Origin of the sequence: Pseudomonas izuensis (assembly GCF_009861505.1) — a bacterium.
In the GTDB taxonomy this organism is placed as follows: domain Bacteria; phylum Pseudomonadota; class Gammaproteobacteria; order Pseudomonadales; family Pseudomonadaceae; genus Aquipseudomonas; species Aquipseudomonas izuensis.
This window is the reverse complement of record NZ_WTFT01000016.1, coordinates 1-90,752: the sequence shown is the minus strand read 5'-3', so window position 1 is coordinate 90,752 and position 90,752 is coordinate 1. Positions and strand designations below refer to the sequence as shown.

General features: G+C 58.8%; 93 protein-coding genes and 4 tRNA genes. 76 read left to right on the top strand and 21 right to left on the bottom strand.

What is annotated here, in order from left to right; all coding sequences use genetic code 11:
• Positions 1–108: 108 nt before the first annotated feature.
• From birA to bfr, 49 genes are all read left to right on the top strand, one after another.
• Positions 109–1,068, top strand: coding sequence for a bifunctional biotin--[acetyl-CoA-carboxylase] ligase/biotin operon repressor BirA (birA, locus tag GPL81_RS16490; RefSeq protein ID WP_160107601.1), 960 nt, complete (start codon positions 109–111; stop codon positions 1,066–1,068).
• Positions 1,058–1,807, top strand: coding sequence for a pantothenate kinase (locus GPL81_RS16485; RefSeq protein WP_160107600.1), 750 nt, complete (start codon positions 1,058–1,060; stop codon positions 1,805–1,807). Before birA ends, GPL81_RS16485 begins: the two co-directional genes overlap by 11 nt.
• A 7-nt stretch (positions 1,808–1,814) precedes the next feature.
• A complete protein-coding gene (locus GPL81_RS16480) occupies positions 1,815–2,255 on the top strand; it encodes a hypothetical protein (protein ID WP_160107599.1) in 441 nt (146 codons plus the stop codon).
• Between the two features lie 143 nt (positions 2,256–2,398).
• Positions 2,399–2,483, top strand: a tRNA-Tyr gene (locus GPL81_RS16475).
• A 24-nt stretch (positions 2,484–2,507) separates the two neighbouring features.
• A tRNA-Gly gene (locus GPL81_RS16470) sits at positions 2,508–2,581 on the top strand.
• A 26-nt stretch (positions 2,582–2,607) separates the two neighbouring features.
• Positions 2,608–2,683, top strand: a tRNA-Thr gene (locus tag GPL81_RS16465).
• A 171-nt stretch (positions 2,684–2,854) separates the two neighbouring features.
• A tRNA-Trp gene (locus GPL81_RS16460) sits at positions 2,855–2,930 on the top strand.
• Positions 2,931–2,975: 45 nt separating this feature from the next.
• Complete coding sequence (gene secE, locus GPL81_RS16455; protein ID WP_007896620.1) at positions 2,976–3,344, top strand: preprotein translocase subunit SecE; 369 nt, start codon at positions 2,976–2,978, stop codon at positions 3,342–3,344.
• A gap of 9 nt (positions 3,345–3,353) precedes the next feature.
• A complete protein-coding gene (gene nusG, locus GPL81_RS16450; RefSeq protein ID WP_007957598.1) occupies positions 3,354–3,887 on the top strand; it encodes a transcription termination/antitermination protein NusG in 534 nt (177 codons plus the stop codon).
• A gap of 117 nt (positions 3,888–4,004) precedes the next feature.
• Positions 4,005–4,436 carry a 50S ribosomal protein L11 gene (gene rplK / locus GPL81_RS16445; protein ID WP_007933726.1) on the top strand — a complete coding sequence of 144 codons (432 nt, stop codon included), beginning with the start codon at positions 4,005–4,007 and terminating at the stop codon, positions 4,434–4,436.
• Positions 4,436–5,131, top strand: coding sequence for a 50S ribosomal protein L1 (rplA, locus tag GPL81_RS16440; protein WP_003186095.1), 696 nt, complete (start codon positions 4,436–4,438; stop codon positions 5,129–5,131). The genes rplK and rplA overlap by 1 nt, the downstream gene beginning before the upstream one ends.
• A 198-nt stretch (positions 5,132–5,329) precedes the next feature.
• Positions 5,330–5,830 carry a 50S ribosomal protein L10 gene (rplJ, locus tag GPL81_RS16435; RefSeq protein ID WP_007970413.1) on the top strand — a complete coding sequence of 167 codons (501 nt, stop codon included), beginning with the start codon at positions 5,330–5,332 and terminating at the stop codon, positions 5,828–5,830.
• 75 nt (positions 5,831–5,905) lie between these two features.
• The gene (gene rplL / locus GPL81_RS16430) at positions 5,906–6,271 is read left to right on the top strand and encodes a 50S ribosomal protein L7/L12 (protein ID WP_007970414.1); all 366 of its coding nucleotides are present in this window, start codon (positions 5,906–5,908) and stop codon (positions 6,269–6,271) included.
• 220 nt (positions 6,272–6,491) lie between these two features.
• Complete coding sequence (rpoB, locus tag GPL81_RS16425) at positions 6,492–10,565, top strand: DNA-directed RNA polymerase subunit beta (protein WP_008018199.1); 4,074 nt, start codon at positions 6,492–6,494, stop codon at positions 10,563–10,565.
• Between the two features lie 64 nt (positions 10,566–10,629).
• Entirely contained in the window at positions 10,630–14,829 is a 4,200-nt protein-coding gene (gene rpoC / locus GPL81_RS16420) for a DNA-directed RNA polymerase subunit beta' (protein WP_096514757.1), read from the top strand.
• A 216-nt stretch (positions 14,830–15,045) separates the two neighbouring features.
• Positions 15,046–15,417 (top strand): 30S ribosomal protein S12, encoded by a 372-nt coding sequence (rpsL, locus tag GPL81_RS16415; protein WP_003186084.1) that lies wholly within the window; start codon positions 15,046–15,048, stop codon positions 15,415–15,417.
• 119 nt (positions 15,418–15,536) lie between these two features.
• Positions 15,537–16,007, top strand: coding sequence for a 30S ribosomal protein S7 (gene rpsG / locus GPL81_RS16410; protein ID WP_002555493.1), 471 nt, complete (start codon positions 15,537–15,539; stop codon positions 16,005–16,007).
• Positions 16,008–16,037: 30 nt separating this feature from the next.
• Positions 16,038–18,143 carry an elongation factor G gene (gene fusA / locus GPL81_RS16405; RefSeq protein WP_046815908.1) on the top strand — a complete coding sequence of 702 codons (2,106 nt, stop codon included), beginning with the start codon at positions 16,038–16,040 and terminating at the stop codon, positions 18,141–18,143.
• A gap of 30 nt (positions 18,144–18,173) precedes the next feature.
• Positions 18,174–19,367 (top strand): elongation factor Tu, encoded by a 1,194-nt coding sequence (gene tuf / locus GPL81_RS16400; RefSeq protein WP_008018195.1) that lies wholly within the window; start codon positions 18,174–18,176, stop codon positions 19,365–19,367.
• A gap of 158 nt (positions 19,368–19,525) precedes the next feature.
• Positions 19,526–19,837 (top strand): 30S ribosomal protein S10, encoded by a 312-nt coding sequence (gene rpsJ, locus GPL81_RS16395; protein ID WP_003186070.1) that lies wholly within the window; start codon positions 19,526–19,528, stop codon positions 19,835–19,837.
• An 80-nt stretch (positions 19,838–19,917) separates the two neighbouring features.
• The gene (gene rplC, locus GPL81_RS16390; protein ID WP_003186059.1) at positions 19,918–20,553 is read left to right on the top strand and encodes a 50S ribosomal protein L3; all 636 of its coding nucleotides are present in this window, start codon (positions 19,918–19,920) and stop codon (positions 20,551–20,553) included.
• A 12-nt stretch (positions 20,554–20,565) separates the two neighbouring features.
• On the top strand, positions 20,566–21,168 hold the full coding sequence (gene rplD, locus GPL81_RS16385) for a 50S ribosomal protein L4 (RefSeq protein WP_007924200.1): 603 nt from the start codon (positions 20,566–20,568) through the stop codon (positions 21,166–21,168).
• Positions 21,165–21,464: a 50S ribosomal protein L23 gene (gene rplW / locus GPL81_RS16380; RefSeq protein WP_002555488.1), complete on the top strand. Its 300-nt coding sequence runs from the start codon at positions 21,165–21,167 to the stop codon at positions 21,462–21,464. The genes rplD and rplW overlap by 4 nt, the downstream gene beginning before the upstream one ends.
• A gap of 14 nt (positions 21,465–21,478) precedes the next feature.
• A complete protein-coding gene (rplB, locus tag GPL81_RS16375) occupies positions 21,479–22,303 on the top strand; it encodes a 50S ribosomal protein L2 (protein WP_003186055.1) in 825 nt (274 codons plus the stop codon).
• 16 nt (positions 22,304–22,319) lie between these two features.
• Positions 22,320–22,595, top strand: coding sequence for a 30S ribosomal protein S19 (gene rpsS, locus GPL81_RS16370; protein ID WP_002555486.1), 276 nt, complete (start codon positions 22,320–22,322; stop codon positions 22,593–22,595).
• An 11-nt stretch (positions 22,596–22,606) separates the two neighbouring features.
• A complete protein-coding gene (rplV, locus tag GPL81_RS16365) occupies positions 22,607–22,939 on the top strand; it encodes a 50S ribosomal protein L22 (protein WP_003103908.1) in 333 nt (110 codons plus the stop codon).
• A gap of 13 nt (positions 22,940–22,952) precedes the next feature.
• Complete coding sequence (gene rpsC, locus GPL81_RS16360; RefSeq protein ID WP_007970424.1) at positions 22,953–23,639, top strand: 30S ribosomal protein S3; 687 nt, start codon at positions 22,953–22,955, stop codon at positions 23,637–23,639.
• Between the two features lie 12 nt (positions 23,640–23,651).
• Positions 23,652–24,065, top strand: coding sequence for a 50S ribosomal protein L16 (gene rplP / locus GPL81_RS16355; RefSeq protein ID WP_003228729.1), 414 nt, complete (start codon positions 23,652–23,654; stop codon positions 24,063–24,065).
• Positions 24,065–24,256, top strand: a complete 192-nt coding sequence (gene rpmC, locus GPL81_RS16350) for a 50S ribosomal protein L29 (protein ID WP_002555481.1) — start codon at positions 24,065–24,067, stop codon at positions 24,254–24,256. The genes rplP and rpmC overlap by 1 nt, the downstream gene beginning before the upstream one ends.
• A 2-nt stretch (positions 24,257–24,258) precedes the next feature.
• The gene (gene rpsQ, locus GPL81_RS16345) at positions 24,259–24,525 is read left to right on the top strand and encodes a 30S ribosomal protein S17 (protein WP_096514759.1); all 267 of its coding nucleotides are present in this window, start codon (positions 24,259–24,261) and stop codon (positions 24,523–24,525) included.
• Between the two features lie 23 nt (positions 24,526–24,548).
• A complete protein-coding gene (gene rplN / locus GPL81_RS16340) occupies positions 24,549–24,917 on the top strand; it encodes a 50S ribosomal protein L14 (protein WP_002555479.1) in 369 nt (122 codons plus the stop codon).
• Between the two features lie 11 nt (positions 24,918–24,928).
• Entirely contained in the window at positions 24,929–25,243 is a 315-nt protein-coding gene (gene rplX / locus GPL81_RS16335; RefSeq protein WP_003186046.1) for a 50S ribosomal protein L24, read from the top strand.
• Positions 25,244–25,263: 20 nt separating this feature from the next.
• On the top strand, positions 25,264–25,803 hold the full coding sequence (rplE, locus tag GPL81_RS16330) for a 50S ribosomal protein L5 (RefSeq protein ID WP_003210069.1): 540 nt from the start codon (positions 25,264–25,266) through the stop codon (positions 25,801–25,803).
• A gap of 13 nt (positions 25,804–25,816) precedes the next feature.
• Positions 25,817–26,122, top strand: coding sequence for a 30S ribosomal protein S14 (rpsN, locus tag GPL81_RS16325; protein WP_003228726.1), 306 nt, complete (start codon positions 25,817–25,819; stop codon positions 26,120–26,122).
• A 209-nt stretch (positions 26,123–26,331) separates the two neighbouring features.
• Positions 26,332–26,724 (top strand): 30S ribosomal protein S8, encoded by a 393-nt coding sequence (gene rpsH / locus GPL81_RS16320; protein ID WP_003228724.1) that lies wholly within the window; start codon positions 26,332–26,334, stop codon positions 26,722–26,724.
• Positions 26,725–26,736: 12 nt separating this feature from the next.
• A complete protein-coding gene (gene rplF / locus GPL81_RS16315) occupies positions 26,737–27,270 on the top strand; it encodes a 50S ribosomal protein L6 (RefSeq protein WP_003176412.1) in 534 nt (177 codons plus the stop codon).
• Between the two features lie 10 nt (positions 27,271–27,280).
• Positions 27,281–27,631: a 50S ribosomal protein L18 gene (rplR, locus tag GPL81_RS16310; RefSeq protein WP_003186037.1), complete on the top strand. Its 351-nt coding sequence runs from the start codon at positions 27,281–27,283 to the stop codon at positions 27,629–27,631.
• A gap of 3 nt (positions 27,632–27,634) precedes the next feature.
• Positions 27,635–28,135: a 30S ribosomal protein S5 gene (gene rpsE, locus GPL81_RS16305; protein ID WP_003186035.1), complete on the top strand. Its 501-nt coding sequence runs from the start codon at positions 27,635–27,637 to the stop codon at positions 28,133–28,135.
• A gap of 2 nt (positions 28,136–28,137) precedes the next feature.
• A complete protein-coding gene (rpmD, locus tag GPL81_RS16300; protein WP_003176408.1) occupies positions 28,138–28,314 on the top strand; it encodes a 50S ribosomal protein L30 in 177 nt (58 codons plus the stop codon).
• Positions 28,315–28,317: 3 nt separating this feature from the next.
• Positions 28,318–28,755 (top strand): 50S ribosomal protein L15, encoded by a 438-nt coding sequence (gene rplO / locus GPL81_RS16295; RefSeq protein ID WP_003228720.1) that lies wholly within the window; start codon positions 28,318–28,320, stop codon positions 28,753–28,755.
• Positions 28,756–30,084: a preprotein translocase subunit SecY gene (gene secY / locus GPL81_RS16290; RefSeq protein WP_003228718.1), complete on the top strand. Its 1,329-nt coding sequence runs from the start codon at positions 28,756–28,758 to the stop codon at positions 30,082–30,084.
• 27 nt (positions 30,085–30,111) lie between these two features.
• Complete coding sequence (rpmJ, locus tag GPL81_RS16285) at positions 30,112–30,228, top strand: 50S ribosomal protein L36 (RefSeq protein WP_002555468.1); 117 nt, start codon at positions 30,112–30,114, stop codon at positions 30,226–30,228.
• A gap of 130 nt (positions 30,229–30,358) precedes the next feature.
• On the top strand, positions 30,359–30,715 hold the full coding sequence (gene rpsM / locus GPL81_RS16280) for a 30S ribosomal protein S13 (RefSeq protein ID WP_009045849.1): 357 nt from the start codon (positions 30,359–30,361) through the stop codon (positions 30,713–30,715).
• A 30-nt stretch (positions 30,716–30,745) separates the two neighbouring features.
• Positions 30,746–31,135, top strand: coding sequence for a 30S ribosomal protein S11 (rpsK, locus tag GPL81_RS16275; RefSeq protein WP_002555466.1), 390 nt, complete (start codon positions 30,746–30,748; stop codon positions 31,133–31,135).
• 18 nt (positions 31,136–31,153) lie between these two features.
• On the top strand, positions 31,154–31,774 hold the full coding sequence (gene rpsD, locus GPL81_RS16270) for a 30S ribosomal protein S4 (RefSeq protein ID WP_003176404.1): 621 nt from the start codon (positions 31,154–31,156) through the stop codon (positions 31,772–31,774).
• A 22-nt stretch (positions 31,775–31,796) separates the two neighbouring features.
• On the top strand, positions 31,797–32,798 hold the full coding sequence (locus tag GPL81_RS16265) for a DNA-directed RNA polymerase subunit alpha (RefSeq protein WP_007924176.1): 1,002 nt from the start codon (positions 31,797–31,799) through the stop codon (positions 32,796–32,798).
• Between the two features lie 42 nt (positions 32,799–32,840).
• Entirely contained in the window at positions 32,841–33,227 is a 387-nt protein-coding gene (rplQ, locus tag GPL81_RS16260; protein WP_007955635.1) for a 50S ribosomal protein L17, read from the top strand.
• A gap of 204 nt (positions 33,228–33,431) precedes the next feature.
• Positions 33,432–34,886 (top strand): catalase, encoded by a 1,455-nt coding sequence (locus tag GPL81_RS16255; RefSeq protein WP_160107598.1) that lies wholly within the window; start codon positions 33,432–33,434, stop codon positions 34,884–34,886.
• Between the two features lie 148 nt (positions 34,887–35,034).
• Complete coding sequence (gene bfr, locus GPL81_RS16250) at positions 35,035–35,499, top strand: bacterioferritin (RefSeq protein WP_008053867.1); 465 nt, start codon at positions 35,035–35,037, stop codon at positions 35,497–35,499.
• Positions 35,500–35,563: 64 nt separating this feature from the next.
• Here the strand turns inward: bfr and uvrA are convergent, their stop codons facing one another.
• Positions 35,564–38,398, bottom strand: coding sequence for an excinuclease ABC subunit UvrA (gene uvrA / locus GPL81_RS16245; RefSeq protein WP_160107597.1), 2,835 nt, complete (start codon positions 38,396–38,398; stop codon positions 35,564–35,566).
• A gap of 191 nt (positions 38,399–38,589) precedes the next feature.
• Between uvrA and GPL81_RS16240 the strand changes: the two genes are divergently transcribed.
• The 3 genes from GPL81_RS16240 to GPL81_RS16230 all read left to right on the top strand — a co-directional run bounded on the left by GPL81_RS16240 (position 38,590) and on the right by GPL81_RS16230 (position 41,514).
• Positions 38,590–39,987: an MFS transporter gene (locus GPL81_RS16240; RefSeq protein ID WP_121106066.1), complete on the top strand. Its 1,398-nt coding sequence runs from the start codon at positions 38,590–38,592 to the stop codon at positions 39,985–39,987.
• Between the two features lie 9 nt (positions 39,988–39,996).
• Entirely contained in the window at positions 39,997–40,509 is a 513-nt protein-coding gene (locus tag GPL81_RS16235; protein ID WP_096514767.1) for a single-stranded DNA-binding protein, read from the top strand.
• A gap of 162 nt (positions 40,510–40,671) precedes the next feature.
• Positions 40,672–41,514, top strand: a complete 843-nt coding sequence (locus GPL81_RS16230; RefSeq protein WP_160107596.1) for an AraC family transcriptional regulator — start codon at positions 40,672–40,674, stop codon at positions 41,512–41,514.
• Positions 41,515–41,601: 87 nt separating this feature from the next.
• Here GPL81_RS16230 and GPL81_RS16225 read toward each other — a convergent pair whose 3' ends face one another.
• Together GPL81_RS16225 and GPL81_RS16220 are read right to left on the bottom strand one after the other, a co-directional pair.
• Positions 41,602–42,102 (bottom strand): YkgB family protein, encoded by a 501-nt coding sequence (locus tag GPL81_RS16225; RefSeq protein WP_160107595.1) that lies wholly within the window; start codon positions 42,100–42,102, stop codon positions 41,602–41,604.
• A 243-nt stretch (positions 42,103–42,345) separates the two neighbouring features.
• A complete protein-coding gene (locus GPL81_RS16220; protein ID WP_160107594.1) occupies positions 42,346–42,900 on the bottom strand; it encodes a cysteine hydrolase family protein in 555 nt (184 codons plus the stop codon).
• Positions 42,901–43,002: 102 nt separating this feature from the next.
• Here GPL81_RS16220 and GPL81_RS16215 point away from each other — a divergent pair, with 102 nt between their 5' ends.
• From GPL81_RS16215 to GPL81_RS16205, 3 genes are all read left to right on the top strand, one after another.
• Positions 43,003–43,995 carry a GlxA family transcriptional regulator gene (locus tag GPL81_RS16215; protein WP_160107593.1) on the top strand — a complete coding sequence of 331 codons (993 nt, stop codon included), beginning with the start codon at positions 43,003–43,005 and terminating at the stop codon, positions 43,993–43,995.
• A 287-nt stretch (positions 43,996–44,282) separates the two neighbouring features.
• Entirely contained in the window at positions 44,283–45,392 is a 1,110-nt protein-coding gene (locus GPL81_RS16210; RefSeq protein ID WP_160107592.1) for a DUF3182 family protein, read from the top strand.
• The gene (locus tag GPL81_RS16205) at positions 45,382–46,140 is read left to right on the top strand and encodes an alpha/beta hydrolase family protein (protein WP_096514775.1); all 759 of its coding nucleotides are present in this window, start codon (positions 45,382–45,384) and stop codon (positions 46,138–46,140) included. The genes GPL81_RS16210 and GPL81_RS16205 overlap by 11 nt, the downstream gene beginning before the upstream one ends.
• Before the next feature lie 114 nt (positions 46,141–46,254).
• Here GPL81_RS16205 and GPL81_RS16200 read toward each other — a convergent pair whose 3' ends face one another.
• The 5 genes from GPL81_RS16200 to GPL81_RS16180 all read right to left on the bottom strand — a co-directional run bounded on the left by GPL81_RS16200 (position 46,255) and on the right by GPL81_RS16180 (position 51,638).
• Positions 46,255–47,241, bottom strand: coding sequence for a lysylphosphatidylglycerol synthase domain-containing protein (locus GPL81_RS16200; protein ID WP_160107591.1), 987 nt, complete (start codon positions 47,239–47,241; stop codon positions 46,255–46,257).
• Entirely contained in the window at positions 47,228–48,520 is a 1,293-nt protein-coding gene (gene clsB, locus GPL81_RS16195) for a cardiolipin synthase ClsB (protein WP_160107590.1), read from the bottom strand. The genes GPL81_RS16200 and clsB overlap by 14 nt, the downstream gene beginning before the upstream one ends.
• On the bottom strand, positions 48,517–49,314 hold the full coding sequence (locus GPL81_RS16190) for an endonuclease/exonuclease/phosphatase family protein (protein WP_160107589.1): 798 nt from the start codon (positions 49,312–49,314) through the stop codon (positions 48,517–48,519). Before GPL81_RS16190 ends, clsB begins: the two co-directional genes overlap by 4 nt.
• Positions 49,311–50,237 (bottom strand): DUF72 domain-containing protein, encoded by a 927-nt coding sequence (locus GPL81_RS16185; protein ID WP_160107588.1) that lies wholly within the window; start codon positions 50,235–50,237, stop codon positions 49,311–49,313. Before GPL81_RS16185 ends, GPL81_RS16190 begins: the two co-directional genes overlap by 4 nt.
• Positions 50,238–50,435: 198 nt before the next feature.
• A complete protein-coding gene (locus GPL81_RS16180; protein WP_160107587.1) occupies positions 50,436–51,638 on the bottom strand; it encodes an MFS transporter in 1,203 nt (400 codons plus the stop codon).
• 265 nt (positions 51,639–51,903) lie between these two features.
• On the opposite strand from GPL81_RS16180, the gene GPL81_RS16175 reads away from it, so the two are divergent.
• Positions 51,904–54,027 carry a mechanosensitive ion channel family protein gene (locus GPL81_RS16175; protein WP_160107586.1) on the top strand — a complete coding sequence of 708 codons (2,124 nt, stop codon included), beginning with the start codon at positions 51,904–51,906 and terminating at the stop codon, positions 54,025–54,027.
• A 111-nt stretch (positions 54,028–54,138) separates the two neighbouring features.
• On the opposite strand, the gene GPL81_RS16170 is transcribed toward GPL81_RS16175, so the two are convergent.
• A complete protein-coding gene (locus GPL81_RS16170) occupies positions 54,139–58,443 on the bottom strand; it encodes an Lhr family helicase (RefSeq protein WP_160107585.1) in 4,305 nt (1,434 codons plus the stop codon).
• 326 nt (positions 58,444–58,769) lie between these two features.
• On the opposite strand from GPL81_RS16170, the gene GPL81_RS16165 reads away from it, so the two are divergent.
• Both GPL81_RS16165 and GPL81_RS16160 read left to right on the top strand, forming a co-directional pair.
• A complete protein-coding gene (locus tag GPL81_RS16165) occupies positions 58,770–59,654 on the top strand; it encodes a sugar nucleotide-binding protein (RefSeq protein ID WP_096514791.1) in 885 nt (294 codons plus the stop codon).
• Positions 59,647–60,576, top strand: a complete 930-nt coding sequence (locus GPL81_RS16160; protein ID WP_160107584.1) for an NAD-dependent epimerase/dehydratase family protein — start codon at positions 59,647–59,649, stop codon at positions 60,574–60,576. Before GPL81_RS16165 ends, GPL81_RS16160 begins: the two co-directional genes overlap by 8 nt.
• Before the next feature lie 113 nt (positions 60,577–60,689).
• On the opposite strand, the gene GPL81_RS16155 is transcribed toward GPL81_RS16160, so the two are convergent.
• From GPL81_RS16155 to GPL81_RS16135, 5 genes are all read right to left on the bottom strand, one after another.
• Entirely contained in the window at positions 60,690–61,388 is a 699-nt protein-coding gene (locus GPL81_RS16155; RefSeq protein WP_160107583.1) for an OmpW/AlkL family protein, read from the bottom strand.
• Positions 61,389–61,610: 222 nt separating this feature from the next.
• Positions 61,611–62,129 carry a DUF3299 domain-containing protein gene (locus GPL81_RS16150; RefSeq protein WP_160107582.1) on the bottom strand — a complete coding sequence of 173 codons (519 nt, stop codon included), beginning with the start codon at positions 62,127–62,129 and terminating at the stop codon, positions 61,611–61,613.
• Between the two features lie 11 nt (positions 62,130–62,140).
• The gene (locus GPL81_RS16145) at positions 62,141–63,406 is read right to left on the bottom strand and encodes an ABC transporter permease (protein WP_121106059.1); all 1,266 of its coding nucleotides are present in this window, start codon (positions 63,404–63,406) and stop codon (positions 62,141–62,143) included.
• A 1-nt stretch (position 63,407) separates the two neighbouring features.
• A complete protein-coding gene (locus GPL81_RS16140; protein ID WP_160107581.1) occupies positions 63,408–64,118 on the bottom strand; it encodes an ABC transporter ATP-binding protein in 711 nt (236 codons plus the stop codon).
• A gap of 132 nt (positions 64,119–64,250) precedes the next feature.
• Positions 64,251–64,835: a DUF2796 domain-containing protein gene (locus GPL81_RS16135; RefSeq protein WP_160107580.1), complete on the bottom strand. Its 585-nt coding sequence runs from the start codon at positions 64,833–64,835 to the stop codon at positions 64,251–64,253.
• 137 nt (positions 64,836–64,972) lie between these two features.
• Here GPL81_RS16135 and GPL81_RS16130 point away from each other — a divergent pair, with 137 nt between their 5' ends.
• Positions 64,973–65,311 (top strand): hypothetical protein, encoded by a 339-nt coding sequence (locus tag GPL81_RS16130; RefSeq protein ID WP_160107579.1) that lies wholly within the window; start codon positions 64,973–64,975, stop codon positions 65,309–65,311.
• 87 nt (positions 65,312–65,398) lie between these two features.
• Here the strand turns inward: GPL81_RS16130 and trxA are convergent, their stop codons facing one another.
• The 3 genes from trxA to GPL81_RS16115 form a co-directional block, all read right to left on the bottom strand.
• On the bottom strand, positions 65,399–66,271 hold the full coding sequence (gene trxA, locus GPL81_RS16125) for a thioredoxin (RefSeq protein WP_160107578.1): 873 nt from the start codon (positions 66,269–66,271) through the stop codon (positions 65,399–65,401).
• Positions 66,272–66,452: 181 nt separating this feature from the next.
• Positions 66,453–67,109 (bottom strand): class I SAM-dependent methyltransferase, encoded by a 657-nt coding sequence (locus GPL81_RS16120; protein WP_160107577.1) that lies wholly within the window; start codon positions 67,107–67,109, stop codon positions 66,453–66,455.
• Positions 67,106–67,570, bottom strand: a complete 465-nt coding sequence (locus GPL81_RS16115) for a hypothetical protein (protein WP_096514811.1) — start codon at positions 67,568–67,570, stop codon at positions 67,106–67,108. The genes GPL81_RS16120 and GPL81_RS16115 overlap by 4 nt, the downstream gene beginning before the upstream one ends.
• 118 nt (positions 67,571–67,688) lie before the next feature.
• Between GPL81_RS16115 and nrdR the strand changes: the two genes are divergently transcribed.
• From nrdR to GPL81_RS16055, 12 genes are all read left to right on the top strand, one after another.
• Positions 67,689–68,153 carry a transcriptional regulator NrdR gene (gene nrdR, locus GPL81_RS16110; protein WP_003228656.1) on the top strand — a complete coding sequence of 155 codons (465 nt, stop codon included), beginning with the start codon at positions 67,689–67,691 and terminating at the stop codon, positions 68,151–68,153.
• Positions 68,150–69,283, top strand: coding sequence for a bifunctional diaminohydroxyphosphoribosylaminopyrimidine deaminase/5-amino-6-(5-phosphoribosylamino)uracil reductase RibD (gene ribD, locus GPL81_RS16105; protein WP_160107576.1), 1,134 nt, complete (start codon positions 68,150–68,152; stop codon positions 69,281–69,283). Before nrdR ends, ribD begins: the two co-directional genes overlap by 4 nt.
• 47 nt (positions 69,284–69,330) lie before the next feature.
• Positions 69,331–69,996: a riboflavin synthase gene (locus tag GPL81_RS16100; RefSeq protein ID WP_008018158.1), complete on the top strand. Its 666-nt coding sequence runs from the start codon at positions 69,331–69,333 to the stop codon at positions 69,994–69,996.
• A 31-nt stretch (positions 69,997–70,027) separates the two neighbouring features.
• The gene (gene ribBA, locus GPL81_RS16095) at positions 70,028–71,119 is read left to right on the top strand and encodes a bifunctional 3,4-dihydroxy-2-butanone-4-phosphate synthase/GTP cyclohydrolase II (protein ID WP_160107575.1); all 1,092 of its coding nucleotides are present in this window, start codon (positions 70,028–70,030) and stop codon (positions 71,117–71,119) included.
• 91 nt (positions 71,120–71,210) lie between these two features.
• Positions 71,211–71,687 (top strand): 6,7-dimethyl-8-ribityllumazine synthase, encoded by a 477-nt coding sequence (gene ribH / locus GPL81_RS16090; RefSeq protein ID WP_003228649.1) that lies wholly within the window; start codon positions 71,211–71,213, stop codon positions 71,685–71,687.
• Positions 71,684–72,184, top strand: coding sequence for a transcription antitermination factor NusB (nusB, locus tag GPL81_RS16085; protein WP_095197200.1), 501 nt, complete (start codon positions 71,684–71,686; stop codon positions 72,182–72,184). The genes ribH and nusB overlap by 4 nt, the downstream gene beginning before the upstream one ends.
• 28 nt (positions 72,185–72,212) lie before the next feature.
• Positions 72,213–73,178, top strand: a complete 966-nt coding sequence (thiL, locus tag GPL81_RS16080; protein ID WP_160107574.1) for a thiamine-phosphate kinase — start codon at positions 72,213–72,215, stop codon at positions 73,176–73,178.
• A complete protein-coding gene (locus GPL81_RS16075; RefSeq protein WP_096514821.1) occupies positions 73,175–73,678 on the top strand; it encodes a phosphatidylglycerophosphatase A family protein in 504 nt (167 codons plus the stop codon). Before thiL ends, GPL81_RS16075 begins: the two co-directional genes overlap by 4 nt.
• 52 nt (positions 73,679–73,730) lie before the next feature.
• Positions 73,731–74,468, top strand: coding sequence for a substrate-binding periplasmic protein (locus tag GPL81_RS16070; RefSeq protein ID WP_160107573.1), 738 nt, complete (start codon positions 73,731–73,733; stop codon positions 74,466–74,468).
• A 236-nt stretch (positions 74,469–74,704) separates the two neighbouring features.
• Complete coding sequence (gene ribA, locus GPL81_RS16065; RefSeq protein ID WP_044465292.1) at positions 74,705–75,322, top strand: GTP cyclohydrolase II; 618 nt, start codon at positions 74,705–74,707, stop codon at positions 75,320–75,322.
• On the top strand, positions 75,319–75,738 hold the full coding sequence (locus GPL81_RS16060) for an MFS transporter (RefSeq protein ID WP_160107572.1): 420 nt from the start codon (positions 75,319–75,321) through the stop codon (positions 75,736–75,738). The genes ribA and GPL81_RS16060 overlap by 4 nt, the downstream gene beginning before the upstream one ends.
• Positions 75,738–76,538 carry a cobalamin-binding protein gene (locus GPL81_RS16055; protein ID WP_160107571.1) on the top strand — a complete coding sequence of 267 codons (801 nt, stop codon included), beginning with the start codon at positions 75,738–75,740 and terminating at the stop codon, positions 76,536–76,538. Before GPL81_RS16060 ends, GPL81_RS16055 begins: the two co-directional genes overlap by 1 nt.
• 135 nt (positions 76,539–76,673) lie before the next feature.
• On the opposite strand, the gene GPL81_RS16050 is transcribed toward GPL81_RS16055, so the two are convergent.
• From GPL81_RS16050 to GPL81_RS16035, 4 genes are all read right to left on the bottom strand, one after another.
• Positions 76,674–78,557 carry a TonB-dependent receptor domain-containing protein gene (locus GPL81_RS16050; protein ID WP_160107570.1) on the bottom strand — a complete coding sequence of 628 codons (1,884 nt, stop codon included), beginning with the start codon at positions 78,555–78,557 and terminating at the stop codon, positions 76,674–76,676.
• Between the two features lie 118 nt (positions 78,558–78,675).
• Positions 78,676–80,574 (bottom strand): 1-deoxy-D-xylulose-5-phosphate synthase, encoded by a 1,899-nt coding sequence (gene dxs / locus GPL81_RS16045; RefSeq protein ID WP_160107569.1) that lies wholly within the window; start codon positions 80,572–80,574, stop codon positions 78,676–78,678.
• Positions 80,575–80,665: 91 nt separating this feature from the next.
• Positions 80,666–81,553 carry a (2E,6E)-farnesyl diphosphate synthase gene (gene ispA / locus GPL81_RS16040; protein WP_160107568.1) on the bottom strand — a complete coding sequence of 296 codons (888 nt, stop codon included), beginning with the start codon at positions 81,551–81,553 and terminating at the stop codon, positions 80,666–80,668.
• The gene (locus GPL81_RS16035) at positions 81,550–81,792 is read right to left on the bottom strand and encodes an exodeoxyribonuclease VII small subunit (RefSeq protein ID WP_007894317.1); all 243 of its coding nucleotides are present in this window, start codon (positions 81,790–81,792) and stop codon (positions 81,550–81,552) included. The genes ispA and GPL81_RS16035 overlap by 4 nt, the downstream gene beginning before the upstream one ends.
• 466 nt (positions 81,793–82,258) lie before the next feature.
• On the opposite strand from GPL81_RS16035, the gene GPL81_RS16030 reads away from it, so the two are divergent.
• The 5 genes from GPL81_RS16030 to GPL81_RS16010 all read left to right on the top strand — a co-directional run.
• On the top strand, positions 82,259–83,050 hold the full coding sequence (locus GPL81_RS16030) for a YfaP family protein (protein ID WP_160107567.1): 792 nt from the start codon (positions 82,259–82,261) through the stop codon (positions 83,048–83,050).
• A 35-nt stretch (positions 83,051–83,085) separates the two neighbouring features.
• Positions 83,086–84,798 carry a DUF2138 domain-containing protein gene (locus tag GPL81_RS16025; RefSeq protein ID WP_160107566.1) on the top strand — a complete coding sequence of 571 codons (1,713 nt, stop codon included), beginning with the start codon at positions 83,086–83,088 and terminating at the stop codon, positions 84,796–84,798.
• Complete coding sequence (locus GPL81_RS16020; RefSeq protein ID WP_425502581.1) at positions 84,768–85,436, top strand: DUF1175 domain-containing protein; 669 nt, start codon at positions 84,768–84,770, stop codon at positions 85,434–85,436. Before GPL81_RS16025 ends, GPL81_RS16020 begins: the two co-directional genes overlap by 31 nt.
• Positions 85,433–89,992, top strand: a complete 4,560-nt coding sequence (locus tag GPL81_RS16015; RefSeq protein ID WP_160107564.1) for an alpha-2-macroglobulin family protein — start codon at positions 85,433–85,435, stop codon at positions 89,990–89,992. The genes GPL81_RS16020 and GPL81_RS16015 overlap by 4 nt, the downstream gene beginning before the upstream one ends.
• A 1-nt stretch (position 89,993) precedes the next feature.
• A partial coding sequence (locus GPL81_RS16010) for a DUF2300 domain-containing protein (RefSeq protein WP_160107563.1) occupies positions 89,994–90,752 on the top strand: 759 nt, incomplete at its 3' end.

Here is a 90,752-nt window from a genome sequence, read left to right as displayed (position 1 = left end):
GCAGGTAGGGGTTTTGTTTTGTCCGCAGGAAAATCTGCTTCGCCAGGTTTCTATGCAACTGCTCGGGGCGTGGCTATCATGCGGGCCTCATTGTGAGGCGAGACTTGCATGCTGACGTTGTTAAAGCTTCTTAAAGATGGCCGATTCCATTCGGGGCAGGCACTGGGCGCTGCCTTGGGGGTTAGTCGCAGTGCTGTATGGAAGCAGCTTCAGCAGTTAGAGGCTGAGCTGGGATTATCCATTCACAAGGTTCGAGGGCGTGGTTATCAGCTGGCTGCGCCGCTGACGCTGCTTGATCCGGCGGAGATCGGGCGATTGGCGCCGTCTTGTGGTTGGCCTGTCCTGGTCTTCCATTCAATTGACTCCACAAATGCTGAAGCTCTGCGTGCCATCGAGCGGCATCAGGCTGCGCCTTTTGTCGTGCTTGCTGAGCGGCAGACTGCCGGTCGCGGGCGGCGAGGGCGGAAGTGGGTAAGTCCTTTCGCAGAAAACATCTATTACAGCCTGGTACTGCGTGTCGAAGGTGGAATGCGGCAACTGGAAGGGTTGAGTCTTGTCGTCGGGCTGGCGGTCATGCAGGTCCTGCGCGAGCTTGGTATTCCGGGGGTAGGATTGAAATGGCCCAATGATGTCCTGGTCGGTCAGAAGAAGATTGCCGGAATACTGCTGGAGTTGGTCGGGGATCCTGCCGACGTTTGTCACGTGGTGCTGGGTATCGGTATTAATGTAAATATGCAGATGGCTGATGAGGTCGATCAGCAATGGACGTCCATGCGTCTCGAGTCGGGCAGGGCGTTTGATCGCAATCACCTGGCTGCAGAGCTTGGGGTGATGCTGCAGAAATACTTGGCCCGACATCAGATTGGCGGCTTTTCAGCTGTTCGGGCCGAGTGGGAGCAAAATCATCTGTGGCAGGGGCGTGCAGTGTCGTTGATTGCTGGTGTTAACCAAGTAGATGGCGAAGTGCTGGGTATTGATGGGCAGGGCGCGTTGCGCTTGAAGGTGGATGGTGTGGAAAAGGCCTTCAGTGGTGGTGAGCTGAGTCTGAGGTTGCGTAATGATTCTTGAGCTCGACTGCGGAAACAGTTTTATCAAATGGCGTGTGCTTGATGCGAATGGCCAGCTAGTGGTGGGTGAGGGGGTTGTCGATTCGGACCTCGCACTGCTCGAGGGCTTGAAAGGGCTCGTGGGCCTTGCTCTCAAGTATTGCCGGCTGGTCAGTGTCAGGACGGCAGATGAAACCAATGCATTGATCCTGCTGTTGCAGGAGGTGTTCGAGGTGTCCGTGGTCTGTGCATCTCCGGCGCGTGAGATGTCCGGTGTCCGTAACGGCTATGAGGAGTTCGAGCGGCTAGGGCTGGATCGATGGCTCGCCTTGCTCGGAGGGTTTCATTTGGCAACCGGCGCTTGCCTTGTGCTGGATTTCGGTACAGCAGTCACCGCTGATTTCGTTGCTGCGGATGGGGAACATCTTGGCGGATTCATATGTCCGGGGATGCCGTTGATGCGTAATCAGCTTCGCACCCACACTCGCAAGATTCGTTATGGCGACGTCGCTGCTGAGCGTGCTTTGGAAAAGCTCATTCCGGGCCGTACGACTGTTGAGGCGGTCGAGCGCGGCTGTCTGCTGATGCTTCGGGGCTTTGTGCTGACTCAGCTTGAATTGGCACGTAGCTATTGGGGTAAGGATTTCACGGTGTTTCTGACGGGGGGGGATGCGGCTCAGGTCTCAGAAATCGTACCTGAGGCCAGAGTGGTACCGGATCTGGTGTTTGTCGGCTTGGCTATGGCGTGCCCTTTGTCCTGAGGTCTTTATGCGTTGGTTGTTTCTGCTGCTGCTTGTTCTCAATGTGTTCTATTACATCTGGCATCAACAGGAGGCTCCTCTGCGCGCGAAGGATGTAACACCCTTGAGTTTGTATCGGGGGTCCCAGCAGGACATTCGTCTGCTAAGTGAGGCAACGGACTCGGCAAAAGATAAGGCAAAGGCTGTCCAGGCAGATGCGGGTTGTCTTTATGTGGGTGGCTTTACTCGCCAGGATGTTGCTCAGGGGCTTGAGCGCCGGCTGAGTGGTATGGATGTCAAGTTTCAGGCGCTACCCAAGGGTAACTCCGAATCCGCCGCTTACTGGGTGCGTGTGGCTCCCGAAAGCCGGCGCTGGCTTGATGACTTGCAGCTGCTAAACCTTTCTAGAGAATTCAATGAGTTAAAACATAAAATAATGCCTTGCGAGGGGGTTGCACCCGCCGAATAGTTTGCATAGAATGGCGCCCGCTCCACAGTGAAGACCTAAAACGGTAAACGGTGTGAAGCGAGGTCAACGCAGCTAAGCTCAGGTTTTTAATGAGAAAAATGCTTGACAGAAGGCTGGCATGATGTAGAATGCCGGCTCGCTTAGGAGGGGTTCCCGAGCGGCCAAAGGGATCAGACTGTAAATCTGACGTCTACGACTTCGAAGGTTCGAATCCTTCCCCCTCCACCATTTTTAGCGAGAGCTGTAAGCCTCGCGGGTATAGTTTAGTGGTAGAACCTCAGCCTTCCAAGCTGATGATGCGGGTTCGATTCCCGCTACCCGCTCCAAGTTTACAGGTTTTGCACGGTGTTACGCTCTTGTAGCTCAGTTGGTAGAGCACACCCTTGGTAAGGGTGAGGTCAGCGGTTCAAATCCGCTCAAGAGCTCCATACAAAAGGCAGATATGAAAATATCTGCCTTTGTTTTAGGCGGCTACGGCTGCGCCTCATCGTGGTTTGAGGGCGAATGCTCTCGTAGGTGTTGGTGTTTAGTCGGGTTGTCTAGCAAGTGGTTGTAAAGTCTTTTTCAGGTCTGCATAATGGTCGGCCTGATTTTGTTTTAGGTCAGTAGCTCAATTGGCAGAGCGACGGTCTCCAAAACCGTAGGTTGGGGGTTCGATTCCCTCCTGACCTGCCAGATTCACCAGGTGTGTCTGGCTTTCTTTTCACAGGATCTTCATAGATGACTCCTAAAGCTGAAGCTCAAGGCTCTCGCTTCGATCTGCTCAAGTGGCTAGTAGTAGTTGCTTTGGTGGTTGTTGGCGTTGTTGGCAATCAGTATTACTCTGCTTCGCCGATCCTGTACCGCGTGCTCGCTTTGCTTGTGATTGCTGCTGTAGCTGCCTTTGTAGGCCTGCAGACAGTTAAGGGCAAGTCTTTCTTTGTACTGGTTAAGGAAGCGCGCACCGAAATTCGTAAAGTCGTATGGCCAACTCGCCAAGAAACCACGCAGACCACGTTGATCGTTGTGGCTGTTGTCCTGGTTATGGCGTTGCTGTTGTGGGGGCTTGATTCCCTGCTCGGCTGGCTTGTTTCCTTGATCGTCGGCTAAGGGTGTCCCGTGGCTAAGCGTTGGTATGTTGTGCATGCTTACTCCGGTTACGAGAAGCATGTCATGCGCTCGTTGATTGAGCGCGTAAAGCTGGCTGGCATGGAAGATGGCTTCGGCGAGATTCTGGTTCCCACTGAAGAAGTGGTTGAAATGCGTAATGGCCAGAAGCGCAAGAGCGAGCGCAAATTCTTCCCGGGTTATGTGCTGGTTCAGATGGACATGAACGAGGGTACTTGGCACTTGGTCAAGGATACTCCTCGAGTGATGGGGTTCATCGGTGGAACTGCCGATAAGCCTGCGCCGATCACTGATAAAGAAGCGGAAGCAATTCTGCGTCGCGTCGCCGATGGTAGCGATAAGCCGAAACCGAAGACTCTGTTTGAGCCAGGTGAGACGGTGCGCGTCAATGACGGTCCGTTCGCTGACTTTAACGGTGTTGTCGAAGAAGTTAACTACGAAAAGAGCCGGATCCAAGTGGCTGTGCTCATTTTCGGTCGCTCTACTCCGGTAGAGTTGGAGTTCAGTCAGGTCGAAAAGGTCTAGCTGAGCAAGCATCCCAACCCCGCAGCCATAGGCTGTGGGGTTTTGTCGTCACTGGGATAAACGCGCAAGTAACCGGGGAGCCTTTCGAGGCGTTTGAACCCGTAATTGGAGTGCCTCATGGCCAAGAAGATTACCGCTTACATCAAGCTGCAAGTGAAGGCCGCTCAGGCTAACCCAAGCCCACCTGTTGGTCCTGCTCTGGGTCAGCACGGCGTGAACATCATGGAATTCTGCAAGGCTTTCAACGCCCGTACTCAGGGTCTTGAGCCAGGTCTGCCGACTCCAGTGATCATCACTGTCTACAGCGACCGTAGCTTCACTTTCGAAACCAAATCCACCCCTGCTTCGGTTCTGCTGAAGAAGGCGGCCGGTCTGACCAGCGGTTCCGCTCGTCCGAACACCGTTAAGGTTGGCACCGTGACTCGTGCTCAGCTGGAAGAAATCGCGAAAACCAAAAACGCGGATCTGACTGCAGCTGATATGGAAGCAGCCGTGCGTACTATCGCCGGTTCTGCTCGTAGCATGGGCCTTAACGTGGAGGGTGTGTAATGGCTAAGCTGACCAAGCGTCAAAAGGCTATCGCCGGCAAAATCGAAGCAGGCAAGGCCTACAACTTTGTAGACGCCGCTGCTCTGCTGGCCGAGCTGTCGACTGTCAAGTTCAGCGAGTCGTTCGACGTAGCTGTAAACCTGGGTGTTGACCCGCGTAAATCCGACCAGGTCGTTCGTAGCGCTACCGTGCTGCCACACGGCACTGGCAAGACTGTTCGCGTTGCTGTGTTCACCCAAGGTCCAGCTGCTGAGGCCGCTCTGGCTGCCGGCGCTGACCGTGTAGGTATGGATGACCTGGCTGCCGAAATGAAAGGCGGCGACCTGAACTATGACGTAGTGATTGCATCCCCGGATGCCATGCGCGTTGTAGGTCAACTGGGTCAGATCCTCGGTCCACGTGGCCTGATGCCTAACCCTAAAGTCGGCACCGTAACTCCAGACGTAGCTACCGCGGTTAAAAACGCCAAAGCTGGTCAGGTTCGTTATCGCACCGACAAAAACGGCATCATCCACACCTCCGTTGGCAAGATCGGCTTCGATGCCGTCAAGCTGAAGGAAAACGTTGAAGCCCTGATCGCTGATCTGAAGCGTATCAAGCCAGCTTCCTCGAAAGGCATTTACGTCAAGCGCGTTACCCTGAGCACCACCATGGGCCCAGGTCTGGTCATCGACCAGAGCTCGCTGGACGCGTAAGACAAAGATTGGCGCGATTGTTCGCGCCAGTTGAAAGATTGGGGTCCCTGCCTGGCGGGGGCTATCCAAGACCGTAGGCGACGCAAGTCTTAAACCACAAGCCTACGCAGATGGTGCTCCCGGTTCCTTACCGAATCAGACACCAAAACGACATCCGGTTTCGACCAGATGAAACGGTAACAAGCAGGAGTTAAACCCGTGGCAATTAAACTCGAAGACAAGAAGGCCATCGTCGCTGAAGTCAACGAGGCTGCCAAAGTCGCTCTGTCCGCTGTCGTGGCTGATGCCCGTGGCGTAACAGTAGGCGCGATGACCGGACTCCGTAAAGAGGCTCGTGAAGCTGGCGTTTACGTACGTGTTGTACGTAACACCCTGCTCAAGCGCGCTGTTGCTGACACTGAATTCAGTGTCCTCAACGACGTGTTCACTGGCCCTACCCTGATTGCGTTCTCCAAGGAACATCCAGGCGCTGCTGCCCGGATCTTCAAGGAATTCGCAAAGGGTCAGGACAAGTTCGAGATCAAGGCAGCTGCGTTCGAGGGCAAGTTCCTCGCAGCTAACCAAATCGACGTACTGGCAACTCTGCCGACCCGTGACGAAGCAATTTCTCAGCTGATGAGCGTGATTCAAGGCGCTACCAGCAAATTGGCTCGTACTCTGGCGGCAATTCGCGACCAGAAAGAAGCTGCTGCAGCCTAAGGCTCGTCAACTTCTCGCGTTTTTTGTTTTTTTCGATGGTCGCGTAGGCCGTCCCCAATATCAGGAATTAGATTCATGTCTATCTCTCAGAACGATATCCTTGAAGCAGTTGGCAACATGTCCGTAATGGAAGTTGTTGAGCTGATCAAAGCTTTCGAAGAAAAATTCGGTGTTACCGCTGCTGCTGCATCGGCTGGTCCAGCTGTTGCTGCTGCCGTTGCTGAAGAGCAAACCGAATTCAACGTCATGCTGACCGAAGCTGGCGAGAAGAAAGTTAACGTGATCAAGGCTGTACGTGAACTGACCGGTCTGGGCTTGAAAGAAGCCAAGGCTGTAGTTGACGGCGCACCTGCCATGGTTCTGGAAGCTGTTGCCAAAGACGCAGCTGACAAAGCCAAAGCAGCTCTGGAAGAAGCAGGCGCTAAAGTCGAGCTGAAGTAAGCATCGACTTTGCTCCTCCAGCCCGAGCGTTAAGCGACAGGCTGATGGCTGGTGGCTCTTGCCACCGGCCTTTTTCCGTTATTGGCAGCCGACTGGGTCGGTGCCGATAACGTGCTGTAACCACCCGATGCGGTGGCGCAAACCATGGGGTTTGCACGATTTTCTGGCTGCTCCCGTCGGGAGGGGCCAAACAAGCAGGTGACCAAGCTGGGGAACGCTGATGGCTTACTCATATACTGAGAAAAAACGTATCCGCAAGGACTTTAGCAAGTTGCCGGACGTCATGGATGTGCCGTACCTCCTGGCCATCCAGCTGGATTCGTATCGTGAATTCTTGCAAGCGGGAGCGACTAAAGATCAGTTCCGCGACGTGGGCCTGCATGCGGCCTTCAAATCCGTTTTCCCGATCATCAGCTACTCCGGCAATGCTGCGCTGGAGTACGTCGGATATCGTCTGGGCGAACCGGCATTTGATGTCAAAGAATGCGTATTGCGCGGTGTAACTTACGCCGTACCTTTGCGGGTAAAAGTGCGCCTGATCATTTTCGACAAAGAATCGTCGAACAAAGCGATCAAGGACATCAAAGAGCAAGAAGTCTACATGGGTGAAATCCCCCTGATGACTGAAAACGGTACCTTCGTAATCAACGGTACCGAGCGTGTAATCGTTTCCCAGCTGCACCGTTCCCCGGGCGTGTTCTTCGACCACGACCGTGGCAAGACGCACAGCTCCGGCAAACTGCTGTACTCCGCACGCATCATTCCTTACCGCGGTTCGTGGCTGGACTTCGAGTTCGACCCGAAAGACTGCGTATTCGTGCGTATCGACCGTCGTCGCAAGCTGCCTGCCTCGGTACTGCTGCGCGCGCTGGGCTATACCACTGAAGAAGTGCTGGACGCGTTCTATACCACCAACGTATTCCACGTGAAGGGCGAGACCCTGAGCCTGGAGCTGGTGCCTCAGCGCCTGCGCGGTGAAATCGCTGTCCTCGATATTCAGGATGACAAAGGCAAGGTTATTGTCGAGCAAGGTCGTCGTATCACCGCTCGCCACATCAACCAGCTGGAAAAAGCCGGGATCAAAGAGCTGGATGTGCCTCTGGACTACGTCCTGGGTCGCACAACCGCCAAGGTCATCGTGCATCCGGCAACCGGCGAAATCCTGGCAGAGTGCAACACCGAGCTGAACACCGAGATCCTGGCGAAAATCGCCAAGGCCGGCGTTGTTCGCATCGAAACTCTGTACACCAACGATATCGACTGCGGTCCGTTCGTCTCCGATACCTTGAAGATCGACTCCACCAGCAACCAACTGGAAGCGCTGGTCGAGATCTATCGCATGATGCGTCCTGGCGAGCCGCCAACCAAAGACGCTGCCGAGACCCTGTTCAACAACCTGTTCTTCAGCCCTGAGCGCTATGACCTGTCTGCGGTCGGCCGGATGAAGTTCAACCGTCGTATCGGTCGTACCGAGATCGAAGGTTCGGGCGTGCTGTGCAAGGAAGACATCGTCGCGGTACTGAAGACCCTGGTCGACATCCGTAACGGTAAAGGCATCGTCGATGACATCGACCACCTGGGTAACCGCCGTGTTCGCTGCGTAGGCGAAATGGCCGAGAACCAGTTCCGCGTTGGCCTGGTACGTGTTGAGCGTGCGGTCAAAGAGCGTCTGTCGATGGCTGAAAGCGAAGGCCTGATGCCGCAAGACCTGATCAACGCCAAGCCAGTGGCTGCGGCGGTGAAAGAGTTCTTCGGTTCCAGCCAGCTGTCCCAGTTCATGGACCAGAACAACCCGCTGTCCGAGATTACCCACAAGCGTCGTGTTTCTGCACTCGGCCCAGGCGGTTTGACTCGTGAGCGCGCGGGCTTTGAAGTTCGTGACGTACACCCGACTCACTACGGTCGCGTATGCCCGATTGAAACGCCGGAAGGCCCGAACATCGGTCTGATCAACTCCCTGGCCGCCTATGCGCGCACCAACCAGTACGGTTTCCTCGAGAGCCCGTACCGCGTGGTGAAAGACGCTCTGGTCACCGATGAGATCGTGTTCCTGTCCGCCATCGAAGAAGCCGATCACGTGATCGCTCAGGCTTCGGCCACGATGAACGACAAGAAAGTCCTGATCGACGAGTTGGTAGCTGTTCGTCACTTGAACGAATTCACCGTCAAGGCGCCGGAAGACGTCACCTTGATGGACGTTTCGCCGAAGCAGGTAGTTTCGGTTGCAGCGTCGCTGATCCCGTTCCTCGAGCACGACGACGCCAACCGTGCGTTGATGGGTTCGAACATGCAGCGTCAAGCTGTACCGACCCTGCGTGCTGACAAGCCGCTGGTAGGTACCGGCATGGAGCGTAACGTAGCCCGTGACTCCGGCGTTTGCGTCGTGGCTCGCCGTGGCGGCGTGATCGACTCCGTCGACGCCAGCCGTATCGTGGTTCGTGTTGCCGATGACGAAGTTGAAACTGGTGAAGCCGGTGTCGACATCTACAACCTGACCAAATACACACGCTCCAACCAGAACACCTGCATTAACCAGCGTCCGCTGGTGCGTAAGGGTGATCGGGTCCAGCGTAGCGACATCATGGCCGACGGCCCGTCCACCGACATGGGTGAGCTGGCTCTGGGTCAAAACATGCGCATCGCGTTCATGGCATGGAACGGCTTCAACTTCGAAGACTCCATCTGCCTGTCCGAGCGTGTGGTTCAGGAAGACCGCTTCACCACGATCCACATCCAGGAACTGACCTGTGTGGCGCGTGACACCAAGCTTGGGCCAGAGGAAATCACTGCCGACATCCCGAACGTGGGTGAAGCGGCACTGAACAAGCTGGACGAAGCCGGTATCGTTTACGTAGGTGCTGAAGTTGGCGCAGGCGACATCCTGGTTGGTAAGGTCACTCCGAAAGGCGAGACCCAGCTGACTCCGGAAGAAAAACTGCTGCGTGCGATCTTCGGTGAAAAAGCCAGCGACGTTAAAGACACCTCCCTGCGCGTACCTACCGGTACCAAAGGTACTGTCATTGACGTACAGGTCTTCACCCGCGACGGCGTTGAGCGTGACGCTCGTGCCCTGTCGATCGAGAAGTCCCAGCTGGACGAGATCCGTAAGGACCTGAACGAAGAGTTCCGCATCGTTGAAGGCGCTACTTTCGAACGTCTGCGTTCCGCCCTGGTCGGCCACAAAGCCGAAGGCGGCGCCGGTCTGAAGAAAGGCCAGGACATCACCGACGAAGTGCTCGATGGTCTTGAGCACGGCCAGTGGTTCAAACTGCGCATGGCTGAAGATGCTCTGAACGAGCAGCTCGAGAAGGCTCAGGCCTACATCGTTGATCGTCGCCGTCTGCTGGACGACAAGTTCGAAGACAAGAAGCGCAAACTGCAGCAGGGCGATGACCTGGCTCCAGGTGTGCTGAAAATCGTCAAGGTTTACCTGGCTATCCGTCGTCGCATCCAGCCGGGTGACAAGATGGCCGGTCGTCACGGTAACAAGGGTGTGGTCTCCGTGATCATGCCGGTTGAAGACATGCCGCACGATGCCAATGGCACCCCGGTCGACGTGGTCCTCAACCCGTTGGGCGTACCTTCGCGTATGAACGTTGGTCAGATCCTTGAAACCCACCTGGGCCTCGCGGCCAAAGGTCTGGGCGAGAAGATCAACCGTATGGTTGAAGAGCAGCGCAAAGTTGCCGAGCTGCGTAAATTCCTGCACGAGATCTATAACGAGATCGGCGGTCGTCAGGAAAGCCTCGATGACTTCTCGGACCAGGAAATCCTGGATCTGGCTCAAAACCTGCGTGGCGGCGTTCCAATGGCCACTCCAGTGTTCGACGGCGCCAAGGAAAGCGAAATCAAGGCCATGCTGAAACTGGCTGACCTGCCAGAAAGCGGCCAGATGCAGCTGACTGACGGCCGTACCGGCAACAAGTTCGAGCGCCCGGTTACCGTTGGCTACATGTACATGCTGAAGCTGAACCACTTGGTAGACGACAAGATGCACGCTCGTTCTACCGGTTCGTACAGCCTGGTTACCCAGCAACCGCTGGGTGGTAAGGCGCAGTTCGGTGGTCAGCGTTTCGGGGAGATGGAGGTCTGGGCACTGGAAGCATACGGTGCTGCTTACACTCTGCAAGAAATGCTCACAGTGAAGTCGGACGATGTGAACGGCCGGACCAAGATGTACAAAAACATCGTGGACGGCGATCACCGTATGGAGCCGGGCATGCCCGAGTCCTTCAACGTGTTGATCAAGGAAATTCGTTCCCTCGGCATCGATATCGATCTGGAAACCGAATAACACGTGACGCGAATCGAGAGCGGGGCAGGATTGCCCGCTCTCTGCTCCGCCAGGAGGAAAGGCCTTGAAAGACCTACTGAATTTGCTGAAAAACCAGGGTCAAGTCGAAGAGTTCGACGCCATCCGTATCGGATTGGCATCGCCTGAGATGATCCGTTCGTGGTCGTTCGGTGAAGTTAAAAAGCCGGAAACCATCAACTACCGTACGTTCAAACCTGAACGTGACGGCCTGTTCTGCGCCAAGATCTTTGGCCCGGTAAAGGATTACGAGTGCCTGTGCGGTAAGTACAAGCGCTTGAAGCACCGTGGTGTAATCTGCGAGAAGTGCGGCGTTGAAGTCGCGCTGGCAAAAGTTCGTCGTGAGCGTATGGCGCACATCGAACTGGCCTCGCCAGTTGCTCACATCTGGTTCCTGAAATCCCTGCCGTCCCGTATCGGCTTGCTGATGGACATGACCCTGCGTGATATCGAACGCGTTCTCTACTTCGAGAGCTACGTCGTTATTGATCCAGGCATGACCACCCTTGAAAAAGGTCAGCTGCTGAATGATGAGCAGTACTTCGAAGCGCTGGAAGAGTTCGGCGACGATTTCGATGCCCGCATGGGTGCCGAAGCCGTCCGCGAACTGCTGCACGCTATCGACCTGGAGCACGAGATTGGCCGTCTGCGTGAAGAAATTCCGCAAACTAACTCCGAAACCAAGATCAAGAAGCTGTCCAAGCGTCTGAAGTTGATGGAAGCCTTCCAGGGTTCCGGCAACCTCCCAGAGTGGATGGTGCTGACCGTTCTGCCGGTTCTGCCACCAGATCTGCGTCCACTGGTCCCATTGGATGGCGGTCGTTTCGCGACTTCCGACCTCAACGACCTGTATCGTCGAGTGATCAACCGTAACAACCGTTTGAAGCGCCTGCTGGATCTGTCCGCTCCGGACATCATCGTGCGCAACGAAAAGCGTATGTTGCAGGAAGCCGTCGACGCACTGCTCGACAACGGTCGTCGTGGCCGCGCTATCACTGGTTCGAACAAGCGTCCTCTGAAATCCCTGGCTGACATGATCAAGGGTAAGCAGGGTCGTTTCCGTCAAAACTTGCTCGGTAAGCGTGTTGACTACTCCGGTCGTTCGGTAATTACCGTAGGTCCGACCCTGCGTCTGCACCAGTGCGGTCTGCCGAAGAAAATGGCTCTCGAGCTGTTCAAGCCGTTCATTTTCGGCAAGCTGGAAATGCGTGGTCTCGCGACCACCATTAAAGCTGCCAAGAAGATGGTCGAGCGCGAGCTGCCGGAAGTTTGGGACGTTCTCGCTGAAGTGATCCGCGAACACCCGGTTCTCCTCAACCGTGCACCGACCCTTCACCGTCTGGGTATCCAGGCGTTTGAACCGGTACTGATCGAAGGTAAGGCTATTCAGCTGCACCCGCTGGTCTGCGCCGCGTACAACGCCGACTTCGACGGCGACCAAATGGCCGTGCACGTACCGCTGACACTGGAAGCCCAGCTCGAAGCGCGTGCGTTGATGATGTCGACCAACAACATTCTGTCGCCAGCCAACGGTGAGCCAATCATCGTTCCGTCGCAGGACGTTGTATTGGGTCTGTACTACATGACTCGTGAAGCGATCAACGCCAAGGGCGAAGGTCGTGTGTTCGCGGATCTGCAGGAAGTTGACCGTGTGTTCCGTGCCGGCGAAGCCGCACTGCACGCCAAGGTTAAAGTGCGGATCAACGAAACCGTCAACGACCGTGATGGCGGCAGCGTGACCAACACTCGTATCGTCGACACTACTGTCGGCCGTGCGCTGCTGTTCCAGGTTGTGCCGAAAGGTCTGTCGTACGACGTCGTCAACCTGCCAATGAAGAAAAAGGCGATCTCCAAGCTCATCAACCAGTGCTACCGCGTGGTTGGTCTGAAAGAGACCGTGATCTTCGCTGACCAGTTGATGTATACCGGTTTTGCTTACTCGACCATTTCCGGCGTTTCCATCGGCGTTAACGACTTCGTTATCCCGGATGAAAAAGCCCGCATCATCGGTACTGCTACCGACGAAGTGAAAGAGATTGAAAGTCAGTACGCCTCCGGCCTGGTAACCCAGGGCGAGAAGTACAACAAAGTGATCGACCTTTGGTCCAAGGCGAACGACGAAGTTTCCAAGGCGATGATGGCCAACCTCTCGAAAGAGAAAGTCATCGACCGTCATGGCGTCGAAGTCGACCAGGAATCCTTCAACTCGATGTACATGATGGCCGACTCGGGCGCACGGGGTTCTGCTGCGCAGATCCGTCAGCTCGCCGGTATGCGTGGCCTGATGGCCAAGCCGGACGGCTCCATCATCGAAACGCCGATTACTGCGAACTTCCGTGAAGGTTTGAGCGTACTTCAGTACTTCATCTCCACTCACGGTGCTCGTAAAGGTCTGGCGGATACCGCGTTGAAAACCGCTAACTCCGGTTACCTGACTCGTCGTCTGGTAGACGTGGCACAAGATCTGGTTGTAACCGAGATCGATTGCGGCACCGAGCACGGCCTGCTGATGACTCCGCACATTGAAGGCGGCGACGTTGTAGAGCCGCTGGGTGAGCGCGTATTGGGTCGTGTTATCGCCCGTGACGTATTCAAGCCAGGTACCGAGGACGTTATCGTTCCTGCTGGCACCCTGGTAGACGAGAAGTGGGTCGAGTTCATCGAGCTGAACAGCATCGACGAAGTGATCGTGCGTTCGCCGATCAGCTGCGAAACCCGCTACGGCATTTGCGCCAAGTGCTACGGCCGCGATCTGGCTCGTGGTCACCAGGTGAACATCGGTGAAGCGGTCGGCGTTATCGCTGCCCAGTCCATCGGTGAGCCGGGTACCCAGCTGACGATGCGTACGTTCCACATCGGTGGTGCGGCAAGCCGGACCTCCGCAGCCGACAGCGTTCAGGTGAAGAATGGCGGTACCGTCCGTCTGCATAACCTGAAGCACGTTGAGCGAGTGGATGGTCACCTGGTTGCTGTGTCCCGTTCCGGTGAGCTGGCCATCGCTGATGACTTCGGTCGTGAGCGTGAGCGTTACAAGCTGCCGTACGGTGCTGTGATTTCGGTTAAAGAAGGTGACAAGGTCGACGCTGGCGCAATCGTGGCCAAGTGGGATCCGCACACTCACCCGATCGTTACCGAAATGAAAGGTACCGTGACCTACGTGGGCATGGAAGAAGGCATTACGATCAAGCGTCAGACTGACGAATTGACCGGTATGACCAACATTGAAGTACTCGACGCCAAAGACCGTCCGGCTGCCGGTAAGGACATCCGTCCTGCTGTGAAGATGGTCGACGACAACGGCAAGGATCTGTTGCTGCCAGGCACTGACGTTATCGCTCAGTACTTCCTGCCAGCCAACGCCCTGGTCGGTGTAGCGGACGGTGCGAAAATTGCGATCGGTGATGTTATCGCTCGTATTCCGCAAGAAACTTCGAAGACCCGTGACATCACCGGTGGTCTGCCGCGTGTTGCCGACTTGTTCGAAGCCCGTCGTCCGAAAGAAGCCTCGATTCTGGCTGAAGTCAGCGGCACCATCGCGTTCGGTAAAGAGACCAAGGGCAAGCGCCGTCTGGTTATCACCCCGAACGACGGTAGCGATCCGTACGAGGAGCTGATTCCGAAGTGGCGTCACCTGAACGTGTTCGAAGGCGAACAGGTAAACCGCGGCGAAGTTATCTCCGACGGTCCGAGCGATCCACACGACATCCTGCGTCTGCTGGGTGTGAGTGCGCTGGCCAAGTACATCGTTAACGAGATCCAGGACGTTTATCGTCTGCAAGGCGTGAAGATCAACGACAAGCACATCGAGACCATTCTGCGTCAGATGCTGCGTAAAGTTGAAATCGCTGAGTCCGGCGATTCCAGTTTCATCAAGGGCGACCAGATGGAATTGACTCACGTTCTGGTAGAGAACGAGCGTTTGAGCGGCGAGGACAAATTTGTCTCCAAGTTCACTCGCGTTCTGCTGGGTATCACCAAGGCGTCGTTGTCCACCGAATCGTTCATCTCGGCGGCTTCCTTCCAGGAAACCACCCGTGTACTGACCGAAGCGGCGGTAACCGGCAAGCGCGACTACCTGCGCGGCCTGAAAGAAAACGTGGTCGTGGGTCGTCTGATCCCGGCTGGTACCGGTCTGGCTTATCACAGCGAGCGTAAACGCCGCCGTGATGCAGACAAACCGTTGCGCGTAAGCGCCAGTGAAGTGGAAGCTGCACTGACCGAAGCGCTGAACTCGAGCGGTAACTGAGTTCTGCGGTAAATGAGCGTAAGGCCCTGGTCGCTCCGTTCATCGAATCGAGACAAATTGTCGAGGTTGGATGAGCGGGGAGGGCGGGGCCTTGCCTTGACTGGGGACAAGATCCTCTTTAGACTCTTGTACCCCTAAATTTGGCGGGAATTCGTTCCTGTCATTTTGCTTTTCTTGCAAGACAATAGCGTCGCAAGACAACAGTGGAGCTAGTAGATGGCAACTATCAACCAGCTGGTACGTCAGCCGCGTAAGCGTATCGTCGAGAAATCCGACGTACCTGCGCTGCAGAACTGCCCGCAACGTCGTGGCGTGTGCACCCGTGTGTACACCACCACGCCGAAAAAACCTAACTCGGCACTGCGTAAAGTATGCCGTGTGCGCCTGACCAACGGTTTCGAGGTTTCCTCGTACATCGGTGGTGAAGGTCACAACCTGCAAGAGCACAGCGTGGTACTGATCCGCGGCGGTCGTGTAAAAGACTTGCCAGGTGTTCGTTACCACACCGTTCGCGGTTCTTTGGATACTTCCGGCGTTAAAGGTCGTAACCAGGGTCGTTCGAAGTACGGTACCAAGCGTCCGAAGTAATGGTCGCTTGCTGCAAAAAACTGATTTCTATTTTTCTGAGTCGATAAGAGTAAGGTCGGAGGCGTCCCGTAGAGGGCACCAATTCCGAGCGAACCTGAAGACCGTTTGAGGGCTTATCCATGCCAAGAAGACGCGTAGCAGCCAAGCGCGAAGTGCTTGACGATCCAAAATACGGAAGCCAGATCCTGGCCAAGTTCATGAACCACGTAATGGAAAGCGGCAAGAAAGCCGTTGCCGAGCGTATCGTTTATGGCGCGCTGGAAAAGGTTAAAGAACGCAAGAACAGCGACCCCCTGGAAATCTTCGAGAAAGCTCTCGACGCCATCGCTCCGCTGGTCGAAGTAAAGTCGCGCCGTGTAGGCGGTGCTACTTACCAGGTTCCGGTTGAAGTTCGTCCGTCCCGTCGTAACGCTCTGGCAATGCGCTGGTTGGTAGACTTCGCCCGTAAGCGCGGCGAGAAGTCTATGGCTCTGCGTTTGGCTGGCGAACTGTTGGACGCTGCCGAAGGTAAAGGTGCTGCAGTTAAGAAGCGTGAAGACGTGCACCGTATGGCTGAAGCTAACAAAGCTTTCTCGCACTACCGCTTCTAATTTTAGCGTCACTAATTTTGCGAGGGCTTTATGGCTCGTACTACACCGATTAATCGCTACCGTAACATTGGTATCGTTGCTCACGTGGATGCTGGTAAAACCACCACCACCGAGCGCGTCCTTTTTTACACCGGCAAAAGTCACAAGATGGGCGAGGTGCATGACGGCGCCGCGACCACAGACTGGATGGTGCAGGAGCAGGAGCGTGGTATTACCATTACTTCTGCTGCTATTACCGCCTTCTGGCAGGGTTCTGCGAAGCAGCACAAAGACCAATACCGCTTCAACGTCATTGACACCCCGGGCCACGTTGACTTCACCATTGAAGTTGAGCGTTCCCTGCGTGTACTCGACGGCGCGGTCGTTGTGTTCTGTGGTACTTCGGGCGTTGAGCCTCAGTCCGAAACCGTATGGCGTCAAGCCAACAAGTACGGCGTTCCACGTATCGTTTACGTGAACAAAATGGACCGTGCCGGTGCGAACTTCCTGCGCGTGATCGCTCAGATCAAGCAGCGTCTGGGTCACACTCCGGTGCCGATCCAGTTGGCTATCGGTTCCGAAGACAACTTCCAGGGTCAGATCGATCTGATGACCATGGAAGCGGTTTACTGGAACGATGCTGACAAGGGCATGACTCCGCGTCGCGAAGCTATCCCTGCTGAACTGCAGGAATTGGCTGAAGAGTGGCGCAGCAACATGGTTGAGGCTGCGGCCGAAGCCAGTGAAGAGCTGATGAACAAGTACCTCGAAGGCGAAGAGCTTTCCATCGAGGAAATCAAGGCCGCTCTGCGTCAGCGTACCATCGCTGGTGAGATCGTTCTGGCTGTTTGCGGTTCTTCCTTCAAGAACAAGGGTGTTCCCCTGGTTCTCGACGCCGTTATCGACTACCTGCCGGCTCCTACCGACATTCCTGCCATCAAGGGTACTGACCCGGATGACGAGGAAAAGCAAATGGAGCGTCATGCAGACGACAACGAGCCGTTCTCGGCTCTGGCGTTCAAGATCGCTACCGACCCATTCGTGGGTACCTTGACCTTCGTCCGTGTTTACTCGGGCGTGTTGGCCTCCGGCGACGGCGTGATCAACTCGGTTAAAGGCAAGAAAGAGCGCGTGGGTCGTATGGTGCAAATGCACGCAAACGCCCGTGAAGAAATCAAGGAAGTGCGCGCTGGCGACATCGCGGCCTTGATCGGCATGAAGGACGTCACCACTGGCGAAACTTTGTGCAACGCTGACAAGCCAATCATCCTGGTTCGCATGGACTTCCCGGAGCCGGTTATTTCGGTTGCCGTAGAGCCTAAGACCAAGGATGACCAGGAAAAAATGGGTATCGCACTGGGCAAACTTGCTCAGGAAGACCCGTCTTTCCGCGTCAAGACTGATGAAGAGACTGGTCAAACGATCATCTCCGGCATGGGCGAGTTGCACCTGGACATCCTGGTTGACCGGATGCGCCGTGAGTTCAACGTCGAAGCCAACATCGGTAAGCCTCAGGTTTCCTATCGTGAGCGCATCACGAAGAGCTGCGAAATCGAAGGCAAGTTCGTTCGTCAGTCCGGTGGTCGTGGCCAGTTCGGTCATTGCTGGATCCGTTTTGCACCTGCTGACGAAGGTCAGGAAGGTCTGCAATTCCTGAACGAAGTAGTGGGTGGTGTGGTTCCTAAGGAATACATCCCGGCTATCCAGAAGGGTATCGAAGAGCAGATGAAGAACGGCGTTGTTGCCGGCTATCCGCTGATCGGCCTGAAGGCTACCGTGTTTGATGGTTCTTACCACGACGTCGACTCGAACGAGATGGCGTTTAAGGTGGCTGCTTCCATGGCGACCAAGCAACTGGCCCAGAAGGGCGGTGGTGAGTTGCTCGAGCCGATCATGGCGGTAGAGGTTGTTACGCCTGAAGACTATATGGGTGACGTGATGGGCGACCTTAACCGTCGTCGCGGCATGATTCTGGGTATGGAAGATACGGTTTCCGGTAAGGTTATCCGTGCTGAAGTTCCGTTGGGCGAGATGTTCGGTTATGCGACCGACGTTCGTTCGATGTCCCAGGGTCGCGCAAGCTACTCTATGGAATTCAAAAAATACAATACGGCTCCGTCGCACATCGTCGAAACCGTTACCAAAAAACAAGGCTGATTCAGTCCTTTAGGCAAGGAGTTAATTGTCGTGGCTAAAGAAAAATTTGATCGTTCCCTACCGCACGTCAACGTTGGCACCATCGGTCACGTTGACCACGGTAAAACCACTCTGACCGCTGCTCTGACTCGCGTCTGCTCCGAAGTTTTCGGTTCGGCCGTAGTTGAATTCGACAAGATCGACAGCGCGCCAGAAGAAAAAGCTCGTGGTATCACCATCAATACCGCGCACGTCGAGTACAACTCGAACATTCGTCACTACGCTCACGTTGACTGCCCAGGTCACGCTGACTACGTGAAGAACATGATCACCGGTGCTGCCCAGATGGACGGCGCGATCCTGGTTTGCTCGGCCGCTGATGGTCCGATGCCACAAACCCGTGAGCACATCCTGCTGTCCCGTCAGGTAGGCGTTCCGTACATCGTGGTTTTCCTGAACAAGGCTGACCTGGTAGACGACGCTGAGCTGCTGGAACTGGTTGAGATGGAAGTTCGCGACCTGCTGTCCACCTACGACTTCCCAGGCGACGACACCCCGATCATCATCGGTTCGGCTCGTATGGCTCTGGAAGGCAAAGACGATAACGAAATGGGCACCAGCGCTGTTCGCAAGCTGGTTGAAACTCTGGATACCTACATCCCAGAGCCAGAGCGTGCTATCGACAAGCCATTCCTGATGCCAATCGAAGACGTATTCTCGATCTCGGGTCGTGGTACTGTTGTGACTGGTCGTATCGAGCGCGGTATCGTTCGCGTTCAAGATGCACTGGAAATCGTTGGTCTGCGTGACACCACCACCACCACCTGCACCGGTGTTGAGATGTTCCGCAAGCTGCTCGACGAAGGTCGTGCTGGCGAGAACTGCGGCGTTCTGCTGCGTGGTACCAAGCGTGACGACGTTGAGCGTGGTCAGGTTCTGGTTAAGCCAGGTTCGGTTAAGCCGCACACCAAGTTCACCGCAGAAGTTTACGTTCTGAGCAAGGAAGAAGGCGGCCGTCACACTCCGTTCTTCAAAGGCTACCGTCCACAGTTCTACTTCCGTACTACTGACGTGACCGGTAACTGCGAGCTGCCAGAAGGCGTTGAAATGGTAATGCCAGGTGACAACATTCAGATGACTGTTACCCTGATCAAAACCATCGCAATGGAAGACGGTCTGCGCTTCGCTATCCGTGAAGGCGGCCGTACCGTTGGTGCTGGCGTTGTAGCTAAAATCATCGAGTAAGCTTCTCTTTTGAGATAGCGTCGATGCTTTGAAAAAGCCCCCGCTCAGCGGGGGCTTTTTTATTGGGTTGACACCTATCTGGGGCGTCTATAGAATTGCGCCTCCTTTTAACGGGCGTATTGCGCCCGGTGGGAATAGCAGCCGGAGTCTGAAATCCAATGCAAAATCAGCAAATCCGTATCAGGTTGAAGGCTTTCGACCATCGCCTGATCGACCAATCAACCCAGGAAATCGTGGAAACCGCGAAACGTACTGGTGCTCAAGTGCGTGGTCCAATTCCACTGCCTACCCGTAAAGAGCGGTTCACCGTTCTGGTCTCCCCGCACGTCAACAAAGACGCGCGTGACCAGTACGAGATCCGTACTCATAAGCGCGTTCTGGACATCGTCCAGCCAACGGATAAAACCGTTGATGCACTTATGAAGCTTGATCTTGCGGCCGGTGTGGAAGTGCAGATCAGCCTCGGCTAAGACTCGGTCTTAGTCGTGTAACGCTCTGAAATGGGCGGCCATAGCGGGTGAAAGCCCCGTACACTCATGAGGTTTACAACATGACTATTGGTGTAGTCGGTCGTAAATGCGGTATGACCCGTATTTTCACCGAAGAAGGTGTCTCCATTCCGGTCACGGTCATTGAGATCGAGCCGAATCGCGTCACCCAGTTCAAAACTGAAGAGACCGATGGCTATCGTGCAGTGCAAGTCACTGTCGGCGAGCGTCGTGCTTCGCGTGTAACAGCAGCTCAGGCTGGCCACTTCGCCAAGGCGAACGTTGCCGCTGGTCGTACCGTAATGGAATTCCGCCTTGAAGAAGGCGAGTACCAGGCCGGCGATCTGATCAACGCTGAAATCTTCGCCGCTGGTCAACTGGTTGATGTAACCGGTCAGTCCAAGGGTAAAGGCTTCCAGGGTACGATCAAGCGTTGGAACTTCCGCGGGCAAGATAACACCCACGGTAACTCCGTATCCCACCGCGTTCCAGGCTCTATCGGCCAGTGCCAGACTCCTGGTCGTGTATTCAAGGGCAAAAAAATGTCCGGTCATATGGGCGCTGAGCGCGTGACCGTGCAGTCCCTCGAAGTAGTGCGCGTGGACGCTGAACGCAATCTGTTGTTGGTCAAGGGCGCTGTTCCTGGCGCTACTGGCGGCAACTTGGTTGTACGTCCAGCAGCCAAGGCTCGCGGTTAAGGGGAAGCTGACATGCAATTAAATGTAAATGACGCTCAAGCGATCGAAGTTTCCGAACTGACATTTGGCGGCGAATTCAACGAGACGCTGGTTCACCAAGCAGTCGTGGCCTACATGGCTGGCGGCCGTCAGGGTAGCAAGCAGCAAAAGACCCGTTCCGACGTTTCTGGTGGCGGTAAGCGCCCATGGCGTCAGAAAGGTACTGGCCGTGCTCGTGCCGGTACTATCCGTAGCCCAATCTGGCGTGGCGGCGGTACCACTTTCGCAGCTCGTCCTCAGGATCACTCCCAGAAGCTGAACAAGAAGATGTATCGCGCAGCAATGCGTTCCATCCTTGCTGAGCTGGTGCGTACTGATCGTCTGGTCGTGGTTCAGGATTTCGCTGTTGAAACGCCGAAAACCAAAGATCTGCTGGGCAAGCTGAACAACATGAGCCTGACCGACGTTCTGATCGTGTCGGACGCTGTTGATCAGAATCTGTACCTGGCTGCTCGCAACCTGCCGCACGTAGATGTACGTGATGTGCAAGGTTCCGATCCAGTTAGTCTGATCGCATACGACAAGGTGTTGATCACCGTGTCGGCCGTGAAGAAATTCGAGGAGCTGCTGGGATGAACCAGGAACGCGTATTTAAAGTTCTGCTTGGCCCGCACGTTTCCGAGAAGGCTACGGTTCTGGCAGACAAGAAAGGCCAGTTCGTTTTCAAGGTTGCTACTGATGCAACCAAGCTGGAAATCAAGAAGGCCGTCGAAAGCCTGTTCAGCGTGAAAGTAGAGCGTGTAACTACCCTGAATGTTCTGGGTAAGAGCAAGCGCACTGCTCGCGGTCTGGGCAAGCGTAATGACTGGAAGAAGGCAGTTATCTCCCTTCAGCCAGGCCAAGATCTCGATTTCAGCAGCAGTGCTGAGTAAGGAAGGGGTGCATCATGGCAATCGTTAAATGCAAACCGACTTCCCCTGGCCGCCGTTTTGTGGTCAAGGTGGTCAACCAGGAGCTGCATAAAGGCGCTCCTCACGCACCGCTGCTCGAGAAGAAATCGAAGTCTGGTGGTCGTAACAACAATGGCCGTATTACCACTCGTCACATCGGTGGTGGTCATAAGCAGCATTATCGTCTGGTCGATTTCCGTCGCAACGACAAAGATGGCATCGCTGCCACTGTCGAGCGTATCGAATACGATCCAAACCGTACTGCTCACATCGCTCTGCTGCTGTACGCAGATGGCGAGCGTCGCTACATCATCGCCCCTAAAGGCGTGAGTGCTGGCGACCAGCTGATCGCAGGTGCTTTGGCGCCGATCAAGCCGGGCAACGCTCTGCAACTGCGTAACATTCCAGTTGGTAGCACCGTACACGGCATCGAATTGAAGCCAGGTAAAGGCGCTCAGATCGCTCGTTCCGCTGGTGCTTCGGCTCAGCTGATCGCTCGTGAAGGTGTCTACGTGACCCTGCGTCTGCGTTCTGGTGAGATGCGTAAAGTGCTGGCTGAATGCCGTGCGACCCTGGGCGAAGTCTCGAACTCCGAGCACAGCCTGCGTTCGCTGGGTAAAGCTGGTGCCAAACGCTGGCGTGGCGTTCGCCCAACCGTTCGTGGTGTTGCCATGAACCCGGTTGACCACCCACATGGTGGTGGTGAAGGTCGTACCTCTGGTGGTCGTCATCCGGTATCGCCATGGGGCTTCCCGACTAAGGGCGCGAAGACTCGTGGTAATAAGCGTACCGACAAAATGATCGTCCGTCGTCGCAAGTAAATAGAGGGATACGACAGTGCCACGTTCTCTGAAAAAAGGTCCTTTTATCGATCTTCACCTACTGAAGAAGATCGAAGTGGCGGCGGAAAAGAACGATCGCAAACCAGTTAAAACCTGGTCGCGTCGTTCGATGATCCTGCCACAAATGGTCGGTCTGACCATCGCAGTACACAACGGTCGTCAGCACGTCCCAGTTCTCGTGAACGAAGACATGGTCGGCCACAAACTGGGCGAGTTCGCCGGTACCCGCACTTATCGCGGGCACGTGGCAGACAAGAAAGCCAAGCGTTAAGGGGTTAGGAAATGGAAGTAGCCGCTAAGTTGTCGGGCGCTCGAATCTCCGCCCAGAAAGCCCGCTTGGTCGCCGACCAGATCCGCGGGAAGAAGGTGGGCGAAGCGCTCAACCTGTTGGCTTTCAGCAGTAAGAAAGCCGCCGAGATCATGAAGAAAGTGCTGGAGTCGGCCGTAGCCAACGCCGAGCATAACGAAGGCGCAGACGTTGATGACCTGAAGGTCAGCACCGTTTTCGTTAACGAAGGGCGTTCGCTGAAGCGCATCATGCCACGTGCCAAAGGCCGTGCTGATCGCATCGTCAAGCGGTCTTGCCATATCACTGTCAAGGTTGCTGACAAGTAACGGAGTCGAAGAGATGGGTCAGAAAGTACATCCCATTGGCATTCGCCTGGGAATCGTCAAGGAGCACACCTCCGTCTGGTACGCAGACGGTCGGACTTATGCGGACTATTTGCTCGCAGATCTGAATGTGCGTGAGTATCTCCAAGACAAACTAAAAAGCGCGTCCGTAAGCCGTATCGATATCCATCGTCCGGCCCAAACTGCACGCATCACCATCCACACCGCTCGTCCAGGTATCGTTATCGGGAAGAAAGGTGAAGATGTTGAGAAACTGCGTCAGGACCTGACCAAGCAAATGGGTGTGCCTGTGCACATCAATATCGAAGAGATCCGCAAGCCGGAACTCGACGGTATGCTGGTTGCGCAGAGCGTAGCTCAGCAGCTGGAGCGTCGCGTAATGTTCCGTCGCGCTATGAAGCGCGCTGTACAGAACGCCATGCGCATTGGTGCCAAAGGCATCAAAATCCAAGTGAGCGGTCGTCTCGGCGGTGCTGAAATCGCACGTACTGAATGGTATCGCGAAGGTCGTGTGCCATTGCACACCCTGCGTGCCGACATCGACTATGCCAACTACGAAGCTCACACCACTTACGGTGTGATCGGTGTAAAGGTTTGGATCTTCAAGGGCGAAGTAATTGGTGGTCGCCAAGAAGAACTGAAACCACAAGCACCAGCGCCTCGTAAAAAAGCTGCTAAGTAAGGGGTACGCCAAATGTTGCAACCAAAGCGTACGAAGTTCCGCAAGCAAATGACTGGTCACAACCGTGGCCTGGCATTGCGCGGTAGCAAAGTCAGCTTCGGCGAGTTCGCGCTGAAGTCTGTTGCTCGTGGTCGTCTCACCGCTCGTCAGATCGAGTCAGCGCGTCGTGCTCTGACCCGTCACGTAAAACGTGGCGGCAAGATCTGGATCCGTGTATTCCCGGACAAGCCGATCTCCAAAAAACCTCTCGAGGTTCGGATGGGTAAAGGTAAGGGTAACGTGGAGTACTGGGTTGCCCAGATTCAGCCAGGCAAAGTCCTGTATGAAATCGAGGGTGTTTCTGAAGAGCTGGCGCGTGAGGCTTTCGCCCTGGCTGCTGCAAAGCTGCCGCTCGCCACCTCCTTTGTTAAACGGACGGTGATGTGATGAAAGCGAATGAACTTCGTGAAAAATCCGCACAGCAGCTGAACGAGCAACTGCTCGGCCTGCTGCGCGACCAGTTCAATCTGCGTATGCAGAAAGCAACTGGCCAGTTGGGGCAGTCTCATCTGCTCTCGCAAGTTAAGCGTGACATCGCTCGCGTGAAGACTGTGCTCAACCAGCAGGCAGGTAAGTGATCATGGCTGAAGCCGAAAAAACTGTCCGTACGCTGACTGGCCGTGTTGTCAGCGACAAGATGGACAAAACCATCACCGTTCTGATCGAGCGTCGCGTTAAGCACCCGATCTACGGTAAATATGTTAAGCGTTCGACTAAGCTGCACGCGCACGACGAAACCAATCAGTGCCACATCGGCGACAAAGTCACTATTCGTGAAACTCGTCCTTTGGCCAAGACCAAGTCTTGGGCGCTGGTTGAAGTTCTCGAACGCGCTGTGGAAGTCTAAGGACTAGGGGTCGGAGAAATTATATGATTCAGACTCAATCCATGCTCGATGTGGCCGATAACAGCGGCGCTCGCCGTGTTATGTGCATCAAGGTGCTGGGTGGCTCCCATCGTCGTTACGCTGGTATCGGTGACATCATCAAAGTTACCGTCAAGGAAGCAATTCCTCGCGGTAAAGTGAAAAAAGGCCAAGTGATGACTGCTGTTGTAGTCCGCACTCGTCACGGCGTACGCCGTGCTGATGGCTCCATTATCCGCTTTGATGGCAACGCTGCTGTTCTTCTGAACAACAAGCAAGAGCCGATCGGCACCCGTATCTTTGGGCCAGTGACCCGTGAACTTCGTACTGAGAAGTTCATGAAGATCGTCTCGCTCGCCCCAGAAGTGCTGTAAGGAGATCCGACATGCAAAAGATTCGTCGTGACGACGAGATCATCGTGATCGCCGGCAAAGACAAAGGTAAGCGCGGTAAGGTGCTGAAGGTTCTTGCTGACAACCGTCTGGTTGTTGGTGGTCTGAACCTGGTCAAGCGTCATACCAAGCCTAACCCGATGTCGGGCGTACAGGGCGGTATCGTCGAGAAAGAAGCGCCACTGCACGCTTCCAACGTCGCCATCTTCAACGGCGAAACCAACAAGGCTGACCGCGTTGGTTTCAAAGTAGAAGACGGTAAGAAAATTCGTGTCTTCAAGTCGACCCAAAAAGCGGTTGATGCTTGAACACTGCTAGGTAGAAGACCATGGCACGACTAAAAGAGATTTACCGGAAGGAAATCGCACCGAAACTTAAGGAAGAACTTAAGCTTTCGAACGTGATGGAAGTTCCGCGCGTTACCAAAATCACCCTGAACATGGGTCTGGGCGAAGCGATCGGCGACAAAAAAGTCATCGAGCACGCTGTTGCTGACCTGGAAAAGATCACCGGCCAGAAAGTCGTTGTGACTTACGCTCGGAAATCCATCGCTGGCTTTAAAGTCCGTGAAGGTTGGCCGATCGGCGTCAAAGTGACCCTGCGCCGTGAGCGTATGTATGAGTTCCTGGATCGTCTGCTGTCGATCTCCCTGCCTCGGGTTCGCGACTTCCGCGGCCTGAATGCCAAGTCCTTCGATGGTCGTGGCAACTACAGCATGGGCGTAAAAGAGCAGATCATTTTCCCGGAAATCGACTACGACAAGATCGATGCTCTCCGCGGTCTGGACATTACCCTGACCACCACTGCCAAGAACGATGACGAAGGCCGTGCTCTGCTGCGCGCTTTCAAATTCCCGTTCCGCAACTGATTGGAGTAGGAAAATGGCCAAGAAGAGCATGAAAAACCGTGAGCTGAAGCGTCAGCTCACCGTTGCCAAGTACGCCACCAAGCGTGCAGCGCTGAAAGCTATCATCGTCGATCTGAACGCAAGTCCAGAAGCGCGTTGGGAAGCAACCGTAGCTCTGCAGAAGCAACCACGTGACGCAAGCGCTTCGCGCATGCGTAACCGTTGCCGCCTGACTGGTCGTCCGCACGGCGTTTACCGCAAGTTCGGCCTCGGCCGTAACAAACTGCGTGAAGCGGCAATGCGTGGTGACGTTCCAGGTCTGGTTAAAGCCAGCTGGTAATTGCTGTCAAAGCCTTGATGGTCAGGTTCGCAAGAACCTGACCATCGGTGGCCTTGAATCTGAATCAAGCCCCTTTTGGGGCTTGATTCATTTCTGGGGTGTGTCTAGAATACCCGGCTCGCCTGAGCCCGTGTTTTCTGTGCTCGGAGATTCTCGGCGACACGTAGTAGCCGCAAGGCTAATTTTTCTGTATTAGGAGCGTCTAGCCCATGAGTATGCAGGACCCGTTAGCGGACATGCTAACTCGAATCCGTAATGCCCAGATGGCTGAAAAGTCCGTCGTAAGCATGCCATCTTCCACGTTGAAGGTAGCTGTTGCCAAAGTCCTGAAGGACGAAGGTTACATCGCGGGTTATCAGATCAGCAGCGAAACCAAACCACTGCTGTCTATCGAGCTGAAATACTTCGAAGGCCGTCCGGTTATCGAAGAAGTGAAGCGCGTTAGCCGTCCAGGCTTGCGTCAGTACAAGTCCGTCGAAGATCTGCCGAAAGTTCGTGGCGGTCTCGGTGTGTCTATCGTCTCCACCAACAAAGGTGTGATGACTGATCGTGCTGCGCGCGCTGCCGGTGTCGGCGGCGAAGTTCTTTGCACTGTGTTCTAAGGGGGGATAAGCATGTCTCGCGTCGCTAAGAACCCCGTTAAGCTGCCAGCCGGCGTCGAAGTAAAATTCGCAGGCCAACAGCTTTCGGTGAAGGGTGCCAAGGGCACTCTCGAACTGAACATCCATTCGTCCGTTGAGATTGTTGAAGAAGCTGGTGAGCTGCGTTTCGCTGCTCGCAATGGCGATCAACAGACTCGCGCAATGGCTGGTACCACTCGTGCGTTGGTTAACAACATGGTCCAAGGCGTAAGCCAAGGCTTCGAGCGCAAGCTCCAGCTGGTCGGTGTTGGTTACAAAGCGCAAGCAAAAGGCACAGTGCTGAACCTGGCTCTTGGCTTCTCGCATCCAGTGGATTACGAACTGCCGGAAGGCATCACCGCTGAGACTCCTAGCCAGACCGATATCCTGATCAAGGGCATCGACAAGCAGCTGGTAGGTCAAGTGGCCGCCGAGATCCGCGACTTCCGTCCACCAGAGCCGTACAAAGGCAAAGGTGTGCGCTACGCGGACGAAGTCGTCCGTCGTAAAGAAGCCAAGAAGAAGTAGGGCATAGCAAATGACCGACAAAAAAGTTACTCGACTGCGTCGCGCTCGCAAAGCACGCCTGAAAATGCACGAACTCGAAGTCGTGCGTCTCTGCGTGTTCCGCTCTTCGCAGCACATCTACGCCCAGGTCATTTCGGCCGACGGCAACAAAGTCCTGGCAAGCGCCTCGACTTTGGATAAAGAACTGCGTGATGGCGCCACTGGCAACATCGACGCGGCCACTAAGGTTGGCCAGCTGGTCGCTACGCGTGCTAAGGCCGCTGGCGTCTCGCAGGTGGCTTTCGACCGCTCTGGCTTCAAGTACCACGGCCGCGTTAAAGCGCTGGCTGATGCTGCTCGTGAAGCTGGGCTGGAGTTCTAAGTTATGTCAAATAACGACCAAAAGCGCGACGAAGGCTACATCGAGAAGCTGGTTCAAGTTAACCGCGTAGCCAAAACCGTTAAAGGCGGCCGTATCTTCACTTTCACCGCGTTGACCGTGGTTGGTGATGGTAAAGGGCGTGTTGGCTTCGGCCGTGGCAAGTCGCGTGAAGTGCCTGCTGCGATCCAGAAGGCAATGGAAGCTGCTCGCCGCAACATGATCCAGGTTGATCTGAACGGCACCACTCTGCAGTACGCAATGAAGTCCGCTCACGGCGCTTCGAAGGTGTACATGCAGCCTGCTTCTGAAGGTACCGGTATCATCGCTGGCGGCGCAATGCGTGCCGTTCTCGAAGTTGCTGGCGTTCAGAACGTTCTGGCCAAGTGCTACGGCTCGACTAACCCGGTAAACGTGGTTCACGCCACTTTCAAGGGTTTGAAAGCAATGCAGTCTCCTGAATCCATTGCCGCCAAGCGTGGCAAAAGCGTCAAGGAGATCTTCTGATCATGGCTACCGTTAAAGTTACGCTGATCAAAAGCATGACCGGCCGCATCCCTAACCACAAACTGTGCGTTAAGGGTCTGGGTCTGCGTCGCATCGGTCACACTGTAGAAGTCCAGGATACTCCCGAGAATCGCGGGATGATCAACAAGGCTTACTACATGCTGCGTGTCGAGGGTTAATCGATGAAACTCAATGATCTGAGTCCAGCGCCGGGTTCCCGTCGCGAAAAGCATCGTCCGGGCCGTGGTATCGGTAGTGGTTTGGGTAAGACTGGTGGCCGTGGTCACAAAGGTCAGACTTCCCGCTCCGGTGGCACCATTGCTCCAGGCTTTGAAGGCGGTCAACAGCCGCTGCATCGTCGCCTGCCGAAATTCGGTTTCGTATCCCTGAAGGCCATGGATCGCGCAGAAGTGCGTCTGTCCGAGCTGGCTAAAGTGGAAGGCGACATCGTCACCGTGCAGTCCCTGAAAGATGCCAACGTGATCAACGTCAACGTACAGCGTGTGAAAATCATGCTGTCCGGCGAAGTGACTCGCGCTGTGACCATCGGAAAGGGAATCGGCGCCACCAAAGGTGCGCGTGCGGCTATCGAAGCAGCTGGCGGCAAGTTCGAGGAATAAATGGCTAAGCAAGGTGCTCTCTCTGCGCTCGGCAAAGGCGGTATGTCTGAACTCTGGGCTCGTCTGCGTTTTCTGTTCCTGGCGATTATCGTCTACCGAATAGGCGCACACATCCCGGTTCCAGGTATCAACCCGGACCGACTCGCGGACCTGTTTCGACAGAATGAGGGGACCATTCTTAGCTTGTTCAACATGTTTTCCGGCGGCGCGCTGGAGCGGATGAGCATCTTTGCACTGGGGATCATGCCGTATATTTCGGCATCGATCATCATGCAGCTGATGACCGCCGTCAGCCCGCAGCTGGAGCAGTTGAAGAAGGAAGGTGAAGCTGGCCGTCGCAAGATCAGCCAGTACACCCGCTACGGCACTGTCGTTCTCGCTCTCGTTCAGGCCATTGGCATGTCCATTGGTCTGGCGGGGCAGGGCGTTGCGTTCACTGGTGACTTTGGCTTCCATTTCGTCGCGGTATCCACTTTTGTGGCTGGTGCGATGTTCATGATGTGGCTGGGTGAGCAGATTACTGAGCGTGGTGTTGGCAACGGTATCTCGATGTTGATTTTTTCGGGTATCGTCGCCGGTCTTCCGAGAGCGATTGGGCAGTCTTTCGAGTCTGCACGTCAGGGTGATATCAACATCTTCGCCCTGGTTGCCATCGGTTTGCTGGCAGTAGCGATTATCGGTTTCGTGGTGTTCATTGAGCGTGGTCAGCGTCGTATTGCTGTTCACTACGCCAAGCGTCAGCAGGGCCGCAAGGTCTTCGCTGCGCAGACAAGCCACTTGCCGCTGAAGGTGAACATGGCCGGTGTTATTCCGGCTATTTTCGCGAGCAGCATCTTGCTGTTCCCGGCTTCGTTGGGTGCCTGGTTCGGCCAGTCTGAAGGTATGGGCTGGTTGCAGGACATCTCGCAGTCGATCGCTCCTGGTCAGCCGTTGAATATTCTGCTGTTTAGTGCAGGGATTATTTTCTTCTGCTTCTTCTATACGGCGTTGATGTTCAATCCGAAAGACGTAGCGGAAAACCTGAAGAAGTCCGGTGCCTTTATTCCGGGCATCCGTCCAGGTGAGCAGTCTGCGCGCTACATTGATGGCGTTCTGACTCGCTTGACCATGTTCGGTGCTCTTTACATGACGGCCGTCTGCCTGTTGCCCCAGTTCCTGGTGGTTGCAGCCAACGTACCGTTCTACCTTGGCGGGACCTCGTTGCTGATCGTGGTCGTGGTTGTGATGGACTTCATGTCCCAAGTACAATCGCACCTCGTTTCGCACCAGTACGAATCCCTGATGAAGAAAGCCAACCTGAAGGGTTACGGCAGCGGCATGTTGCGCTGAGTACCCATAAGGTTCGAGGAGTTGGTGATGAAAGTTCGTGCATCGGTGAAAAAGCTGTGCCGTAACTGCAAGATTATTCGCCGCGAAGGTGTTGTTCGAGTAATTTGCAGCGCGGAACCGCGTCACAAACAGCGCCAAGGCTGAGTGTGATTGTGCTTCAAGCCCGGCAGCTAGTGCGCTGCCGGGTTGATTATTTGTTATTACAGCGATATTATCTCGCGCCCTATTTCTTGGCTTCCGGGGCGTAGGTAGCTGTCAATTGGAGTCCCACTGAATGGCCCGTATTGCAGGCGTTAACATTCCAGATAACAAGCATACTGTTATCTCGCTGACCTACATCTATGGTGTTGGTCGCACTACTGCACAGAAAATTTGTGCAGAGACTGGGGTAAACCCAGCAGCAAAGATCAAGGATCTGAGCGACGAGCAAATTGAACAGCTGCGTGGCGAAGTGGCGAAGTTCACCACTGAAGGTGACCTGCGTCGCGAAATCAACATGAAAATCAAGCGCTTGATGGACCTCGGTTGCTATCGCGGTCTGCGTCATCGTCGTGGTCTGCCAGTACGCGGTCAGCGTACCAAGACCAACGCGCGTACCCGTAAAGGTCCGCGTAAGCCGATCCGCAAGTAATCGCCCCAGCGAATCGACAGGAATTTAATCATGGCAAAACCTGCTGCTCGTCCTCGTAAAAAAGTTAAAAAGACAGTGGTTGATGGCATCGCCCACATCCATGCATCTTTTAACAACACCATCGTGACCATCACCGACCGTCAAGGTAACGCTCTTTCCTGGGCTACCTCCGGTGGTTCGGGTTTCCGCGGTTCCCGCAAGTCCACCCCGTTTGCTGCTCAAGTAGCTGCTGAACGTGCTGGTCAAGCTGCGCTGGAATACGGCCTGAAAAACCTCGACGTCAACGTCAAAGGTCCAGGTCCAGGTCGTGAATCCGCAGTCCGCGCTTTGAACGGCTGTGGCTACAAGATCGCCAGCATCACCGACGTGACGCCAATCCCGCACAACGGGTGCCGTCCGCCGAAGAAGCGCCGCGTGTAATCCAGGAGATTGTAAAGAATGGCTCGTTACATTGGTCCAAAATGCAAACTCGCTCGTCGCGAAGGCACCGATCTCTTCCTGAAGAGCGGCGTGCGCGCGATCGAATCGAAGTGCAACATTGAAGCAGCACCTGGTATCCACGGCCAACGCCGCGGTCGCCAGTCCGACTACGGCACCCAACTGCGTGAAAAGCAGAAGGTCCGTCGTATCTACGGCGTTCTCGAGCGTCAATTCAGCGGCTACTACAAAGAAGCTGCTGGCAAGAAAGGCGCAACTGGCGAAAACCTGTTGCAACTGCTCGAATGCCGTCTGGACAACGTTGTATACCGTATGGGCTTTGGTTCGACTCGTGCCGAATCCCGTCAGCTGGTATCGCACAAGTCGATCAGCGTAAACGGTCAAACCGTTAACGTTCCGTCCTACCAGGTTCGTGCTGGTGACGTGGTTGCTGTTCGCGAGAAAGCAAAAAACCAACTTCGCATTGTCCAAGCTCTCGATCTGTGTGCCCAACGTGGCCGCGTAGAATGGGTAGAAGTAGACACTGAGAAGAAGTCGGGCGTTTTCAAGAACGTTCCAGCTCGCAGTGATCTGTCCGCCGACATCAACGAAAGCCTGATTGTCGAGCTCTACTCCAAGTAAGGGCTAGAAAATAGGTGCATCCATGCAGATTTCGGTAAATGAGTTCCTGACACCCCGCCACATTGATGTGCAGGTTGTCAGTCCAACCCGCGCCAAGATCACGCTCGAGCCTCTCGAGCGTGGCTTTGGCCATACCCTGGGCAACGCGCTGCGCCGCATCCTGTTGTCCTCCATGCCCGGCTGTGCAGTAGTCGAGGCCGAGATTGACGGTGTGCTCCACGAGTACAGCGCCATCGAAGGTGTACAGGAAGACGTAATTGAAATCCTGTTGAACCTTAAAGGTCTGGCTATCAAGCTGCACGGTCGAGACGAAGTTACGCTGACCTTGTCGAAGAAGGGTTCGGGGGTGGTTACCGCTGCCGATATTCAGCTGGATCATGATGTCGAGATCGTTAATCCCGATCACGTAATCGCTAACCTGGCGTCTAACGGCGCCCTGAACATGAAGCTCGTAGTAGCTCGTGGTCGTGGTTATGAACCGGCCGACTCGCGTCAGAGCGATGAAGACGAAAGCCGCAGCATTGGTCGCTTGCAGCTTGACTCTTCGTTCAGCCCGGTTCGCCGTATCGCATACGTGGTGGAAAACGCCCGTGTCGAACAGCGTACTAACCTGGACAAGCTGGTTATTGATCTGGAAACCAACGGTACTCTGGATCCTGAAGAGGCTATCCGCCGCGCTGCAACCATCCTGCAACAGCAGTTGGCTGCGTTCGTCGACCTCAAAGGTGACAGCGAACCAGTGGTAATCGAGCAGGAAGACGAGATCGATCCGATCCTGCTTCGCCCGGTTGACGATCTGGAACTGACTGTACGTTCGGCTAACTGCCTTAAGGCGGAAAACATCTACTACATCGGTGACCTGATTCAGCGTACCGAAGTAGAGCTGTTGAAGACTCCGAACCTTGGCAAGAAATCCTTGACTGAAATCAAGGACGTTCTGGCCTCCCGCGGTCTGTCCCTCGGCATGCGCCTCGACAACTGGCCGCCTGCAAGTCTTAAGAAGGACGACAAGGCGACTGCCTGATCGTCGTAATCACCGAACGTAGTGTTTGGTAAGGAATGAACCATGCGTCATCGTAAAAGTGGTCGTCACCTCAGCCGCACCAGCTCGCACCGCAAGGCCATGTTCCAAAACATGGCGGTGTCGCTGTTCGAGCACGAGCTGATCAAAACTACTCTGCCAAAAGCTAAAGAACTGCGCCGCGTTGCCGAGCCGCTGATCACTTTGGCCAAGACAGATAGCGTTGCTAACCGCCGCCTGGCTTTCGACCGTACCCGTTCGAAAGCTATCGTTGGTAAGCTCTTCAACGACCTGGGCAAGCGTTACGCTACCCGTGAGGGTGGCTACCTGCGCATCCTCAAGTGCGGTTTCCGCGCTGGCGACAACGCGCCTATGGCGTACGTCGAGTTGGTTGATCGTGCTGTCGGCGGTGAAGCTGTATCCGCTGAGTAAGACGTCAGTCTGAAACGAAGAACCGGGCCTAGTGCCCGGTTTTTTGTGTGCGTATGAAAAGTGCAGCAAGTTATTTGTTCATAGATGTATAGGCAATATCTATCGATTGTGAATATCTAATGAATTAGAAAGCGTTATGTTGATCGTCAATACTCCCTTTAGCCGATTAGCCGGCAGTTCAAGACTGACTAAGGAAGAGATCGCATGAGCCAAAATAAAACACTTACCACCGCCAGTGGCGCTCCTGTCGCCGACAATCAGAATTCCCGTTCCGCCGGCCCACGTGGTCCGCTTCTGCTCGACGACTTCCACTTGATCGAGAAGCTGGCTCATTTCAATCGTGAAAACATTCCTGAGCGTCGTGTACATGCCAAAGGCTCGGGTGCTTACGGTACGTTTACCGTCACTCGCGATATCACTCAGTACACCAGCGCCAGGCTGTTCGAGTCCATTGGCAAGCAAACACCCACGTTCCTGCGTTTTTCCACTGTGGGCGGTGAGCGCGGTTCGGCTGACACTGAGCGGGACCCGCGTGGGTTCGCATTGAAGTTCTACACCGAAGAGGGAAACTGGGACATCGTGGGTAACAACACTCCAGTGTTCTTCATCCGTGATCCGCTGAAATTCCCTGACTTTATCCACACTCAAAAGCGTCTGCCACAAAGCAACCTGAAAAGCGCGCAGGCAATGTGGGATTTCTGGTCGCACTCTCCAGAGGCGTTGCACCAGGTCACGATCCTGTTCTCGGATCGCGGCATCCCTGATGGTTACCGTCACATGCACGGCTTTGGCAGCCACACCTACAGCCTGATCAACGCCAATGGCGAGCGTCACTGGGTGAAATGGCACTACAAGACCAAGCAGGGCATCAAGAACCTGGCGCCGGCAGAAGCCGCGCGTCTGGCCGGTACTGATCCGGATTACGCTCAGCGCGACTTGTTCGAGGCCATCGAGCGCGGTGATTTTCCGAAATGGAGCGTGTGCATCCAGATCATGACCGAGGCCCAGGCCGCCGCGCATTATGAGAATCCGTTCGACGTCACCAAGACCTGGTCACAGAAAGAGTTTCCGTTGATCGAAGTCGGTGAACTGGAGCTCAATCGTAACCCGCTCAACTACTTCGCTGAAGTCGAGCAAGCAGCCTTCGGTCCAAGCAACATGGTGCCGGGTGTGGGCCTGTCGCCAGACCGAATGCTGCAAGGTCGGGTATTCGCCTACGCGGATGCGCATCGCTACCGTGTAGGTACCAATCACCAGCAACTGCCGGTCAACGCTCCGCGTAGCCCGGTTAATAGCTACCAGCGTGATGGTTCGATGGCGTTTGGCAGCAATGGTGGCGCGACGCCGAATTATGAGCCGAACAGCTATGTCGATTCGCCGAAGCAGGCTCCTCGTTACGCCGAGCCTGCACTGGCTTTGAGCGGTGCGGCCGATCGTTACGATCATCGCGAAGATACTGACTATTACAGCCACGCCGGTGCGCTGTTCCGTCTGATGAGTGACGAGCAGAAGGCGTTACTGGTTGGCAACATCGCCGGAGCGATGGCAGGTGTATCGAGTGACGTCGTTGACCGTCAATTGCAACATTTCTACAGGGCCGATCCGGCGTACGGAGAAGCAATCGCAAAGCTGCTCAACGTACAGCTTAACGAAGTCTAAATGAGAAGCAGAACCGCCCTTGTTTGGGCGGTTTTTGCGTTATTTAAGCTGTTTTTCTCAGAATATCTTCGCTTTTATTGCGGCTTTCGAGTGACGATACGGGGATGTTGGTTCAAACTACAACTTTCAAGCAGGGAGATGTAGGGCGATGCAAGGCCACCCAGATGTGATCGATTACCTCAACACGTTGCTGACCGGCGAGCTGGCGGCGCGTGATCAATATTTCGTCCACTCGCGGATGTATGAGGACTGGGGATTCACCAAGCTCTACGAACGAATCAATCACGAGATGGAAGAAGAAGCAGGGCACGCTGATGCTCTGATGCGCCGAATTCTGATGCTTGAAGGCACGCCACGCATGCGTCCGGACGATCTCGATGTCGGCACCACGGTGACAGAGATGCTTGAAGCGGATTTGCGCCTGGAATACAAGGTGCGAGCTGCGCTGTGCAAAGGCATCAAGCTCTGTGAGCAGCACAAGGATTATGTCAGCCGCGAAATGCTGCGGGTTCAATTGCATGACACCGAAGAAGATCACACCTACTGGCTCGAGAAACAGTTGGGTCTGATCAAGTTGATCGGGCTTGAGAATTACCTGCAGTCCCACACCTGATCCAGCGGATACAAAAAAGCCCCCGTCACTGATGAAGTGACAGGGGCTTTTTCATGGCGCCCGATTAAGCCCGATCGCGCTCCAGCAGCGGTTTGAGGTAGAAGCCAGTGTGAGATTGCTTCATCTCTGCGACTTCTTCCGGCGTGCCGACCGCGATGATCTGACCACCCTTGGAGCCACCTTCCGGCCCCAGGTCCACCAGCCAGTCGGCGGTCTTGATCACGTCCAGATTGTGCTCGATCACCACCACCGTATTGCCGTGGTCACGCAGTCGATGCAGTACGTCGAGCAATTGCTGGATATCCGCGAAGTGCAGACCGGTTGTCGGTTCGTCGAGGATATACAGGGTCTTGCCCGTATCACGCTTGGACAGCTCGCGGGACAGCTTGACTCGTTGAGCCTCACCACCCGAGAGCGTCGTCGCAGATTGTCCCAGCTTGATGTAGGACAGGCCCACATCCATCAGTGTCTGAAGCTTGCGCGCCAGGGCCGGTACCGCATCGAAGAATTCCCGGGCTTCCTCGATGGTCATCTCGAGGGTCTCGTGGATGCTCTTGCCTTTGTACTTGATCTCCAGCGTCTCGCGGTTGTAGCGCTTGCTCTTGCAGACGTCGCAGGGCACATAGATGTCCGGCAGGAAGTGCATTTCGACCTTGATCAGGCCATCACCCTGGCAGGCTTCGCAACGTCCGCCCTTCACGTTGAAGGAGAAGCGCCCCGGACCGTAACCGCGGGAGCGGGATTCCGGCACGCCGGCGAACAACTCGCGAATCGGTGTGAATAACCCGGTGTAGGTCGCGGGGTTGGAGCGAGGTGTACGACCGATAGGGCTCTGGTCGATGTCGACGACTTTATCCAGATGCTCCAGACCCTTGATGCTGTCATGGGCGGCTGCTTCAAGTGTCGTCGCACCGTTCAGTGCAGTCGCGCTCAGAGGAAAGAGCGTGTTGTTGATCAGCGTCGACTTGCCCGAACCGGACACTCCGGTTACGCAGGTCAGCAAGCCGATCGGAATATCCAGGTCGACATTGCGCAAATTGTTGCCGCGGGCACCCTTGAGCGACAACGACAGCTTCTTGTTGCGCGGTGTGCGTTTGGCTGGAACGGCAATTTTCACCCGGCCCGACAGGTACTTGCCGGTCAAGGAGTCAGGGTGGGCCATGACCTCGGCCGGTGTTCCTTCGGCAACGATATGGCCGCCATGGACGCCGGCGCCCGGCCCGATATCCACAACATAATCCGCCAGGCGAATCGCATCTTCATCGTGCTCGACCACGATCACTGTGTTGCCGATGTCGCGCAGGTGCTTGAGTGTGCCGAGCAAGCGGTCGTTATCGCGCTGATGCAGGCCGATCGAGGGTTCGTCGAGAATGTACAGAACGCCGACCAGGCCCGCGCCGATCTGGCTGGCCAGGCGTATGCGCTGAGCCTCACCACCGGACAATGTGTCCGCACTACGGTCCAGCGACAGATAATCGAGGCCGACGTTGACCAGAAACTGCAGGCGTTCGCGGATTTCCTTGAGGATCTTGTCGGCAATCTCACCACGACGCCCGGTCATCTTCAGCTCGCCAAAGTAATCGCAGGCGTCGCCGATTGGCAGGTTGGTCACCGCCGGCAAGGTTTTCTCGCCGACCCAAACATGCCGTGCTTCCCGTCGCAGGCGGGTGCCGCGGCAGTCCGGGCAGGACTGGGTGCTGAGGAACTTGGCCAGCTCCTCGCGAACCGACGCCGACTCGGTTTCGCGGTAGCGACGTTCCAGGTTCGGTACGATGCCTTCGAACGGGTGCGAGCGTTTGACGATGTCGCCACGGTCGTTCAGGTATTTGAAGTCGACATTTTGCGACCCGCTGCCGTGCAGGATGTTCTTCTGCTGGTCGCTCGGCAGCTCGTTGAACGGCACTTCCAGGCTGAACTTGTAGTGGGACGCCAACGAACCGAGCATCTGGAAGTAATAGACGTTGCGCCGGTCCCACCCGCGAATCGCACCTTCGGCGAGGGTCAGCTCGCCATTGACCAGTCGCTTGATGTCGAAGAATTGCTTCACCCCCAAACCATCACAGGTCGGGCAAGCACCGGCCGGGTTGTTGAAGGAAAACAGTTTGGGCTCGAGTTCGCTGATGGCGTGACCGCAAATCGGGCAGGCGAAGCGCGCGGAGAAGATCATTTCTTCGCCCGGCTCATCGTCCATCGGTGCCACCAGCGCGATGCCGTCCGCCAGCTTCAGCGCGGTCTCGAAGGATTCGGCCAGGCGCTGTTGCAGATCGGCGCGGACCTTGAAGCGGTCAACCACGACATCAATGGAATGCTTTTTCTGTTTGTCGAGCTTGGGCGCTTCATCCAGCTCATAAAGCTTGCCGTTGATTCTGGCACGGACGAAGCCCTGGGCTCGAAGCTCTTCGAAGACCGAGAGGTGTTCACCTTTGCGTTCGCGAATCACCGGAGCCAGCAGCATGAGCTTGCTGCCTTCCGGTTCGGCGAGGACCAGGTCGACCATCTGGCTGACGGTCTGCGCTTCCAGCGGAATGTCGTGATCCGGGCAGCGCGGGATGCCTACGCGTGCATACAACAAGCGCAGGTAGTCGTAGATTTCGGTGATGGTACCGACGGTCGAGCGCGGGTTGTGCGAGGTCGATTTCTGTTCGATGGAGATCGCTGGCGACAGGCCTTCGATGGTGTCGACGTCAGGCTTTTCCATCATCGACAGGAACTGCCGGGCATAGGCCGACAGTGATTCGACGTAGCGGCGCTGGCCTTCGGCGTACAGCGTGTCGAAGGCCAGGGACGACTTGCCGGAGCCGGACAGGCCGGTGATGACAATCAGTTTGTCCCTGGGCAGGGTCAGGTCGATGTTCTTCAGGTTGTGGGTTCGAGCCCCACGAATCAGGATCTTGTCCAAGGTGGCCTCGCTTGGCGGGCGTCGAAAACGTAGGAGTATACGGCCAAATACTGGATGGATGCACACTATCGAATGATGTCATGGCCGACTTACATGAAAGGTCTGTCATCTACACGCGGCAAAGCGTCGCGATATACCCTGCCAATCGATGGGACTGGTAGAATCGCCGCCGGTTCACATGAGGTTTTTCCATGCACGATCCCCACAGCGAACGCATGAGTGGCAGCGAGACCCGCGCGGCGAGCGGTCTGGCCCTGGTGTTCGCCTTCCGTATGCTTGGCATGTTCATGGTGTTGCCGGTCCTGGCGACCTATGGCATGGACCTGGCTGGAGCGACCCCCGCCCTCATCGGGCTGGCGATTGGCGCTTATGGCCTGACCCAGGCAATTTTCCAGATTCCCTTTGGTTTCATCTCCGACCGCATCGGCCGCCGCCCGGTGATTTACCTGGGGCTGATTGTCTTTGCCCTCGGCAGCGTACTCGCGGCCAACGCCGATTCGATCTGGGGTGTGATCGCCGGACGCGTCCTGCAAGGCGCCGGGGCGATTTCCGCCGCGGTCATGGCGTTGCTATCGGACCTGACCCGCGAGCAGCATCGAACCAAGGCCATGGCCATGATCGGCATGACAATCGGTCTGTCGTTCGCGGTCGCGATGGTTGTCGGACCCTTGCTGACTCGCGCTTTCGGCTTGTCCGGACTGTTTCTCGCCACGGGCGGCATGGCGCTGTTCGGCATCGTGATCGTGATGTTCATGGTGCCGCGCTCCACCCACCCGTTGCAGCACCGTGAGTCCGGTGTCGCTCGCCAGGCCTTGATACCGACGCTCAAACACCCGGACCTGCTGCGTCTGGACCTGGGCATTTTTGTGTTGCACGCGATGTTGATGTCGAGCTTCGTTGCCTTGCCGCTGGCGCTGGTGGAAAAAGCCGGATTGCCCAAGGAGCAGCATTGGTGGGTGTACCTGACGGCATTGCTGATTTCTTTCTTCGCCATGATCCCGTTCATTATCTACGGCGAGAAGCGACGCAAAATGAAACGAGTTTTGCTCGGTGCCGTCGTGACGCTGATGCTCACTGAGCTATTCTTCTGGCAGTTCGGTGATAGCTTGCGGGCTCTGGTGATCGGGACGGTGGTGTTTTTCACCGCGTTCAATCTGCTGGAAGCTTCGCTGCCGTCGCTGATCAGCAAGGTTTCACCCGCCGGCGGCAAGGGCACGGCGATGGGGGTTTATTCCACCAGCCAATTCCTCGGATCGGCACTGGGCGGAATCCTCGGTGGCTGGTTGTTCCAGCATGGCGGTTTGTCGGTTGTGTTCCTTGGATGCGCGGGTCTGGCTGCCCTCTGGCTGGCCTTTGCTGTTACCATGCGTGAACCTCCCTACGTGACAAGCCTGCGCTTGCCATTGTCGCCCGAGGCGATCCGCGAAGCGGGTCTGGTCGAGCGCCTGAAGGCCGTCGTAGGGGTAACAGATGCAGTGATAGTCGCTGATGAGGCGGCCATTTACATCAAATTGGACACCGAACTATTGGATCGCACCACCCTCGAAAGCCTGGTGAACAACCCGGCCGGGGAAGCGTGCGTAGCCTAGGAGAACGTAATGGCCCGTGGGGTTAACAAAGTCATATTGGTCGGCACTTGCGGCCAGGATCCTGAAGTTCGCTACCTGCCGAACGGCAACGCCGTGACCAACCTGAGTCTGGCGACCAGCGAACAATGGACTGACAAGCAAACCGGTCAGAAAGTCGAAAAGACTGAATGGCACCGTGTGTCGATGTTCGGCAAAGTTGCAGAAATCGCCGGCGAATACCTGCGTAAAGGCTCGCAAGTCTACATCGAAGGCAAGCTGCAGACCCGTGAGTGGGAAAAAGACGGTATCAAGCGTTACACCACCGAAATCGTGGTCGACATGCAAGGCACCATGCAACTGCTGGGCGGCCGTCCACAGCAGGGCGACCAACAAGGCGGGGGCAACTACCAGCAGTCCGCGCCACGCCAGCAAGCTCCACGTCCACAGCAGTCGGCACCGCAGCAGTCGCGCCCGGCTCCACAGCAGGCCGCTCCGCAGCCAGCTCCGGACTTCGACAGCTTTGATGACGATATTCCGTTCTAGGAAAGTAGCTTCGAGCTAAAAAAGGCCCGGCATTCCCATGAGGATGCCGGGTTTTTTGTTGTCAGCGTTTTTATCCGGGTAGCCATTGCAAATGCCAGCAATAGGGACAAAAGCACAGGGTGATATGCTGCTAATTGTCTATATGTGACTGCGGGTTATGCCATGGACCGCCTGTCTACGTTGCTGTCCCAGTTCGGTGTCCGCGCCAGCCTGTTCTACAGTGGCAAGCTCTGTGGAATTTCGTCATACGATGGCGCTGACCAGCGCGGCCATGTTCACCTGTTGCAGGCGGGCACCGTAACGCTGAAAGGTCCCGGAATAAGTGATGTGCTGTTGGTCCGCCCCAGTCTGATTTTTCTGCCCCGCCCCAGCCGACATCAACTGATCGCAGACGAGCTCGACGGCGCTCAATTGCTGTGTGCGTCACTGGTGTTTGACGGAGGTGCCAGCAACCCCATCTCTGCTTCGCTCCCCGACCTTCTGGTGCTGTCCCTGGATGAACTGCCGCTGCTGACCGATACGTTGAAATGGTTGTTCAGCGAGGCTTCCGGCGGTCACTGCGGCAGGGAGGCGGTGCTTGATCGTTTGTTCGAACTGTTGATCATCCTGCTGTTTCGACACCTGCTCGACCACCATCAGCTGAGCACCGGAATGATGGCTGGGCTGGCCGACCCACGGCTATCCCGTTCTCTGATTCAAATGCACAAGGCACCTCATCGACCTTGGTCAGTTGCGGAGCTGGCGAATGAGTCGAACATGTCCCGCGCTGCCTATGCAGTGCATTTTCGATCGGTTCTCGGGCAGACGCCGGCGGACTACCTGCTGAGTTGGCGGATCAGCCTGGCGCAGAAGCGTCTGCGTGAAGGGCGACCGATCACGTTGATTGCTGACGAGGTTGGGTATGAAAGTCCTTCGGCGCTGGCCCGTGCATTTCGCCGCAAGACTGGCTGCAGCCCAACGGACTGGATGAAGTCCCTGATGGGTGAGCGGACTGAATCCTCTTGATCAGGTGGTCCGTTGTTTAAACCGAGAATGGAAAATGGCCGGAAACATCGAAGTGTTTCAGGCCATCTTCATTGTGAAGTTGTCAGCTTAAGGCGTTTCCAGCTTGGTCAAGGAATGACCAGCCACGAAGATTGAGGCGGCAAGCAAGCCAATGTCCTTGAGGAGAAACTGACCGGGTGCAACAGTGATGGCCGGGAAGCCAAGGCCAGGCTCAATCACTCCGGGCGTCGAAACCATAAAGCTCAGCGTCGTGATGAACAACCCGGCAGACAAAGCACCTCCAATCAACGAAAGCTTCGGTGACAGCAGGCGACCTGCGATCAACACGCCGATAGAAACCTCCAGGACGCCAAGTAGCGCGGAAAACAGATCTACGTTGAATATCTGGTACACCCACCCCAGCAGCGGGCTGTTACTCACCAGAGGAACCAGGCCTTCTGCTTCATAGTGGGTGAACTTCATGCCGCCGAACCAGAAGTAGATCACGGCGAGGGCGAAATAGATGCCGTAGGTGCCAAGCGCCATGGTGCTGACGCCGAGGGATGCTTTTTTCGACAAGCTGTCAGTGCTGATATTCAAAGTGGTCATAGTTCAGGCTTCCAGTGAGTTTGACTAAAAATTAAGTGCGTAGAACAACCCGGCAAACAGTAGATGCGGTATCTCTTGAACCCCCGCGGTTTACGTTGGGAGTGGAGTTATTGTTGTCCGTGGCTTAACTCTTCAGGGTTCTGGCGGTATTGCGTGCAATGCAGATCGTCCAAACCCACGGGAAGCAAAAAGCCCATGGCGTTCGAGGCCATGGGCTTTTTCATTTTTGCACTGGATCAGCTGTTACTGGGCGTTCGCGAGGAACTCGTCGGTGGAAACTACGTTGGCGTAGGCAAAGCCCAATGCCGACATGAAAGCGGCATGCACCTGGGCCGCCGGAACGGTCAGGCCGTTGAACTCCAGGTCACGGGAGGCGCAGGCGTCGTGGATCACGGTGACGCTGTAACCGAGGTCATTGGCGGCGCGGGTGATGCCATCGATGCACATGTGGCTCATGCTGCCGACGACCACCAGTTCCTTGATGCCTTGCTGGTCGAGGATCGATTGCAGTTCGGTTTCGCGGAACGAGTTGACGTAGTGTTTGAGCACCACAGGCTCATTGCCCAGGTTGAGGACTTTGGGGTGCAGCTTGGCGCCTTCGGAGCCGGGGGTGAAGAAAGGCGCGGCGTCGGAGGTGAACTCGTGGCGGATGTGTACCACCGAATCGCCGGCCTCGCGGAATGCCGCGAGCAGACGGACGGCGTTGTCCGCGGCGGCGTCGGCGCCGACCAGCGGCCACTTGCCTTGGGGGAAGTAGTCGTTTTGGATATCGACTACGATGAGTGCTTGCTTGGCCATGAGTGTTTCCTCGAAGTGTGGTTTGGGTGTGGAATGGAGTATTGGCTCAAGCAGGCCGTCCGGGGATTGGCCGCACCGACAATAGCAGGGGGAAAACTGACAATGGATGCACAAAGGGCAATCGCCGAACTGGGCGTGTTGATCTATCCCGGCGCGCAGATGGCGGCGGTGCATGGGTTGACCGACCTGTTCGGGGTGGCCAACCGGATCGCCGCCGAACATCAGGCTGCGCGCTTGCCACTGTTGCGGGTCAGCCATTGGCGGGTCGAAGGCGATCAGCCACCCGCTCGGGTCTACGACAGTCATCCCGCAGCGGACGGTGCATTGGTGGCGGTATTGATTCCACCCTCGATTGCCGGGTTCTCCGAAGGCCAGGCATCGCAGGCGCTGATTCGCTGGCTCAGGCAGCAACACGCCAATGGAGCGACCCTCGGCGGTGTTTGCGTGGGTTCGATTCTGTTGGCCGAAAGTGGCTTGCTCGACGGCCGCAGCGCCACCACCCACTGGACCTCCGCCAAAGCTTTCGCCGAGCGATACCCGGCGATCAAACTCAAGGCCGATACGCCCATCGTCGATGACGGCGACCTGATTACCACCGCGGGGCTGATGGCCTGGTCCGAACTGGGTCTGCGCCTGGTGGATCGCCTGTTGGGGCCGAGCATTGCCACAGGCACCGCGCGTTTTCTGGTGGTGGAGCACAGCGACAGTGCCAGTGAATACGGCAGTAACTTCGCACCGATCCTCAGCCATGGCGATGCTTCGATTCTCAAGGTGCAGCACTGGCTGCAAAGCACCGGAGCCACCGATGTATCACTGACGGCGATGGCCGAGCGGGCAGGGCTGGAGGAACGCACGTTCCTGCGCCGCTTCCGCGCGGCGACCGGGCTAAAACCTACTGAGTACTGCCAGCACCTGCGGGTCGGCAAGGCCAGGGAAATGCTCGAATTCACCAATGGCACCATCGATCACATTGCCTGGACCGTGGGCTATCAGGACCCGGGGGCGTTTCGCTCCACGTTCAAGAAAATCACCGGGCTGGCGCCGAGCGATTATCGGGCGCGGTTTGGGGTGTTGCCGGGTGTTGCCGCACGCTAGGCACCACACCGCAATTCCCCTTGTAGGAGCGAGCCTGCTCGCGAAAATAGTCTGACATCCAACATCGATGTTGAGGGAAAGGGCCTATTCGCGAGCAGGCTTGCTCCCACAAGGGATCGTGCAAAATGCCGGATTTTGAAAGGCTCTCGTGCAGAATCAAACAGGCCTCCTGCCACTACTGTTCGTGCAACCACATGATTTAAAAAGCGTTTCCCGACAGCCCCGCTTGGCCTGATCTCTGCACCTCCTACACCTACATTCATCTACTGCCGATTGAAGGGGGACGCATGACCCCAACAAACCGCAAGAAACTGGTGGTCGCCCATTCGGTGCACCCCGACGCGCCAGTGCATGAAGTCGAAACCAATCGCGCGCTAGCCAAGTGGCTGGCGCAAATCCTCGGGCTCAAGTTCGGTGGCAGTTACGACCCTGGGCAGCATCGTGGTCGAGACATTTATCTACTGCCCACCCAAACATTAGTGGGGGCCGCAGCCGCCCGACAGTTGGGTGTCAAAGGTCCTGAGGATTTGTGGGGTGGCTATGTCGAACACGCCTTCATCTGCACCAAAGCCATCAGCCACGGTTTGCTGAATCATCATGCGCATGCGCCACCAGGCTGGGCGCCGCTGTTTTGCGAACGCGTGCGCAACGTCGTGCTCGACGGCCTCAGTGTTTTTTCCCTCGACGATGCACGGCCAGCGGCGGAGCATTTGCTCTACAGCGGCCCGATCCGTCTCAAGCCGATTCACGCCTGCGCCGGGCGCGGTCAGGAAGTGATCAAAAGCCTCGACCAGTTCGACGAAATCCTCGCTCGGCCCGAGGCCAGGAACCTGTTCAACGAAGGTGTGGTGCTCGAGCAGGACCTGGATCAGGTGATCACCCACAGCGTCGGTCAGAGTTTCATCGGTGACAGGGTACTGAGTTATTGCGGTGAGCAATTCTTGACCAAGGACCCTCAAGGCGAAGAGGTGTATGGCGGCTCCAACCTGCTGGTGGTGCAGGGTGGCTATCAGGATCTGTTGGCGTTGGACTTGCCTGAAGACGTGCGATTGGCGATCAGGCAGGCGCAGGTGTTCGACGGCGCGGCGGATGAAGCCTACCCCGGCTTCTATGCGTCGCGGCGCAACTACGACATCGCCCAAGGGGTGGCCAGTGATGGCAAACCCCGCAGCGGCGTGCTCGAGCAATCCTGGCGCATGGGCGGGGCCAGCAGCGCCGAAGTCGCTGCCTTGCAGAGCTTCGTCAACGACCCGCAAATGCGCGCGATTCGCGTGTCTTCGGTGGAAACCTACACCGATCGGCCGCTTCCGGCGGACGCCATCGAGGTGTATCGCGGTCCGGCGCAAAACAGTGATTTCCTACTCAAGTACGTAACGGTCAAATCCTATGACGGCTAGAAGCGAAAGCATTCAAATCGACATCGACGACGAGCAGATGAGCGGGACCTTTCTCAGCCCCAAATCGAAAGTCCCCGGCGTGCTGTTCGTGCACGGTTGGGGCGGCAGTCAGGAGCGCGATCTGGAGCGGGCCAAGGGCATCGCGGGCTTAGGTTGTGTGTGCCTGACTTTCGACCTGCGGGGCCACACCGGCGGCACCGGCATTCCGCTGACCCGGGTGACCCGTGAAGATAATCTGCGCGACCTGTTGGCGGCCTACGATCGCTTGCTCGCGCACCCGGCGCTGGATACCTCGGCGATTGCCGTGGTCGGCACCAGCTACGGCGGTTACCTGGCCTCGATCCTCACGTCGTTGCGTCCGGTGCGCTGGCTGGCGCTACGGGTGCCGGCACTGTATCGCGACGAGCAATGGCACACGCCCAAGCGTGACCTGGACAAGCTCGATTTGCGCGATTACCGCGGTACGCTGGTACGTGCCGATAGCAATCGGGCGCTGCATGCCTGTTCGCAATTTACCGGGGATGTGCTGTTGGTCCAGTCCGAAACCGATGACTATGTGCCCCACGCGACGATCATGAGTTATCGCGCAGCGTGTCAGCAGACCCATTCGATGACGCACCGCATTATCGACGGTGCCGACCATGCGCTGAGCGATCCGGTTTCGCAGCAGGCTTACACCTCGATCCTGGTGGACTGGATCACGGAAATGGTGGTGGGTGAGCGGTTGAGCATCATTCAATCCAAATGATTTTGTGGTGTTCTTGCGGACGCATCGCGGGCAAGCCTTGCTCCCACAGAATTTGTGTTGACTACCTGTGGGAGCAAGGCTTGCCCGCGATGGCGTCATCACCATCACCACAAATCACTTGGGTTTTTTCGAGATCCGCAGCGACTTGGCCTTGGCCTCCACCAGCAAATACATCACCAGCGTGATCAACAGCGGCAGCAGAAAATAGATCGCCCGGTAAGCCAATAGTCCCGCCACCAGACTGCCCCGCGATACCTCGTGTTGCAGCAAAGCCACGAACACAGCTTCCAGCACACCGAGCCCCGCCGGTATGTGGGTGATGACCCCGGCGATAGCACTGATCAGCAACACGCCAAGCACCAATGGGTAGTCGAGTTTGCTCGGCAGCAGGGTGAAGATCACTGCCGCCATCAGCGACCAGTTCAGCGCCCCAAGGGCCAGTTGCACAATGGCCATGCGCAAGGACGGCAAATCGATTTCAATACCGCGTATCGCCCACTCGCGCCGTTTGGAGAAGCGGCACGCCGCGAGATATCCCGCGCTCACCAGCAGCAACAAAACGCCCACACCTTGCAGCGCGTCGCTGCTCAGTTTCCACCCCGGGGGCATGCGTACCAGCCCGCTGCTGAACACTGCCCCGGCAATCACCATGTAGCCGAACCAGTTGGTGGCCAGGCTCAGGCCGAGGATTTTTGCGATGTTGCCTTTGCTCACACCGAGCCGCGAATACAGCCGATAACGCATGGCAATACCGCCGACCCAGGCACTCAGGTTGAGGTTGAAGGCGTAGCTGATGATCCCCACCGGCAGGATCTGTTTCCACGTCAGATCCTGGCGTATGTAAGTGCGGCCGATCAGGTCGAAACTGGCGTAGACCAGAAAACTCGCCAGGGTCAGTCCAGAGGCGATGATCAGTGTGCGCACCTTGAAATCGGCCAGGGTGTCGAACACTTCGCCCCATTCGATGCGCGAGGCGAACAGGCTCAACAGCACGATCAGCGCCAGGAAAAACAGCATCGTCAGCGGTCTTTTCCAGCGGCTCAGGCGAGACTTTGCCGGGTGGTCGGCGTGGGACGCCGCGTGTGCTTCAGTGCGGCTCATGCTGATCGCTCCCGGTCGGTGAAGTGAACGCTTTCAGGCGTGGTTTATGCGCCGGCAACCAGCCGGCCCATGCCGGGAAATGCCGCAGGAAGTGGAACACCAGAAAACCCACGGTCATGTGCCAGACGCGTCCGCGTGGGGCGTTGTCCACCGACATGGCCTTGCAGTGGTGGTCACTGAGTTCTTCGAGGCGCTCGAACAGGTCACGGTTGAATGCGCGGTCGCGGATCAACACATTGGCTTCCAGGTTCATCGACAGGCTCAATGGGTCGAGGTTGCTGGAACCGACGGTGCTCCAGTCTTCGTCCACCAGCGCGACCTTGCCGTGCAGGGGGCGGTCGCAATATTCGTAGATCTTCACCCCGGATTTGAGCAGGTAATCGTAGGTCATGCGCGCCGCGAGTTTGGCCACCAGCATGTCGGGTTGACCTTGCAGAATCAGCCGCACATCAACACCGCGGCGGGCGGCGTTGCGGATCTCGCGCAGCAATCGGTAGCCGGGGAAAAAGTAAGCGTTGGCGATGACCACGCGCCGCTGCGCAGTGCGTAGCACCAGGCGGTAAACCTCTTCGATGTCGGTCAAATGCTCGGCGTTGTCGCGGTACACCAGCCGCACCTGACCGTCATGATCATCGAAAGCCAGTTCCGAGCGACGTTGTCGACGCCGTTGCCACCAGTACTTGGCCCGCGCGGGACGACCGCATTGCAACAGGGCAAAGTGATGAATGTCGGCCACCGCCGGGCCTTGTATTTCGACCGAATAATCCTGTTTGGCCTCGGGGCCGAAATCGGCCAGATGGTCGGCGGAAAAGTTGATCCCGCCAATGAAGGCGACGGTTCCGTCTACGACCACTATCTTGCGGTGCAGGCGGCGGAACCAGTTGGTGCGGATGCCAAGGTGCTTGGGTGCCGGATCGAACATTTGCAGATGCACACCCGCACCACTGAGTGCGGTGAGAAAACCTGTGCTCAGTTCGCCGCAGCCAAATCCGTCGAAGCTGGCGGTGACACGTACCCCGCGTTGCGCGGCGTCGATGAGCACGGTCTTGAGCTCTTCGCCGACCTTGTCCTCGAACACGATGAAGGTTTCCAGAAGAATCTCGGTCTTGGCCTGGCGCATCGCTTCGAACACCCGGGGAAAATAGGCTTCGCCGTTTTCCAGCAGCTCGACGCGGTTGTTGCCTTGCCAGCGGTACTCGACGTCGACCGCTGCGGGTTCGCTGGTCGGCGGCGCGGCAATCTGCTCCACGGTGGTTTTTTCCATCGGCGAGATGCTCATAACTCGATCTCTACCGACAGCGGTGCATGGTCCGAAAGGTGCGACCAGGGTCGGGACGTCAGTACTTGTGGTCGGCTGGCCTGGAGGTTGCGTACGTAGATGCGGTCAAGACGCAGCGCGGGTAATCGAGCGGGAAAACTGCGCGCGGGCTTGCCATGGTGCTCGGCGAACACTTCGCGCAGACCGCAAGGGTTGAGCAGGGCATCGGCACGCTGACGCCAGTCATTGAAATCCCCGGCGACGATCACCGGCGCATCGTTTGGCAGTTCTTCCAGCCGGCGGGCCAGCAACCTGAGTTGTTCGTTGCGATGGCTTTCGCGCAGGCCCAGGTGGACGCATATCGCGTGCACCTCCGGGCCTTCGCCGGGCAGGCGCAAGATGCAATGCAGGATGCCGCGATTCTCATGGCCACTGATGGACACGTCGAGGTTGTCGTGCCGCACGATCTGGAATTTCGACAGCAGCGCGTTGCCGTGATCGCCCGCCGGATAGACCGCATTGCGCCCGTAGGCGAACTGCGGCCACAGGGTGTCGGCGAGGAATTCGTATTGCGGTATCGCCGGCCAATTGTTGTAGCGCTTGGGATGCTGTTCATGGGTGCCGTGGACTTCCTGCAAAAAAACCACATCGGCAGAGACACTGCGCACCGCTTCGCGCAGTTCCGGCAGGATGAAACGCCGATTCAACGCGGTGAAACCCTTGTGGGTGTTCACCGTCAGCACCGTGAAACGATGCACCATGGTGTCGATGGTGGCCTGCTCGTCGGTGACGCCGACCGGTTCGCGAATGCTCATGGCAGTGCTCCTTCGGCAGCGGGTTCACCGGGGGCGGTGAGCAGGTCCTGATCGAGGTCGAAACGCTCCAGCAGGCGACGCGCATCGAAAGGTGCGCGGACTTTGATGTCGTTATCGAAATAGCAAAACACTTCGCGGGATTTGCAGACCCTGGGTTTCTGCCGGGGCGCGATCAACTGTGGATCCTTCGGTTGCCGCCCGTGATGCCAGGCCTCGATCCGCTCACCCCAGCGTTGCAGTGCCTGCGTTGTGTAGCCGCTGGCGTAGAGCTCTTCGGCACCGTGCAGGCGCAGGTAGACGAAGTCGCTGGTGATGTCTTCGCGGTACGGCCATCTGCCGGCGGTGTCGGCGATCACCAGTGCCGTGTTGTAGCGTTTGAGCAGGCGGACAAAAGCCGGGTCGATGAAGCTGTCGTTACGGATTTCCACGGCATGGCGCACAGGTTTTTTCTTGTACGCCTTCAGGCTGGCGTGGCCGTGGAGATGCGAATCGTGCTGCCGGGCGAGGGCGGCCACCTGTTCGGTGTCACGGGGCAATTGTTCGAGGAAGGTCTCGAACAATTCGGCGTTGAATTTGAAGTTGGGCGGAAACTGCCAGAGGATCGGCCCGAGCTTTTCCTTGAGCTCCAGTACGCCGGAGGCAAAGAAATTCGCCAGGGGTTTGTGGATGTCACGCAGACGCTTGATGTGGGTAATGAAGCGTGGGGCCTTGACGCTGAACACGAAGTGCATCGGCGTTTCGATGTACCACTGGGCATAGCGCTCGGGCTTTTGCAGGGCGTAAAACGATCCATTGATTTCGATGCTGTTGACCGCCCGTGACGCGAATTGCAACTCGCGTTTCTGGGGCAACCCCTTGGGGTAGAAATCCCCCCGCCAGGGCGTGTAGCGCCAACCTGAAATGCCGATATGAATCGCCGCCATGTCGCCTCCCGTCTGAGTGCCCCGTTCTTTTGCTGACTGTGGGGCGGCGACGAAAGTTTCGGTGGGGGTACGGACGGTACATTCCCGGATTACACGCCGAGCTGCGGGAGCCGGCTTGCTGGCGATGACGGTCTGCCAGCCACATCAATGTTGGATGTGCCGCCGCTATCGCCAGCAGCCGGCTCCTACAGGGGTGAATCAGTGACCAGTAACGATGCGGTTTGAGGACGCGGCATACACCGGCCCCAACCGATCCAGACGCCCGCTCCACGCCGTCAACGCCAGCGCCCCCAACACCACCAGACCACCGATCCACGCGGTGTGGATCAGTCCCATGTGCGCAACGATCATGCCGCCGCCCCACGCGCCGCCGGCAATGCCGAGGTTGAACGCGGCGATGTTCAGGCCGGAAGCCACGTCCACCGCATGGGGGGTGTGATGTTCGGCCTGGCGCACCACATAGACTTGCAGCCCAGGCACGTTGCCGAACGCCACGGCACCCCAGACCAGCACGGTGGCCAGCGCCAGCCATGGATTGCCGGCCGTGAAGGTCAGCACGAACAGCACGGCGGCGAGCAGGGCGAAGATGATTTTCAGGGCACTGATCGGGCCGCGTTTATCCGCCAGTTTGCCGCCCCAGATGTTACCCACGGCCACCGAAATACCGTAGACCAGCAGCACCAGGCTGACGGTGCCGGTGCTGAAACCGGAGAGGTCCTGAAGGATCGGTGCCAGGAAAGTGAAGGCGATAAACGAACCGCCGTAGCCGATCGCGGTCATTGCATACACCAGCAACAGCCGGGGTTGCTTGAGGACCTGCAACTGTTGCAACAGCGACGCGGGTTTGCTGTGGGCAATGTCTTTCGGCACGTAGAGCAGGCTGCCGATGAACGCGATGACGCCCAATGCCGACACGGCGAGGAAGGTTTCACGCCAGCCGAAATGCTGGCCGATGAAGGTGCCCAGCGGTACGCCGGTGACCAGTGCCACGGTCAATCCGGTGAACATGATGGCGATCGCGCTGGCGGCTTTTTCCTTGGGCACTAGACTGGTGGCGATGGTTGAGCCGATCGAGAAAAATACCCCGTGGGCCAGGCCGGTGACGATTCGCGCCAGAATCAACGACTCGTAGCCTGGCGCTTTCCAGGCCAGCAGGTTGCCGAGGGTGAACAGCACCATCAGCGACAAGAGCAGCAATTTACGCGGGACTTTGCCGGTCAGGGCAGTCAGCACCGGGGCACCGACGGCGACGCCCAATGCATACAGGCTGACGAGCAGGCCGGCGGACGGCAGGCTGACCCCGAGATCGGCGCCGATGGTGGGTAACAGGCCAACGATGACGAACTCGGTCGTCCCGATGGCAAAGGCGCTGAGGGTCAGCGCGAGCAAGGCAATGGGCATGGCTGCAACTCCGGTGGGTTGAATTGATGGAGTGCAGTGTCGAGGTTTGGGTCGTGCGGAAAAATATAGGTATGGGCATTTGATATTTGCGTGCAGATCAAATATCGAACAAGGACTCTGGACCTGTAGGAGCCGGCTTGCCGGCGATGGCGGTGTCTCAACCAACATAAATGATGTCTGACACACCGCTTTCGCCGGCAAGCCGGCTCCTACAGGGGTATTTCCCGATCAGTTCCTTACAGTCTCATCCAAGGGAGCGGATACGTTGATCAAGCTCAAGACCGCGATATTTCTGGGAGCGCTGCTGGTTCTGGGCAGCGAGGAACTGGATGCGGCAACGATCCCGGGTCTGCCGGCCGCCACTGTGACGCCACCGGCACACCCGCAACCGCTGGTGCAAGGCGGGTTGCTAGGGGCCATCAGTTCGAGCATCGATGAGGTGCAGGCAAAACTCGATCTCAACGAAAACCTGGTCGACGCCTGGCGCCTGCGTGCCGACCGTGCGGCAGATGAAGTGGATCAACTGGTCAATCGTCCCTCTGCCCGTTCGGGCTGGAGCGTGGCGGGGGATTTCCTGCTGCTGACCGTTGTGTGGGCGGGCGTCTTCGGCCTGCTGCGGATGTTCGGCAAGTTCTTGACCGAGCGCGTGTGTCGGCACCGCTTGCTGTTGAGTCGAGAGCGTGGTCAGGCATTGCTGGGTTATGTGTTGCCCTACAGCCTTCCCGCGTTGGTCAGCCTGCCGCTGACGATTTATGCCAGTCAGTTTTTGCCGGTGTCGGCCGGTCGGGCGATGGCGTTGTGCTTTGCCTATGCCACCAGCAGCGGCATTTTCGCCGCGTCATTGGTGATGTCACTGGTGGTTTTGTTCAACGTCGGTCACAAACGCAGGGCGGTGCAGATCATTCACCAGGAGAGCCCGCGACCGTTGTTTCTGATCGGCTTCCTGGTCGCCCTGAGCGATGCCCTGACCAGCCCGCAGATCGCCCAGCAGCTGGGCAGCAACCTCACCAGCAGCATCGCAGTGTTTACAGGTCTGGCGGCATCGATTTCCTTCGGTCTGCTGGTATTTCGCATGCGCCGTCCCGTCGCCCATGTCATCCGGATTCTGCCGCTGGCCCAGCGTCGATCGCAGCCGGCCCTGCGCGAAACCCTGCGGATTTTTTCCGGGCTCTGGTATTGGCCGATTCTGTTGATGGTACTGGTTTCGGTCATCAACCTGATCAGCGTCAGCGCCGACAATCAACAGGTACTGCGCAGTGCGCTGTTTACCACGGTTCTGCTGATTGCCACGGTGTTTCTGAGCACCACGCTGCATCACCTGTTCAAGACGCGCCATGAAGCGGACCTGCGGCGCAGCAGTGCCTACAAGGAGCGCTTTCTGAACCTTTCCCACGCGTTGCTGCGCATCGCCATCGCCATCGTGTTCATCGACATTCTGGGGCGTATCTGGGGCGTTTCGCTGTTCGAATTCGCGGTGAGCAATTCGGTCGGTCGGGCGATCAGCGACTCGCTGAGTCACATCGGTTTGATCTTCCTGATCACCTGGATGGTCTGGGTCGTGCTCGACACGGCGATTCAGGAAGCCTTGAAACCGCCGGTCAACAAACGCTCGGCGCGTCAGCCCAGCACACGAGTCAAGACCATCCTGCCGTTGCTGCGCAATGCGATCAAAATCATTCTGGTGGTGATCTGTGCAATCACCACCATGGCTAACCTGGGCATCAATGTGGCACCGTTCCTGGCCGGTGCCGGTGTCATCGGGCTGGCGATCGGCTTCGGGTCCCAGCAACTGGTGCAGGATGTGATTACCGGGTTGTTCATCATCATCGAAGACACCCTGTCCATCGGCGACTGGGTGGTACTCGACTCCGGGCACGCCGGTACCGTCGAAGGCCTGACCATCCGTACCTTGCGCCTGCGCGACGGCAAGGGGTTTGTGCATTCGGTGCCGTTCGGCCAGATCAAGGCCGTAACCAACCAATCGCGGCAATTTGCCTATGCGTTTTTTTCGGTGCAATTCACCTACGACACCGACGTCGACAAGGCCATCGAACTGATCCGCGAGGCCGGGCATTCGATTACTGGCGATCCGTTCCTCAAGTACAACCTGCAAGGGCCGCTGGATGTATTCGGCGTCGACAAGATGGACCTCAACGGCGTGGTGCTGACGGCGCAGTTTCGCACCGTCTCCGGTGGACAATATGCGGTGAGCCGGGCATTCAACCAGCGTTTGAAAAAGCTTGTGGATAACAGTCCATGGGTGCATTTCGCGCAGACTTATCCACAGCAGGTTTTGATGCCGAGGCAGGCGATTGAGCCGTTGCAGGACGGTGCGGCTGAGCCGGAGCATTCGGCGGTGTTGATGCCGGATCGGCCGCGACCTCAATAATTTGTTGTCTGGGCCGGCCTCATCGCGAGCAGGCTCGCTCCTACAGAGGAGCGGTGTACACATTCCATTGTAGGAGCGAGCCTGCTCGCGATGAGGCCCGACCAATCAACATCAATGCCTGGTCAGTTTGCTGTGCACCTCAGCCATCGCCTGCTGATCCAGCTCCAGCCAGAACTGCTGCTTGCCAGCAATCTCGGCAGCCACCGGCAATCCATCGCGATACACCAGCCGATTACTCGCCAGCGCCGGCACTTTCGCGCCGGGCAGCAGAGTGCCGGCCAGGTTCAGCGGATCAACCCCGCACACCGCAATCAGGCTGCCATCATGGGGTCGCCGCCGCACTTCACGCAGCAACGGTATCGCTTCGGGCAGCGCAAATTGCTCGCCCGCCAGGCCACTGACAAAACGTCCGCCACGAATCTCGCCCCGCGCTTCCAGCCGATGAAAGGTGCGCAGCAGTTCACGCCAGCTCGGCAGCCAGTCCGCCTCGCGCTCAAGCAAACGCCAGAACACCACGCCGTATCGGCGCAGCAAGGTCATGGCGATGTGTTCCAAAGTCTCGGTGGGTGTGGGTGACGGACGCGGGTTATCCACAATCGGCGCCGGCGGTCCGCGTCGAAGCAAGGCCCAGCGCCCCGCATCGTCCATACCGCCGAAAAAGGCTCCGCGCCCACGACGGCTGCTGCGATTCTGCCGCTTGCTGGCCGGGGTGATCAGCGCGCGCAGGCCGGCGAAGCTGTCGGCATTCACCCGTCCGGCGCCCACCAGTTCCTGCAGGGCGATTTCCAGCTCTGTGCGCAACACATGCGCTTCATGTACCAGCTCATCGAAAAACAGCGCGCCATGCTGGTGGAGTGCTTCGTAGACTTTTTGGGTTTTGGGCGACAGTTCGCTGATCGGCGTCTGCTCGGTCAAGTCGCTCCACAACCCGACCCGATTGCGCGGCAACAACACAATCGGCGTGCTGCGCAGGGCGCTGCTGGCGCCTTTATTGTGCGCGGTAAGGCGGGTCCAGACCAGTTTGCCGCTGCGACACAGATCATCCAGCCAAGTGGGTGAATAGTCCTTGAGCCGCGCCGGCAGAATGTCGCTGTCCCAGGCGGATGCGGCGGCGGGATAACCCTCGAACTGAGCGACGATCGCTTGCAATATCGCGCTGCCCTGGCCCTGGGTGGTGCTGGACAGATGCTGCCAGTCGAACAGAAACCGCATGAAATCCTGCAACGCCACCGGCTCGATTTCCCGCCGCAGACGCTTGACCGTGTAGCGATGAATCCGCGCCAGCAAATGCCGTTCGCACCATTCCTCTTCGGCGGCGCCTGGGGTGAAGTGACCGCGCAACACATAACCTTCGCCCTCCAGTTGCGCCAGTGCCTGTGTGACTTGAGCGGGCGCCAATCCAAGCGGTTCGGCGATTTCCTGCAGCGGCAATGGGCCAAATGCGCTGAGTCGCGCGCGAATCAGCTCCAATACGGCGTCCTCCGTTTCCCAGGGTTCATCAAACCCCTGCAAAGCTTCCAGCGCAGTACTCAAATCAGCCTGTGGATAAATCGCTCGCAGGCAGGTCAGCCGCTCTCGCGCCAGCCACAGCGATTGATTGATGCAACAGGCGCGGCCGCTGTCGGCCAGGGTTTTCAACCAATCCAGCCAGTTCGGATTCGCCCGCGCTTCAGCATCGGTAATGCAGGCCAGGCTCATCAATGCCTCGTGCATTTCATCGACACTGTTGGGCGTCGGCCAGGCTTCTTCAGCCACGGCAGCGATGGCATCAACATCCAGCGCGCCGAGGTCGTCGGTGGATTGCGGGTCACTCCAGCGGCGATTGAGCACCGCCTGGGTGCGACGCTCTTCCAGCGGTGCATCGTCGAGAAACGTGTAGGGGCGGGCACTGAGAATTTCCGCAGCCAGCGGCGAGGGCGCGGGCAAATCGCGGCTAATCAGGCGAATCTCGCCACGCTCCATGCGCCGCAACAACGCCAGCCAGCCTTCGCTGTCCATGGCCTCGTGCAGGCAATCGTCGAGGGTTTGCTCCACCAGCGGATGGTCGGGAATTTCCCGTTCGCCGGCGAGGTTTTCCACGCAGGCGATCTGGTCGGGGAACACGCTGGCGATCAGGTCTTCGCTTTTCATCCGCTGGATCTGCGGCGGTACCTTGCGTCCACCGGAGTAGCGCGGCAATGCCAGGGCCACGCCGGCGTTCCAGCGCCAGCGCACGCCGAAGAGCGGCGCATCGAGCACGGCCTGGATCAGCGTGTGTTCGGCACTGTTGCTGTGCAGGTAACGCCAGACCTCGTCCAATTCAAAACTGTGACTGGTGGACAACGACAGCACGATGGCGTCTTCACTGGCGGCAGCCTGCAATTCGAAGTTGAAGGTGCGGCAAAAACGCTTGCGCAAGGCCAGGCCCCAGGCGCGATTGATGCGGCTGCCGTACGGCGTATGGATGACCAGTTGGGTGCCGCCGGACTCGTCGAAAAACCGCTCCATCAGCAGCGTGTCCCGGGACGGCAAAGCGCCGAGGGTCTGGCGGGCGCGGGCCAGGTATTCGACCAGTTGTTCGGCGCTGGCGAGATTGAGGCCGAGGGTTTCGGTTAGCCAGTCGAGGACCGGTTGCAAGTTGCCCGGCGCGGCGCTCAGCAGTTCATCGAGTTGTGCTTGCAGGCGCGCGACGGCAAACGACAATTCTGCACTGCGCCCTGGTGCTTCACCGAGCCAGAACGGAATGGTTGGCGGTTGCCCCTGGGCATCCTCGACGCGGACCTTGCCGGTTTCGACCCGCAGGATGCGGTACGAGGTATTGCCCAACTGGAACACGTCGCCGGCGATGCTTTCCACGGCAAAGTCTTCGTTAACGCTCCCGATGTTCAGCCCCTGGGGTTCCAGCAATACGCTGTAGTCGGCGTTGTCGGGAATGGTCCCGCCACTGGTGACGGCCGTCAGTTTGGCGCCGCGACGCCCGCGCAGCGTGCGGCTCACGGCATCGCGGTGCAGGTAGGCACTGCGGATGCCCTGGCGTCCGTTGTAGCCCTCGGCGAGCATGTGCAGCAGCGCCTGATAGTGTTTTTCGTCGAGCGCGGCGTAGGGCGAGGCCTGGCGGAACCGGGCGAGCAAAGCGTCCTCTGGCCATTCCTGGCAACTGACCTCGGCGATGATCTGTTGCGCCAGTACATCCAGCGGCGCCAGCGGGATTTGCAAGGTGTCCAGTTCGCCCCGGCGCACGCAATCGAGCAGTGCAACGCATTCGATCAGGTCGTCGCGGGTGGTGGCGAACAAGCGGCCCTTGGGCGTGCCCCCGACCTGGTGCCCGGAGCGTCCGACTCTTTGCAGGAACCCGGCAATCGAGCGCGGCGAGGCGATCTGGCACACCAGGTCGACATCGCCGATGTCGATGCCCAGTTCCAGCGACGCCGTGGCGATCAGCACTTGCAGATCGCCGCGCTTGAGCCGTTGCTCGGCATCCAGGCGAAACTCCTTGGCGAGGCTGCCGTGGTGGGCGGCCACGGCGTCCTTGCCCAGGCGCTCGCTCAGATGCCGGCTCAGGCGCTCGGCGAGGCGTCGGGTGTTGACGAAAATCAGCGTGGTGCGGTGTTCGCGGGCGAGGGCGGCGAGGCGGTCGTAGACCAGCTCCCACACGTCATTGGCCATCACTGCCGACAACGGCACCGGCGGCACTTCGATGTCCAGGTCCCGTGGACGCGCATGGCCGATGTCGATGATTTCGCAGTCACGGTCACGCCCCACCAAAAAGCGCGACACCGCTTCGATGGGCTTTTGTGTGGCTGATAGGCCGATGCGCACCAGCGGTTCGGCGCACAGTGCCTGCAAGCGTTCCAGGCTCAGGGCCAGATGACTGCCGCGTTTACTGGCGGCGATGGCGTGGATTTCGTCGACGATCACCGTGCGCGTGGTGCCGAGCATTTTTCGGCCGGAGTCGGAGCCGAGCAAGACATAGAGCGACTCGGGAGTCGTGACCAGAATGTGCGGCGCGCTCTTGCGCATCGCCGAACGGTCTTTTTGCGGGGTGTCGCCGGTGCGCACGGCGGTGGTGATCTGCAATTCGGGCAGCCCCATCACGCGCAGTTGTTCGGTGATGCCGGCCAGCGGGTTTTGCAGGTTGATCTGGATGTCATTGGACAACGCCTTGAGTGGCGACACGTAGACCACCAGAGTTTCGTCGGGCAGGCCACTGTCGGTTTCCAGCCCGCGGTGAACCAGATCATCAATCACCGCAAGAAATGCGGTTAACGTCTTGCCGGACCCGGTGGGCGCGGCGATCAGGGTCGATCGGCGCCGGCGGATCAGCGGCCACGCCCTGGCCTGGGCGGCGGTGGCCGTCGCGAAGGTATTGCTGAACCAGGCGCTGACGGCAGGGTGGAAGCCGTCCAGGGCACTGTCTGCGGGGATGGGCAGGTTCATGGGGCAATTTATGCGGGCGGGGGGCCGAAGATGCAAGTACCGCTCAGGATCTCTGTTGACTGGCGAGGCCTCTTCGCTGGCAAGCCAGCTCCCACAGGGAGCTTCAGTGGACGCAATTCGTGTGAACAACGGAAATCACTGTGGGGAGCTGGCTTGCCAGCGATGGGGCCAGTAGCAGCACTACAAATCCGGGGCATCTACACTTTACGGATGACGGTTGCGCACTAAACCCGCAAAATGCAACGATTCCTGCAACTATCGACGACATCGCCCGCAAGCGCTGTCGATAAAACCATTGTTCCAATCAGACTGGGCCTGCTGACTATATGCGAATGCGCCTTATGTTACTGGGCGGCGGAAATGCCCTTGGGCAGGCGCTGATTCGCCTCGGTGCGGAGGAAGACATCGGCTTCCTCGCCCCCCGCCCGCCACAAGACGGCTGGGACGCCGCGAGCCTGACGCAACTGCTCGACGACACCCGCCCGGATGCGCTGATCAACCTTGCCTACTACTTCGACTGGTTCCAGGCCGAAGCGGTCAGCGAGCAGCGTTTGGCCGGGCAGGAGCGGGCGATCGAGCGCCTGGCCGAACTGTGCCAGCATCACAATATCGTTCTGTTGCAGCCTTCGAGCTATCGCGTGTTCGATGGCTCCCGCGCCACTGCCTACAGCGAAAAAGACGAGCCAGTGCCGCTGGGGCTGCGCGGTCAGGCCTTGTGGCGGATCGAGCAAAGCGTTCGCGCCACTTGCCCGCAACACGTGCTGTTGCGTTTCGGCTGGTTGCTCGATGACAGCCCCGAGGGCACCCTCGGACGGTTCCTCGGTCGGGCCGAACAACCGCAAGAGCTGCTGATGGCCGATGACCGTCGGGGCAATCCGACGCCGGTGGACGATGCCGCCCGCGTGATCATTTCGGTACTCAAGCAACTCGACTGCGCGGCGCCGCTGTGGGGCACCTACCATTACGCCGGGCATGAGGCGACCACGCCGCTGGCGCTGGGGCAGGCCATTCTCAGCGAGGCGCGTGCCTTGCATCCGCTGGCCATCGAAGCACCGACCGCCCAGGCCCACGCCGCGCGGCCGGACGCCGCCGAAGAGCCGCAACACGCGGTGCTGGCCTGCAAAAAAATTCTGCACACCTTCGGAATCAAACCGCGCGCTTGGCGTGCGGCGCTTCCGGGCCTTTTGGACAGGTTCTATCGCCATGGCTGATACCCCCGTTTTAATCACCGGCGGCGCCGGTTTCATCGGTTCGCACCTGACCGACGCCTTGCTCGCCAAGGGGCATTCGGTACGGATTCTCGATGACTTGTCCACCGGCAAGCGCAGCAACTTGCCGCTGGATAATCCCAGGGTCGAGTTGATCGTCGGCGACGTCGCCGATGCCGCGCTGGTGGCACGGGCGATGGCCGGTTGCAGTGCAGTGGCGCACCTGGCGGCGGTGGCTTCGGTGCAAGCTTCGGTGGACGATCCGGTGAAGACGCACCAGAGTAATTTCGTCGGCTCGCTGAATGTCTGCGAGGCCATGCGCCAGGCGGGTGTCAAGCGTGTGTTGTTTGCCTCCAGCGCGGCGGTGTATGGCAACAATGGCGAAGGCGAGTCAATCGATGAAGACACGCCCAAATCTCCGCTGACACCCTATGCGTCCGACAAATTGGCCAGCGAGCATTATTTCGATTTCTACCGGCGCCAACATGCGCTGGAACCGGTGATTTTTCGCTTCTTCAACATCTTCGGCCCGCGCCAGGATCCATCCTCGCCGTATTCCGGGGTGATCAGTATTTTCACCGAGCGCGCGCAGAAAGGCCTGCCGATCACTGTGTTTGGTGACGGTGAGCAGACGCGGGATTTTGTCTACGTCGAGGATCTGGTCAACCTGCTGGTGGAAGCCATCGACAAACCACAGGTAGACGTCGGCGCGGTCAACGTTGGCTGGAACCAGGCAACGACACTCAACCAGATGCTTGAAGCACTGGAAGCGGTGGTCGGTGAGTTGCCACCCGTGAGTTACGGCCCGGCGCGCTCCGGTGATATCCGTCATTCACGGGCGAACAACCGGCGATTGCTCGAACGATTTGCCCGCCCACAGCAGACACCGATGAGCGTCGGGTTGGCGCGGTTGCTGGGGCGTTGAGATTTTCAAGCCCACAAAAAAGGCGCCCTTGAGAGGCGCCTTTTTTGTGGCCGGAGATTGCTTCTGGGGCAATGTATTTTCCTTGGCCAGGTTCACCACCACGTGAACATTCTTTAGAACCTGTAACCCAGCCCCACCATGTAGACGAACGGATCTGCATCCACGTTCACCCGTGCGCGGGTACCGGGTGCGACGGCGTTGTTTTCCACTGTCGCGCGGGTATCGATCTCGATGTAGCGCATCTGGGCGTTGAGCAGGATGTTGTCGGTCAGCATGTAGTCAGCACCCACCTGCCAGGCCACGCCCCAGGAGTTTTTGGTGTTGAAATTGCTGAAACCATTGGCGCGGGCGTCGCTGCTCAGGTGTTCGTCATACATCCAGGTGTAATTCACGCCGGCCCCGACATAGGGCTGGAACGCGGACTTGGTGTCGAGCGGGTAGTACACCAGGCTCAAGGTCGGCGGCAATTGTTTAAAGCTGCCCAGCTTGCCGTTGGCCGCGCTCAGGGCGGTGCCCTTGAGTTTGACGTCATGCTCGAACGGCGTGGCTGCCAGCAATTCGATACCCAGGTGATTGGTGATCATGTAGGCGAAGTTCAGGCCCAGTTGTGTATCGCTGCTCAGGGTGGCCTCGCCGCCCAGATCGGCACCGCTCAATGGGCCCTGATCGACCTTGACGCTGGAGCTGTCGGTATTCGGGTTGACGGTGATCGCACCGGCACGCACGAGGATATCGCCTTGTTCGTGGGCGTGGGCGAGCGGGGCTGCGAGCGCGAGGGCAAACAGCGAAGCGCTGAGCAGGGACTTGTTCATGGGGGCTCCAAAGGACGTTAAAAATTTTTGATGTCCAATGGTAAGGCGCCTAACGAATCGGCCCTTTGACTCAGCTCAAGGAAACGGTGATCCAGCGAGTTTTGCGGAGGTTTCGCGGACGCCATCGCGGGCAAGCCTTGCTCCCACAAAGGCAACGCCGAACTTGTGGGGGCAAGGCTTGCCCGCGAAGGCGTCCTCACTATCAACGCATGACGATCGGATTCAGTCCGGCAATTCATAGACGTAAATCTTGTCCGCCTCCATCTGATACCCGGCATCCGCCAACTCGCTGGTGGACGCCTTGACCTGCATCGCTCCTTCGATCCAGTACGGCTGGTACAACTCCTCAATCTTCACGCCTACTTCACTTTTGACGTGCACGATCTGGTTCGAAGGTGGAGGCGGTACGTGGATGCAGGCGCCGAAATACGGCACCAGCAGGAAGTCCGTGGTGCGCCCCTCTTCATTGACTTCCAGCGGCACGATGTACCCCGGCAAACGAACATTCTGGCCGTCCAGGGTTTTGACCACCGGTGCGTTGGGCAGGTCTTGTTTCGCGGCCGGTGCGGACTCGGCGGACAGGGCATCGCTCATCTTCGACAGGTCGTGCAGCGGTGTCATGTTCGGCACTTGCACCGGGGCATCCGGTGGGATCATGTCGGACCAGGTCAGCTCTTTCGGCCCGGCCGCCCACAGCGGCAGAGCGACCAGCATCAACAGCGCAACAACCGCGCGGGGCATTTTCAAGGTCCTCATAAGCGAATCGACAGGCCATCGGCCAACGATTGGCGATAAGCGCGCCAGGCCGGCACGCAACCCATCAGCAGCGCGGCGACCAGGATGCCGGCCAGCAGCGTCCATTCATATTCACTGGGCCAGGCCAGCGGCAGAAACAGGCCGTAATTGGCTTGCACGTAACCTTGGGCGGCGGCGATGCACAGGTAAAGCAGCGCCACGCCAGCGATCACGCCCGTCAGCGCCAGGGCAAACGCTTCCAGTACCAGCAGCGTCGCGATGTGCCACGGCCGCGCGCCCACCGAACGCAGAATCGCCATTTCGCGGCGGCGCTCATTGAGGCTGGTGAGAATGGCCGTGAGCATGCCGATCAACCCGGTCAGCACCACAAACAGCGAGACCACGAACAAGGCTTTTTCCGCCGTGCTCATCAGGCTCCACAACTCTTGCAGCGCCACGCCAGGCAGGATCGCCAGCATCGGTTCGCCACGGAACTCGTTGATTTCGCGCTGCAAGGCGAAAGTTGAAATTTTGTTGTTGAGGCCGAGCATGAACGCGGTGATCGCCTGGGGCGTCAGGTCCATGTTGCGCGCCTGATCGGCGCTGATCCGACCTTCACCCCTGGCCGGTACACCGTTGTGCCAATCGATGTGAATCGCTTCCATGCCACCGAGGCTGATGTGCAGCGTACGGTCCACCGGGGTGCCGGTGCGTTTGAGGATGCCGACCACGGTGAATGGCTTGTCGTCATGCTTGACCAGGCTGATCGCCGCCACACCATGGGCCAGCACCAGTTTGTCGCCGAGTTTGTAGTGCAACGCATCCGCGACTTCGGCGCCGAGCACCACTTCGAACGGGTCGGTGGCGAAGGCGCGGCCATCGGCCAGTTCCAGGTGTTGCTGGCGGCCGTACTGGTAGTGTTCGAAGTAGGCTTCGGTGGTGCCCATCACCCGATAGCCGCGATGGGAGTCGCCGAGGGACATTGGGATCGCCCACTTCACTTTCGGGTTGTTGGCGAAGTGCTCAAAGCTGTCCCAACGGATGTTGTTGGTGGCGTTGCCGATGCGGAACACCGAATACAACAGCAGGTTTACCGAGCCGGAGCGGGCGCCGACGATCAGATCGGTGCCACTGATGGTACTGGCGAAACTGGCCTTGGCCTCGGTGCGCACCCTTTCCACGGCCAACAGCAGGCAAACCGACAAGGCGATGGCAAACGCGGTCAGAATCGCGGTGAAGCGGCGGTTAGCCAGGCTGGCCATGGCTAGACGAAACAAATACATCTCAGACCTCTGCGGACGTGGCGGCGCGATTGAGTTCGGCCAGCGACAGGTGGCGATCGAACAGCGGCGCGAGGCTCTGGTCGTGACTGACGAACAACAGGCTCGACCCGGCTTCGCGGCATTCGGCGAACAGCAGGCGAATGAAGTTTTCGCGGGCGTCGTAGTCCAGGGCGGAGGTCGGTTCGTCGGCGATCACCAGTTCCGGTTGGCCGATCAAGGCACGCGCGGCGGCGACCCGTTGCTGCTGGCCGATGGACAGCGAGTCGGCGCGGCGACCCAGGATGTGTTCATCCTTCAAACCCAAATGGGCAAGCAAAGTGGCCGCTGCTTTATCGACGCTGCCATGGCGCTGTTTCGCGCGTTCGGTGCGCAGCTTCGAGAAGTGGCAGGGCAGTTCGACGTTCTCGCGCACCGACAGGAACGGCAGCAGGTTGAACTGTTGGAAAATGTAGCCGGTGTGATCGACACGAAAGTGGTCGCGAGCACCAGCCGACAGTTGCGTCAGCTCCTGGCCGAGCAGGCGGATGCTACCGCGATCAGGCCTTTGCACACCGCCGAGCAGGCCGAGCAGGGTGGTCTTGCCGCTGCCGCTGGGGCCTTTGAGAAACAGGGTTTCCCCAGGCTCCAGGCGAAACGCCGGGATATCCAGCAGTGGCGGGTGACCGGGCCAGCTGAAGCCCAGGTCGGACAGTTCGATGAGTGCTTGGGTCATTTAACCGATTTCACGAATGTTGATGACCTGTGGGAGCAAAGCTTGCTCGCGATGGGCACGCCACGGTTTAGCTGAAAAACCGCGTTATCGTTCATCGCGAGCAAGCTTTGCTCCTACAGGACCGGGGGTGGATCAGAATTTAAGGGCAGCCGCCTTGGCCGTCACTTCAACCCCTTGCTGCCCGCTCGGGCCGATCAGTTGTACCTGAATTTTCTGGGTGGCCGGGAATGTGTTGAAGATATTCGCCAGATCCAGGGTTTTCAGCGCACCAGGGGTGGCACAGGTGAATTGGTAGTGGGCGTGGATTTCGCTGTGGTCGTGGTGATGCTCGTCCTTGGCGTCTTCGTCGTGATCGTCGTCGGCGTCGGGCTTGTCACCGAACAGCGGGCTATTAAGTTCCTGATTCGCCACCACGCAACCGGCGGCTTTCGGCAGATTGAACAGTGCCAGCGGATTTTCGAGTTCTGTGCGGGCTGCGACCACCTTGGCCTTGTCGGCCTCAGTGGTGGCGGCATGTTCGAAGCCCACCAGGTTCATCGCCGGACTTTCCAGTTCCAGTTGCAGGTTCTGGCCATCCAGCGCCGCGTTCAGGCGTCCGACACCATGTTCATGGGCGCCAAGGCTGCCGTGTTCGTGATCATGGTCATGCTCGTCCGCGGCATGAGCGACAGCCAGCGGCAACAAGGCAAATGGCAAAGCGAGCAGCAGACGGCGCATGGACGAGTCTCCGAAAAGTAAAATGAAGAAAATGTTATGTAATCTTATAACGTAAGTGCGGAGAGTGTGACTGCCTGCTTGGCGTTGCACAAGTCCCATGGGAGCATGCAAGTGAAGAAATGTGCAGGAGCGGACTCATGTTGCGTATTCGCGGAAGCATCGGCGACTGGCCGGTGGATTTGACGCTGGAGATGGATGACGCTGACTGGGCGCGGCTGGGCGCTCAGTTGCAGGTCGATAAAGCCGAAGTCAGCGCGGCCCCGGTCAAATCGTTGAATCAGGATGATGCGCTGTGGCAGGTCGCCAGGGATTTGCTGCGAACGGCCGGGCAGTTGAGCGGGCCGGATCTGCTGGATCAGTTGGAAGGATTGACGGGGAGCGCGGCGTCGGGCAAACGCCTGTTGGTGCGCTTGCGCCATAGCGCCGATGTGAAAGTCACGAACGGCGGGGATACACCGATTTACACCTGGCTGTAGGAGCCGGCTTGCCGGCGAAGGGGGCCTTGAATCTTGGACCGTCCTTGAGGCCGTCTTCGCTGGCAAGCCAGCTCCTACAGGTCGTGATCAGTACAGCGCGGCAAACAGCTTGCGACGATAGGTGGTCACCAGCGGGTGATCATTGCCCAGCAGTTCGAACACCTGCAGCAAGGTTTTATGCGGCAGGCCTTCGCTGTAGCTGCGGTTGCGGATGAACAGCTTGAGCAAGCCATCCAGCGCCGCGTCGTATTGCTGGCGGGCCAGTTGTTGAACCGCCAGTTGATAGACCGCTTCGTCGTCCTGCGGGTCTTTCGCCAGCCTGGCCTTCAAGTCGGCAGCATCCGGCAAGTCCTTGGCCTGGCCGAGAAACTTGATCTGCGCCTTGGCGCCGGCCAGGGCGGCCTTGTGCTCATCGCTCTTGACCGCGTCGAGCACGGCTTGCGCCTCGCCCAGTTCACCGCGCTCGGTGAGACAGCGAGCGTAGAGAATCAGCGCCTTGGCGTTGGTGTTGTCTTCGCCCAGCAGCACTTTGAGGATGGCTTCGGCATCGGCAAAACGGCTGTCATCGAACAACGCCTGAGCCTGTTCGAATGGATCGGCGGCGGCAGGTGGTGGCATCTGGAGATGGGGTTCGAGCAGGGCGCGGACGGCAGACTCCGGCTGAGCGCCGGCAAAACCATCGACGGGCTGGCCGTCCTTGAACAGCACCACGGTCGGCAGGCTGCGGATTCCAAAACGGGCAACGATGTCTTGTTCGATATCGCAGTTGACCTTGGCCAGCAGCAATTCACCCTGATAGCTCTCGGCGATGGTCTGCAGCATCGGCATCAGCACTTTGCACGGCGCGCACCATTCGGCCCAGAAATCCACCAGCACCGGTTTGTGGAAAGAGTTCTCGATCACCGACTGGTCGAAATCGGCAGTCGTGGCGTCGAAGATGTACGGCGTTTGCTGACTCATGGGGGATCTCTTGGAAGCGTGGATGGAGCAACTATACGGCCTGGTGGGGGGTGGCCGGAAGCGGGGTAGCCTTTGAGAGGTCTATTGCCTGGCCGGGCGCTTTCGCGAGCAGGCTCGCTCCTACAGGGAAATTGTGAACACCACAAAACCACTGTAGGAGTGAGCCTGCTCGCGATGCTTTTCAGCTGCGTCGCGCGTGATACAGGCTCACATGCCTGAATTCCTCCGGCTCACACAGATCCGGCAATGTCATGGCTTCGAGCATTTCGATACGGCGATACAGCGGATGGCGAAAGTCCCGCACCCGCGAATCCGCGACCAGTGCTTCTTGCCCGCGACTGAGAAACTCATCGAGCAACGGCAGGTTCGCCCGGTCATACAGCACATCCGCCACCAGAATCAGATCAAAGCGATCCGCTTCGGCGAAGAAATCCGTCGAATAGTTGAGCTGCACGTCATTGAGTTCCGCATTCGCCCGACAGGCCGCAATCGCCAGCGGGTCGAGGTCGCAAGCCACCACTTCCAGCGCCCCGGCCTTCACCGCAGCAATCCCCGCCACGCCGGAACCGGCGCCGAAATCGAGAACCCGTTTGCCTTTGACCCACTCAGGGTATTCGGCAAGGTAGCGGGCCATGGCCAGGCCACTGGCCCAGCAGAAACTCCAGTAGGGCGGCTCATGCAGAATGCGTCGGGTTTCTTCCGGGCTGAAGGCGCGGTCCATCTTGTCACCGTCGATCAGCCACAGCTTCAGATCGGTGTCCGGCAGATCGCAGGTGACCAACTGAGCATCACCGAGCAGTTCACTGAGCGCCTGTTGCAGGTCGAGCGGTGCACTCATGGCGCTTTGACGAATTGCAGTTGGCCCAGCGCCTGGGTGGTGGGCTGGGTGATCAGGCGCGATGGCAGATGCAGGATCAACTGGCCAGATTGGCTGGCGCGGCCCCGCAGTTCGACCCGTGCGCCGACCGGAAAGGCATCCGGATTGAAGCGCAGGTGAAACGGCAGCACTTGATTGGTGCCGATCAGGCTCGAACTGGCGAGCAATTGTTGCGGACGACCTCTTTCGTCGATCACCAGCAACGCCAGTTCGACTTCGGCACCGGCCGGCACGCCTTGCAAAGTGCCGCTCAATTCACGCTGGTAGGCCGGCAGCGGACCGAGGGGAACCGACTCCCTGGCTTTCTTCTGTGCCTGTTCCGGTGCAGGGCCTGGTGTCGGCGGTTGAGGCTTGGGCGCATCGCTGCCGCAGGCCACCAACAGGCTGAAAAGACTGAGCAAAACGAGCGGTTTCAGGGACATTTACGGCTCCAGCAAGGTGTAGTCCATCTATAGCCAGTCTGTATACCGCAAACCCTATGGCTTGTCTTGCCACGGGGATGCGCTACCATGGCCCTCCCTTTTTTTGTTGCCTGCCACCATGCACTGTCCCTTCTGCGGTGCCAACGACACCAAGGTCATCGACTCGCGTCTGGTCGCCGAGGGCGAACAGGTGCGCCGCCGGCGTGAATGCCTGGCCTGCGGCGAACGTTTCACGACGTTCGAAACCGCTGAACTGGTGTTGCCGCGCCTGATCAAAACCGACGGCAGTCGCCAGCCGTTCGACGAAGAAAAACTCCGCGCCGGCATGCAGCGTGCGCTGGAGAAGCGCCCGGTGAGTGTCGAGCGCCTCGAATCGTCGCTGGTGCACATCAAACACAAACTGCGCGCCACCGGCGAGCGCGAGGTCAAATCCCTCGTGGTCGGTGAACTGGTGATGGCCGAGCTGCAAAAACTCGACGAAGTCGCCTACATCCGCTTCGCTTCGGTGTATCGCCGCTTCCAGGACCTCAACGAGTTCCGCGAAGAGATCGATCGCCTGGCCCGTGAGCCGGTGAAAGAATGACCACGTCCGCCGAACAGGCCATCCTCGATGCTCATTACATGGCCCGTGCCCTGGAACTGGCGCGCAAGGGGCATTACACGACGCACCCCAACCCGCGGGTGGGCTGCGTGATCGTGCAGGGTGGGCAAATCGTCGGCGAAGGCTGGCATGAGCGCGCCGGTGAACCCCACGCAGAAGTCCACGCTTTGCGCGCCGCCGGCGAACGGGCCCGGGGCGCTACGGCTTACGTGACCCTCGAACCGTGCAGCCACCATGGCCGCACGCCGCCCTGCGCCGATGCGCTGGTGAATGCCGGTGTGACGCGGGTCGTGGCAGCGATGCAGGACCCGAACCCGGAAGTCGCCGGTCGCGGTCTGCAACGTTTGGCTCAGGCTGGCATCGCCACTGAAAGCGGCGTGCTGGAAGGCGAGGCACGCCAGCTCAATCAGGGTTTCCTGAAACGCATGGAACACGGCTTGCCCTTCGTACGGGTCAAGTTGGCCATGAGCCTGGATGGCCGCACGGCGATGGAAAGCGGCGAAAGCCAATGGATCACCGGCCCGGCCGCGCGTTCGGCGGTGCAACGCCTGCGTGCCCAGGCCAGCGTGGTGCTGACCGGCGCCGATACGGTGCTGGCGGACAATGCCCGTTTGACCGTACGCGCCGATGAGCTGGGCCTGGATGCCGAACAAACCGCCCTGGCCATGAGCCGCCCACCGTTGCGGGTGCTGGTCGACGGTCGCCTGCGGGTGCCGCTGGATGCGCCGTTTTTCAAGGCGGGTCCGGCGCTGGTCGCCACCTGCGTTGCGGTGGAAGAGCAATACGCCAACGGCCCGGAATGCCTGATCGTGCCCGGCTACGATGGCCAGGTGGATTTGCGCCAGCTGTTGGTCGAACTCGCCAGTCGTGGCGTCAACGAAGTATTGGTCGAGGCCGGGCCGCGTCTGGCCGGAGCTTTCGCTCAGCTCGGATTGGTGGATGAGTTCCAGATTTTCATTGCCGGCAAGTTTTTGGGCTCTTCGGCCCGGCCGCTGCTGGACTGGCCGCTCGCGCAAATGAAGGATGCGCCCGAGCTCAAAATCACCGAAATTCGCGCGGTGGGCGATGACTGGCGAGTCACTGCCATTCCTTCACCGGCAGCGAGCGTATAATTTCCGGCCAACGCTATAGCGCTGGCTCTGTTCTCGAGGAGAACCCCATGTTCACCGGCATCATCGAATCCATCGGCAGTATTCGTGCATTGACCCCAAAAGGCGGAGATGTGCGGGTTCACGTAGAAACCGGCAAGCTCGACCTGAGCGACGTCAAGCTGGGCGACAGCATCGCGGTCAACGGCGTGTGCCTGACCGCTGTTGAATTGCCGGGCAACGGCTTCGCGGCGGACGTCAGCCGCGAAACCCTCGACTGCACCGCCATGAACGACCTGAAAAGCGGCAGCCCGGTCAACCTGGAAAAAGCCCTGACCCCGACCACTCGCCTCGGCGGGCACCTGGTCAGCGGTCACGTCGATGGCGTGGGCGAAGTGGTTGCCCGCACCGAAAACGCGCGTGCCGTGGAATTCCGCATTCGCGCGCCAAAGGATCTGGCCAAGTACATCGCCCACAAAGGCTCGATCACCGTCGACGGCACCAGCCTGACCGTGAACGCAGTCGATGGCGCCGAGTTCCTGCTGACCATCATTCCGCATACCCTGAGCGAAACCATCATGGCGTCGTACCAGCCGGGTCGCCGGGTGAACCTGGAAGTGGACTTGCTGGCCCGTTACCTGGAGCGCCTGCTGCTGGGTGACAAAGCCGCTGAGCCAACCGCCGGCAGCACCATTACCGAAAGCTTCCTGGCCGCCAACGGCTATCTCAAATCCTGAAACTCAATTTCTAAAAGAATGGGGGTGCCTTGTGGCGCTCAATAGCATCGAAGAACTGGTTGAAGACATCCGCCAAGGCAAGATGGTCATCCTCATGGATGACGAAGACCGCGAGAACGAAGGCGACCTGATCATGGCCGCCGAGTGCTGCCAGGCCGAGCACATCAACTTCATGGCCAAGCACGCCCGTGGCCTGATCTGCATGCCGATGAGCCGCGAGCGCTGCGAACTGCTCAAGCTTCCGCTGATGGCACCGCGCAACGGTTCCGGTTTCGGCACCAAATTCACCGTGTCCATCGAAGCGGCCACCGGTGTGACCACCGGCATTTCCGCCGCCGACCGCGCGCGTACCGTGCAGGCGGCTGCGGCGAAAGACGCCAAGGCTGAAGACATCGTCAGCCCCGGTCACATTTTCCCGCTGATGGCCCAGGCCGGCGGTACCCTGGCCCGTGCCGGCCACACCGAAGCCGCCTGCGACCTGGCACGCATGGCCGGCTTCGAGCCGAGCGGCGTGATCTGCGAAGTGATGAACGACGACGGCACCATGTCCCGTCGCGCCGAACTGGAAGCCTTCGCCGCCGAACACAACATCAAGATCGGCACCATTGCTGACCTGATTCACTACCGCATGATCCACGAACGTACCGTTCAGCGGATTGCCGAGCAGCCTCTGGACAGCGAACTGGGCCAATTCAACCTGGTGACCTATCGTGATTCCGTGGAAGGCGACGTGCACATGGCCCTGACCCTGGGCAACATCTGCGCCGAAGAACCGACTCTGGTTCGCGTGCACAACATGGACCCGCTGCGCGACTTGCTGATGGTCAAGCAACCGGGCCGCTGGAGCCTGCGCGCCGCCATGGCCACGGTTGCCGAGGCCGGCAGCGGCGTGGTGTTGTTGCTCGGTCACCCGCTCGATGGCGACGTGTTGCTGGCGCACATCCGCGAAACCGCTGATCACTTGGCGGTGAAAAAGCCGACCACCTACAGCACCGTGGGTGCCGGTTCGCAGATCCTGCGTGACCTGGGCGTACGCAAAATGCGCCTGATGTCGGCACCGATGAAATTTAATGCGATATCCGGTTTCGATCTGGAAGTTGTAGAATACGTGCCCTCCGAATAATGACCGGTCGTTTCCGGCCCTGAATTCGCGGCAAATAAATCACCGAGGGGCGCGTAGAAGACGCGTCCCGGCTCTTTAAGAGATCTATCGAATGACCCTGAAGACCATCGAAGGTACCTTCATCGCCCCTAAAGGCCGCTACGCTCTGGTAGTGGGCCGTTTCAACAGCTTCGTCGTTGAAAGCCTGGTCAGCGGTGCAGTTGATGCCCTGGTTCGCCATGGCGTGAGCGAAAGCGACATCACCATCATCCGCGCCCCTGGCGCCTTCGAAATCCCGCTGGTTGCGCAGAAAGTCGCTCAGAAGGGCGAGTTCGCGGCAATCATCGCCCTGGGCGCGGTCATTCGTGGCGGTACTCCGCACTTCGAATACGTGGCGGGCGAATGCACCAAGGGCCTGGCCCAGGTGTCCATGGAGTTCGGCGTACCGGTCGCTTTCGGCGTCCTGACCGTTGATTCCATCGAGCAAGCCATCGAACGTTCCGGCACCAAGGCCGGTAACAAAGGTGCCGAAGCTGCCCTGTCCGCTCTGGAAATGGTCAGCCTGCTGGCGCAGTTGGAGGCCAAGTGATTAGCGACGAAAGCGATCGTTTCAACCCGCGCGATCCAAAGCCTGCGGATGCCGGCAAGCCATCGAAAAGCGCCAAGCGCCGCGAAGCCCGTCAGCTCGCGACTCAGGCCCTGTATCAATGGCACATGGCCAAGCAGTCGCTGAACGAGATCGAAGCGCAGTTCCGGGTCGATAACGATTTCACCGATGTCGATGGCGCGTATTTCCGCGAAATCCTGCACGGGGTTCCGCAGTTCAAGACCGAAATCGATACCGCACTCAAGCCTTGCCTGGACTTGACCATCGAAGAGCTCGACCCGGTTGAACTGGCGGTTCTGCGCCTGTCCACCTGGGAACTGCTCAAGCGCGTCGACGTGCCATACCGCGTTGTGATCAACGAAGGTATCGAACTGGCCAAGGTCTTCGGTTCTACCGACGGCCACAAGTTCGTCAACGGCGTGCTCGACAAGCTGGCTCCGCGTCTGCGTGAAGCTGAAGTGAAGGCGTTCAAGCGCTGATCGGCGCTTGTAACGTCGGCACGAAGCCATGGGCGAGTTTGAGCTGATCCGCAATTTCTTCGCCGCCGCGCCTTGTGCGCAGGGCGGCGAAGGCGTTGCTCTCGGGATTGGCGATGACTGCGCCTTGCTGGCTGTTCCCCACGGGGAGCAGTTGGCGATTTCCACCGACACCCTCGTGGCCGGTGTGCATTTCGCAGATCCTTGCGACCCGTTTCTGCTCGGTCAGCGCTCGCTGGCTGTGGCCGTCAGCGACCTGGCTGCCATGGGCGCCACGCCCGTTGCCTTTACCCTTGCCCTGACCTTGCCGACGGTGACCGCCGATTGGCTGCAAGCCTATGCCGGTGGTCTGAACCGGATGGCGCAAAGCTGTGGCGTTGCGCTGGTGGGGGGTGACACGACCCGTGGGCCGCTGAGCCTGACCATGACCGTGTTCGGACGTGTGCCGGCCGGTCTGGCGCTGACCCGCAGCGGTGCGCAACCGGGCGATCTGCTGTGTGTCGGCGGCGACCTGGGCAATGCCGCCGGTGCCTTGCCATTGGTGCTCGGCCAGCGCACGGCCGAAGCGAGCATTGCCGAATCATTGCTGGCGCATTACTGGTCGCCGCAACCGCAGCTCGGCTTGGGTCAGGCGCTGCGTGGCAAGGCCACCTCGGCCATGGATATTTCCGATGGTCTGCTCGCGGATTGCGGGCATATCGCGCTGGCCTCGAAAGTCGGTATCGAAGTCGAACGGGACCGTTTGCCGTTGTCCCGGAGCCTGGTCGATTTTCTCGGTCAGTCGGACGCACAGGTTGCGGCCCTGAGCGGCGGCGACGATTACGTCCTGGCCTTCACCTTACCGTCTGTCGAGTTACCACTGTTGTTGGCCGATGGCTGGCCGATACACGTGATCGGGCAGGTGGTGACGGGGCAGGGCGTGACGCTGCTGGACGCCGATGGCAAAGACATCACCCCGCAAGCCCGGGGTTATCAACATTTTCGGGAGACACCGTGACAGATCACCCCAAACAGGTCCCGGCGGAAAACGTACCGCCGTCGGTCTGGCGCAATCCATGGCATTTCCTGGCGTTCGGCTTCGGCTCGGGCACCTTGCCAAAGGCACCGGGCACCTGGGGGTCGTTAGTTGCGCTACCCTTCATCCCGTTATGGCAGATGTTGCCCGATTGGGGCTACTGGCTGATGCTGGGCATCACCATGCTGTTCGGCTTCTGGCTGTGCGGCAAGGTGGCCGACGATTTGCGGGTGCACGACCATGAAGGCATCGTCTGGGACGAGATGGTCGGGATGTGGATCACCCTGTGGCTGGTGCCGGAAGGTTGGCAGTGGCTGCTGGCGGGTTTCCTGATGTTCCGCTTCTTCGATATTCTCAAGCCGTGGCCGATTCGCTGGATTGATCGGCATGTGCACGGCGGTGTCGGGATCATGCTCGATGATGTCCTGGCCGGGGTGTTTGCATGGTTGGCGATGCAGGGACTGATGCGGATTTTCGCCTGACCTGGAGGTCATGAGGCGTTAAGTGGGAGCGCATTAACTGGGAGAACTAAGGATGGCTCGACGCGGGTTGATGGTGCTGGTGTTTGCCGTGTTTTGCTCACTCGCCCATGCGGGGGAGATCGCGACGACACCGTCCGTGATTCACCTGGCCAGCGAAGAATGGGAAGACTACACCGCCGCCGATGGCCATGGGCTGGGCTGGGACGTGCTGCGGCAGGTCTTTGAACCGGCAGGCGTCCAGCTCGACATCCGCACCGAACCTTACCTGCGTGCCATGGGCCTGGCCCAGCGCGGCGAAGTGGACGCCTGTGTCGGTTCCTACCGGGACGAGTCCGACGAACTGCTCTATCCGCGCTGGAATTTCGATACCGATCACATCTACGCCCTGGGGCTGGCCAGCAGCCCGGTGCCGACCCCGGAAACCCTGGGCAATTATCGACTGGCCTGGGTGCGCGGCTACGATTACCAGGATTACCTGCCCAACATACGCCACTACGACGAAGTGATCCGGCGCACCAGTATCGTCTCGATGCTGACTTACAAACGTGCCGACTTCTACATCGATGCACTGACCGAAGTCGATTATGTCCTCAATCGGGCCAGGGATCCGTCCCAGTTCCGCAGCACCCATGTCGCCGAACTGCCGCTGTATCTGTGTTTTGCCAAGACGCCCGAAGCTCGCACATTGATGGCACTGTTCGACCGGCGCATGGAGGAACTGGTGAAAAGCGGCGAGCTGAAACCGATCTTCGAGCGCTGGAAACAGCCTTATCCGTTCGATTCGAATTGATGACACAGAACCCTGTAGGAGCGAGCCTGCTCGCGATTGCGCAGTCTCAGTTGGCAAATGAGTGCCTGAAACACCGCTATCGCGAGCAGGCTCGCTCCTACAGGGTTGGTGTCGGCAGGACAGATATCAAACTTTTTGATAGTTATCGCCGATAATTCAGCCTAAGCGCCCGTCGGAACCTGCTGTTACAATGCCGGCCTGCGAATCTTCAGTCTCTTTAGATCAGGAGCACAACGGTGCCTGTCGTTTTTGTCGCCGCTTCCAAGCTGCCAACGCCTTTTGCGCAATTCACCATGCACGGCTTTCTCGATGAAGCTACCGGCCGCGAGCACGTTGTGCTGAGCCTGGGTGAGATCGCCGACGGTGCCCCGGTACTCGGCCGGTTGCATTCCGAATGCCTGACGGGCGATGCCTTGTTCAGCCAGCGTTGCGACTGCGGCTCGCAACTTGAGGCAGCGCTGCAGGCCATCGCCCGTGAAGGCCGTGGTGTGTTGTTGTACTTGCGTCAGGAAGGCCGCGGCATTGGCCTGCTGAACAAGATACGCGCCTACGAACTGCAGGATGGCGGTGCCGACACTGTTGAAGCCAACGAGCGCCTGGGCTTTGCCGCCGACCAGCGCGACTACGCCATGTGCCTGCCGATGCTGGAGCACCTGGGCGTGAAGTCCCTGCGCCTGATGACCAACAACCCGCGCAAGGTCAAGGCCTTGACCGACATGGGGATCGTGGTCGCCGAGCGCGTGCCGTTGCATACCGGTCATAACCCGCACAACAAACTCTACCTGGCGACCAAGGCCAGCAAACTCGACCACATGATGGGCAACGAACATCAGGGCGAGGTCGACCGGGCGTGACCCGCGGTCAGGTACGGCGGCGACTGTCCGTCAACTGGTGGCAATACCTGGCGCTGGCCTTGTTGCCGTTGTTCGTAATCAACGGTGTGTTCGGCCAAAGTGAAGCCATCTTGCCGGTGCTGGCGATGCCTTTTTTCATCGCCGGTGTCGCTTCGATGTTTGTCAGCCTGAAGTTCTTCGGCGCTTACAAACATGCGTTGATCGCCACCCAGAAAGCCCTCGACACCCCTGAAGAACCCGCCGCGTGGATCAGCCTGGCCGCCAAACGGCGAACGGCGTTCCTCGCCGCCGGCCTGCCGGCGTGGATCGGTGCATTGGCGGTGTTTGTCGGCCTCGAAGCAGTGCCGCTGATGCTGCTGGCACTGTCGACCCTGGTGCTGTTTTACCTCTACCGCATTCCGCGTCAACTGGGTTGATGCGTCCTGTCTGGCTGGCGTTTTTGCTGTTGGCCGCCTGCGGTTCGTCGATGGCGGTCGAGCGGGTGGTCAGTCTCGCGCCATCGCTCTCTGAAATCGTTGTCGAACTGGGCTCCGCCGACCTTCTGGTGGGTGTGCTGGATGCCGGCGAGCGTCCCGCCGAACTCAAGAACCTGCCATCCGTCGGCCGCTACGGTCAGTTGGACATGGAACGGCTGCTCAGTCTGAAACCCGATTTGCTGCTGCTCTGGCCCGGCAGTGTTGGCCCTGCCCAGCGCGAACAGCTGAAGCGCTTGAACATCCCCACCTTTGTCGCCGAACCCCACGACTTCGCGCAACTCACCGCACAAATCGAAGCCATTGCCTCGCAACTCGGGCGTCCGGAGCGCGGGATGGCGTTGTCTACCGATTTGCGTCGGCGGTTGGTGGAGCTGCGTCAGCGTTATCGGCGCGATCAGCCGTTACGGGTGTTCTATCAGGTCTGGGATAAGCCGCTATACACCGTCGGTGGTGGGCAGATCATCAGCGATGCACTGGATGTTTGCGGTGTTCGCAACGTGTTTGCCGATCTGGCGTTGCCGGCTCCGCAAGTCAGTGTTGAGGCAGTGTTACAGCGTAATCCTGAGGTGATTCTGGCCGGTGATCAGGCGCAGCTGGATGCGTGGAAAGCATGGCCGCAAGTGGCGGCGGTGGTGAAAGGGCAGTTGCTACTGGTCACTGACAAAGGCCTTGAGCGGCCTAGCGGGCAGATGGTCGAAGCAACGGCGAGATTGTGCCAAGTGATCGCGCCGAACCGCTGAGACCGAGTCGCGACCATCGCGGGCAAGCCTTGCTCCCACAAGGATTGTGTGTGCGCTAATACTCGGCATGACACAAATCCTGTGGGAGCAAGGCTTGCCCGCGATGAGGCCGGTGCAATCACCGCAAACTTCAGATCAGATCTGCGGCGTCCAGGTCACCCCAAACATCCAGGCCCGACCTTCCTCGCGATACCCGAACTGGCTGCCTTCATGGCTGTACAACACCCGGCTGTAATCCTTGTCCAGCAGGTTATCCACCTTCAACTCCAGCTTGATCTCGCGATTGAGTTCCCAGCTGCTGCGCAATCCGAGTAAGGCATAGCCGCCCAATGGCTGTTGATTGTTCAAGTCGTCATAGCTGCGGCTCACCGCTTGCCAACTGGCGCCGAGCCCCAGGCGATCAAACTGCCGATCCACATCCAGGCTCATCGTGCGCCGCGCGCGGCGGGCCAGGGTATGCCCCGTTTCCCGGTCCCGCGGGTCGATGATTGCCACGCCAAGGTTGCTCTGCCAACCGAACAACTCTTGCTTCAGCGCCGCTTCGAAACCGTTGATCCGTGCCGAGGCGACGTTTTCCGGTCGCGAGTTGCTGCCGAAGATGATCGCGTCTTCCAGGTCCGTTCGGTACAACGAAGCTTCCAGGCGGCTGTTTTCGGACAATTGACTGCGCCATTGCAGCTCGTAGCTTTTCGAGGTTTCCGGCTTCAAGTCCGGATTGCTGAAGTCCGGGTAGTACAGGTCGTTGAAGGTCGGGGCACGGAAGCCTTCGCTGTAGGTCAGCAGCACATCGTTGTCCGGGTTCAGCGGCAGGGTGAAAGTGCCGCTCCAGCTGTTCTGACCGCCAAATTGCTGGTTCTGGTCGCGGCGCAGGCCAAGCTCAGTGGAGAAGCTGTCGGTTCGGTAGCGATGCTGAATAAACGCCGCCCGATTCCAGCGACTGTCTTCGTCGAACGCCGTGGTGCTGTTGACCCGGTCTTCATACCAGTCCCCGCCGAGGATCAGGCTGTTGCGTTCATCGAGTGTCAGGTCGTTTTGCCAGCTCACTGAATCGCGGTAAGTGTTAAACACGCTGCGTTCATCGCTGAGCTTATCCAGCGTCTTTTCGCGGTTTTCGCTGTGGCCGAATTCGATGCGGGTTCTCCAGGCGTCGTTAACCCGTGCATCGACATAGCTGCTGACACTGCTCACGTCGAATTCGCTGTAGGGCTGCTGCTGGACTGATTCGAAGGTATCCAGGTCGAAGCGACCGAACGGGTTGTCGAATTCGCTCTTGCCACGGTTATCCAGCAGGTTGGTACCGATTTCGATGTCGTCGGTGAGGGCATGGCTGAGACTCAGGCTGAACGACTTATTGCGATACGCATCGTGATCGCCATCACTGGGAAACGACTCGCGGGTGCGATTGATCCCGGCGGTCTCATCGAGGCTGGCGCCGAGGTTGAAGCGGGTCAGCTCATCTCCGCCGGATAAACCGAGGCTGCGTTCCCAGGTCTGATGGCTGCCAACGCCCACATGCATTTGCGGCCGCAACCCCGGTTCGCTTCCGCGACGGGTGAAGATCTGGATCACGCCGCCGATTGCGTCGCTGCCATAAATCACCGAGCGCGACCCACGCAGCACTTCCACACGCTCGACCTGTTCGATGTTGATGTGTTGCAGGTTGCTGTCGCCGGAGGTCGAGGTGCCGATCCGTTGGCCATCGACCAACACCAGACTTTGTGCCGATTGCGTGCCGCGAATGTAAACCCCCGGCAGACTGCCACGCCCACCGGTTTGCGCAATCTGCACCCCCGGCACGCGACGCAGTAGATCAGTGACGCTGTCCGGTTGCAGCCGATCAATGTCATCGCGGGTGAACACGGTGTTGGCGGCACTGCTGTCGTTGCGTGCTTCAACCTGGCGATTGGCACTGATCAGCACGTCAGGCAGCTTCAGGGCCTGGTCGCGTTCGAAGGTGTCGGCCAGCAGCGGGCCGGCCGGTAGCACGGCCAGCGTCAGGGCGAGGCGGTAGATATTCATGGATTATTCGTGTTCAGAAAGGACGGCGCGGTCCTTGTAGGAGCTGGCTTGCCAGCGAAGCTGTTGGCGTCCTTACGGGCGCCTTCGCTGGCAAGCCAACTCCTACAGGAGGGAGGGGTTACAGGTTGAGCAGCTGCAGCCGCTCACGAATCGACGCTTCGATCCCGGCCTCGTCCAGTCCGCACTCGGCCAGCATTTGCGCAGGCTTGGCGTGTTCGACGTAGACGTCCGGCAAGCCCAGGTGCAGCACCGACTTGAGGATGTTTTCCCGGGCGAGGAACTCGCTGACCGCTGCGCCAGCACCGCCCATGATCGCGTTCTCTTCAACGGTCACCAGCAGTTCGTGGCTGGCGGCGATTTCACGCACCAGCGCTTCGTCCAGAGGTTTGACGAAACGCATGTCAACCACGGTGGCATCCAGTGTCTCGGCGACTTTCAGGGCCACGGCCAGTTGCACGCCGAATACCAGCAGGGCGATTTTGCTGCCCTGGCGGCGAACCACGCCTTTGCCGATTTCGATCGGTTCGAGGTTTTTCTCGATGGTCGCGTTCGGGCCGTTGCCGCGCGGATAACGTACGGCCGCCGGGCCTTCATACAAGTGACCGGTGGTCAGCATTTTACGCAGTTCGTTTTCGTCGCTCGGTGTCATCACCAGCATGCCGGGAATGCAACGCAGGAACGACAGGTCGAAGCTGCCCGCATGGGTCGGACCGTCTTCACCCACCAGGCCAGCACGATCGATGGCGAACAACACATCAAGGTTTTGCACGGCCACATCGTGAACGAGCTGATCGTAACCGCGCTGCAGGAACGTCGAATAGATCGCCACCACTGGCTTCGCGCCTTCGCAGGCCATGCCGGCGGCGAGGGTCACGGCGTGTTGCTCGGCTATCGCCACGTCGAAGTAGCGTTTCGGGAAACGCTCGCTGAAAGCCACGAGGTCGGAGCCTTCCTTCATCGCCGGGGTAATCCCGACCAGACGCGGATCGGCCGTTGCCATATCGCACAACCATTCACCGAACACACCGGAATACTTCGGTCCGCTGGCTTTTTTCGGCGCGGCGGCCGGGGCGTCCAGGGGTTCGAGTTTGGTGATGGCGTGGTAACCGATCGGGTCGACTTCCGCCGGGGCAAAGCCTTTGCCTTTCTTGGTGACGACGTGCAGGAATTGCGGGCCTTTCAGATCGCGCATGTTACGCAGCGTGGCGATCAGGGTCGGCAGGTCGTGGCCATCGATCGGACCGATGTAGTTCCAGCCCAATTCTTCGAACAGCGTGCCGGGGACCAGCATGCCTTTTGCGTATTCTTCGGTGCGACGGGCGATTTCCCAGGCGCCGGGCAGACGCGACAGCACTTTCTTGCTGCCTTCGCGCATGCTCGCATAGGTGCGGCTGGAAAGGATTTTCGCCAGGTAGTTCGACAGACCGCCAACATTGCGTGAGATCGACATGTCGTTGTCGTTGAGGATCACCAGCATGTTGGCGTCCACTTCCGGCGCATGGTTCAGCGCTTCGAACGCCATGCCCGCGGTCAGGGCGCCGTCGCCGATCACGGCAATCGCCTTGCGATCACTGTTCTGCAGGCGGGCGGCAATCGCCATGCCCAGCGCCGCACTGATCGAGGTGCTGGAGTGCCCGACGCCAAAGGTGTCGTACTCACTCTCGGAACGGCGCGGGAAGGCGGCAACGCCGTCTTTCTGGCGCAGGGTGCCCATACGCTCGCGACGACCGGTGAGGATCTTGTGCGGATAAGCCTGATGACCCACGTCCCACACCAGCCGGTCGTCCGGGGTGTCGAAAACGTAATGCAACGCGATGGTCAGCTCGATCACGCCCAGGCCGGCGCCGAAATGCCCACCGGTCTGACCGACCGTGTAGAGCAATTCCAGGCGCAACTCATCGGCCAGGGTTTCCAGCTCGGCTTCGCCTAACCGGCGCAGGCCGTCCGGCGTGTTCGCGCGGTCGAGCAGGGGCGTGGTCGGGCGCTTGCGGGGAATCTCATGAAACGTCGTGGGCATCAGGCGAATCGTTATAGGTATAAAAGATGCGGCAGTTTACCTGATGCATCGGTCCCTGCCCACGCGTTGGTTTTTTTTGGCGGATACGCCGTCAGTGGCGGCGTTCGACGATATACCGGGCCAGATCGCGCAATGGCTCGGCGGCCGCGTCAAACGGTCGCAGTGCGTGCAGCGCCTGATCGCGCAGTTCCAGGGCGTAGGCCTTGGCGGCGTCGAGGCCGAGCAGGGACGGGTAGGTCGGCTTGTCGCGGGCAATGTCGGCGCCCTGGCGTTTGCCGAGGGTTTCGGTATCGCTTTCGACGTCGAGGATGTCGTCCTGGACCTGGAACGCCAGGCCGATGGCCTGTGCATAAGTCTGCAGGGATTTGAGTTCGTCCTTCTCGGCACGGCCACTGGCCAGGGCACCGAGTGTGACGCTGACTTCAATCAGTGCGCCGGTCTTGTGCCGGTGCATGTATTCGAGGGCTTTCTGATCGAGCTTCAGGCCGACCGAGCCCAGATCGATGGCTTGACCACCGACCATGCCCGCCGGCCCTGCGGCCTGCGCCAGGGCGCTGACCATTTGCAGGCGAGTTTCCGCGTCGGCGTTGCTCAGGCGCGGGTCGAGCAGGGCGCTGAAGGCCAGGCTCTGCAAACCGTCGCCGGCGAGGATCGCGCAGGCTTCATCGAATTTCTTGTGGGTGGTGGGTTGGCCGCGACGCAGATCGTCGTCGTCCATGGCCGGCAAATCGTCATGCACCAACGAATAAGCGTGGATCAACTCCACCGCGCAGGCCGCGCCGTTGGCTTGCTCGGCCTTGCCGCCCAGCGCTTCGCACGCGGCATAGGCCAGCAATGGACGCACGCGCTTGCCACCGTTCATCACGCTGTAGCGCATGGCTTCGTACAGGCGCGCCAGCTCTGGGCTCGGCGCGGTGAACAGGGTTTCCAGGGCTGCGTTGACACGGACCTGGCTGGTCGCCGAATACGCTGCAATCATTCTGGTTGATCCGCGTCGAAGGGTTCCTCGGCCAACTCGCCATCACGCTCGAGCAGCACCTGAACCTTTTGCTCGGCCTGGGCCAGCGCCGCCTGGCAATCGCGGGTCAGCCCGATGCCTTGCTCGAAAGCGGTCAGCGAGTCTTCCAGCGACAATTCACCGTTCTCCAGACGCTCCACCAGCGTTTGCAGGTCAGCGAGGGACTGTTCGAAATCCAGTGCAGCTTTTTTGCGGGCCATGGCGGCGATTTCCGGTTGACGTTAAACCGGCGCGACACTAGCAGATAGGGGGTTTATGGGCAAATGAGCGGACCCGTGGCGAAGGTCTTGGCCCCGGCCCTCTGTAGGAGCGAGCTTGCTCGCGATGGTGGTCAACGATATCGCGCAAAACCTGATGCGCTGCGGCGTCCTCAGGTTTTTCGCGAGCAAGCTTGCTCCTACAGGAAATAGTCGAACGCGTCGCACGAGTTATTCGGCTCATTTTGTGAGCCGAATACAGTCGCTAATCGGCTCACCGTCCACCCACAACCGTGATTCGCACCGCATTGCAGGATTGATCTAATTGTGAGGTTTCAGCTGAAGGTCTAACCTTCGCGCCATCGACGGCCCAACATTCACGGGTCTTTCGGACGAAACGCAGTATACGGATCTGTAACGCGTCGAGGATCAGGCGCAAGGTTTCGTCATGCATGGCAGGAGGCATCACATGCGTTTATTTCTTTTGCTGTTGATCGGGTTGGCTACCGCGCCCGTGATTTTGGCCGCGCCGAGTGCCGGGTTATCGGAACCGGTGGGCGGCTGGCGCTTTAACGGTTTGCTGGACCGCACGGAAAATCCGCAAGTCGCCTATCCCACGCCGCCCATCGACCGCGGCGTGCAGCGCAATCGCACGATGATCGAAGGTCAGCTCAAGGCCATCGGTACGCAACGCGGTCCCCACACCCTGGCGGTCAATGGCAATCCACTGAACCTGTACACCGACGATCAAGGGCGTTTCGCCCGACCCTATGCGTTCGGCGCCGGTTCCAACAGTGTCGAAGTGCGCAGCGTCGATGGCCAGTCGCTCAAGCGCGTTCAATTCTACGAAGCCAACAACCTGCGCACGCCCGCGCGGATTCGCGTGGTGTTGGGTTGGGACGATCCCAAAGCCGAACTCGACCTGCACATCATTACCCCAGATGGCCAGCACGCGTTTTGGGCTCATTCGGCGCTGACCAACGGCGGCGGCCTCGACCCGGACGGCGTCGACGGCCCCGGTCCGGAAATGTTCACCATGACCGCGCCGCTGCATGGCACCTATCTGGTTTACGTGAACTATTGGGGCAACTTCGGCAGCGGCGGCTATAACTTCGATGAGGCCAGCAACCAGAAGGAAGTGATCACCTCTCAGATCAACCTGGTGCTCAACGAAAACACCGTCGACGAAAAACGCGAAACCTTCATCGTGCCCCTGCGCGCGATCGGTGACCTGCTGCTGGTCAAGACTTTCAACTATTGAGCATCCCGCCACACGGATGAATTGGGTTTTTGAACATGAGTGAAAACGCTGCAGCCCCGGCCGCCGGAACGCCCGATGTCAAACCATCCCGCCGTTGGCCGGCCATTGTGGTCGGGGCGTGCCTGGTCGCGGGCGTGGCCGGTGGCATGGGCTGGCTGATGCATAAAAGCAAAGCCCCGGCACCGCAACTGGCGGCTGAGAAGCTCGGCATGAGCCGCCCCGATGGCTTGCTGGAAACCCGGTCCCTGAGCCAGTTGCCCAAGGACTTGCTGGCGGTGCCGTTTCTCAAAGAGACCCTGACCGAAGATTTCGTCTTCTATTACGAAACCCACGCCGATCGCCTCGGGCTGATCGGTAGTTTGCGGCGGATCATTTATGAGCATGACCTGAAGTTGCAGGACACCTTGATCGAGCAGTTGTTCGATCAACCGGCCGATGTGGCGCTGTGGCGCGGGGCGGATGGGCGACTCAGGGATTTCCTGCTGGTGATGGATCGCGGCGGTCTGGCCAAGGTGCTGGAACCGCTGGCGAAAGTGGCGTTGGACGATTCGCAACTGAGCAAGATCGCCGATGTGAAAGTCGGCGCCGACGACGTGGCGCTTTATCAACTCACCTACAACGCCAGCAAGGCGCTGCTGTTCGCTTCCCATGGCGACAAACTGGTGGTGATGTCGAATCCGACCAAGCTTTATGACCCGCAAAGCGGGGTGAGGCAGGAGCCGGGCAGTGTCTCGACCCAGGCCATCGCCGCGCTGCTGGGCGGCGACAAACTGTTCCCTGAAGCCTTCGGCCTGCCGCCCCGTGCGCCGGAGGTCAAGCAGCGGCTGTCGGTCAATGCCAGCGTATTGGCCATGGGGTATCAGCGTTTTATCCCGAACTTCGCCGGCCTGCGATTCGACATGGACGATAAAGGCTGGCACAGCTTCCTCGCCATGGACGAACTGGACAATCAGCCGGACTTCGATTTCAAACCGATCTGGCAAGCCATGCCCATGGGTGCCAGCGCTTGTGTGGCCTTGCCCCTGGCCGCCGAACAACAGAAACCGTTGTTGGTAAAACTCGGCGCCGAAGAGAACGTGGCCCAGGCCTTGACCGAACACATGGCCGGTGCGGCCGGCCTGTGCTGGTACGCCGATTCGCGGCTGTACACACCGCTGCTGGTCGCCAGCCTGAGTGACAGGGACAGCGCCAGGCTGGATGGCGATCTGGGCAAGCTGTTTGGCTCGATGGTCGGCGCCTACGAGGGCAATGTTGAAGAGCATGCATTCCCTGTGGTGGAAAAGCAGGAAGGCCAGGTTCATCAGTGGCAGCGCCAGGTCAGTTCCAACTTCGGTCCCTATGCGGCCAAGGACGCCGACGACCCGGACGCGATCACCGGCAAGGCCTTCATGCGCGTGAGCCTGGCCCGTCATGGTTCGACGTTGCTGTTTTCCCTTGATGACAAGCTGGTGGACAAGGCGCTGGGTACCCTCGACAAACGTTTCCCGCCAATGGCGGATGTGGTGCCCAAAGACGTGCTGATGCCGATTTATTTCGGCCCGGATTCCATGGCGCAACTGATGCAACAGGAGACCCTCGACAGCCTGCCCCAGGACATGGAGCCGGTGTTCTACAACGCCGCGCAAACCTGGCTGATCCCGAAACTGCGTACCCTTGGCGGTTACGGTAAATACGCCCTGACATTGCCCGAGGGCAGCGAACCCGACGGCCATTGGCAATGGCTGCCGCTAATGTGGAAAGCGCTGTGACCGGACTGATTCGAAGCCTGCGCCTGCTGGCGCTGTTGCTGCTGACGGTACCGGCATTGGCCGTCGAAACACCGGCGCTGGATGTGCAGCAGTCCCAGGTGTTCCGCGCCTGGTTCGTGCGCATCGCCCAGGAGCAACTGAGCCAGGGCCCGAGTCCGCGCTGGTATCAGCAAGATTGCGCCGGGCTGGTGCGCTTCGCCGCCAACGAAGCGCTGAAAGTCCACGACGAGAAATGGCTGCGCAGCAACGGCCTGTCCAATCGTTACCTGCCGCCGGAATTGCAACTGAGCGATGCCCAGCGCGGTCTCGCCCAGCAATGGCAGCAGGGCGGCGGCAAGGTCGGGCCGTACGTCAACGCGATCAAGTTGATCCAGTTCAACAGCCATCTGGTCGGCCGTGACGTGGCCCAGGCCCGGCCAGGTGACCTGATGTTTTTCGATCAGGGCGACGACCAGCACCTGATGATCTGGATGGGCCGCTACATCGCCTATCACACCGGCACCACGACCCCCACTGACAACGGCATGCGTTCGGCAAGCCTGCAACAACTCATGACATGGAAGGACACCCGATGGATACCCGATGCAGCCAACCCCAACTTCATCGGCGTCTATCGACTGAATTTTCTCGCCCAATGATCGGTGCCCGCATGCTGCGTTTCCTGCCTCTGCTGTTGCTCCTGCTGCTGCCTTTTTCGACGGTCAGCGCCGAAGACACCGTTGAGCCGAGCGGTTATTCGCCCGTGGCCGGTGAAAGTTTTTTCCTGCTGGCCGACAGCAGTTTCGGCAGTGACGAACAGGCCATGGTGCGCCTCGAAGCGCCCGGGCGTGACTACCGCCGATTCCGCATGGAGCCTTACGGCGGTGCTGACATTCGTGTGTATCGGATCGACAAGCCACTGGACTTTCTCAAGCGCCAGAAGAACCTGCATCGCGTGGTCAGCGATGGCCAGTTCAAGGGCGAAGGTCTGTCCAACACGCTCGCGTACCTGTGGGACAACTGGTACCGCAAATCCCGTCGGGTGATGCAGCGGGCTTTTTCCTACGAGTCGCGTAAACAAGTCACCGAGCAAGTGCCGGAACTGAAGATGGGCGCCGCCATGGCCGCGCCGACGCCCTACGATGCGCAGCCGCAATTCGCATTGATTCCCGGCCTGCCGGTGGTCAGCCAGTTCCGTTATCCACTGTGGCAAGCCAAACCGATCCAGCCACCCGAGGGTGTGAACCTCGCCGGGTCCTCCAGCGAGTTCGTCAGCGTTGCGCCGGGCAACGTCTATATCCCGTTGGGCAACCTGAAACCGGGCCTGTATCTGGTCGAGGCACTGATCGGCAAGTACCGTGCGACCACCATGGTTTTCGTTTCCAACACAGTGGCCGTGAGCAAGATTACCGGCGACGAATTGCTGGTGTGGGCTGCACGCAAGCACGAGGGCAGTTCGGTGCCCAAGGTCAATGTCCTGTGGACTGATGGCCTGGGCGTGATGAGCAGCGGCGCCACCGATGCCGAGGGGCTGCTGCGGTTGAAACACGTCAGCCCCGAACGTTCGTTCGTGATCGGCGAGGACGAGGAGGGCGGCGTTTTCGTCTCGGAAAACTTCTACTACGACAGCGAAATCTACGACACCAAACTCTACGCCTTCACGGACCGGCCGTTGTATCGGCCGGGGGATTGGGTGTCGCTGAAAATCGTCGGGCGCGAATTCAAGAATGCGCGGGATTCGGTGCAGCCAGCCGCCGCCGACGTCAACGTGACCGTGATGGATGCGACCGGTACGGCGCTGCAAACTCTCGATATGAAGCTCGACTCCAAGGCTGGTACTCAGGGTCGTTTCCAGTTGCCCGACAATGCCGTGGCCGGTGGTTATGAGCTGCGTTTCAGCTACAAGGATCAGGCCTACAGCAGCGCCTTCCGTGTGGCCGAATACATCAAGCCGCACTTTGAAATCTCGCTGAACCTGGCCAAGCAGGATTACCGCACCGGCGAACCGGTGAAAGGCAATCTGGTGCTGCTGTACCCGGACGGCAAGCCGGTGACCAATGCCAAACTCAGTCTGAGCCTGCGCGCCCAGCAACTGTCGATGGTCGACAACGAGCTGCAATACCTCGGGCAATTCCCGGTGGAACTGACCAGCACCGAACTGACCACCGACGACAAGGGCAACGCCACCCTCGACCTGCCGGCCGCCGAGAAACCGAGCCGTTACATGCTCACGGTATTTGCCAGTGATGGCGCGGCGTATCGGGTCAAGACCACCAAGGAAATCCTCATCGATCGCGCAGCGGCGAACTTTCGCTTGAGCGCACCGCAGCGCTTCAGTGCGGTGGGCGAAAAGGTTGCGTTCAGCTATGCCAATGAAAACGAACAAGCTGAAGCGGCCGCACCCATCAGCTACGGCTGGGTACGCCTGGAGGATCAGAGCACCGGTGAAGGCAAACTGACCGCGAGCGATAAAGGCTTCACCCTGGCTTTCGAGCGCCCGGGCACTTACAACCTGACGCTCAGGGATGACCACGGTCGAACCCTGGGCGCTACCGGGCATTCCGTCACCGGCGACGGCGTCAAAGCAGTGCCCGGCACCGTGGAAATCGTCCTCGACAAGCCTGAATACAAGGCAGGCGATGAAGCGCTGGCGCTGATCACCTTCCCCGAGCCGATCAGCGACGCACTGCTGTCGCTGGAGCGCGACAAGGTCGAGGCCACCGCGCTGCTCTCCAGGGGCGGCGACTGGCTGAAGATGGAAAAACTCAGCGACACCCAGTACCGCGCGCGCATTCCTGTGAAGGAGAACTTCGCGCCGAACCTGACGTTCTCGGTGCTCTACACCAAGGGCGGCCAGTACAGCTTTCAGAACGCCGGGATCAAGGTGATCACTCCGCAGATCGAGGTTGCCATCGCGACCGACAAGGACACCTATCAACCCGGTGACACAGTGTCCGTGGACTTGACCACGCAGTTCGCCGGCAAGCCGGTCCCCGCGCATCTGACGGTCAGCGTGGTCGACGAAATGGTCTACGCGTTGCAGCCAGAAGTGGCGCCGACCATCGACCAGTTCTTCTACCATCCACGGCGCAACAACGTTCGCACCAGCGCCAGCCTGTCGTTCATCAGCTATGACGTCGCGTTGCCGGGCAGTCCTGGGGCGCCGGGCAAAGCCAACCGTAGCGAGCGTGGGGTGAAAGTGCTGGAGCGGCCGCGTCGTGAAGATGTGGACACCGCCGCGTGGCAGCCGGAACTGGTGACCGACGCCAATGGCAAAACCCGCTTCACCTTCAAGATGCCGGACTCTCTGACCCGCTGGCGCATCACCGCCCGGGCCATCGCCGATGACGGCGCAGTGGGGCAGAGGAAGCAGTTCGTGCGCTCGGAAAAACCGCTGTACCTGAAATGGAGCGGACCGAGCAAATTCCGCACAGGCGATAAACCGGATCTCGGCGTGTTCGCGTTCAGTCAGGCGCAAAACCCGGTCAAGGCTGAATTGGTGATTCATTACGCGGGCACTGATCAGCGTGTTCCCGTCACGCTGAACAGCGGCATCAATTACATCCCATTGCCGGCGTTCGCGCTGACCAATGGCGAATGGACAGCCGAGCTGGTGCAGGACGGCAAGACTGCCGATGCCTTGGCAGTGCGCTTGACCGCAACCGGTGACGGTTGGCAGGTCACGCAAAGCCAAAGCCTGGACGTGGCCAGTGGTGATACGCCGCTGACCTTGCCGGCAGACGCCACCGACATCCGCCTGCGTCTGGATGACAGTCCGCAAGCGCTGTTCCGCTCGGCGCTCGACGATCTGCTCAGCTATCCGTATGGCGGTGTCGAGCAGACCGCCAGCCAGTTACTGCCGCTGAGCATCGCCTATCCGACGTTGTCGTCGAACCCGCAGATTCGCGATCGTTTGCGCCTGATCATGCAAAACAGCCGCTTGCGCCTGGTGCAAATGGCCGGGCCTTCGGCGAGTTTCACCTGGTGGGGCATGGACGGCGAGCCGGATGCATTCCTCACTGCCTATGCGTATTACGCCGACTGGCACGCGAGCAAAGTGCTGGAGCTGAGCCTGCCACCGGAACATTGGCTGAGGGTGCTGGAGGTTTACGCCAAGCAGTCGAAAAACACGCCGCTGTTGCAGCGTGCGCTGGTCCTGTCGTTTGCCAGGCAGATGCAACTGCCGGTGAATACCCTGCTCAGTGGTTTGATGGAGGATCTGGCGAAAGCGGGCGAGGGCAACGCCGCGAATCTGATGGAGGATGGCGAAGACAGCCTTGTCATGAGCGATCCGGATTCAGCGCTTGGTTTGGCGGCGGCCCGGGTGTTGACCGCCTCTTTGGCCAAGCAATCGAAAGTCACCACGCCGGACGCATTCACTCGGCAACTGCCCGACGCGCAGCAGCGATTGGCCGTCAGTTCCCAGCCGTTTGCCGAAGCCTTGGACCTGTCGTTGCAACCCTTCGATCAGGCTCGCGCGACCGCGTTGTTGCAGCGCTTGCTCCCGCAACAATCGACGCTGGAACGCGCATTGGCGCTGACCTGGTTGCAACGCAGCATCGAACAGGCCTCGCCCACCCTCGCACTGGCGCCTGGTGAAGGCTGGAAGAAAAAACACGGTGATACCGGTGAGATGTATTGGACATGGGAAGGAGCTTCGCCCTTGCCTGCGGTGTTGTCGTTGACCGGGACACAAGAGCGGCCGCTGCGCGCCGCGTTGAGTTTCCAGACCCGGCAGCCGCCGGTCGAGCCGATGGCCGTCACCATCAGCCGACGCCTGTCGCGACTGGTGCCGGGTGACGAAGCCTTCACCTTCAAGCTGGAGCCGGTCGGCACCACGCCGTTGTCCAGCGACAGCCTGTATCTGGATGAAGTGATCCTCACCGGCAAGGCCGCCAGACCGTTGCGCTACGGCCTGCTCGAAGTGCCGCTGCCCCCGGGCGCCGATGTCGAGCGCACCACCTGGGGTATCAAGCTCATGGGCAAGGCGGGCACCGAACCGACGGCGCTGGAAAAGGCCCGTTTCGAACCGGGGCAACTGGCTTACGCGGTGCCGGTGGATGCGCTGAACGGTGAATTGCGGCTTCGGCATCTGGTGCGTTTCTCGCAGAAGGGCCAGTTCAATTTGCCGCCAGTGCGTTTCACCCAGGTGTATGCGCCACAGCATCAGGCTCAGGAACAGAAACCGGCACTCGGTCAGGTCACGGTCCACTGACATGTTCCGGCCTCTGGTCTGCCTGTTGCTGTGCTTGATCCCTGCGCTGACCCTGGCGCAGGACGAACCGTTGCGTCTGGCGTTCAAGGGTGAGCTGCTGTCGTTGAGCCGAACACAGCTCCTGTCGCGCGAGCCGTTGCCGGACACCTTGCAGGCACCGCTGGGCAGTGTGTGGAAGCTGTTTGTGTATGGCTGGCTGGTGGACACCGGCGCCCGTGAGCCGGCTTATGAATGTCGCGGGCAGTCTAAAGAGGAAGTTTATTGCTGCACCGCGGGTGGCAAGATCGAGCGGGATCAGGCGTTGGTGAAATCCTGCGGGTTGTATTTTGACCCGGCGCGCCTGGGCATTACCGATGCAGATTGGCGGGCGTACTGGCAAGCGCGGCAGGCGCCGCCGTGGTTGCTGAATGTGCGGTCATTGCAGCCTGCGACCCGGGTTTCGGTCGCGGAGTTGTTGCGCATGTTGGCGGTGATGCCGGCGCAGGAACAGGCGCGACGGGTGCTGCTCGACGTGATCCTCAACACCGCTGACGGCAACGTCGTGGGCGAGCTCGGCAGCCGGTTGCGAGTGAAGACCTGGAGTTGGCTGGGGGATCAGGATGCTGCGTCGCGCCAAGGCGGGTTCGCGGGCTGGACGGCGGACGGCACGCCGATCTGGGCGGGCGGGCGCGGGACCAGTCAGCGGGGTTTGCGTGATTACGCTGCGGCGTTATCGGCAGTCGTGCCTGTTGAGTGGCCCGCAGACGCGGGGCGTTGTGTT

What these genes read in the sequence shown, in the direction of transcription:
- rplC (WP_003186059.1), top strand. Translation starts at nt 19,918, where the DNA reads ATGACTATTGGTGTAGTCGGTCGTAAATGCGGTATGACCCGTATTTTC.
- GPL81_RS16115 (WP_096514811.1), bottom strand. Translation starts at nt 67,570, where the DNA reads ATGTCCCTGAAACCGCTCGTTTTGCTCAGTCTTTTCAGCCTGTTGGTG.
- rpoB (WP_008018199.1), top strand. Translation starts at nt 6,492, where the DNA reads ATGGCTTACTCATATACTGAGAAAAAACGTATCCGCAAGGACTTTAGC.
- GPL81_RS16135 (WP_160107580.1), bottom strand. Translation starts at nt 64,835, where the DNA reads ATGCGCCGTCTGCTGCTCGCTTTGCCATTTGCCTTGTTGCCGCTGGCT.
- ispA (WP_160107568.1), bottom strand. Translation starts at nt 81,553, where the DNA reads ATGATTGCAGCGTATTCGGCGACCAGCCAGGTCCGTGTCAACGCAGCC.
- nrdR (WP_003228656.1), top strand. Translation starts at nt 67,689, where the DNA reads ATGCACTGTCCCTTCTGCGGTGCCAACGACACCAAGGTCATCGACTCG.
- rplW (WP_002555488.1), top strand. Translation starts at nt 21,165, where the DNA reads ATGAACCAGGAACGCGTATTTAAAGTTCTGCTTGGCCCGCACGTTTCC.
- GPL81_RS16070 (WP_160107573.1), top strand. Translation starts at nt 73,731, where the DNA reads ATGGCTCGACGCGGGTTGATGGTGCTGGTGTTTGCCGTGTTTTGCTCA.
- GPL81_RS16220 (WP_160107594.1), bottom strand. Translation starts at nt 42,900, where the DNA reads ATGGCCAAGCAAGCACTCATCGTAGTCGATATCCAAAACGACTACTTC.
- GPL81_RS16165 (WP_096514791.1), top strand. Translation starts at nt 58,770, where the DNA reads ATGCGAATGCGCCTTATGTTACTGGGCGGCGGAAATGCCCTTGGGCAG.
- rpsC (WP_007970424.1), top strand. Translation starts at nt 22,953, where the DNA reads ATGGGTCAGAAAGTACATCCCATTGGCATTCGCCTGGGAATCGTCAAG.
- GPL81_RS16190 (WP_160107589.1), bottom strand. Translation starts at nt 49,314, where the DNA reads ATGAGCATTCGCGAACCGGTCGGCGTCACCGACGAGCAGGCCACCATC.
- rpsM (WP_009045849.1), top strand. Translation starts at nt 30,359, where the DNA reads ATGGCCCGTATTGCAGGCGTTAACATTCCAGATAACAAGCATACTGTT.
- rpsJ (WP_003186070.1), top strand. Translation starts at nt 19,526, where the DNA reads ATGCAAAATCAGCAAATCCGTATCAGGTTGAAGGCTTTCGACCATCGC.
- GPL81_RS16480 (WP_160107599.1), top strand. Translation starts at nt 1,815, where the DNA reads ATGCGTTGGTTGTTTCTGCTGCTGCTTGTTCTCAATGTGTTCTATTAC.
- GPL81_RS16230 (WP_160107596.1), top strand. Translation starts at nt 40,672, where the DNA reads ATGGACCGCCTGTCTACGTTGCTGTCCCAGTTCGGTGTCCGCGCCAGC.
- rpmC (WP_002555481.1), top strand. Translation starts at nt 24,065, where the DNA reads ATGAAAGCGAATGAACTTCGTGAAAAATCCGCACAGCAGCTGAACGAG.
- ribH (WP_003228649.1), top strand. Translation starts at nt 71,211, where the DNA reads ATGACCCTGAAGACCATCGAAGGTACCTTCATCGCCCCTAAAGGCCGC.
- dxs (WP_160107569.1), bottom strand. Translation starts at nt 80,574, where the DNA reads ATGCCCACGACGTTTCATGAGATTCCCCGCAAGCGCCCGACCACGCCC.
- rplA (WP_003186095.1), top strand. Translation starts at nt 4,436, where the DNA reads ATGGCTAAGCTGACCAAGCGTCAAAAGGCTATCGCCGGCAAAATCGAA.
- rpsN (WP_003228726.1), top strand. Translation starts at nt 25,817, where the DNA reads ATGGCCAAGAAGAGCATGAAAAACCGTGAGCTGAAGCGTCAGCTCACC.
- GPL81_RS16035 (WP_007894317.1), bottom strand. Translation starts at nt 81,792, where the DNA reads ATGGCCCGCAAAAAAGCTGCACTGGATTTCGAACAGTCCCTCGCTGAC.
- rpsH (WP_003228724.1), top strand. Translation starts at nt 26,332, where the DNA reads ATGAGTATGCAGGACCCGTTAGCGGACATGCTAACTCGAATCCGTAAT.
- rpsD (WP_003176404.1), top strand. Translation starts at nt 31,154, where the DNA reads ATGGCTCGTTACATTGGTCCAAAATGCAAACTCGCTCGTCGCGAAGGC.
- GPL81_RS16120 (WP_160107577.1), bottom strand. Translation starts at nt 67,109, where the DNA reads ATGAGTGCACCGCTCGACCTGCAACAGGCGCTCAGTGAACTGCTCGGT.
- GPL81_RS16155 (WP_160107583.1), bottom strand. Translation starts at nt 61,388, where the DNA reads ATGAACAAGTCCCTGCTCAGCGCTTCGCTGTTTGCCCTCGCGCTCGCA.
- GPL81_RS16050 (WP_160107570.1), bottom strand. Translation starts at nt 78,557, where the DNA reads ATGAATATCTACCGCCTCGCCCTGACGCTGGCCGTGCTACCGGCCGGC.
- GPL81_RS16205 (WP_096514775.1), top strand. Translation starts at nt 45,382, where the DNA reads ATGACGGCTAGAAGCGAAAGCATTCAAATCGACATCGACGACGAGCAG.
- rplF (WP_003176412.1), top strand. Translation starts at nt 26,737, where the DNA reads ATGTCTCGCGTCGCTAAGAACCCCGTTAAGCTGCCAGCCGGCGTCGAA.
- rplB (WP_003186055.1), top strand. Translation starts at nt 21,479, where the DNA reads ATGGCAATCGTTAAATGCAAACCGACTTCCCCTGGCCGCCGTTTTGTG.
- GPL81_RS16240 (WP_121106066.1), top strand. Translation starts at nt 38,590, where the DNA reads ATGCACGATCCCCACAGCGAACGCATGAGTGGCAGCGAGACCCGCGCG.
- rplQ (WP_007955635.1), top strand. Translation starts at nt 32,841, where the DNA reads ATGCGTCATCGTAAAAGTGGTCGTCACCTCAGCCGCACCAGCTCGCAC.
- GPL81_RS16200 (WP_160107591.1), bottom strand. Translation starts at nt 47,241, where the DNA reads ATGAGCCGCACTGAAGCACACGCGGCGTCCCACGCCGACCACCCGGCA.
- rpmD (WP_003176408.1), top strand. Translation starts at nt 28,138, where the DNA reads ATGGCTACCGTTAAAGTTACGCTGATCAAAAGCATGACCGGCCGCATC.
- rplO (WP_003228720.1), top strand. Translation starts at nt 28,318, where the DNA reads ATGAAACTCAATGATCTGAGTCCAGCGCCGGGTTCCCGTCGCGAAAAG.
- rplL (WP_007970414.1), top strand. Translation starts at nt 5,906, where the DNA reads ATGTCTATCTCTCAGAACGATATCCTTGAAGCAGTTGGCAACATGTCC.
- GPL81_RS16150 (WP_160107582.1), bottom strand. Translation starts at nt 62,129, where the DNA reads ATGCCCCGCGCGGTTGTTGCGCTGTTGATGCTGGTCGCTCTGCCGCTG.
- GPL81_RS16215 (WP_160107593.1), top strand. Translation starts at nt 43,003, where the DNA reads ATGGATGCACAAAGGGCAATCGCCGAACTGGGCGTGTTGATCTATCCC.
- GPL81_RS16015 (WP_160107564.1), top strand. Translation starts at nt 85,433, where the DNA reads ATGATCGGTGCCCGCATGCTGCGTTTCCTGCCTCTGCTGTTGCTCCTG.
- GPL81_RS16100 (WP_008018158.1), top strand. Translation starts at nt 69,331, where the DNA reads ATGTTCACCGGCATCATCGAATCCATCGGCAGTATTCGTGCATTGACC.
- secE (WP_007896620.1), top strand. Translation starts at nt 2,976, where the DNA reads ATGACTCCTAAAGCTGAAGCTCAAGGCTCTCGCTTCGATCTGCTCAAG.
- GPL81_RS16235 (WP_096514767.1), top strand. Translation starts at nt 39,997, where the DNA reads ATGGCCCGTGGGGTTAACAAAGTCATATTGGTCGGCACTTGCGGCCAG.
- GPL81_RS16055 (WP_160107571.1), top strand. Translation starts at nt 75,738, where the DNA reads ATGCGTCCTGTCTGGCTGGCGTTTTTGCTGTTGGCCGCCTGCGGTTCG.
- bfr (WP_008053867.1), top strand. Translation starts at nt 35,035, where the DNA reads ATGCAAGGCCACCCAGATGTGATCGATTACCTCAACACGTTGCTGACC.
- rplV (WP_003103908.1), top strand. Translation starts at nt 22,607, where the DNA reads ATGGAAGTAGCCGCTAAGTTGTCGGGCGCTCGAATCTCCGCCCAGAAA.
- rpsE (WP_003186035.1), top strand. Translation starts at nt 27,635, where the DNA reads ATGTCAAATAACGACCAAAAGCGCGACGAAGGCTACATCGAGAAGCTG.
- GPL81_RS16130 (WP_160107579.1), top strand. Translation starts at nt 64,973, where the DNA reads ATGTTGCGTATTCGCGGAAGCATCGGCGACTGGCCGGTGGATTTGACG.
- rpsQ (WP_096514759.1), top strand. Translation starts at nt 24,259, where the DNA reads ATGGCTGAAGCCGAAAAAACTGTCCGTACGCTGACTGGCCGTGTTGTC.
- rplK (WP_007933726.1), top strand. Translation starts at nt 4,005, where the DNA reads ATGGCCAAGAAGATTACCGCTTACATCAAGCTGCAAGTGAAGGCCGCT.
- rplR (WP_003186037.1), top strand. Translation starts at nt 27,281, where the DNA reads ATGACCGACAAAAAAGTTACTCGACTGCGTCGCGCTCGCAAAGCACGC.
- GPL81_RS16225 (WP_160107595.1), bottom strand. Translation starts at nt 42,102, where the DNA reads ATGACCACTTTGAATATCAGCACTGACAGCTTGTCGAAAAAAGCATCC.
- rplN (WP_002555479.1), top strand. Translation starts at nt 24,549, where the DNA reads ATGATTCAGACTCAATCCATGCTCGATGTGGCCGATAACAGCGGCGCT.
- thiL (WP_160107574.1), top strand. Translation starts at nt 72,213, where the DNA reads ATGGGCGAGTTTGAGCTGATCCGCAATTTCTTCGCCGCCGCGCCTTGT.
- rplE (WP_003210069.1), top strand. Translation starts at nt 25,264, where the DNA reads ATGGCACGACTAAAAGAGATTTACCGGAAGGAAATCGCACCGAAACTT.
- secY (WP_003228718.1), top strand. Translation starts at nt 28,756, where the DNA reads ATGGCTAAGCAAGGTGCTCTCTCTGCGCTCGGCAAAGGCGGTATGTCT.
- rpmJ (WP_002555468.1), top strand. Translation starts at nt 30,112, where the DNA reads ATGAAAGTTCGTGCATCGGTGAAAAAGCTGTGCCGTAACTGCAAGATT.
- rpsG (WP_002555493.1), top strand. Translation starts at nt 15,537, where the DNA reads ATGCCAAGAAGACGCGTAGCAGCCAAGCGCGAAGTGCTTGACGATCCA.
- rplX (WP_003186046.1), top strand. Translation starts at nt 24,929, where the DNA reads ATGCAAAAGATTCGTCGTGACGACGAGATCATCGTGATCGCCGGCAAA.
- GPL81_RS16210 (WP_160107592.1), top strand. Translation starts at nt 44,283, where the DNA reads ATGACCCCAACAAACCGCAAGAAACTGGTGGTCGCCCATTCGGTGCAC.
- GPL81_RS16485 (WP_160107600.1), top strand. Translation starts at nt 1,058, where the DNA reads ATGATTCTTGAGCTCGACTGCGGAAACAGTTTTATCAAATGGCGTGTG.
- GPL81_RS16030 (WP_160107567.1), top strand. Translation starts at nt 82,259, where the DNA reads ATGCGTTTATTTCTTTTGCTGTTGATCGGGTTGGCTACCGCGCCCGTG.
- fusA (WP_046815908.1), top strand. Translation starts at nt 16,038, where the DNA reads ATGGCTCGTACTACACCGATTAATCGCTACCGTAACATTGGTATCGTT.
- rpsK (WP_002555466.1), top strand. Translation starts at nt 30,746, where the DNA reads ATGGCAAAACCTGCTGCTCGTCCTCGTAAAAAAGTTAAAAAGACAGTG.
- rplP (WP_003228729.1), top strand. Translation starts at nt 23,652, where the DNA reads ATGTTGCAACCAAAGCGTACGAAGTTCCGCAAGCAAATGACTGGTCAC.
- GPL81_RS16025 (WP_160107566.1), top strand. Translation starts at nt 83,086, where the DNA reads ATGAGTGAAAACGCTGCAGCCCCGGCCGCCGGAACGCCCGATGTCAAA.
- ribD (WP_160107576.1), top strand. Translation starts at nt 68,150, where the DNA reads ATGACCACGTCCGCCGAACAGGCCATCCTCGATGCTCATTACATGGCC.
- rplD (WP_007924200.1), top strand. Translation starts at nt 20,566, where the DNA reads ATGCAATTAAATGTAAATGACGCTCAAGCGATCGAAGTTTCCGAACTG.
- GPL81_RS16255 (WP_160107598.1), top strand. Translation starts at nt 33,432, where the DNA reads ATGAGCCAAAATAAAACACTTACCACCGCCAGTGGCGCTCCTGTCGCC.
- clsB (WP_160107590.1), bottom strand. Translation starts at nt 48,520, where the DNA reads ATGAGCATCTCGCCGATGGAAAAAACCACCGTGGAGCAGATTGCCGCG.
- GPL81_RS16145 (WP_121106059.1), bottom strand. Translation starts at nt 63,406, where the DNA reads ATGTATTTGTTTCGTCTAGCCATGGCCAGCCTGGCTAACCGCCGCTTC.
- birA (WP_160107601.1), top strand. Translation starts at nt 109, where the DNA reads ATGCTGACGTTGTTAAAGCTTCTTAAAGATGGCCGATTCCATTCGGGG.
- GPL81_RS16140 (WP_160107581.1), bottom strand. Translation starts at nt 64,118, where the DNA reads ATGACCCAAGCACTCATCGAACTGTCCGACCTGGGCTTCAGCTGGCCC.
- trxA (WP_160107578.1), bottom strand. Translation starts at nt 66,271, where the DNA reads ATGAGTCAGCAAACGCCGTACATCTTCGACGCCACGACTGCCGATTTC.
- GPL81_RS16265 (WP_007924176.1), top strand. Translation starts at nt 31,797, where the DNA reads ATGCAGATTTCGGTAAATGAGTTCCTGACACCCCGCCACATTGATGTG.
- GPL81_RS16180 (WP_160107587.1), bottom strand. Translation starts at nt 51,638, where the DNA reads ATGCCCATTGCCTTGCTCGCGCTGACCCTCAGCGCCTTTGCCATCGGG.
- rpsL (WP_003186084.1), top strand. Translation starts at nt 15,046, where the DNA reads ATGGCAACTATCAACCAGCTGGTACGTCAGCCGCGTAAGCGTATCGTC.
- GPL81_RS16160 (WP_160107584.1), top strand. Translation starts at nt 59,647, where the DNA reads ATGGCTGATACCCCCGTTTTAATCACCGGCGGCGCCGGTTTCATCGGT.
- GPL81_RS16185 (WP_160107588.1), bottom strand. Translation starts at nt 50,237, where the DNA reads ATGGCGGCGATTCATATCGGCATTTCAGGTTGGCGCTACACGCCCTGG.
- GPL81_RS16020 (WP_425502581.1), top strand. Translation starts at nt 84,768, where the DNA reads ATGGCTGCCGCTAATGTGGAAAGCGCTGTGACCGGACTGATTCGAAGC.
- GPL81_RS16170 (WP_160107585.1), bottom strand. Translation starts at nt 58,443, where the DNA reads ATGAACCTGCCCATCCCCGCAGACAGTGCCCTGGACGGCTTCCACCCT.